At 70.3% G+C, this 113868-nt stretch carries 107 protein-coding genes (2 of these 107 only partly in view); 60 read left to right on the forward strand and 47 right to left on the reverse strand.

What is annotated here, in order from left to right; translation table 11 throughout:
- From ACIHFB_RS11190 to ACIHFB_RS11200, 3 genes are all read left to right on the forward strand, one after another.
- Positions 1-313 carry the final stretch of an acyltransferase domain-containing protein gene (locus ACIHFB_RS11190; RefSeq protein WP_365277779.1) on the forward strand. It extends 626 nt beyond the left edge of the window, so 313 of the gene's 939 nt are visible here — the last part of the coding sequence; the start codon falls outside the window, past its left edge; it ends in the stop codon at positions 311-313.
- A 111-nt stretch (positions 314-424) separates the two neighbouring features.
- The gene (locus ACIHFB_RS11195; protein WP_365277782.1) at positions 425-1102 is read left to right on the forward strand and encodes a class I SAM-dependent methyltransferase; all 678 of its coding nucleotides are present in this window, start codon (positions 425-427) and stop codon (positions 1100-1102) included.
- Between the two features lie 112 nt (positions 1103-1214).
- On the forward strand, positions 1215-1715 hold the full coding sequence (locus tag ACIHFB_RS11200; RefSeq protein WP_365277785.1) for a DoxX family protein: 501 nt from the start codon (positions 1215-1217) through the stop codon (positions 1713-1715).
- Positions 1716-1739: 24 nt separating this feature from the next.
- Here ACIHFB_RS11200 and ACIHFB_RS11205 read toward each other — a convergent pair whose 3' ends face one another.
- On the reverse strand, positions 1740-2327 hold the full coding sequence (locus ACIHFB_RS11205; RefSeq protein WP_365277787.1) for an RNA-binding S4 domain-containing protein: 588 nt from the start codon (positions 2325-2327) through the stop codon (positions 1740-1742).
- A gap of 145 nt (positions 2328-2472) precedes the next feature.
- Between ACIHFB_RS11205 and ACIHFB_RS11210 the strand changes: the two genes are divergently transcribed.
- Together ACIHFB_RS11210 and pip are read left to right on the forward strand one after the other, a co-directional pair.
- The gene (locus tag ACIHFB_RS11210) at positions 2473-3168 is read left to right on the forward strand and encodes a uracil-DNA glycosylase (protein ID WP_400126470.1); all 696 of its coding nucleotides are present in this window, start codon (positions 2473-2475) and stop codon (positions 3166-3168) included.
- 61 nt (positions 3169-3229) lie between these two features.
- A complete protein-coding gene (pip, locus tag ACIHFB_RS11215) occupies positions 3230-4189 on the forward strand; it encodes a prolyl aminopeptidase (protein WP_365277793.1) in 960 nt (319 codons plus the stop codon).
- Between the two features lie 19 nt (positions 4190-4208).
- On the opposite strand, the gene ACIHFB_RS11220 is transcribed toward pip, so the two are convergent.
- Positions 4209-4874, reverse strand: coding sequence for a GntR family transcriptional regulator (locus ACIHFB_RS11220; RefSeq protein WP_400126471.1), 666 nt, complete (start codon positions 4872-4874; stop codon positions 4209-4211).
- A 219-nt stretch (positions 4875-5093) separates the two neighbouring features.
- Here ACIHFB_RS11220 and ACIHFB_RS11225 point away from each other — a divergent pair, with 219 nt between their 5' ends.
- Positions 5094-6572, forward strand: coding sequence for an NCS1 family nucleobase:cation symporter-1 (locus ACIHFB_RS11225; RefSeq protein ID WP_365277799.1), 1479 nt, complete (start codon positions 5094-5096; stop codon positions 6570-6572).
- 5 nt (positions 6573-6577) lie between these two features.
- Positions 6578-7300, forward strand: coding sequence for an aspartate/glutamate racemase family protein (locus ACIHFB_RS11230; RefSeq protein WP_365277802.1), 723 nt, complete (start codon positions 6578-6580; stop codon positions 7298-7300).
- On the opposite strand, the gene ACIHFB_RS11235 is transcribed toward ACIHFB_RS11230, so the two are convergent.
- On the reverse strand, positions 7246-7581 hold the full coding sequence (locus tag ACIHFB_RS11235; RefSeq protein ID WP_400126473.1) for a gamma carbonic anhydrase family protein: 336 nt from the start codon (positions 7579-7581) through the stop codon (positions 7246-7248). The genes ACIHFB_RS11230 and ACIHFB_RS11235 overlap by 55 nt on opposite strands.
- A gap of 17 nt (positions 7582-7598) precedes the next feature.
- A complete protein-coding gene (locus ACIHFB_RS11240; protein WP_365277808.1) occupies positions 7599-8006 on the reverse strand; it encodes a RidA family protein in 408 nt (135 codons plus the stop codon).
- Positions 8007-8377: 371 nt separating this feature from the next.
- Between ACIHFB_RS11240 and ACIHFB_RS11245 the strand changes: the two genes are divergently transcribed.
- A complete protein-coding gene (locus ACIHFB_RS11245) occupies positions 8378-9109 on the forward strand; it encodes a hypothetical protein (RefSeq protein ID WP_365277811.1) in 732 nt (243 codons plus the stop codon).
- Between the two features lie 615 nt (positions 9110-9724).
- Entirely contained in the window at positions 9725-11602 is a 1878-nt protein-coding gene (locus ACIHFB_RS11250; RefSeq protein WP_400126475.1) for an FUSC family protein, read from the forward strand.
- 31 nt (positions 11603-11633) lie between these two features.
- Here ACIHFB_RS11250 and ACIHFB_RS11255 read toward each other — a convergent pair whose 3' ends face one another.
- Together ACIHFB_RS11255 and ACIHFB_RS11260 are read right to left on the reverse strand one after the other, a co-directional pair.
- The gene (locus ACIHFB_RS11255) at positions 11634-12293 is read right to left on the reverse strand and encodes a response regulator (protein WP_400126477.1); all 660 of its coding nucleotides are present in this window, start codon (positions 12291-12293) and stop codon (positions 11634-11636) included.
- Positions 12290-13540, reverse strand: coding sequence for a sensor histidine kinase (locus ACIHFB_RS11260; protein ID WP_400126479.1), 1251 nt, complete (start codon positions 13538-13540; stop codon positions 12290-12292). Before ACIHFB_RS11260 ends, ACIHFB_RS11255 begins: the two co-directional genes overlap by 4 nt.
- Positions 13541-13731: 191 nt before the next feature.
- On the opposite strand from ACIHFB_RS11260, the gene ACIHFB_RS11265 reads away from it, so the two are divergent.
- Positions 13732-14511: a class I SAM-dependent methyltransferase gene (locus tag ACIHFB_RS11265; RefSeq protein ID WP_400126480.1), complete on the forward strand. Its 780-nt coding sequence runs from the start codon at positions 13732-13734 to the stop codon at positions 14509-14511.
- Between the two features lie 24 nt (positions 14512-14535).
- On the opposite strand, the gene ACIHFB_RS11270 is transcribed toward ACIHFB_RS11265, so the two are convergent.
- A complete protein-coding gene (locus tag ACIHFB_RS11270) occupies positions 14536-15489 on the reverse strand; it encodes an endonuclease/exonuclease/phosphatase family protein (RefSeq protein WP_400126482.1) in 954 nt (317 codons plus the stop codon).
- Between the two features lie 139 nt (positions 15490-15628).
- On the opposite strand from ACIHFB_RS11270, the gene ACIHFB_RS11275 reads away from it, so the two are divergent.
- The 5 genes from ACIHFB_RS11275 to ACIHFB_RS11295 all read left to right on the forward strand — a co-directional run bounded on the left by ACIHFB_RS11275 (position 15629) and on the right by ACIHFB_RS11295 (position 19681).
- Complete coding sequence (locus ACIHFB_RS11275; RefSeq protein WP_400126484.1) at positions 15629-16987, forward strand: amidohydrolase; 1359 nt, start codon at positions 15629-15631, stop codon at positions 16985-16987.
- A 116-nt stretch (positions 16988-17103) separates the two neighbouring features.
- Positions 17104-17316 (forward strand): hypothetical protein, encoded by a 213-nt coding sequence (locus tag ACIHFB_RS11280; RefSeq protein ID WP_365277832.1) that lies wholly within the window; start codon positions 17104-17106, stop codon positions 17314-17316.
- A 35-nt stretch (positions 17317-17351) separates the two neighbouring features.
- Positions 17352-18521, forward strand: a complete 1170-nt coding sequence (locus tag ACIHFB_RS11285) for a cytochrome P450 (RefSeq protein ID WP_365277835.1) — start codon at positions 17352-17354, stop codon at positions 18519-18521.
- Positions 18522-18652: 131 nt separating this feature from the next.
- On the forward strand, positions 18653-19342 hold the full coding sequence (locus ACIHFB_RS11290; RefSeq protein ID WP_400126486.1) for a DUF899 domain-containing protein: 690 nt from the start codon (positions 18653-18655) through the stop codon (positions 19340-19342).
- A gap of 153 nt (positions 19343-19495) precedes the next feature.
- Positions 19496-19681 (forward strand): hypothetical protein, encoded by a 186-nt coding sequence (locus tag ACIHFB_RS11295; protein ID WP_365277841.1) that lies wholly within the window; start codon positions 19496-19498, stop codon positions 19679-19681.
- Positions 19682-19687: 6 nt separating this feature from the next.
- On the opposite strand, the gene ACIHFB_RS11300 is transcribed toward ACIHFB_RS11295, so the two are convergent.
- The 3 genes from ACIHFB_RS11300 to ACIHFB_RS11310 form a co-directional block, all read right to left on the reverse strand.
- Positions 19688-21628, reverse strand: a complete 1941-nt coding sequence (locus ACIHFB_RS11300) for an ABC transporter ATP-binding protein (RefSeq protein ID WP_400126488.1) — start codon at positions 21626-21628, stop codon at positions 19688-19690.
- A gap of 104 nt (positions 21629-21732) precedes the next feature.
- On the reverse strand, positions 21733-22173 hold the full coding sequence (locus ACIHFB_RS11305) for a hypothetical protein (RefSeq protein ID WP_365277843.1): 441 nt from the start codon (positions 22171-22173) through the stop codon (positions 21733-21735).
- Complete coding sequence (locus tag ACIHFB_RS11310) at positions 22164-22907, reverse strand: ATP-binding protein (RefSeq protein ID WP_365277846.1); 744 nt, start codon at positions 22905-22907, stop codon at positions 22164-22166. The genes ACIHFB_RS11305 and ACIHFB_RS11310 overlap by 10 nt, the downstream gene beginning before the upstream one ends.
- A gap of 176 nt (positions 22908-23083) precedes the next feature.
- Here ACIHFB_RS11310 and ACIHFB_RS11315 point away from each other — a divergent pair, with 176 nt between their 5' ends.
- The 3 genes from ACIHFB_RS11315 (at position 23084) to ACIHFB_RS11325 (ending at position 25121) form a co-directional block, all read left to right on the forward strand.
- Complete coding sequence (locus tag ACIHFB_RS11315) at positions 23084-23944, forward strand: helix-turn-helix transcriptional regulator (protein ID WP_365277849.1); 861 nt, start codon at positions 23084-23086, stop codon at positions 23942-23944.
- Positions 23945-24220: a DUF397 domain-containing protein gene (locus ACIHFB_RS11320; protein ID WP_210587520.1), complete on the forward strand. Its 276-nt coding sequence runs from the start codon at positions 23945-23947 to the stop codon at positions 24218-24220.
- An 85-nt stretch (positions 24221-24305) separates the two neighbouring features.
- On the forward strand, positions 24306-25121 hold the full coding sequence (locus tag ACIHFB_RS11325; RefSeq protein ID WP_400126491.1) for an SAM-dependent methyltransferase: 816 nt from the start codon (positions 24306-24308) through the stop codon (positions 25119-25121).
- 27 nt (positions 25122-25148) lie between these two features.
- Here ACIHFB_RS11325 and ACIHFB_RS11330 read toward each other — a convergent pair whose 3' ends face one another.
- The 6 genes from ACIHFB_RS11330 to ACIHFB_RS11355 all read right to left on the reverse strand — a co-directional run bounded on the left by ACIHFB_RS11330 (position 25149) and on the right by ACIHFB_RS11355 (position 28480).
- Entirely contained in the window at positions 25149-25703 is a 555-nt protein-coding gene (locus tag ACIHFB_RS11330) for a dual specificity protein phosphatase family protein (RefSeq protein ID WP_400126493.1), read from the reverse strand.
- On the reverse strand, positions 25700-25852 hold the full coding sequence (locus tag ACIHFB_RS11335; RefSeq protein ID WP_365277858.1) for a hypothetical protein: 153 nt from the start codon (positions 25850-25852) through the stop codon (positions 25700-25702). Before ACIHFB_RS11335 ends, ACIHFB_RS11330 begins: the two co-directional genes overlap by 4 nt.
- 88 nt (positions 25853-25940) lie before the next feature.
- The gene (locus tag ACIHFB_RS11340; protein ID WP_400126494.1) at positions 25941-26246 is read right to left on the reverse strand and encodes a hypothetical protein; all 306 of its coding nucleotides are present in this window, start codon (positions 26244-26246) and stop codon (positions 25941-25943) included.
- Between the two features lie 216 nt (positions 26247-26462).
- The gene (locus ACIHFB_RS11345) at positions 26463-26810 is read right to left on the reverse strand and encodes a hypothetical protein (RefSeq protein WP_365277864.1); all 348 of its coding nucleotides are present in this window, start codon (positions 26808-26810) and stop codon (positions 26463-26465) included.
- Positions 26807-26980 carry a PEP-utilizing enzyme gene (locus tag ACIHFB_RS11350; protein ID WP_400126495.1) on the reverse strand — a complete coding sequence of 58 codons (174 nt, stop codon included), beginning with the start codon at positions 26978-26980 and terminating at the stop codon, positions 26807-26809. Before ACIHFB_RS11350 ends, ACIHFB_RS11345 begins: the two co-directional genes overlap by 4 nt.
- A gap of 84 nt (positions 26981-27064) precedes the next feature.
- On the reverse strand, positions 27065-28480 hold the full coding sequence (locus tag ACIHFB_RS11355; RefSeq protein ID WP_400126497.1) for a PLP-dependent aminotransferase family protein: 1416 nt from the start codon (positions 28478-28480) through the stop codon (positions 27065-27067).
- Positions 28481-28578: 98 nt separating this feature from the next.
- Here ACIHFB_RS11355 and ACIHFB_RS11360 point away from each other — a divergent pair, with 98 nt between their 5' ends.
- Complete coding sequence (locus ACIHFB_RS11360; RefSeq protein WP_365278288.1) at positions 28579-29052, forward strand: carboxymuconolactone decarboxylase family protein; 474 nt, start codon at positions 28579-28581, stop codon at positions 29050-29052.
- A gap of 54 nt (positions 29053-29106) precedes the next feature.
- On the opposite strand, the gene ACIHFB_RS11365 is transcribed toward ACIHFB_RS11360, so the two are convergent.
- The 3 genes from ACIHFB_RS11365 to ACIHFB_RS11375 form a co-directional block, all read right to left on the reverse strand.
- Positions 29107-30594, reverse strand: a complete 1488-nt coding sequence (locus ACIHFB_RS11365) for a glutamate synthase subunit beta (RefSeq protein WP_400126499.1) — start codon at positions 30592-30594, stop codon at positions 29107-29109.
- 144 nt (positions 30595-30738) lie between these two features.
- A complete protein-coding gene (locus tag ACIHFB_RS11370) occupies positions 30739-31221 on the reverse strand; it encodes an anthrone oxygenase family protein (RefSeq protein WP_365277877.1) in 483 nt (160 codons plus the stop codon).
- A gap of 266 nt (positions 31222-31487) precedes the next feature.
- Positions 31488-32177: a DUF2293 domain-containing protein gene (locus tag ACIHFB_RS11375; protein WP_400126501.1), complete on the reverse strand. Its 690-nt coding sequence runs from the start codon at positions 32175-32177 to the stop codon at positions 31488-31490.
- 300 nt (positions 32178-32477) lie between these two features.
- Between ACIHFB_RS11375 and ACIHFB_RS11380 the strand changes: the two genes are divergently transcribed.
- From ACIHFB_RS11380 to ACIHFB_RS11390, 3 genes are all read left to right on the forward strand, one after another.
- Entirely contained in the window at positions 32478-33110 is a 633-nt protein-coding gene (locus ACIHFB_RS11380) for a uridine kinase (protein ID WP_365277882.1), read from the forward strand.
- Positions 33111-33185: 75 nt separating this feature from the next.
- On the forward strand, positions 33186-33656 hold the full coding sequence (locus ACIHFB_RS11385) for a PPOX class F420-dependent oxidoreductase (RefSeq protein WP_400126504.1): 471 nt from the start codon (positions 33186-33188) through the stop codon (positions 33654-33656).
- A 170-nt stretch (positions 33657-33826) separates the two neighbouring features.
- Entirely contained in the window at positions 33827-34255 is a 429-nt protein-coding gene (locus ACIHFB_RS11390; protein ID WP_365277889.1) for a CBS domain-containing protein, read from the forward strand.
- 111 nt (positions 34256-34366) lie between these two features.
- Here the strand turns inward: ACIHFB_RS11390 and ACIHFB_RS11395 are convergent, their stop codons facing one another.
- On the reverse strand, positions 34367-35494 hold the full coding sequence (locus ACIHFB_RS11395) for a magnesium and cobalt transport protein CorA (RefSeq protein ID WP_400126505.1): 1128 nt from the start codon (positions 35492-35494) through the stop codon (positions 34367-34369).
- A 244-nt stretch (positions 35495-35738) separates the two neighbouring features.
- Here ACIHFB_RS11395 and ACIHFB_RS11400 point away from each other — a divergent pair, with 244 nt between their 5' ends.
- Positions 35739-36533: a methyltransferase gene (locus tag ACIHFB_RS11400; protein WP_400126506.1), complete on the forward strand. Its 795-nt coding sequence runs from the start codon at positions 35739-35741 to the stop codon at positions 36531-36533.
- A 49-nt stretch (positions 36534-36582) separates the two neighbouring features.
- On the opposite strand, the gene ACIHFB_RS11405 is transcribed toward ACIHFB_RS11400, so the two are convergent.
- Positions 36583-37497, reverse strand: coding sequence for a sugar kinase (locus tag ACIHFB_RS11405; protein ID WP_365277898.1), 915 nt, complete (start codon positions 37495-37497; stop codon positions 36583-36585).
- Complete coding sequence (locus ACIHFB_RS11410) at positions 37494-38402, reverse strand: pseudouridine-5'-phosphate glycosidase (RefSeq protein WP_400126508.1); 909 nt, start codon at positions 38400-38402, stop codon at positions 37494-37496. Before ACIHFB_RS11410 ends, ACIHFB_RS11405 begins: the two co-directional genes overlap by 4 nt.
- Before the next feature lie 99 nt (positions 38403-38501).
- Here ACIHFB_RS11410 and ACIHFB_RS11415 point away from each other — a divergent pair, with 99 nt between their 5' ends.
- Complete coding sequence (locus ACIHFB_RS11415) at positions 38502-38930, forward strand: VOC family protein (protein WP_365277904.1); 429 nt, start codon at positions 38502-38504, stop codon at positions 38928-38930.
- A gap of 50 nt (positions 38931-38980) precedes the next feature.
- On the opposite strand, the gene fdhA is transcribed toward ACIHFB_RS11415, so the two are convergent.
- From fdhA to ACIHFB_RS11430, 3 genes are all read right to left on the reverse strand, one after another.
- Positions 38981-40207, reverse strand: coding sequence for a formaldehyde dehydrogenase, glutathione-independent (gene fdhA, locus ACIHFB_RS11420; RefSeq protein ID WP_365277907.1), 1227 nt, complete (start codon positions 40205-40207; stop codon positions 38981-38983).
- A 165-nt stretch (positions 40208-40372) separates the two neighbouring features.
- Positions 40373-40927, reverse strand: a complete 555-nt coding sequence (locus tag ACIHFB_RS11425; protein ID WP_365277909.1) for a methylated-DNA--[protein]-cysteine S-methyltransferase — start codon at positions 40925-40927, stop codon at positions 40373-40375.
- Between the two features lie 49 nt (positions 40928-40976).
- Positions 40977-41855, reverse strand: coding sequence for a glycerophosphodiester phosphodiesterase (locus ACIHFB_RS11430; RefSeq protein ID WP_400126511.1), 879 nt, complete (start codon positions 41853-41855; stop codon positions 40977-40979).
- A gap of 282 nt (positions 41856-42137) precedes the next feature.
- On the opposite strand from ACIHFB_RS11430, the gene ACIHFB_RS11435 reads away from it, so the two are divergent.
- From ACIHFB_RS11435 to ACIHFB_RS11465, 7 genes are all read left to right on the forward strand, one after another.
- A complete protein-coding gene (locus ACIHFB_RS11435) occupies positions 42138-43004 on the forward strand; it encodes an MHYT domain-containing protein (RefSeq protein ID WP_365277915.1) in 867 nt (288 codons plus the stop codon).
- Between the two features lie 40 nt (positions 43005-43044).
- A complete protein-coding gene (gene uvrB, locus ACIHFB_RS11440; RefSeq protein WP_400126513.1) occupies positions 43045-45183 on the forward strand; it encodes an excinuclease ABC subunit UvrB in 2139 nt (712 codons plus the stop codon).
- Between the two features lie 185 nt (positions 45184-45368).
- Positions 45369-45947, forward strand: a complete 579-nt coding sequence (locus tag ACIHFB_RS11445; protein ID WP_365277920.1) for a TerD family protein — start codon at positions 45369-45371, stop codon at positions 45945-45947.
- Positions 45948-45993: 46 nt separating this feature from the next.
- Positions 45994-47955, forward strand: a complete 1962-nt coding sequence (locus tag ACIHFB_RS11450) for a TerD family protein (RefSeq protein WP_400126515.1) — start codon at positions 45994-45996, stop codon at positions 47953-47955.
- A 223-nt stretch (positions 47956-48178) separates the two neighbouring features.
- Positions 48179-49180, forward strand: a complete 1002-nt coding sequence (locus tag ACIHFB_RS11455; protein ID WP_365277926.1) for a TerC family protein — start codon at positions 48179-48181, stop codon at positions 49178-49180.
- 131 nt (positions 49181-49311) lie between these two features.
- Positions 49312-49614, forward strand: coding sequence for a hypothetical protein (locus ACIHFB_RS11460; RefSeq protein ID WP_365277929.1), 303 nt, complete (start codon positions 49312-49314; stop codon positions 49612-49614).
- A 99-nt stretch (positions 49615-49713) separates the two neighbouring features.
- Positions 49714-50814, forward strand: coding sequence for an ionic transporter y4hA (locus ACIHFB_RS11465; RefSeq protein ID WP_365277932.1), 1101 nt, complete (start codon positions 49714-49716; stop codon positions 50812-50814).
- A gap of 69 nt (positions 50815-50883) precedes the next feature.
- Here ACIHFB_RS11465 and ACIHFB_RS11470 read toward each other — a convergent pair whose 3' ends face one another.
- Complete coding sequence (locus tag ACIHFB_RS11470) at positions 50884-52188, reverse strand: MFS transporter (RefSeq protein WP_365277935.1); 1305 nt, start codon at positions 52186-52188, stop codon at positions 50884-50886.
- A 62-nt stretch (positions 52189-52250) separates the two neighbouring features.
- Positions 52251-53297 (reverse strand): S66 peptidase family protein, encoded by a 1047-nt coding sequence (locus ACIHFB_RS11475; RefSeq protein WP_400126517.1) that lies wholly within the window; start codon positions 53295-53297, stop codon positions 52251-52253.
- A gap of 103 nt (positions 53298-53400) precedes the next feature.
- Here ACIHFB_RS11475 and aroQ point away from each other — a divergent pair, with 103 nt between their 5' ends.
- Positions 53401-53874 carry a type II 3-dehydroquinate dehydratase gene (gene aroQ, locus ACIHFB_RS11480; protein WP_365277942.1) on the forward strand — a complete coding sequence of 158 codons (474 nt, stop codon included), beginning with the start codon at positions 53401-53403 and terminating at the stop codon, positions 53872-53874.
- A gap of 400 nt (positions 53875-54274) precedes the next feature.
- Here aroQ and ACIHFB_RS11485 read toward each other — a convergent pair whose 3' ends face one another.
- Positions 54275-54931, reverse strand: a complete 657-nt coding sequence (locus tag ACIHFB_RS11485) for an MBL fold metallo-hydrolase (RefSeq protein ID WP_400126519.1) — start codon at positions 54929-54931, stop codon at positions 54275-54277.
- 45 nt (positions 54932-54976) lie between these two features.
- The gene (locus tag ACIHFB_RS11490; RefSeq protein ID WP_400126521.1) at positions 54977-55663 is read right to left on the reverse strand and encodes a maleylpyruvate isomerase family mycothiol-dependent enzyme; all 687 of its coding nucleotides are present in this window, start codon (positions 55661-55663) and stop codon (positions 54977-54979) included.
- 225 nt (positions 55664-55888) lie between these two features.
- On the opposite strand from ACIHFB_RS11490, the gene uvrA reads away from it, so the two are divergent.
- The gene (gene uvrA, locus ACIHFB_RS11495; protein WP_365277951.1) at positions 55889-58918 is read left to right on the forward strand and encodes an excinuclease ABC subunit UvrA; all 3030 of its coding nucleotides are present in this window, start codon (positions 55889-55891) and stop codon (positions 58916-58918) included.
- Positions 58919-58997: 79 nt separating this feature from the next.
- Here the strand turns inward: uvrA and ACIHFB_RS11500 are convergent, their stop codons facing one another.
- The 4 genes from ACIHFB_RS11500 to ACIHFB_RS11515 form a co-directional block, all read right to left on the reverse strand.
- On the reverse strand, positions 58998-59909 hold the full coding sequence (locus tag ACIHFB_RS11500) for a carbohydrate kinase (protein WP_400126523.1): 912 nt from the start codon (positions 59907-59909) through the stop codon (positions 58998-59000).
- Positions 59906-60958: a LacI family DNA-binding transcriptional regulator gene (locus ACIHFB_RS11505; protein ID WP_365277957.1), complete on the reverse strand. Its 1053-nt coding sequence runs from the start codon at positions 60956-60958 to the stop codon at positions 59906-59908. The genes ACIHFB_RS11500 and ACIHFB_RS11505 overlap by 4 nt, the downstream gene beginning before the upstream one ends.
- A gap of 197 nt (positions 60959-61155) precedes the next feature.
- Positions 61156-62148, reverse strand: coding sequence for a hypothetical protein (locus ACIHFB_RS11510; protein ID WP_365277960.1), 993 nt, complete (start codon positions 62146-62148; stop codon positions 61156-61158).
- Between the two features lie 212 nt (positions 62149-62360).
- On the reverse strand, positions 62361-62732 hold the full coding sequence (locus tag ACIHFB_RS11515) for a response regulator transcription factor (protein ID WP_365277962.1): 372 nt from the start codon (positions 62730-62732) through the stop codon (positions 62361-62363).
- 171 nt (positions 62733-62903) lie between these two features.
- Between ACIHFB_RS11515 and ACIHFB_RS11520 the strand changes: the two genes are divergently transcribed.
- Together ACIHFB_RS11520 and ACIHFB_RS11525 are read left to right on the forward strand one after the other, a co-directional pair.
- Positions 62904-64322, forward strand: coding sequence for a sugar ABC transporter substrate-binding protein (locus tag ACIHFB_RS11520; protein WP_365277965.1), 1419 nt, complete (start codon positions 62904-62906; stop codon positions 64320-64322).
- Positions 64323-64501: 179 nt separating this feature from the next.
- The gene (locus ACIHFB_RS11525) at positions 64502-67201 is read left to right on the forward strand and encodes a nitrate- and nitrite sensing domain-containing protein (protein ID WP_365277968.1); all 2700 of its coding nucleotides are present in this window, start codon (positions 64502-64504) and stop codon (positions 67199-67201) included.
- A gap of 111 nt (positions 67202-67312) precedes the next feature.
- On the opposite strand, the gene ACIHFB_RS11530 is transcribed toward ACIHFB_RS11525, so the two are convergent.
- Positions 67313-67474, reverse strand: a complete 162-nt coding sequence (locus ACIHFB_RS11530) for a hypothetical protein (protein WP_365277971.1) — start codon at positions 67472-67474, stop codon at positions 67313-67315.
- Between the two features lie 200 nt (positions 67475-67674).
- Between ACIHFB_RS11530 and ACIHFB_RS11535 the strand changes: the two genes are divergently transcribed.
- The 13 genes from ACIHFB_RS11535 to pgi all read left to right on the forward strand — a co-directional run bounded on the left by ACIHFB_RS11535 (position 67675) and on the right by pgi (position 83999).
- Positions 67675-68346, forward strand: a complete 672-nt coding sequence (locus ACIHFB_RS11535) for a response regulator (RefSeq protein WP_400126528.1) — start codon at positions 67675-67677, stop codon at positions 68344-68346.
- 53 nt (positions 68347-68399) lie between these two features.
- Positions 68400-70442 carry an excinuclease ABC subunit UvrC gene (uvrC, locus tag ACIHFB_RS11540; protein ID WP_400126530.1) on the forward strand — a complete coding sequence of 681 codons (2043 nt, stop codon included), beginning with the start codon at positions 68400-68402 and terminating at the stop codon, positions 70440-70442.
- The gene (gene rapZ, locus ACIHFB_RS11545) at positions 70439-71452 is read left to right on the forward strand and encodes an RNase adapter RapZ (RefSeq protein ID WP_365277979.1); all 1014 of its coding nucleotides are present in this window, start codon (positions 70439-70441) and stop codon (positions 71450-71452) included. The genes uvrC and rapZ overlap by 4 nt, the downstream gene beginning before the upstream one ends.
- Positions 71449-72516, forward strand: a complete 1068-nt coding sequence (yvcK, locus tag ACIHFB_RS11550) for a uridine diphosphate-N-acetylglucosamine-binding protein YvcK (protein WP_365277982.1) — start codon at positions 71449-71451, stop codon at positions 72514-72516. The genes rapZ and yvcK overlap by 4 nt, the downstream gene beginning before the upstream one ends.
- Positions 72507-73490: a DNA-binding protein WhiA gene (whiA, locus tag ACIHFB_RS11555; protein WP_210575804.1), complete on the forward strand. Its 984-nt coding sequence runs from the start codon at positions 72507-72509 to the stop codon at positions 73488-73490. Before yvcK ends, whiA begins: the two co-directional genes overlap by 10 nt.
- A 152-nt stretch (positions 73491-73642) precedes the next feature.
- On the forward strand, positions 73643-76594 hold the full coding sequence (locus tag ACIHFB_RS11560; RefSeq protein WP_365277986.1) for a M14 family zinc carboxypeptidase: 2952 nt from the start codon (positions 73643-73645) through the stop codon (positions 76592-76594).
- A gap of 235 nt (positions 76595-76829) precedes the next feature.
- Positions 76830-77837, forward strand: coding sequence for a type I glyceraldehyde-3-phosphate dehydrogenase (gap, locus tag ACIHFB_RS11565; RefSeq protein ID WP_365277989.1), 1008 nt, complete (start codon positions 76830-76832; stop codon positions 77835-77837).
- Between the two features lie 142 nt (positions 77838-77979).
- Positions 77980-79191 carry a phosphoglycerate kinase gene (locus ACIHFB_RS11570; protein ID WP_400126532.1) on the forward strand — a complete coding sequence of 404 codons (1212 nt, stop codon included), beginning with the start codon at positions 77980-77982 and terminating at the stop codon, positions 79189-79191.
- Positions 79192-79196: 5 nt separating this feature from the next.
- Entirely contained in the window at positions 79197-79973 is a 777-nt protein-coding gene (gene tpiA / locus ACIHFB_RS11575) for a triose-phosphate isomerase (protein WP_400126534.1), read from the forward strand.
- A 127-nt stretch (positions 79974-80100) separates the two neighbouring features.
- Positions 80101-80331: a preprotein translocase subunit SecG gene (gene secG, locus ACIHFB_RS11580; RefSeq protein WP_365278291.1), complete on the forward strand. Its 231-nt coding sequence runs from the start codon at positions 80101-80103 to the stop codon at positions 80329-80331.
- Positions 80332-80530: 199 nt separating this feature from the next.
- Positions 80531-80866, forward strand: a complete 336-nt coding sequence (locus ACIHFB_RS11585; RefSeq protein WP_003957010.1) for an RNA polymerase-binding protein RbpA — start codon at positions 80531-80533, stop codon at positions 80864-80866.
- A 132-nt stretch (positions 80867-80998) separates the two neighbouring features.
- The gene (locus tag ACIHFB_RS11590; protein ID WP_400126536.1) at positions 80999-82267 is read left to right on the forward strand and encodes an MFS transporter; all 1269 of its coding nucleotides are present in this window, start codon (positions 80999-81001) and stop codon (positions 82265-82267) included.
- A gap of 76 nt (positions 82268-82343) precedes the next feature.
- On the forward strand, positions 82344-83999 hold the full coding sequence (gene pgi / locus ACIHFB_RS11595; RefSeq protein WP_365278000.1) for a glucose-6-phosphate isomerase: 1656 nt from the start codon (positions 82344-82346) through the stop codon (positions 83997-83999).
- Between the two features lie 49 nt (positions 84000-84048).
- Here pgi and ACIHFB_RS11600 read toward each other — a convergent pair whose 3' ends face one another.
- From ACIHFB_RS11600 to ACIHFB_RS11610, 3 genes are all read right to left on the reverse strand, one after another.
- On the reverse strand, positions 84049-86331 hold the full coding sequence (locus tag ACIHFB_RS11600) for an ABC transporter permease (RefSeq protein WP_365278002.1): 2283 nt from the start codon (positions 86329-86331) through the stop codon (positions 84049-84051).
- 80 nt (positions 86332-86411) lie between these two features.
- On the reverse strand, positions 86412-87161 hold the full coding sequence (locus ACIHFB_RS11605; protein ID WP_365278005.1) for an ABC transporter ATP-binding protein: 750 nt from the start codon (positions 87159-87161) through the stop codon (positions 86412-86414).
- Positions 87158-87673: a PadR family transcriptional regulator gene (locus ACIHFB_RS11610; protein ID WP_400126539.1), complete on the reverse strand. Its 516-nt coding sequence runs from the start codon at positions 87671-87673 to the stop codon at positions 87158-87160. Before ACIHFB_RS11610 ends, ACIHFB_RS11605 begins: the two co-directional genes overlap by 4 nt.
- A 124-nt stretch (positions 87674-87797) precedes the next feature.
- On the opposite strand from ACIHFB_RS11610, the gene ACIHFB_RS11615 reads away from it, so the two are divergent.
- From ACIHFB_RS11615 to ACIHFB_RS11645, 7 genes are all read left to right on the forward strand, one after another.
- A complete protein-coding gene (locus ACIHFB_RS11615; RefSeq protein ID WP_400126541.1) occupies positions 87798-89069 on the forward strand; it encodes an ABC transporter substrate-binding protein in 1272 nt (423 codons plus the stop codon).
- 130 nt (positions 89070-89199) lie between these two features.
- Entirely contained in the window at positions 89200-90900 is a 1701-nt protein-coding gene (locus ACIHFB_RS11620) for a glycoside hydrolase family 13 protein (RefSeq protein ID WP_400126542.1), read from the forward strand.
- Positions 90897-92222 (forward strand): ABC transporter substrate-binding protein, encoded by a 1326-nt coding sequence (locus ACIHFB_RS11625; RefSeq protein WP_365278015.1) that lies wholly within the window; start codon positions 90897-90899, stop codon positions 92220-92222. The genes ACIHFB_RS11620 and ACIHFB_RS11625 overlap by 4 nt, the downstream gene beginning before the upstream one ends.
- Positions 92223-92227: 5 nt before the next feature.
- Positions 92228-93586 (forward strand): ABC transporter permease subunit, encoded by a 1359-nt coding sequence (locus ACIHFB_RS11630; protein ID WP_400126544.1) that lies wholly within the window; start codon positions 92228-92230, stop codon positions 93584-93586.
- A complete protein-coding gene (locus tag ACIHFB_RS11635; RefSeq protein WP_400126545.1) occupies positions 93583-94422 on the forward strand; it encodes a carbohydrate ABC transporter permease in 840 nt (279 codons plus the stop codon). Before ACIHFB_RS11630 ends, ACIHFB_RS11635 begins: the two co-directional genes overlap by 4 nt.
- Positions 94423-94486: 64 nt before the next feature.
- Positions 94487-96166 carry a LuxR C-terminal-related transcriptional regulator gene (locus tag ACIHFB_RS11640; RefSeq protein ID WP_400126547.1) on the forward strand — a complete coding sequence of 560 codons (1680 nt, stop codon included), beginning with the start codon at positions 94487-94489 and terminating at the stop codon, positions 96164-96166.
- A 144-nt stretch (positions 96167-96310) separates the two neighbouring features.
- The gene (locus ACIHFB_RS11645; protein ID WP_400126549.1) at positions 96311-97696 is read left to right on the forward strand and encodes an FAD-binding oxidoreductase; all 1386 of its coding nucleotides are present in this window, start codon (positions 96311-96313) and stop codon (positions 97694-97696) included.
- A gap of 75 nt (positions 97697-97771) precedes the next feature.
- Here ACIHFB_RS11645 and pgl read toward each other — a convergent pair whose 3' ends face one another.
- From pgl to tkt, 5 genes are read right to left on the reverse strand one after another with little or no spacing between them, the layout of a single operon-like run.
- Positions 97772-98554 (reverse strand): 6-phosphogluconolactonase, encoded by a 783-nt coding sequence (gene pgl, locus ACIHFB_RS11650; protein ID WP_365278029.1) that lies wholly within the window; start codon positions 98552-98554, stop codon positions 97772-97774.
- On the reverse strand, positions 98551-99672 hold the full coding sequence (opcA, locus tag ACIHFB_RS11655; protein WP_400126550.1) for a glucose-6-phosphate dehydrogenase assembly protein OpcA: 1122 nt from the start codon (positions 99670-99672) through the stop codon (positions 98551-98553). The genes pgl and opcA overlap by 4 nt, the downstream gene beginning before the upstream one ends.
- The gene (gene zwf, locus ACIHFB_RS11660) at positions 99669-101195 is read right to left on the reverse strand and encodes a glucose-6-phosphate dehydrogenase (RefSeq protein ID WP_365278293.1); all 1527 of its coding nucleotides are present in this window, start codon (positions 101193-101195) and stop codon (positions 99669-99671) included. The genes opcA and zwf overlap by 4 nt, the downstream gene beginning before the upstream one ends.
- A gap of 1 nt (position 101196) precedes the next feature.
- Positions 101197-102315: a transaldolase gene (gene tal, locus ACIHFB_RS11665; RefSeq protein WP_365278035.1), complete on the reverse strand. Its 1119-nt coding sequence runs from the start codon at positions 102313-102315 to the stop codon at positions 101197-101199.
- 34 nt (positions 102316-102349) lie between these two features.
- Complete coding sequence (gene tkt, locus ACIHFB_RS11670) at positions 102350-104437, reverse strand: transketolase (RefSeq protein WP_400126552.1); 2088 nt, start codon at positions 104435-104437, stop codon at positions 102350-102352.
- Positions 104438-104818: 381 nt separating this feature from the next.
- Here tkt and ACIHFB_RS11675 point away from each other — a divergent pair, with 381 nt between their 5' ends.
- The 3 genes from ACIHFB_RS11675 to ACIHFB_RS11685 all read left to right on the forward strand — a co-directional run bounded on the left by ACIHFB_RS11675 (position 104819) and on the right by ACIHFB_RS11685 (position 107427).
- The gene (locus ACIHFB_RS11675; RefSeq protein WP_400126554.1) at positions 104819-105787 is read left to right on the forward strand and encodes a heme o synthase; all 969 of its coding nucleotides are present in this window, start codon (positions 104819-104821) and stop codon (positions 105785-105787) included.
- A gap of 69 nt (positions 105788-105856) precedes the next feature.
- On the forward strand, positions 105857-106198 hold the full coding sequence (locus ACIHFB_RS11680; RefSeq protein WP_400126556.1) for a hypothetical protein: 342 nt from the start codon (positions 105857-105859) through the stop codon (positions 106196-106198).
- A gap of 122 nt (positions 106199-106320) precedes the next feature.
- On the forward strand, positions 106321-107427 hold the full coding sequence (locus tag ACIHFB_RS11685) for an amidohydrolase family protein (protein WP_365278044.1): 1107 nt from the start codon (positions 106321-106323) through the stop codon (positions 107425-107427).
- Positions 107428-107516: 89 nt separating this feature from the next.
- Here ACIHFB_RS11685 and ACIHFB_RS11690 read toward each other — a convergent pair whose 3' ends face one another.
- A complete protein-coding gene (locus ACIHFB_RS11690) occupies positions 107517-108926 on the reverse strand; it encodes a hypothetical protein (protein ID WP_365278047.1) in 1410 nt (469 codons plus the stop codon).
- Between the two features lie 371 nt (positions 108927-109297).
- Here ACIHFB_RS11690 and ACIHFB_RS11695 point away from each other — a divergent pair, with 371 nt between their 5' ends.
- Positions 109298-109870, forward strand: a complete 573-nt coding sequence (locus ACIHFB_RS11695) for a hypothetical protein (RefSeq protein ID WP_365278050.1) — start codon at positions 109298-109300, stop codon at positions 109868-109870.
- Positions 109871-109902: 32 nt separating this feature from the next.
- Positions 109903-110595: a hypothetical protein gene (locus ACIHFB_RS11700; protein ID WP_400126559.1), complete on the forward strand. Its 693-nt coding sequence runs from the start codon at positions 109903-109905 to the stop codon at positions 110593-110595.
- On the opposite strand, the gene ACIHFB_RS11705 is transcribed toward ACIHFB_RS11700, so the two are convergent.
- The 4 genes in view from ACIHFB_RS11705 to ACIHFB_RS11720 are tightly spaced (at most 55 nt apart) and all read right to left on the reverse strand, a layout consistent with a single transcriptional unit that may run on beyond the window.
- Positions 110572-111576, reverse strand: a complete 1005-nt coding sequence (locus tag ACIHFB_RS11705; RefSeq protein ID WP_365278055.1) for a COX15/CtaA family protein — start codon at positions 111574-111576, stop codon at positions 110572-110574. The genes ACIHFB_RS11700 and ACIHFB_RS11705 overlap by 24 nt on opposite strands.
- A gap of 55 nt (positions 111577-111631) precedes the next feature.
- On the reverse strand, positions 111632-112405 hold the full coding sequence (locus ACIHFB_RS11710) for an ABC transporter permease (protein WP_400126561.1): 774 nt from the start codon (positions 112403-112405) through the stop codon (positions 111632-111634).
- Positions 112402-113325, reverse strand: coding sequence for an ABC transporter ATP-binding protein (locus tag ACIHFB_RS11715; protein WP_365278060.1), 924 nt, complete (start codon positions 113323-113325; stop codon positions 112402-112404). Before ACIHFB_RS11715 ends, ACIHFB_RS11710 begins: the two co-directional genes overlap by 4 nt.
- A gap of 44 nt (positions 113326-113369) precedes the next feature.
- A protein-coding gene (locus ACIHFB_RS11720; protein ID WP_365278062.1) for an AAC(3) family N-acetyltransferase crosses the window boundary here: on the reverse strand, positions 113370-113868 show its 3' portion. 299 nt of this gene lie beyond the right edge of the window; the window shows 499 of its 798 coding nt (coding positions 300-798); its start codon lies beyond the right edge, outside the window; the stop codon is at positions 113370-113372.

The following is a 113868-nucleotide window of genomic DNA, read 5'->3' on the forward strand; positions in this document are numbered from 1 at the left end:
GCGGTGGCAGGTCGCGGTCTGCCATTCCTGGCTGCTCGACCCGCAGTTGAAGCAGTATCTGTCGGGGGATTCCAACATCGTGCGGTTCCAGGAGCGCTTCCGGGTCGCCTGGGAGGACCGGGAGGACGGGCAGGACGGGGAGGATCGGGAGGACTTGCGGCACGCGGACGCGGAGCCGGTGCAGTTCGTTTTCGGCAACCCGGATCTGCCCGTGGAGAGCCTGTCGCGGCGTACTTCGGTGGAGCGGGCGGTGGGGGATCATCTGCGGGTGGGTGGTCACTGGTACATCGGACATGGGTGGTTTCCGTTGTGAGCGGGGGCTCCGCGTGGAGCCAGCGGTGCGGTGGCAACTCGAACGGGTGAACCCGGGCAGGGTGGGAACGACCGTGCGGATACGGGCCGTTGTGCGGGCATGGGACTGAACATGCGAAGTGGACATCAGGGGACGGGACCCGGGGCGATCACCCCGGACGGCTGCGCGGTCGAGTTCTATTCACGGCTGCCTGTCGGGGGAGAGCAGGACATCATCGCCGGAGCCGTGCCGGCGGGTGCGCACATCCTGGAGCTGGGCTGCGGTGTGGGGCGTATGACCCATCCGCTTCTCGAACTCGGCTTCACGGTCACGGCGGTGGACGAATCGGCGGAGATGCTCGAACGCGTCCGCGGAGCACGCACGATATGCAGCCCGATCGAAGGCCTCCACCTGGACGAGACGTTCGACGTGGCGTTGCTTGCGTCGTTCCTGGTGCACAGCGGCGACATCGAGGTGCGGCGAGGGCTGCTGCGGACCTGCGTGCGTCATCTCGCCGACGGCGGCTGCGTGTTGATCCAGCGCGAGGGAGAGGACTACCACACGAACGTGCCGCGCGAGCGCCTCGATCCCGGCGGCTTCACCGTCCGGCTCGCGTCATCGGAGCCGGTCGGCGACGGGGTGAACTCGGTGCGCGCGGAGTACGAGTTCCCGGACGCGGTCTGGACCCAGACGTTCCGGGCCCGGCCGCTGACGAAGGAGCAGTTCGAGGGGGCGCTGGCGGAGGCGGGGCTGAAGGTGGACAAGTACCTGACGGACGACCGGACATGGGTGCGGGCGGTTCCCGCATAGGGAGCGCGAGTCGACGGGACCTACAGGGGGTGGCGGACGGCGATGAGTTCTGTACGGGGCGCTGGTCTACCTCTGTGACAGCACCACGGACCGTTTCACGGAGGAGATCCCGATGTCCCAGACCGCCGCCGTCACCCCCGCCGCCGTCACCAACGTCCCCGTCACCACTGCCGCTTCCGTCACGGCCCGCCCGGTCATCGCCGAGTCAGCGACCGCCCAAGGTCGCCGAGCCCGCATCGCCCTGCGCGGTCTACAGGTGTTCCTCGCCGTCTTCTATGTCTTCGCGAGCGCGCTGCCCAAGCTGATCGCGCACCCCAGCGCCGCAGAGATCTTCGACGCGATGGGCTGGGGCAGCACGGGGATGTACATCATCGGCGCCCTCGAAATGGCCGGAGGCATAGCGCTGTTGATTCCGGTGCTGGAGTCGGTCGCGGCGATGGCGTTGAGCGGTCTGATGGTGGGCGCGTTCGTCGTCACGCTCACGTCCCTTAACGGGGAGAACGCCGCGACCCCGCTGATCCTCATATTGCCGCTCGCGCTCATCGCCTGGGCTCGGCGACGGCACAACGCGGACCTGCTGTGGCTGGTGCGGTTGGTGCGACGGCGGGCTTGAGGGGGACCGGCCGGGCATCAGCGGTCAGCGGTCTTCGGGGCGGCCTCCGGTGGGACGGCCGCTGAGTCCGCGCAGTGCCCGCAGGCGTTCCAGTTCGCGTCGGTCGCGCTTGGTCGGGCGGCCCGCGCCGCGATCGCGGATGCCGGCCGGGGCGACGGCCTCGCGCGGTGGGGGCGGCGGGCTGTTGTCGACGTAGCACTGGACGGCCACCGGGGCGCCGACCCGCTTGCGGATCAGGCGCTTGACGATGACGATCCGCTCCCGGCCCTCGTGGCGGAGGCGGACCTCGTCGCCGACGCGGACGGAGTGGGCGGGCTTGACGCGCTCGCCGTTCACGCGCACATGGCCGCCCTTGCAGGCGGCGGCGCCCATCGAGCGGGTCTTGACCAGGCGTACGGACCAGATCCAGCTGTCGATGCGGACGGTCTCGCCGCTCTGCGGGCGGGCGGCCTCGGCGGCGGTGATTGCGTCGTCGGGTGCGGGAGCAGTCGCCGGGGCCTCGTCGGTGGCCGATCCGTCGGACCCGCCGGGCCTGCCGGACCCGCCGGGCCCCTTGGACGTACCAGGTCGCCCGTCGTGCGTCTCGTCGTAGTCCGCAGCTTCGGAAGCCATGTCTTGACCTTAATCCCCGTACCGGGTGAACCGGCCGGGATTTCCCAGGGGCGGGGCGGGGCGGGGCGGCTGTCGGCGGGACGGCATGGGGCCCGGGTGGCTTGGGCGGGCCGGATGGCCTGGGCGTAGGGCTACCGTGGGCCCTATGGACGTCCTTGCCGATCTGGACCAGCGGGTCGCGGACTGTCGGGCCTGCCCGCGGCTGGTCGCGTGGCGCGAGGAGGTGGCCCGTACCAAGCGCGCCGCCTTTGCCGACTGGACGTACTGGGGGCGGCCGGTGCCGGGGTTCGGGCCGTCGGACGCCCGGCTGCTGATCGTGGGACTCGCGCCCGCCGCGCACGGTGGGAACCGCACGGGACGGATGTTCACGGGCGACCGTTCCGGGGACGTGCTGTACCAGGCGCTGTACGACGTCGGGCTGGCGTCGCAGCCCACTTCCGTGGCGGCCGACGACGGTCTTGAGCTGCACGGCGTCCGCGTCACCTCGCCCGTGCACTGCGCCCCGCCCGCGAACAAGCCCACCCCCGGTGAGCGGGACACGTGCCGCCCCTGGCTCGTTCAGGAGCTGACGCTGCTGCGGCCGACGCTGCGGGCCGTGGTGGTGCTCGGTGCCTTCGGCTGGCAGGCCACGCTGCCGGCGCTGGCCGAGGCGGGGTGGAGCGTACCGAGGCCGCGTCCCGTCTTCGCGCACGGGACCAGGGTCCCGCTCAGCGGACTCGACCTCTACGGCTGTTTCCACGTCAGCCAGCGCAATACGTTCACCGGCAGGCTCACGCCCGCGATGTTGCGGGACGTATTGCGCGACGCGGCAGGGGCGGCGGGGCTGCGCCAAACGCAATAGCGAGGCGCCCTGGCCCTAAAACGAGGCGCCCGGGCCGTCGTACGGACATTAGGGTGCCCGGATGGCCCTCTACCCGGAGATCGAACCGTACGACCACGGCATGCTCGACGTCGGTGACGGCAATCGCGTGTACTGGGAGACCTGCGGCAACCCGCACGGCAAGCCCGCGCTGGTGCTGCACGGCGGTCCGGGATCCGGCTGTACGCCGTACCCGCGGCGCCTGTTCGATCCTGCGGTCTACCGGATCGTGCTGCTCGACCAGCGAGGATGCGGGCGTTCGACCCCGTCCGCGAGCGTGTACGACACCGACATGAGCGTCAACACGACGGCTCACCTCATCGCCGATCTGGAGCTGCTGCGGCGGGAGTTGGGGATCGGGCGGTGGTTGGTGTGGGGAGTGTCGTGGGGCTCGGTGCTGGGGCTGCGGTATGCGCAGACGTGTCCGGGGGTGGTTTCGGAGCTGGTGCTGACGGGGGTGGCGACCGGAGCCAACTCCGAAGTGGCCTTGCTGACCAGGGGACTTGGGAAGATCTTTCCGGCGGCGTTCGAACGGTTCGTCGGTGAACTGCCCGTCCATGAGAGGGACGGGAACCTCGCGGCCGCGTACAACCGGCTGATCGAGTCGCCGGATCCGCAGGTGCGGGAGCGGGCGGCGCGGGCCTGGACCGACTGGGAGACCGCGATCATTCCCGCGTCGCCCCGTTCGGTGCCGCGGTACGAGGACTCGGCGTTCCGGATGGGCTTCGCGCGGACCGTGACCCACTACTTCGGCAACGATCACTTTCTGGGCGCAGCTGACGAGGCCGTAATTCTGCGCGACGCGCACCTGCTCAAGGGCATCCCTGGCACGCTCGTTCAGGGCAGCCTGGACTTCGGCAACCTTCTCGGCATCGTGTGGCGGCTCCATCACGCCTGGGAGGGAAGCGAGTTGGTGATGATCGACGAGGTGGGACACGACGCCGGCGCGCCGGGCGTGGCCGAGGCGCTGGTGGCGGCGACGGACAAATACGCGGTCCGCTGACGGACAAATACCCGATCCGTTAGGGGATTTCGGCCTCGCCGAACAGCTGGCGTACCGTCGACCGGTAGTTGGTCCGGACGTGGGCGAGTGCGTGCGCGCGGGCCCGCTCCGGGTCGCCGGAAGCGATCGCCTCGTACAACTCGCGGTGTTCGACGAGGAGTTGGGCCCATTCCTCGTTCCGTCGGGTCATCCAGCGGAGGCGGCCGGCGACCGGTTCGAGGGCTTCGATCAGCAGGCTGTTGTCCGCCATGGCCACGATGCGGTCGTGCAGACGGCTGTTGATGTCGGTGATGGCCTCAGCGTCCGCCGCTCCCGTGGCGGTGGCCGCGAGGTCGAGCAGCTCCTCGACCTCGGCCAGATCCTGCGGTGTCGCGCGGGCCGCGGCCAGCCCCGCCGCGTACACCTCCAACGCCTCGCGCAGCTCGAAGAGTTCCCTGACATCGCTCGGGGCCAGCCGCCGCACGACCGTACGGCGAGGCGTCTCGAAGTGCACGAACCCCTCGGCGACCAGGGCCCGGATCGCCTCCCGGACCGGGACGCGCGAGACCCCGAACCGCTCGGCGAGCTCCCGCTCCACCAGCCGGTCACCGGGGCGGAGGCGGCCCGCGATGATCTCCTGCCGCAGGGTGGACAGAACGCGCTCGCGGACTGCGCCCAGGGGTTCGGTCTTCGTCGGGGAGCTCATGGAGCCATCTTCTCCGACTCCGAGGGTGTTTTACGGAGCGTTAACGGCACCGACATCGGTCGGAACGGTTGACGGGAGGACTATGGCGGCAGTTTGGTATACCAAACCACTTGCCGGGTGGCAGGAAACAAGCCACCGGAGCCAAGCCAACGGAGCCAAGCCGCCGTAAGCAAGTCACCGCAAAGCCGCCCTCCTCCGTCCCCCGTCCATGGAGGCCCCGTGTCCCTCGCCGACCGTGTCGAAGCCACCGGCACAGCAGCGTTCGTCCCCGATCCCCGGCTCACCAACGAAGACCTCGCGCCCGCGGGCAAGCGCAACTGGAAGGTCTTCGACCTCTTCGCCATGTGGATGTCCGACGTCCACAACCTGGGCAACTACACGTTCGCTGCGGGACTGCTCGTCCTCGGCATGAACGTGTGGCAGGTCTTCACGTCCCTGCTCGTCGGCTTCGTGATCATCTACATCGGCATGAACTGGATGGGGAAGATCGGCCAGCGCCACGGCGTGCCCTTCCCGGTCGTCAGCCGCATCAGCTTCGGCGTCTGGGGCGCCAATATCCCGGCGCTGATCAGGGCCGTGATCGCCATCATGTGGTACGGCATCCAGACCTATCTGGCGTCGGTCGCGGTCAACGTGATGCTGCTCGCCGCCTGGCCCGGCCTGGAGTCCTGGACCCACAACTCCTTCCTCGGCCTGGACGCGCTCGGCTGGGTCTCCTTCCTGTCGCTGTGGCTGATCCAGGCGATGATCATCAGCCAGGGCATGGAGTCGGTGCGGAAGTTCCAGGACTTCTGCGGTCCGGCGATCTGGCTGGTCATGATCGCGCTGGCGGTCTGGGTCCTCGCCAAGGCCGGCTGGACGATTTCGCTCACCTCGACCCCGCATCCGGTATCCGTCGGTGAGCAGTGGCGGCAGTGGTTCGGCGCGATCGGGCTGATCCTCGCCACCTACGGCACGCTGATGCTCAACTTCTGCGACTTCTCCCGCTTCGCGCCCGACTATCGCACCGTGCGGCGCGGCAACTTCTGGGGCCTGCCCATCAACTCGACGGCGTTCGTGGTCGTCTCGGTGATCGTCACGGCCGGCTCGCTGGAGGTCTTCGGCGAGGCCATCACCGACCCGGCGGAGCTGGTCGCCAAGGTCGGCAACACCTGGGTGCTGGTGCTGGCGGCCCTGACCTTCGCCATCGCCACCATGGGCGTCAACATCGTCGCCAACTTCGTCTCACCGGCGTACGACCTCGCCAACGTCTGGCCGCAGAAGATCACCTTCAAGGTCGGCGGCATGATCAGCACGGTGGCGGCGCTGGTGGTGACGCCGTGGAACCTCTTCTCGAACCCGACGGTCGTCCAGTACTTCCTCGGCGGCCTGGGCGCCTTCCTGGGACCCCTGTTCGGCGTGATCATGGTCGACTACTACTGGGTCAAGCGCGGCCGGATCGATGTCGACGAGCTCTTCGACGCCACCCCCGGCTCCCGCTACTACTACCGCAAGGGCGTCAACCCCAAGGCCCTGTGGGCGTTCCTGCCGGCGGCGGGGGTCGCGGCGGTGCTGGCGCTGGTGAAGACGTTCAGCGATGTGGCGCCGTACTCGTGGTTCATCGGTACCGCACTGGCGGCGGGACTGTATGTGCTGCTGTGCCGCAGCGAGCGGGCGGCCACCTCCGCGTCCGTTCCCGAGAAGCCCGTGGAGGTCTGAGGAGCGTGCGGATCGTCGTCACCAACTGCAACACCACGCAGGAGATGACCGCGGAGATCGTACGAGGTGCCCGGGCCGCCGCAGGCCCGGGCACCATCGTGACCGGGCTGACCCCCGCGTGGGGACCCGAGTCGGCGGAGGGCTGGCTCGACAGCTACCTGTCGGCCGCGGCGGTCATCGATGCCCTGCGGACGTACGAGGGCCCGTCCTACGACGCCGTGGTCATGGCGGGCTTCGGAGAGCACGGGCGCGAGGGCGTGCGGGAGTTGGTCGACGTACCGGTCGTCGACATCACGGAGGCGGCCGCGCATCTGGCGTGCTTGCTCGGGCGGCGGTACGGGGTCGTGACGACGCTGGAGCGGTCGTGCGGCCAGATCGAGGACAGCCTGGAGACGGCGGGAGTGGGGCGGAACTGCGCCGCCGTCGTCGGCACGGGGCTGGGAGTCCTTGATCTGGGCGACCCGGACCGTACGGAGGCCGCCTTCCTCACGGCCGCCGAACGGGCCCGGGAGGCCGGGGCGGAGGTCCTGGTCCTCGGATGCGCCGGGATGACTGGGCTCCAGCGGGCGGTGGGGGAGAAGCTGGGGCTGCCGGTGGTCGACGGGGTCGGGGCGGCCGTGAAGCTGGCGGAGTCGCTGGTGACGATGGGGCTGACGACGAGCCGAGCGGGCAGCTATGCGAAGCCCGTGGTGAAGAGGCGGGTGTGGGGGCGGCCGGCGGCGAATTGATGCCGGGTACTGATGGTCGCCCCGTTGACGTGCGCGTGCGGCCCGACGAGCACGGCGTCGCCGATGACGGCGGGGTGCCCGGCCCGCCCACGCACCAGTGCGTTCTCCATGACGACGACGTCCGAACCGACGCGGACCTCCCCGTCCTCGGCGGTGAGCACGGCACCGTGCAGCACCCGGGCCCGCTCCCCGAGGGTGACGGCACCGCAGAGGACGGTCGTCGGGGCGACGTAGGCGGAGTCGGGGACGACGGGGCGTTGCCCGCGGTGCTCGATCAACATGGGGCTCTCCGGCTTTCCTAAGCGGCTTCGGGGATCACAGCGGTAGCCGTAATCTCCACCAGCTGCCCGGTGTACCCGAGACACGCCACACCGATCAGCGTCGAGGAGTGCGGCCCGAGGCTGAGCCCGGACGCTTCGACGACATCCCATACGGCGGACAGCACGGCGGTGTCACTGCTGACCACGTACACATCGGTGGCCAGGACGTGCGCCAAGTCGCTTCCGACAGCGCGCAGTTGCTCTCCGAGATTCGCGAGCACCTGCTCGGTCTGCCGGACGGGGTCCCCCTCGCCGACCAGCTTTCCTTCGGCGTCGAGGGGGACGGCCCCGGCGAGGAACGCGAGTTTCGTGCCGGCCTCTACGACGGAGGCGTGGGAGTAGGTGGGCGGTGGGAAGAGGCCCGGGACAGTGACACGCTGGATCATTGCGGCTCCCTGGGACGACTGCGGCCAACCTGCCGATCATCAGGGCCCTGGCTCGTGGGCGCATCCGAATTAACCCGCTCCGCCGCCCGTCCTCCTCGTGGCTCGACATGGCCACCTCCCCCGAACGCATTTCACGTGTGACGCTGAGTGACGACAGATCCCATTGAAGCGCGTCCCACTGACAATCACCCGATGCGGACGAGGGGCATCTGGGACGTTTCACGGCTGGACCACCCACCGACCCGCCACCGGCACCGAGACCTTTGGGAGTTCTGAACGCCGCGCTGAGTGATCCGCGCCCCTGTCCGCCGCCGACGCTGGGGCGAATAATCGTTCGAGTTGCCCCAGTTCCCCCTGCTACCGTCCTACACGTGGCGAAACTCAACCAGATCATCGCAGTGGAGAAGGGCATCAAGTCCAAGGCCCACCAGGACCTGACGGCTGCTCACCACGGGCTGCAGAAGCCCGCATTGCTGGCCGGAATCTCGCGGACGTACCAGCCGAAGGACGAGGAGGGCGAGCAACTGCCGCCTGAGTCGACGCGGGTTCAGGTGCAGGCCGAGGGGGTGTTGCGGGAGACCGCGGCGACCCTGACCCGGCTGTTCGATGTGACCGCCACCAAGGACTGGGCCAACTGCGCGGCCCGTGCGGACGTCAAGGTGGACGGGCGGGTGCTCGTTGCCGATGTGCCCGTGTCCTACCTGCTGTTTCTTGAGAAGCAGCTCGTTGATCTCAACACCTTCGTACGGAAGTTGCCCGTCCTCGACGCCTCCGAGTCCTGGGTGCAGGACCCGTCCACCGATGCGTGGAAGACCGAGCCGGTGCGGACGCTCAGGACCAAGAAGGTGCCTCGTAACCACGTCAAGGCAGAGGCGACCGAGAAGCATCCCGCCCAGGTCGAGGTCTACTACGAGGACATTCCCGTCGGGTACTGGACGACCGTGAAGTTCTCCGGGGCTCTTCCCGCTCGCCGTGTCAATGAACTCCTCGACCGGGTCGAGAAGTTGCAGCAGGCCGTGAAGTTCGCGCGGGAGGAAGCGAACGGCGTTGATGTCGTCGACCAGCGGGTCGGGGACGCCGTGTTCGGCTACCTCTTCGGGTAGCGGGTAACCTCATAGACTCCCCGGTCCACTGCGGCCGGGGTGCGCGAAGAGCGCAAGCTGAAGCTGAAGCTTGTCGTGAATGCGCGGTTCCAGTGGAGGTTCGAGTCCTCCTCGCGGCACTCAAGAGCAACTCCCTTGCCGCGGTAGCCCAACTGGCAGAGGCAGACCGCGATCAATCTCAGACTCTCGCTCCAGACTCAGCATTCGCCGTCGATCGCCGGATCGACCGGGTGCAGGCCCCAGGGCGTCGAAATGCTGGTTCAAGTCCAGTCCGCACAGCTCGATGTGCGGTGGTCCAAAGGCAGGACGCGACGACATAACGACTGACCTGCACTCTCAAGCGTGCCGGCGTGTGAACATGGGCGGCATCACAGGGCCCGGGGGCAGGCTACGCCCCCGGGTCCGCCTTCGTTTCCGCGGTCACGGCGCCGCTGTACCGGGATTGCGTTCATAAAGAACGCGCCTTTCCCTTCGATCGTCACATCCTGGAAATACGGCCGCCCCATCCCCTCCAAGTACGCGATCTACCGTGGACACCACACCAGTTCACAGCCCGGCCACCGTCGCCCGAAGGCTCACCCCCGCCCTCGACGAGACGACAGGAGCCCACTCTCCGTGTCCCGCCCCGCCGTGCCGTTCGCCCTGCCGCCCTGGCTTGCTCACGCCCTCCGCGCCCAGCGCGGCCCCGTCCCCTGGAGTGCGGTCGTGCGCGGGGCCCTCTCCGCCGGGCCACTTCTCCTCGTCGCCGTTCTCCTCGACCGCACCTCGATCGGTGTCGTCGCCGCCATCGCCGCCATGCTCGCCGGGATCAACGACCGGCCCGGCAGCCGGCGGGCGTCCGTCCGGCGGCTCGGGGTGCCCGCGCTGGCGGGGGCGGGCGGGCTGCTCGTCGGGACGTATGCCGGAGACCATGTGGGAGCGGTCGTGCTCACGCTTCTTCTCACCTGCGTCGGGCTGCTCGCCGGCGGGATCAGTGCCATCGGGCCCGTTGCCTCCGGCGCCGGTACGCAGGTGCTCGTCGCCTCCGCCATCGGGGCCGGGATGCCGTTGCCGGAGGAGGGGTGGCAGCGCGCCCTCGCCTATCTCGCCGGGGCGGGGTGGCTGATCACGTTGCGCCTTGCCCTTCCCACCCCCGGTGCCACCGTCGGCGACTTCCGGTTCGACGGGGAGCGGGCTGCCGTAGCCGCTGTGTACGACGCCATCGCGGATCTCCTCGAAGCCGCCGGGACCGACCAGAGCACTGCTCGCCGTGCCGCGCTCACCGCCGCGCTCGACCATGCGCAGGACGCTCTGGCGGGGCCGCGGTTGCGGCGGTACGCCAGTTCCGGGGTCGAGAGGCGGCTGCATGCGCAGTACGCCGCCGCGCTGCCGCTCGCCGAGGCCGCGACCGCGCTCGCGTGGGCCGGGGAGGCCGTGACCGGGCGGGCGGCCGAGGGGCCCCGGCGGCTTGCCGCGGCCGTACGGGAGAACACCCACACCGGGCCGCTGCCCGCACCGCACCGTTCCGCGCCCGCCCTGCGCGCCCTCGACGACGCCCTGTTGCAGGCCGCCGACGCCTTCGACCAGGGGCGGGGGAGCGATCTGCACACGCGGAGGAGGACCGCCGGCAGTCCGTTCCGCCTGGTGTTCGGGGTCGGCGGGCGTGAGTACGGGCTGCGGGTCGCCCTCTGCTTCGGGGCCAGCGCCGCCATCGCCCAGGCGCTGCACCACGCCCAGTGGTACGGGGAGCACGAGCACTGGTACTGGCTGCCCGCCACCGCCGTCTTCCTCGTCAAGCCCGACCTCGGGCCGCTCGCGTCCAGGGTGCTGAATCGCGCGGCGGGCACCGTCCTGGGGGCTGTCGTCTTCGCCGGTTTCGCCGCCGTACTGCCCCGGCCCGAAGGGCTCATCGCGCTGGTGGCGGTCAGCGGGGCCCTGATCCCCGTCGCCACGCGGCACTTCGCCGCCCAGACCGCCGTCGTCACCGTGCTCGTCCTCGCCCTGGTGATGGTCGGCGGGGAGCCCGTGGCCTCCTGGAGCCGCATCGGCGAGACGCTGCTGGCCTGCGCCATCGTGCTGGTCGTGGGACACCTCCCGATGCCGGGACAGCGGGGCGGGCGAGTGCGGGCCCGGCTCACGGCGGCGGGCGGTGCCGCGCAGGCGTACCTCGCCCATGTGCTCCGCGAGTCCCGCACCCTGCCCGACCCCGACACCCGCGCCGCCCGCTGGACCCTCCGCCGCGAGGCCTACCGCACGCTCGCCGAGGCCCGTACCGCCATCGCCCATGCCGCCGCCGAACTCCCCGCGCTCGCCCGGCACTCGGAGGGCGCGGACGAGATCGTCGACACCCTCGAACGGCTCGTCGACGCCACCACCGCCTGCGCCGTCCACCTCGACGACTCGGGTCGTCTCTCGGCCCGGGACAGGGAGCAACTCGACGAGCTGCTGGGCGAGTTGGAGAAGGGGCGGGAACGGACGGGGCTACGGCTGCCCGACTTGCCCCTGGCTGTGTAGTGCGGCCGCACCACAACCGTCCAGTACGCCCTCACTGCAACAGCCGTCGCTCCTTCGCCACCGCCACCGCGCCCGACCTTGTCTCCACCCCCAACTTGCCGTAGATCCGGCCGAGATGGGTCTTCACCGTCGCCTCGCTGATGAACAGGGCTCGGGCGATCTCGCGGTTGCCGAGGCCGCGGGCGAGTTGGCCGAGGATCTCGTGCTCGCGTTCGGAGAGGGTGGGGTGTGGGCTGCGCATCCGGGCCAGGAGGCGGTCGGCGACCGGCGCCGACAGGGCCGTACGGCCGGACGCGGCGCTGTGGATTGCCGTGAAGAGCTCGTCCGGGCGTTCCGCCTTCAGTAGGTAGCCTGTGGCGCCCGCCTCGATGGCGCGGGTGATGTCGGCGTCGGTGTCGAACATGGTCAACACCAGTACACGGGGGGCCACTTCACGACCTTCCCCGCCCGCCCCGCCCGGCCCGCTTGCGGTCAGGCGACGGGTTGCCGTCACGCCGTCCATGCCTTCGCCGAGCTGGAGGTCCATCAGTACGACGTCGGGGTGCACGCGCGCGGCCAGGGCAAGCGCCTCCTCGCCGCTGCCCGCCTCGCCGACCACCTCGATGCCGTCGGCGCTGGACAGCAGCGCGCGCAGGCCGGCGCGTACGACGGCGTGGTCGTCGCACAGCAGCAGTCGGACGGGCGTGCTCATGTGACCGCCTCCTTGAGGGCCAGCGGGATCGCGGCCGATACGACCGTGCCCTCGCCCGGCGTCGATTCCACGGTCAGCGTGCCACCCGGCTGACGGGCCCGGATCCGCATGGCCGGCAGCCCGTGTCCGCGTGCCCCGTCCGGTTCGGGCGGTGAGGCGGTGTCCACGTCGAACCCCCGCCCGTTGTCCGCGACATCCAGCGAGATCTGGTCGTCCAGGCAGGTCAGCGTCAGCGCGGCCCGGGTCGCGGCGGCGTGTTCGCGTACGTTGGCCAGCGCGCCCTGGGCGATACGGAGAAGGGCGGCCTCCACCCGCTCCGGGAGCGGCCCCGGGGCGCCGTCGAGCCGGAACTCCACCGTCAGACCGGGACCGCTCTCCCGTTCGGCGAGCGCGCTGAGCGCCGCGGGCAGGGAGCGCTCCGCGAGGTCGGCCGGTGCCAGGTCGTGGACGAAACGGCGGGCCTCGGCGAGGCTGCGGGAGGTGATATCGGCCGCCTTGCGGACGTGCCCGCGGGCCGCGTCCGGGTCCGTCCGCCACACGCGCTCGGCGGCCTGCAACAGCATCTGCTGACTGGACAGGCCCTGTGCGACGGTGTCGTGGATCTCCGCGGACAGGCGCTGTCGTTCCGCCAGGACGCCCGCCCGGCGTTCGGTGGCCGCCAGGTCGCGGCGGGTGTGGACCAGGTCGTCGATCAGGGCGCGCTGCCGGGCCGCCTGACGCTGGAGACGGACCAGTACGGCCGTGGCCACCGCGGCGATGGCCGGCGGGGCGACGACCATGTTGGGGTTGAGCGGGCCCTCGGCCACGCGCACCTCGGAGACGACGACCAGCCCGGTGAGTACGGCGGCCAGTGGCACCGACAGCCGCGGCGGCAGCGCGTGCAGACCCGCGAACAGCAGCGGCATCGCACACCACGTGGCGCTCGGCGCGAGGACGAGCAGCACGACCCAGACCGCGGACACCGAACCCAGCCAGGCCAGATGGCGTGCGGTCGGCGGCGAACCGGGGCGGGGGGCCGGAGCCACGAAGTGCCCGAGGACGTAGAGCAGACAGAAGACGGCGAACAGCGCCACCACCCATCCCGTACGGGCACCACCCTGGTCGCGGGTCAGGAACCGTACGAACGAGGAGCACAGCAGCAGGAAGAACGCGATGTGCACGACCGCGGCCAGCCGCTGCTCGTCGGGATCGGTGGCCGTGGGGGACGGAGGTCCCACCGTTCGCTGTCTCACCGTGCGCTGCCTCATCCTCCGTGTCTTTCGCTGCCTCATCCCCCGTGTCTAACGCGGCCGACGCCGGACCGCATCAACCGATCGGCTGACATCGCGTTCACCCGAACCGCCCTCGGACCTGCCCCGGTCGGCCGAGCCGTCCACCCCGTCCACGCCCCGAGGCTTGAAGCTGATCACACGCCATCAGCCCGGAAGGCAACGGCCCCATGCCCGCCAAGAACCTCACCGCCAACCGCTCCGCCCTCGGCCACCGCCTCGGCTACGCCCTGCGCCACCCCGACCGCGTACCCCGTCATCTGGCGCGCGCCGCACGGGACATGTGGCTGAGCCACCGCCACCCGGACCACGTCTCCTACTACCGCGCCGTGATGCGCTCCGACACCCGCGCCGACCCGGACACGGCGGTCGGCAGCCGCAGCCGGGAACGCTGGCTGGCGCTGGGGGCCATGCAGTTCGACTATCTCGTCGGCCACGGCCTGCGCCCCGAGCACCGCATGCTGGAGATCGGCTGCGGCAACCTGCGCGGCGGCTGGCGGTTCATCCGCCACCTGGAGCCCGGGCACTACTACGGCATCGACATCTCGCCCGACATCCTCATCGCCGCCCAGGACACCATCGTGGACATGGGCCTGGAGCAGCGGCTCCCCACCCTGACCCCGGTGAGCGACCTGACGCTGCGCTTCCTGCCCGAGGCCCACTTCGACGTCGTACACGCACACAGCGTCTTCTCGCACTCCCCGCTCCCCGTCATCGAGGAGTGCCTGGCCAACGTCGGCCGGGTGCTCGCGCCGGGCGGCTGGCTCGACTTCACCTTCGACCGCATGGAGGGCGAGGAACACCAGGTACTGCGGGAGGACTTCTACTACCGCACCGAAACCCTCGTGGCGCTGGCCGAGAAGCACGGCCTGCGGGCCCGGTTCATGGACGACTGGGAGGAGCTCCCGCACGGACAGTCCAAGATCCGGGTCACCGCAGCACCTGCATAGTGCAGTGTCAGTCCCCGCTGGTGCCTACGGCCCCACCCGCACCCACACCGGTGCATGGTCCGACCCCGGCGCTCCGCGCCGCTCGGCAGGGTCCGGCCCCACGGACGGCAACCACGGCATAGCCGCACCCCGCGGCCCCGTCCCCGCCTCCGTCACCCGTTGCACCAGCCGGTGGCTGACCAGCACATGGTCGATCAGCTCGCGCCGCCCGGAATTGATGCGCGAGAAACGCTGCTCGGCAGGGATGAGCGGGGCCACGTCCCACAGGCGGGCGGCGTCTCCCTGGTCACTCGCCTTGAAACCGGGCGTGCCGATCTCCGAGCCGGGCGGGCCGAGCAGGATCTGTGTGGTGGCCGCCTGCACCTCGTCGTTGAGGTCGCCCAGCACCGCCACGTCCCGCTCACGGCCGTCACCCGCCAGCAACTCGTCCGCGAGCGCACGTAAGGCCGTCGCCTCGGCCGCCCGCCGGTACAGCGCGTACGCCCCGAACCGCGCTCGCTCGCCCTCGTCGCGTGCGTGGAAGCGGCCTCCCGGGTACGTCAGCAGCTTCGACTTCAGATGGCAGACCGCCGCCCGCAACGGGCCCGCGTCCGTCGTCGTCTCCACCGCCAGGAAGCCACGGCCGGCCTTCGACACCACCGTGCCCCGGTCGTCCACCTGCACCGGGCGCAGCTTCACCGGGAACGCCGTCGTGTCCGCCAACACCTCCAGCGGCGTACGGCTGAGGAAGCCGACCCGTATGCCCCGGCTGTCGGGGTGCCGGGAGAGCGCGGTGTGCCAGTTGCCGCCCAACACCGCGATCAGGTCCCGCAGCACCTCGTCCTCCCCGACCTCCTGCACACCGAGCAGATCCGGCTCGAAGCCAGACATCATGGCGGCCAGGGAGCGGAGCTTCGTCTGGTACTCGGCCTTGTCCTTGGGGCCGGACGGGCCGCCGGGCAGAAAGAGGTTCTCCAGGTTCCAGGTGCCGATGATCATGCCGGGCTCCTTTCCAGAAGCCGTGTGGGCGGGCTGTGGTGAGGCCAGGGTGACGGCCCGGGTCCGCCCGGCGACAGGGTCGCGACGGGATGAGCGGTTCGGCTCACGTCAGCGCACGAGACCGTCGTACGTTGGCCCGATGACGCCTTCTCCCGCGGAAGCTGATCTCATCATCACCGGATGCACCGTCCTCGTGCACGACGATCACGAGCGGATCGGGTTCGAGGAAGACGCCGCGATCGTCGTACGGGACGGGCTCGTCGAGGCTGTGACCGGCGCCGACGAAGCCGGGGGCCTGCCGACCCGCGAACGGATCGACGCGCGCGGCCAGGTCGCCATGCCCGGGCTCGTCAACTGTCATACGCATGCCCCGATGGTCGCCCTGCGCGGCGTCGCCGAGGACCTGCCGACCGAGGAGTGGTTCAACGACGTCGTCTGGCCCATCGAGTCCAACCTCACCGAGAAGGACGTCGAGTTGGGCGCGCGGCTCGCCTGCGCCGAGATGATCCGCGGCGGTGTCACCTGCTTCGCCGACCACTACTTCGCGATGGACGCGGTCGCCGCCGTCGTCGACGAATGCGGGATCAGGGCTCATCTCGGGGAGGCATTCTTCTCCTCCCAGGGTCCTCAAGGGCGGGAGAAATCCCTGGAGTTCGCGCTACGTCACCGGGGCGGTGCCGGCGGCCGTATCACCACCACCCTCGCCCCGCACGCGCCGTACACCGTCGACGACGCCGACCTCGCCGCCACCGCCGAACTCGCCCGCGAACACGGCCTGTCCGTCCACATCCACGCCTCCGAGAACCGCGACCAGACCGACGTCAGTCTCGAACGCCATGGCGTCACCCCGATCGGGGTCCTTCAGCGCACCGGCATCCTCGACACCGATGTCCTGATCGCCCACGGCACCGGCATCGTCGACAGCGACCTGCCCGTTCTGGAAAGCGCCGCGGGCCGCGTGGCCGTCGCGTCCGCACCCCGCGGCTACCTCAAGTTCGCCTGGCCCACCACCACGCCGATCCGGGCGCTGTACGACATCGGCATCCCCGTCGGACTCGCCACGGACGGCGCCGCCTCCAACAACTCCCTCGACGTGTGGGAGTCGATGGCGCTCACCGCCCTCATCCAGAAGTCGACCACCGGCGATCCCCGTTGGCTGACCTCCCGTCAAGCTCTGCACCACGCAACGCTCCAGAGCGCCCGGGCGGTCGGCCTCGGCGAAACCCTCGGCACCCTGCACCCCGGCCGCCGGGCGGACATCATCCTCGTCGACCTCACCGGCCCGCACGCCCAGCCCGTCCACGACCTCGCCGCGACCCTCGTCCACAGTGCTCGCTCCTCCGACGTACGCACGACGATCGTCGACGGGCGGGTCCTGATGCGCGACCGAGAGCTGCTCACCCTCGATGTTCCGGCGGTGGTAAGGGAGTTGGGGGAGCGGATGCCGGCGCTGCTCGACCGGAGCCATGGTCGGCGCATCCAGGATTACAAGACGTGAAAACCGGTCGCAGAGTAGTGCTTTGGCGCCAACCACCGGTGACCGGGCAGTCGCGGTAAGTGGTTTCACGCTACACAGGTAGGCCGGGACGTACTCGTCTGACGGAGGGCCGGCCGGTGGAGCTCACGATCAACGTCGCGGTGCTGCTAGCTGTGATCATCGTGCTGCGGCTGGGGCGCCGAACCCAAGCCCGAAGCCGGAACGACGAGAAGGCGACCGTGGCCATCGTGCTGGTGTTCGGCATACTCATCGCCCCCACCGCCTTCGGCCGGGGAGTTCTCGACGTCGTCGGTCAACTCGCCCAGGGCATAACGCAGTCGGGCGGGTGATCTCGTGAAGGTGGCAGCGCCCTTAGGCTGATCCCATGGATCCCGCCGACGGCCTCCTCGACCACCCGTACGACGTCTACCGGCGCCTGCGCGACACCGCGCCCGTGCACCGCATCGCCGGACCCGACGGCACCCCCGCCTGGATCGTCACCCGGTACGACGACGTGCGCGCGGCCCTCGCCGATCCGCGGCTGTCCCTGGACAAGCGGCATGCCACGGCGGGTACCTACAAGGGGTTCTCGCTGCCTCCCGCGCTGGACGCCAACCTTCTGAACATGGACCCGCCCGACCACACCCGCGTCCGGCGCCTGGTCGGCCGGGCCTTCACCGCACGTCGTATCGAGCAGCTGCGTACGCCGATCCGGCGTACCGCCGACCGACTCCTCGACGCGCTCGGACCGCACGGCACCGCCGACCTGGTGGCCGCCTACGCCGCGCCACTGCCGATCACCGTCATCTGCGATCTGCTCGGCATCCCGGACCAGCACCGCCTGGACTTCCGCGTCTGGACCGACACGCTCGTCGCCCCGGATCCGGCCGCACGGCCCGAGGCCGCCAAGGAGGCGGTGGTGGCCATGCTCGGCTACTTCACGCAACTCCTCGCGGACAAGCGCAGCGAGCCCGCCGACGACCTGCTCTCCGACCTGATCGCCGTGCGCGACGAGGGCGACCGGCTCAGCGAGGACGAGCTGATGTCCCTCGCCTTCCTCATCCTCTTCGCCGGCTACGAGAACACGGTGCAGCTCATCGGCAACGCCGTGCTCGCCCTGCTGCAACACCCCGAGCAACTGGCCGACCTGCGCAAGGACATGTCGCAACTCCCGGGCGCGGTACAGGAGTTCCTCCGCTACGAAGGCCCCGCCCTGCTCGCCATCCGCCGCTTCCCCGTCGAGGACGTGACCATCGGCGGCGTCACCGTCCCCGCCGGCGAGACGGTCTGGGTGTCCCCCTCCGCCGCGGACCGCGACCCGGCCCGCTTCCCCGACCCCGACCGCTTGGACCTCGGCCGCGATGCCTCCGGCCACCTCGCCCTCGGCCACGGCATCCACTACTGCCTCGGCGCACCGCTGGCCCGCGCCGAGACCGAGATCGCCCTGGCCGCGCTGCTGGAGCGGTTCCCGGAACTGGCGCTCGCCGAGGACGAGTTGCGGTGGCGTCCCTCGCTGCGCGCCCGAGGCCTGGTCGCGCTTGCGGTGACGTACTGAGAATTCGGGTGGAGGAATGAGAAGCCGAGTGACGTACTGAGAAACCGAGAAAAAAATCTTCGCGAGTCGCGATGAGTTCCGCTGCCCCCTCCGGTCACCACTCAGAACGGGACCGTTGCACAGGAGGGGCCATGTCGCTTCCGGAGATCGTCTCGCGCGAACAGTGGCGCGCGGCGCGTGAGGAACTGCTGATCAAGGAGAAGGTCATCACGCGCGCGCGGGACACGCTCCACGCGCAGCGGCGCGGGCTGCCCATGGTCGAGGTCGACACGGAGTACGTGTTCGAGGGCGGCGACGGCAAGGCCACGCTGCTGGACCTCTTCGAGGGGCGGTACCAACTCGTCGTCTACCACTTCATGTTCGCGCCCGAGTGGGACGCCGGCTGCCGCAGCTGCTCGGGCTTCCTGGACCAGATCGGCCATCTCGCGCATCTGCACGCGCGCGGGACGACGTTCGCGGCCGTCTCCAGGGCGCCGTACACGAAGATCCTGCCGTTCAAGGCGCGGATGGGCTGGACGCTGCCCTGGTACTCGTCGTACGGCAGCGACTTCAACCACGATTTCGAGGCGACCCTGGAGCACGAGGGGGAGCTCTCCGAGCGGCCCGGCGTCAGCTGCTTCCTGCGGGACCGCGACCGTGTCTTCCACACCTACTCGACGTACGAACGAGGCCTCGACGGGCTCGGCTCCACCACCAGCCTGCTGGATCTGACCGCGCTGGGGAGGCAGGAGGAGTGGGAGGAGCCCAAGGGGCGCGCGTCCGCGCTCGGGGCGCCTGCGGGCAGTGAGCGTATTCGGTATCACGACGAGTACGAAGGTTGATACAGAGAGTGACGGACTCCTCGAATTAGTGAACGAGTCCTCACACTCTGCGGTGAACGAGTGTCAACTACGTCTCAGTACCGTCACTTCGCGAGGCGTTCACCCCGACTTTGGCGTTTAACTCTATGAGTCAGCGCTACATGGAGGTGCAGGGTGAACGGGCGAACAGTGCTCGAGCGCTTTCCCGCAGGTGGACCGCGAGGTTCCTGGCCGGCGGAGGAGTTCGCACAGGCGCAGCGTCGGAAAGGCCTGCCCGCGGAGGTCGTGATGGACCTCGCCACGGACACGTTCCTGGTGATCGTGCGGGGCGGCGACGCCGTCGCCGACATCGCCGCCTGATGACGGCTAGCTCGCCTTCGGCACCCGCGTGGTGAACTGCTCCGCCTGGAGGGAGTACAGCTCCGCATAGACGCCGCCGGTGGCGAGCAGTTCGTCGGGTGTGCCGGACTCCACGAGCCGGCCCTGATCGAGGACGTGCACCAGGTCCGCGTGGCGCACGGACGCCAGTCGGTGGGTGATGAGGATGACCGTCTGGCCGGTGGAGGCCAGGGCCCGGATCTTCTCGAAGACCTCCAGTTCGGCCCGTGCGTCCAGGGCCGCCGTCGGCTCGTCGACGATCAGGATGCTGCCGCGCCGGTAGGCCGCCCGGGCGATCCCGAGCCGCTGCCACTGGCCGCCGGACAGCTCGTGCCCGCCGCTGAAGTGCCTGGCCAGCAGGGTGTCCAGACCGCGTGGCAGGTCGGCGACCACATCCTGGGCGCCGGCCTCGGTGACGGAGGCGGCCAGGCGTTCCTCGGTGAGCGGGGCGGAGGAGCGGCCGATGGCCACGTTCACCCGGGCCGTGAACGGCCAGCGCTTGAAGTCCTGCGCCACCATCGCGACGCGCTCGGCGAGTTGATGCCGGTCCGCTTCGGCCGCGTCGACCCCGTCCCACAGGATCCGGCCCCCGTCCGGGGTGTACAGGCCCGCCAGCAGCTTCACCAGGGTCGTCTTGCCGGAGCCGTTCTCCCCGACGAGCGCCACGATCCGGCCGAGCGGGACGGTGAGCGTGACATCGTCCAGGGCGGGGCGGGTGGACTCACCCGGGTAGCTGAACGTGACCTTCTCGAAGCGGATCTCGCGTGGGTCCTCGGGCAGGGCGTCCCCGCCGACCGGGATCGCCCGTTCGGCCGCCTCGACGTACAGCCGTTGCAGATCGCCCACGAACAGCGCCTCCTCGTGGAGTGCGTTGACCTCCAGGACGAGGGTGTCGAGGCTGGAGGAGCCGGTGCGGATGGCGATCACGGCCGTGCCCGCCACCGACAGGGCCATCGCCCCGGCGAGCAGCAGACCGCCGAGCGTGGCGTACGTCGCCACCATCGCCAGGCCCGTCCAGGCCGCCGCGAACAGTCCCGTACGGGCCGCGAGCCGCGCCAGCCGTGCCTGCTCCGCCTCCGCCGTCTCCGCCATCGCCCGGTAGTGGCGCAGCAGGAACGGGCCGACACCGTGCAGCCGGATCTCCGGTGCCGCGGCGGGCTCGATGAGCAGTTCGCTGATGAGGTGCCCCGCACGGACGTGCTGCACCCAGATGTGGAACGACTGGTACCGGCGCCGTGCGTTCGTCAGGGCGCTCCACGCGCTCGGCAGCGTCATCGTCGCGAGGAGGGGCAGCAGGGCCGGATGCAGGACGGTCAGGACGCCGGCCGCCGCGATCAGCGAGATCATCGCGTTCACCACTCGGGTGCTGTACGAGATCATGCGCCGGGCCGACTGGGCGCCGTACTTCGCGGTGTCCAGCAGCTTGTGGAAGGCGTGGTCCTCGATCGCGGCCAGCTCCACGGCCGCCGCCCGCTCCAGATACCGCTCGGTGGCCACCCGCTCCACCTTCGGCTCAAGACGCCCGGTCGCGTACGTCGACGCCGCCCGCAGCAGTGCCGATACGAACATCACCGCGGACACCGTGACCAGTGCGGGCACGGCGCCGCGCAGCCGGTCCTCGATGGCGCCGCCCGACAACAGGCGGCCCAGCACGCTGTTGACCGCGAGCAGGCTCACCGCCTGCGCCAGACCCCGGCTCACCTCGGCGATCAGCACGGTCCGCGCCGCCTGCCGGTCGGCCTGCCAGGCCAGCCGGAGGCTGGATGTCAGCATGCCGGGCAGCCGGGCCAGCATGGCCCGGAAGTTCAGCTCCAGAAATGCGTCGCGATGCTGGTTCCAGCCCGTGTCGTAGCGCAACGGGCCGCCGAAGAGCAGCTGCTCCGACTCGGAGACCTCGGGCCTTTCCGTATCGCGCTTGCTACTGACCACCGTGGCCTCCCCGGACGTGGACGACGGCCACTATCGCGGGACATATGCCCACGGGGGAGAGCGCAGACAAGGGAGGTGGGAGCGCGCGGGCGCACGCCCTGTACTTACGCGGTCACCGGCCGCGACCACAAGGGGGTCGTGCCCGTCACCCGGCACACGGCCAGATACAGCGGGATCGGCGGGGTGTAGGGCAGCTTGCCGTCCGGGCGGTGGATCAGGCCGGGCGCGTGCGGGCTGTCCGGGATCAGCGCGCCCGTGGCATACCGCACGGGGGCCGGCCACTCCAGGGCGTAGTCGGAGTCGGACGGGACGATCCACCACCAGTGCGTCTCGTCGGCGTAGACGCAGCCCACGCGGGGCAGCCGGGGGAGCACCAGCGGGCCGAGGTGGGCGGGCACCGCCACCGCGTCGCAGCCGAGGGGGACGATCATGCCCTCGGGGACGGGCAGTCGCCGGGGTGCGGTGGGGGAGTTCAGTCCGCGGCGGAGGCGGACCAGCGTGTCCAGGGTCAGCCCTCGGCCGCCGAACCCAGCGCCTACAGCCATTCGGCCCCCGCCCCGTGCCCGTCGTGGGGACGCGCCGCGAGGCCGTGGCGCTGCTGCGCTTCGTGTCCGTCGTACCTCTCGTGCCGGTCCGCGTTCTCCTCGCCGCCGGTCGAGCCGCCGGACGGGCCGGGTTTCGGGCGGGCTCCCCAGCCGAGGTCGCCCCGCGGTCCCGGGATGCCCTCCGCGGTCTCGCGCGCCAGCTCCGCCCAGACCAGCAGGCCGAGGCCGTGTTCCTGGGCGCCCCAGGCCCGGCACAGTGCGTCGACGAGGAACAATCCCCTCCCGTGCTCCTCCTCGGACCGCCCGCAGGCCGGGTGGGGCTCTCCCGGAGCGCAACCCTCGTCACGGACGGCTATGCGCACCAGGTCACCGCCGTCGTGCAGCTCGCACACTATGTGGGTGCTCGCCGTGTGCACGATCGCGTTGGTGACCAGCTCGGAGATCACCAGGACCGCCGAGTCACAGGCGTCCTCACCCACCGACCAGCCGGTCAGCCGGGCGCGCGTCAGACGTCTCGCCTGTGCGGGAGAACCCGGATGGGCGGCCAGCTCGAAGCGGAACCGGCGCTCGGTAGCGGCCCCACCTGGGGCGACTCCCTCCCCCACTCTCGAATGGGCTCGAGCGGGGGGACCCCCACCGGCGCCCAGGCCGAGCGGGCCTGTGGCGGCGTCTGTTCCTAAAGGCGCGGACGGAATCACGCTTGCCACTATCGCCCCGCCGTGAACACTTGGCAAGTGTCACTCTGAAAATTGCAGAGTGCTGTGTGACGCCGTCGAGGGCCGTGGCACACTGCTCGCAACAGCACGTTGAGCGGCGCCACTTGAGACCACCGCAGGTCTGACCAGATCTTCGAATAGGTCTTCGAATGGCGCCGCCGGGCTGTCAGGATTCTTTTTCGTGGAGGTGGAGCGTGAGCGAGCCGCGGTCCGCGCCGACGGTCGGCCAGGTCGTCCTCGGCCGGCGCCTCCTCGACCTGCGGGAACGCGCCGGTCTCAAGCGCGAGGAAGCCGCCCGTGTCCTCCGCGTCGCCCCCGCCACCGTCCGCCGTATGGAGATGGCCGAGGTCGGCCTCAAAATCCCGTATCTCCAACTGCTGCTGAAGTCGTACGGCGTCTCCGAGGACGAGGCGGGGGCCTTCGTGCAGTTGGCGGAGGAGGCCAACAAACCCGGCTGGTGGCAGCGCTTCCACGACATCCTGCCCGGCTGGTTCTCCATGTACGTCAGCCTGGAGGGCGCGGCTGCCCTGATCCGCAGTTACGAACCGCACTTCGTCCCCGGCCTGTTCCAGACCGAGGACTACGCCCTCGGGGTCCTGAAATCGGGTGCCATCGGCCAGACCCGGCCCGAGGACATCGAGCGCCATGTCGCGCTGCGCATGCAGCGCCAGGATCTGCTCACCCGTCCCGACGCCCCCCGTCTCTGGGCGGTGATGGACGAGACCGCCCTGCGTCGGCCCATCGGGGGCCCGGAGGTGATGCGTGCTCAGATCGACAAGCTGCTCGAGGTCACGAAGCTGCCCAACGTGACGTTGCAGGTCGCCCCGTTCTCCAGCGGGCCGCACCCCGGCACGTACGGGCCCTTCGTGCTGTTCCGATTTGCCATGCCCGAACTCCCGGACATGGTCTACAGCGAGTACCTGACCGGCGCCGTCTATCTGGACGCGCGTGAAGAGGTGGCGACCCATCTCGAGGTCATGGACCGCATGGCGGCGCAGGCCGCTACGGCACATCGCACGAAGGAGATCCTCCGGGATCTCCGCAAGGAGCTGTGAATGGAACGCATCAAGTCCCAGCCCAGGCCGCGGATCCGCGCCGAGCGGATCTACAACGGCATGCCCGCCCGGGAACTGGGCAGCGAGGGCTGGCACAAGCCGTGGAGCGGCGGCAATGGAGGCAACTGCCTGGAAGCGATGAAGCTCGCCGACGGCCGGATCGCCGTACGGCAGTCAACCGACCCCGACGGGCCGGCACTGATCTACACCTCCGACGAGATGACGGCGTTCATCGAGGGCGCCAAGGCGGGGGAGGCGGACTTCCTGCTGTCCTGACTTTGCCTTGCGATTTGATTCATCAACTTCCCTAAATTGGTACTGACTTGATTACTTTCCGTCCTACACGCTTACGGGGTGCCGAATGACCGGGCAGGACACCGGCCGTAACGCCGTCGAGATCGACACCAGCAAGCCGCATCCCGCGCGGATGTACGACTGGTACCTCGGCGGCAAGGACAACTACCCGGTCGACGAGGCCATGGGCCGTCAGATGCTCGCCCTCGATGCCAGGGTCCCGGTGATGGCGCGCGTCAACCGTGCCTTCATGCAGCGGGCCACCCGCCGGCTGGCCCAGCAGGGCATACGGCAGTTCCTGGACGTCGGCACCGGCATCCCGACCGAGCCGAACCTCCATCAGGTCGCCCAGGAGATCGCGCCCGACGCGCGCATCGTCTACTGCGACAACGACCCGATCGTGCTCGCCCACGCCGGGGCCCTGCTGCGCGGCACGCCCGAGGGCGTGACCGAGTACCTCCAGGCCGACGTCCGCGACCCGGACACGATCATCGACGGCGCCAGGAAGGTCCTCGACTTCACCCGGCCCGTCGCGCTCTCCCTGGTCGCCCTGCTGCACTTCGTCCCTGACGAGGACGGCGCCCACGCTCTGGTCGCCCGGCTGCTGTCCGAGCTGCCCTCCGGCAGCTACCTGACGGTCACTCACGCCACTGCCGACTTCACCCCGGAGGAGTCGAAAGCGGCGGTGGAAAAACTGAGAGCCGCGGGCGTGACGCTGGCCCTGCGCTCCCGCGACGAGTTCACCCGCTTCTTCGACGGTCTCGAACTGGTAGAGCCAGGCGTCGAGTTGCCGCACCAGTGGCACCCCGAGCTGGGCGAGCCGGTGCCGGGGCAGGACGACGGGGTCATTCCCGGGTTTGGGGCGGTGGGGCGCAAGCCGTGACCGGCGGGGGGCTCGGGTCGGGCGGGCTCAGAACCAGGACGCGAAGCGGCGCGGTGCGTCCACCAGGCGGCTGACGACGATCACCGGCATCGGCGGCTGCTCCGCTTTGTCGGGGCTGAGATTCAGCCCGTAGTAGATCTGCTCGATCGACGGCGGTCCGACCGCGAGGTTGCGCCGGACCGCCTGCGTCGACGACTCCTCACCGGTGTGCACGAGGTAGGCCGCGGCCATCGTGCCCGTACGGCCGACTCCGGCACCGCAGTGCACGAACACCGGCCCGGACGCGTTGGCGACGATGCTCAGCAGATGCTGGACCTGCTTGGGCGTCGGCGGCTGCCCGTCACGGATGGGCAGGCGTACGGACTTCAGCCCGGCCTCGCCGGGTTCGGCGAGCTGGGCCGCGCTCAGGTCCTCGGCGCGCAGGTCGACGACGGTGGTGAAGCCCATGCCCGTCAGCGCCCGGTACCCGGCGGGGGAGGGGGCGGCGCCCCGCCACAGCTTTCGGTCGGGGTCGACCGGCCGGAAGTTGTGGACGCCCTGGACGGTACGGGTCCCCGCAGGTGCCGGTGTCTCCGCCTTCACCCAGTACGAAAGGCCCAGGATGCCCCCGCGCCGGCAGCCCACAGGGCGAAGTAGCCGATGACGACGGCGGCGAGGATCCGCATGGCCCGCTGTGGCAGCGGGCGCTTGGGCAGGACAGGGCGGCGCGGGGTTGCGGTGACGACAGCCATGAGCGACCCGGGGGACTAGGGGACGAGGGCGCTTTGGCATCGTAACCCCGGGCGTGTGCTCATCTGTTCGAGCTATCTGTTTTGTACTTTATGTCTCGGTTGTCATGCCTCGGTCGTCACGGGCGCCGGCGTCGCCGATGCCGATGCCGGCCACCATGAGGTGCGCACGGTCGAGCGTCGCGTCCTCCAGGCAGCCGCGCAGCCGCATGCGGTCGTGCTCGCCGAGCGCGGGCCGCACGGCTCCGGCGAACAGACCGTCGCCGAGGTCACCGAGTGTCGCGTGGTGCAACGGCACGGACGTGGAGTCCGGGCACCGCTCCCAGAGTTGCTGGGCGGCGAGGGACCGCCGTTCGGTCGTCATGCTCGCGTCGCGCGTATCGACCTGGAAGGGCACGGAGGTCGCCTTGCTGGTGTTCTCGGCTTCCGCCCGAGCGGCGGCTCGCGCGGCGGGCGGCCGTCCTCAGCGCGCCCGCCCCGGTCGTGGACGACGACCTGGAGGACCTGCCGCCGCCGGGCACGCGACGCTCGCGGGGCGGGACGGCGCGGGTCGTCACCGTCTTCGTCGTCGGATCCGCGCTGCTCGCCGCGCTGATCGTCGAGTTGGCCGAGCTCACTCAGACCCGACCGGCACGAAGACGTACGTCCGCTCGGCGGGGTCCTCCAGCCAACGGAACCGGCCGTTGCCCTCCGGCTCCGACGCCGTGGTGCGCAGCCGGGTCAGTACGTCCTCCTGCCGCGCGATCAGCTCCCGCTGCCGCCGGTCGGTGTCCCGCACCCGCTCCTCGATCCGGGCCAGCCGCCCCAGCGTCACCAGCCCGAGCAGCATCACCTCGACGACCAGCAGCAGGACCCCGCACAGGATGGCGCGCTGCCACTGCCACCGGTACAGATACACGACCAGGTAGGTCCCGGCTCCGGTGGCGGCCAGGGCCCCGATGACGAGCGCGACGCGCCTCACGGCCCCTCCCACGCCTGTACGTCGCCGGTGGTCCCGTCGAGGGTGAGGCGGGTGCCGGGCGGGACGCGGCGTACGGCGTCCGTGGCACCGACCACATCGGGGAGCCCCAGCTCACGGGCCAGCACCGCGAGATGCGACAGCGGGCTGCCGGTCTGACGGGCCTTGGTCATATTTCGGCCATAGGCGAATTCGGTGACCGGGTCGGTTCGCTGACGGCAGGCATCGGCTCAGCTTGTCGAGGGCCGGCACTGTGCTCAGTTCGCCGACGGCAGTACGTCGCACAGCGCGTCCAGTGCCGCCGCGTATGCGTGCTCCGAGGGCGTCGCGTAGCCCACGACCAGTCCGTCGTCGATCGGCATGTCGGTCTCCGGGTGCCGGAATTCGGCCAGCCCGTCGAGCGCGACGCCTCGCCACGCGGCGGCCTTGAGGGCGGACCGCTCGGTGCCGGGTGGCAGCCTGAGTACGGCGTGCAGTCCGGCTGCCACACCGGTGACCTCGATGTGCGGCGCGTGCTCGGCGAGCGCCGCGACGAGCCGGTCGCGGCGGCGCCGGTACCGCTGCCGCATCCGCCGCACATGACGGTCGTACGACCCGGAGACGATGAAATCGGCCAGGCTCAGCTGATCGAGGACGCTCGCCCACGCCTCCCGCTCGCCCTTGGCTTCGAGTACGCCGCCCACGTACCGCTCCGGAAGCACCATCCAGCCGAGCCGCAGCGCGGGCGACAAACTCTTGCTGACCGAACCGATGTGGATCACTCGCTCGGGGTCGAGGCCCTGGACGGCGCCGACGGGCTTGCGGTCGTAGCGGAACTCACCGTCGTAGTCGTCCTCCAGAATCACCCCGCCACGCGCGCGTGCCCAGTCGACGACGGCGGCCCGCCGCTCCGCGTGCAGCGGGCCGCCGGTCGGGAACTGGTGGGCGGGGGTGAGCAGTACGGCGCGCTCACGCGCCAGCCGGTCGACGCGGGCGCCGTCGTCGTCGAGGGGGAGCGGCACGGTCCGGACTCCTGCCGCATGGAGGAGTTCTCTGTGGAAGCCCAGCCCGTACGCCTCCACCGCCAGCGGTCCGCGCAGTACGCCGCCCCCGAAGAGCAGCCGCAGGGCATGGGCGAAGCCGGAGCAGATAACGATGCGGCCCGGCTCGGTGCGTACGCCACGCGCGCGTGCCAGATATTCGGTGAGCGCCTCCCGCAACTCACGCCGCCCGGCCGGATCGCCGGGTCCGAACACCTCGTTCGGTGCCGACTGGAGGGCCCGCCGGTAGGAGGCCAGCCAGGCCGCGCGCGGGAACCCCGACGCGTCCGGGGTGCCCTGGCGCAGATCGTGCCGTGGGCCACGCGCGCGTGGAGGTGCCTTTTTGGGCACCCGCTCGGCGTGTCGCAGGGGTTCGGCCCGGTCGGCAACCCGCGTGCCCGAGCCCTGACGGGCGGTGAGCCAACCCTCCGCGACGAGCTCCGCGTACGCGTCGGCCACCGTGTTGCGGGCCACGCCGAGATCGGCGGCGAGCGAACGGTACGGCGGCAGCCGGGTGCCCGGAGCGAGCCGGCCGCCGCGCACGGCATCGCGCAGTGCCCGGATCAGTGCGGCCCGCCGCCCGCCGGGTCCCGACAGCTCCAGATGCAGGTCGGCACCGATCCGCTCCGCGGAATTGACCCATGATTCCGTCATGGAAATGCACCCTACAGCGGGTCTTTCCGGCTCATAGATTGATGCCCATGACGACGAACACGAACGCGACCGCAACTGCCTCCGCCTCCGCTGTGACCATGCCGACCACGCAGGCCATGGCTGAAAAGACCCGCATCAACCTCGCCAAGACCGCCCCGAAGGTTTTCCGCGCCCTCATCGGCTTCGACGCCGCCGCCCGCGAGGGTCTCGACCCCGCCCTCGTCGAGCTCATCCAGATCCGCGCCTCGCACCTCAACCACTGCGCGTACTGCCTGCACATGCACACCAACGACGCACGCAAGGCGGGCGAGAGCGAGGACCGGCTCCACATGGTCCCCGTCTGGCGCGAGGCCCGTCACTTCTTCACCGAGCAGGAACAAGCGGCCCTCGCCCTCACGGAAGCGGTCACGCTGATCGCCGACGGAGGCGTCCCGGACGACGTCTACGCCCAGGCCGCGGCCCACTTCGACGAGTCGGAGCTGGCCCACGTCCTGTCCCTGATCCTCGCGATCAACACGTGGAACCGGGTGGCCCTGTCGACGGGGAAGGTGGCGGGCACGGACGAACGCTGAGGCGGCGGGGCTCTGTTGCGACCTGATATGTGGCGCGGTGACTCGGCGTCGCCGCTACACCACCATCGGCCGGTCATACGGCCCGATCGGCGCCGGCAGCCGCGAACTCCCCGTCAGATGACGGTCGACGGCCGCCGCCACCGCCCGTCCCTCCGCTATCGCCCACACGATCAACGACTGCCCCCGCGCGGCGTCCCCGGCGGCGAACACGCCGGGAACGTTCGTGGCGAAGTCGGCATCCCGCGCGACCGTGCCCCGAGGCTCCATCGCCAGCCCCAACTGGTCGACGAGCCCGTCCCCCCGATCGGGCCCGGAGAAGCCGAGCGCGAGCAGCACGAGGTCGACGGGCAACGTCCGCCCGGTCCCCGACAGCGGCCGCCGCTCCGCGTCCACCTCGACCAAGTGCAGTGACCGCACATGCCCGTTGCCGTCGCCGGTGAAGCGGAGCGTGGACGCCGCGAACAGCCGTGCGTCCGCATCCGCCGCCGGCGCCGTCCGCAGCTCACCGGCCTCCTCGTGCGCGGCCGACAGCCGGTAGATCTTCGGATACGTGGGCCAGGGCTCGGCGTCGTCGTCCCGCTCACCGCCGGGCTGTGCGTAGATGTCCAACTGCGTGACGGACGCGGCACCTTCGCGCACCGCCGTGCCCAGACAGTCCGCCCCGGTGTCACCGCCGCCGACGATGACGACATGCTTCCCGGCCGCCGACATCGGCGACGACTCCAGATCACCCTCGCACACCCGGTTGGCCAGCGGCAGATACTCCATGGCCTGCTGAATTCCGGCCAACTCCCGCCCCGGCACGGTAAGTTCACGCCATGCTGTCGCTCCCGTGGCGATCACGACGGCGTCGTACCGCGACCGCAGCTCCGCGGCGCCGATGTCCCGCCCGGCCGCCGTCGACGTACGGAACTTCGTGCCCTCGGCCCGCATCTGCTCCAGCCGCCGCTCCAGATGCCGTTTCTCCATCTTGAACTCGGGGATGCCGTACCGCATCAGCCCGCCCAGCCGGTCGTCCTTCTCGTACACGACGACCGTGTGACCGGCCCGGGTCAACTGCTGTGCGGCGGCAAGCCCGGTGGGCCCCGACCCGATCACCGCGACCGTCCGCCCGGAGAGCCGGTCCGGTGGCCGCGGCGGCGCGAACCCCTCCTCCCAGACCCGGTCGGCGATGGCGCACTCGACGTTCTTGATGGTGACCGCGGGCTGGTTGATGGCCAGCACACAGCCCGCCTCGCAGGGCGCCGGACACAACCGGCCGGTGAACTCGGGGAAGTTGTTGGTGGCGTGCAGCCGGTCTGCAGCCGCCCGCCAGTCCTCCCGGGAGACCAGATCGTTCCACTCGGGGATCAGATTCCCGAGCGGACACGCCTCGTGGCAGAACGGCACCCCGCAGTCCATGCACCGATCGGCCTGCTTGCTGATGATGGGCAGCAACGCCCCCGGGACATACACCTCGTCCCAGTCCCGGACCCGCTCCTCGACGGGCCTGCGGGGCCATTCCTCGCGGGGCGTCGTCATGAAACCCTTGGGATCGGCCATGGCCGTCTTCCTCAGATACGCGTGCGACAGGCCGTGCGTCATCGGGCGGCACTCTTTCGGCCACGATACGTCCCTCCGGCCACACCCGCAGAGTGCGGGACAGCGCTTTCTCCGGGGTTTCCGTGCGGCGGGGCACGTGCTGCCTCAGGCGATGGCCAGCACGTACGACACCGCCGCTGCGGCCGAGGCGACCGTGCGGACGTGATTCCACGCGGTCCACTCGCGCACATACGTCGGCCAGTACGCGGCCGCCTCCGGAGTTCCCGCGTCCAGCTTGAGCAACGCGTCGTTGCGCGGCACGTTCGCGACCATCGTCAGCCCGAACGAGCCGAACAGATACAGCCCGCTGCCCAGCAACAACTCCACGGTGCCCTCGTCCGGCCACAGCACGAACGTCACCACCGCGATCACCGCGCACAGCACGGCCGAGCCGATGAACACCAGCATGAAGGGCGGCCGCAGTGCGGCCACGTTGATCGCCTTCATCGCGGCGACACCCTGCGCGGGCGGCAGCGCGGCCAACCCCCGCATCACAAAGGTCGAGAACGCGCAGAAGACCCCGGCCACCAGCCCGGTCCCCACCACACCCACCACCGTCAGCACGAAGTACGGCCCGTCGATCGCCATCTCAACATCAACTCCCGCGTCGGCCGAGATCCTGCCCGGCACCATCCGTCACCACAAGTGAAAACCCGTACGAGATCGGTAACCATGGCCCATCCGCGCGACGACATACGCGAGAGTCCAGGGCCCGATCCCACTCTGAGCCGTCGACCGGGCCTCGGCTCGTCGGCCCCGGTTCGTCGGTCCCGGCTCATCGGCACCGGTTCGTCGGTCCCGGCTCACCGGCAGTGGGAGGCGCCGAGGGACCGCCCCGGCACTCCCGACCGGCCTCAAGCCACCCCCGCCACCCGCCAAGCCCCCAGCCTCGCCTCCACGACCGCCGCGATCCGCCGCCGCGCCTCATGTCGCGGAACCCCGCTCATCAGCAGTTGGTCGTACGGCGTGTCCACATGCCGCACGGACGCCACGACCGCCGACGTCACCGCCCCCTCGGACAGCGCTCGCCCCGCCGCACTCCGCCCCACCCGCCCACTGCCGCGCACGGACGCATGAGCCGCGACCTCCCACGCCCGCTCCTGAGGGCAGCCGGGAAACAGCCGCCCTATCTCGGCCGCGAACGCCGCCGTGAACCGCAGGTCCTCCCCGGCCCGCCGCGCGGCATCCCGCACCCGTCGCCGCCGCCGTGCCTCCGCGTCCACCAGGCACCGCTCCTCGGCCCGGGCGAGCGCCGCCTCCTCGACCAGGACGCCCTGCCGCTCGTACCGACCCCTGCGCCGGTTGAACCGCACGACCACCGCCGACAGCCCGCTCTCCTCCCGCGACCTGCGCGTCAACGCCGTGTCGCCGCGCGGCAGAAAGACCAGATGGCCGAGGTCGGCACAGTCGAGACACCGCGGCACGCCCTCTTCCAGGACCAGCAGTGGCAGCGGCCCGCGGTGACATGCGGAGCAGCTCCGTCTCTTGACCGGCTGGAAGACCAGAAGCCCGGCGTGGCGCACGGGAGTTGCAAGGGGTGCCATATGCGGTTCATTCCCGCTGGTGCCCCGCGATCCACGCCGGATTTCCGCCCCTCGTCACCGTGCCGACGTACTGTGCTCCGGCATCTCGCGGCCGCCCAGCAGACGGAGGACCGGCACGCCCTTGTGCGAGCAGAGTCGTGCCCCGGTTGCCCGCCCGGGTCTGCCCGGGTCCGCCCGGGGTGAGCTCCCTGTTCCTCGACTGTGCCCACCCCGCCTCGCGAGGCTGGCGCCATACGACGGTGGGTGCCGGCGCCCAGGAGGCCCACGCATCCTGACCGGGAACTGGCGCATCATGGCCGTGTGCGACTCGAAGCGATCACCTGGGACCGGCTCGGCGACCTCCTTGCCGAGCGGTTGCTCGACCTGAAGACGGCCGACGGCAGCCCGTGGCCGCGCATCGCCTTCGACGGTGCCTCTGCCGCACGCCCGGGAGACCTCGCCGAACGCGTCTCCGAAGCGCTGCGCATACGCGGCCGCCCCTCGCTCGTCGTGAGCGTGGAGGGGTTCCTGCGCCCCGCCTCGGTGCGTCTGGAGTACGGCCACCGGGACGTCGAGGCCTACTACAACGGTTGGTTCGACACCCCGGCCGTATGGCGCGAAGTGTTCGGCCCGCTCGAACCCACCGGCAACGGCCGCGTCCTGCCCGATCTGTGGGACCCGGTCACCGACCGCGCCACCCGCAGCCCCTACGTCCAACTCCCGCCCGGCGGCTTCCTGTTGCTCCATGGTCCCCTCCTGCTGCGCCACTGGTTCCCCTTCGATCTGTCCGTCCATGTCCTCCTTTCCACCGGCGCCCTGCGCCGCCGTACCCCCGAAGCCGAGCAGTGGACCCTCCCTGCCTTCGAGCGCTACGACGACGAGACCGACCCCGCCGGCACGGCCGACGTCCTGGTGCGCGCCGACGACCCCCGGCATCCGGCCTGGAGTGGCTGATTCGGCTGATTCGACTGATTCGGGTGATTCAGCAAATCGCTTTTATATGCGCGTGCATTTAATTAGGGTGGCGTCATGACCACCTCCACCGGAGATTCCGCGGCTGCGGCCGCATCGGCCGCATCGGCCGCATCGGCTTCATCGCCTTCCCCTCTCCCCTCCTTCGACGACTCGGTCCGCGCCCTCCTCGATGGCAAGAACTTCGCCAGCGTCGCCACCCTCGGCCCCGACGGAGCTCCGCAGAACTCGGTGGTCTGGATCCAGCGCGAGGGCGACACCGTGCTGTTCTCCTCCACCGACGGACGCCAGAAGGTGCGCAACCTCCGTCGCGACCCCCGCATCAGCCTGTCGGTCTTCGACCTCGCCAACCCCTACACCTCGGTCGAGATCCGCGGCACCGCCGAGATCCTCCCCGACGAGGACAAGCGGCTCCCGCACGAGCTCTCGCACAAGTACCTCGGCATCGACCCGCCCGCGGAGAAGGACGACGAGGTGCGCGTGATCATCCGAGTCGTTCCCCGGAAGATCGTGGGCTTCTCCGCCTGAGAGCCCCCCGAAGCCATCGGCTTGAGGCACACCCCTCGCCCTCGAACGTCATCCCGACGTTTCGGGTCGTTCCGGGTGCATCCGCCGGGCGACACGGCGAGAATGAGGGGCGCCGGGACTAGCGGAGCGTCCTGCGCCGCGCCGGCCGTCCGGCATCGGGAGGTACGCCCATGACCACCGCCGGAGACATCATGCACCGCGGTGCCCAGTGGATCCCCGCCCACGAAACCCTCGACCGCGCCGCCCAGCTGATGCGTGAGCTCAACGTCGGAGCCCTGCCCATCGGCGACCAGGACGACCGGCTCTGCGGCATCCTCACCGACCGCGACATCGTCGTCGGCTGCGTGGCCATGGGTCGCGACCCGGCCAAGGTCACCGCGGGCGAGATGGCCCAGGGCACCCCGCGATGGGTTGCGTCGGACGCCGACGTCAGCGACGTACTCCACGAGATGCAGGAGCACCAGATCCGCCGGCTCCCCGTCATCGAGAACAAGCGCCTGGTCGGCATGATCAGCGAAGCCGACCTGGCCCAGCACCTGACGGAGGACCAGATCGCCACCTGGGCCGGGTCCGTCTACGCGAGGACCGCGACGCACTGACCCCGCACGATCACCCCGCTCGACCCACTCACGCCACTCACGCCACTCACGCCGCTCCCGTCCGGACGACGGCGCCGGATGGGAGCGGGTCTCGGTCGGCCGTGACGCCGATCAGAGCCAGCCGTTGCGCCGGAAGCCGCGGTACAGCGAGAAGCAGGCGACGGATATCACGGCTATGACCAGCGGGTAGCCGAACCGCCAGTGCAGTTCCGGCATGTGATCGAAGTTCATGCCGTACACCCCGCAGACCATCGTCGGTACGGCGACGATCGCGGCCCACGCTGTGATCTTCCGCATGTCCTCGTTCTGCGCGACCGTGACCTGCGCGAGGTGCGCCTGAAGGATCGAGTTGAGCAACTCGTCGAAGGCGGCTATCTGTTCCTTGGCGCGCAGCAAGTGGTCGGAGACGTCGCGGAAATAGGCCTGTATCTCCGGATCGACCACCCGTATCGGCCGGGTGGCGAGGTCATCGAGCGGGCGGCCGAGCGGGGCCACGGCACGCTTCAGTTCGAGGAGTTCGCGCTTGAGCTGGTAGATGCGCCCCGGGTCGACCCGCGCGCCGTTCTCCGCGAACACCGCCGTCTCGACCTGGTCGATGTCCTCCTGCACTGAGTCGGTGACGTTCAGATAGTCGTCGACCACATGGTCCGCGATCGCGTGCAGCACCGCGGCCGGGCCCTTGGCGAGCTGCTGGGGGGCGGACTCCAGCTCCTCGCGGAGCGGACCCAGCGAGCCGTGCCGTCCGTGCCGCACCGTGATCACGAATTCCCGGCCGACGAACACCATGATCTCGCCGGTGTTCACCACCTCGCTGGTCGCCGTGAGTTCCTCGTGCTCCACATAACAGACCGTCTTGAACACCGCGAACAGTGTGTCGCCGTAGGGCTCCAGCTTGGGGCGCTGGTGGGCCTCGATCGCGTCCTCGACGGCCAGCGGATGCAGGTCGAAGAGCTCGGCGATGCCCGCGAACTCCTGGTCCGTCGGCTCGTGGAGGCCGAGCCAGACGAAACCGTCGCCGTGCTTGCGCACCCGCTGCACGGCGTCGACGAGATCGCCGCCCGCGAGGTCCCGGGCGCCGTCCCGGTAGGTCACGCAGTTCACCACCGAGGAGCCCAGCGGGGACCGGGCAGGATGGCTCAAGTCGACGCGCGGGCGTCGCCGGGCCAGCCGTGCCACTCTGCGGAGGCCGCCGACCCTGCCGAGGCCCGTGACCTTCCGCAGATTCCCTGCCATCGCCATCTGGATCTCCTTGCGTGGATCTCCGTGCCGCATTTCTGCGCCCTGGCGTGCCAGTTTGCCAGCTCCGCCGGATCGGCGGGATGGCCTGTGGGAACAGCGAATTCCGCTTTGTTCCCGGCTGTGGACAAGGGTTGGTGTCGCCCGCGACGCCGTGGCGAAGATGGAGCACAGCCGTCTCTGAACTGATCGTCGTACCGGAGCGTCGACCGGTCCGGGCAAGTGGAACGAATGGGATGATCACGGCATGACGCGAAGCGATGGATATCTCCTCGACAACCGGCAGACGGAGGCGGCAGAGCGCTTCGACGCCTTCGCCACCCTCTTCGACCCCACGACGTTCCGGCATCTCGAGGGGTTCGGCGTCGGACCCGGCTGGCGCTGCTGGGAGGTCGGCGCCGGTGGCACCTCCGTGGTGTCCTGGCTGGCGAAGAAGGTCGGTCCGACCGGAAAGGTCGTCGCGACCGACATCGACACCTCGCGCCTCGCCCCGGCCGCCCGACCGCCGGTAGAGGTCCGCGTCCACGACGTGGGCGCCCACGAGCCGCCGGGAGAGGGGTTCGACCTGGTGCACGCCCGGCTCGTCCTCGTCCATGTGCCCGACCGGGAACGGGCGTTGGCCTCGATGGTCAGCGCCCTGCGCCCCGGCGGGCGGCTGCTGATCGAGGACGCCGACCCGGCCCTGCAGCCCTTGACCTGCCCCGACGAGTACGGCCCCGACCAAGAGCTGGCGAACCGGCTGCGGGGCGGCTTCCGTCAGCTGCTCGCCGACCGTGGCGCCGACCTCGCCTACGGCCGCAGGCTCCCGCGCCTGCTGCGTGAGACCGGCCTGCACCGCGTCGAGGCCGATGCGTACTTCCCGGTCGCCTCGCCCGCCTGTGCCGCCCTGGAGTCCGCGACGATCCGTCAGATCCGCGACCAACTCGTCACCGAGGGCCTCGCCACGGACGCCGACATCGACCGCCACCTGGTGAACGTAGGCTCCGGCACCATGGATCTGACCACAGCCCCGATGATCTCGGCATGGGGGCGCAGGGCGTAGGACGGGCAGCGGGGCAGCGGGAGTCCTGGCACGGGAGGGCAGCCCGTCGTCAGGTGCGCACCGGTGGTCGGCCACCCACCCGTTCAACCGCCACCGCACCCGCCCGGCACCCTTCCGCCGCCGCGGCTTCGGGCTCGGCTCCCGCGAGCAGCGTCGCGAGGAAGGCGCCCGTGAAGGCGTCTCCCGCTCCCGTGGTGTCCCTCGGCGTCGCCGACGCGGCGGGGACGCGGGCGAGCACGGAGCCGGACCGGGCCACCAGCGCGCCCTCCGCGCCTTGCTTGGCGACCACCAGCGGGACTTGACGGCTCAACTTGGCCGCCGCGTCCGCCGCATCGGGCAGCCCCGTGAGGAGGCACGCCTCGTCCCGGCTGGGCAGCAGCACGTCCACCCCCTCCACCAGCGCCAGGAACCGGTCGACGCCCAGGTTCACAAGAAAACCGGCGGACGCCGGATCCAGACTCACCGGCACACCACGCGCGCGGGCCGTCCGCACAGCCACCTCCACCAGCGCCCGGCTCGGTTCGGAGAACAGCAGGTAGCCCGACAGATGCAGCCATGCGACGCCGTCCAGCATCGCCTCCGACCAGTCCCGGGGCTCGAGCCGCAACGCCGCTCCGCTGTCGGTGAGGAACGTCCGCTCGGCCGCTGCATCCGCGTCGACCAGGCAGATCACCGTTCCGGTCGGGGCCTGCGGGTCGATGACGAGGTGGGGCCGTACGCCGCAGCCGACCAGCTCCTCCTCATGCCACGCGCTCGCGTCCGCACCCACCCGACCGAGCAGCCGCACCTCAGGACAGCCCCAATGAGCTGCCCAACAGGCCACATTGGCGCCCGCGCCGCCCGGCACCGTCCGGATCGTCGCAGCCGTGTCCGTACCGGGGGCCAGCGGCCCGTGGTGGCGGGCGACGACGTCCGTGACGACATCCCCGACGACCAGGAGCGCGCCGTGCGGCCGCACCCTCACGCCCCGGCCCAGGCCGCCGCGATCCGCGCCGCCAGCCGTACGTTGCCGCGCACCGCCGCCAGGTTGGCGCGCAGCGAGGCACCGTCCGTGTGCCGCACCAGGTAGTCGAGCAGGAACGGCGTGACCGCCTGACCGCTGACACCCTCCGCCTCGCACGCATGCAGCGCGTCGGCCAGCACGCGCGCGTGCAGCTCGGGATCCAGCTGCTCGTCCTCCGGCACCGGATTGGCGACGATCAGCGCAGACCCGGGCCCGTCGAGCGCGTCCTGCGCCCGCATGACGTCGGCCACCCGCTGGGGAGTCTCCAGTGCCCAGTCCACCGGATGCCCCGAGTCGGACAGATAGAAGCCGGGAAAGCGGTCCGTGCCGTAGCCCGCCACGGCGACGCCCAGCGTCTCCAGCCGTTGCAGCGTCGCCGGCACGTCCAGGATCGACTTCACCCCCGCGCACACCACAGTGATCCGCGTCCGCGCCAGCAGCCCCAGGTCGGCCGACTCGTCCTGTGTCGCCGTCCACTCGCGGTGCACCCCGCCCAGACCACCCGTCGCGAACACCCGGACGCCGGCCAGAGCCGCCAGCAGCGCCGTCGCCGACACCGTGGTCGCGCCACTCGCGTCCGCCGCCATGGCGAGCGGCAGGTCGCGATGGCCCAGCTTGCGGATTCCGTCCTCGTTGGCTACCCGCTCCAGCTGTTCCTTGTCCAGGCCGACATGAGGCCGCCCGTCCAGCACGGCGATCGTCGCCGGCACGGCGCCCTGCTGCCGTACGACGTCCTCCAGCTCCAGCGCCACCTGAAGATTGCGTGGGCGTGGCAGCCCGTGCGCGATGATCGTGGATTCCAGGGCCACCACCGGTCGACGCGCGTCGATCGCCTCGCGCACTTCCTCGGACACCGTCAGCACCACGCGCCTGCCTCCTGTCGTTCGGTCCTCCCTCATCTCTGGCGGGTGGCACACCCGGTCAAACCCTTGCGGCTTGTGGGGGACGACACCAGCCTGGGGTGCATGACGGACAACAACACACGTCTCGACCACGTCGTTCTCTGGGTGGACGACCCGATCGGCTCGGCCGATTTCTACGAGAAGACCCTCGGCATGGAGCCCCTGAGGCTCACCGACTTCGCCACCGGTCAGGTGCCCTTTCCCTCCGTACGCCTCAATGAGGAGACCATCCTCGACCTGATGCCGCAGACCATGGCGGAACGCATGAAGATGCTCCCCGGCGCTGCGGACAGCGCCGGACACCCGGTCAACCACGTCTGCGTCGCCCTGCCCGCGGACGACTTCGACGCCCTCCGCGGCCGCCTGGAAGAACGCGCCGTTCCCGTGTCGGAGATCTCGTACGACTCCTTCGGCGCCCGCGGCCTGGCGAAGCGCAGCTTCTACTTCCGCGACCCGGACGGGAACGTCTTCGAGGCCCGCCACTACGACTAGGGCCGTGAAAGAGGGTGCCCACGCGTGCGTGGGCACCCCTTTCCGGACGTTCAGACCGGTTGTACGTCCTTCAGCGCCCCGTGCGGATCGAGCACGTACTTGCGGCTTGCGCCCTGGTCGAACTCGGCGTAGCCGCGCGGTGCGTCCTCGATACCGATGACGGTCGCGTTGACGGCCTTGGCGATGTGCACACGCTCGTGCAGGATCGCCATCATCAGGCTCCGGTGGTACTGCATCACCGGGCACTGCCCGGTCGTGAACTGGTGGCTCTTGGCCCAGCCGAGGCCGAGCCGTACCTTCAGCGTCCCGGACCTCGCGTCATCGTCGACGCCGCCCGGGTCGTCCGTGACGTACAACCCGGGAATGCCCAGGGCACCGCCCGCGCGCGTGATGCCCATCAGCGAGTTGAGGACCGTCGCCGGCGCCTCCGGGGCATCCGGACCGTGGGCCCGGGCTTCAAAGCCGACCGCGTCGACCGCGGCGTCCACCTCGGGCTCTCCGAGGATCTGTGTGATCTGTTCGTCCACGCTGCCGCGCGAGACGTCGACGGTCTCGCAGCCGAAGCTCCTCGCCTGGGCGAGGCGCTCGGCATTGAGGTCGCCCACGATGACCACGGCGGCACCCAGCAGCTGTGCCGACGCGGCCGCCGCCAGACCGACCGGGCCCGCCCCGGCGACATACACCGTCGAACCGACCCCGGCGCCCGCGCTCACGGCGCCGTGGAAGCCGGTCGGGAAGATGTCCGACAGCATGGTCAGGTCGAGCAGCTTTGCGCGTGCCTGGTCCCGGTCCGGGAACTTCAGCAGGTTGAAGTCCGCGTACGGAACCATCGCGTACTCGGCCTGGCCGCCGACCCAGCCGCCCATGTCGACATAGCCGTAGGCCGCACCGGGGCGGGCCGGGTTGACGTTCAGACAAATGCCGGTTTTGCGTTCCTTGCAGTTGCGGCACCGCCCGCAGGCGATGTTGAACGGTACGGAGACGATGTCGCCGACGTCGATGTACTCGACGTCCGGACCCCGTTCGACGACTTCGCCGGTGATCTCGTGTCCGAGGACCAGCCCCTCGGGCGCGGTCGTCCGCCCGCGCACCATGTGCTGGTCACTTCCGCAGATGTTGCTGGCGAGCACCTTGAGGATCACCCCGTGCCGGCATTTGCGGCCGACGTTCTCGGGTGCGACCCCCGGCCCGTCCTGGAGTTCAAGCGTCGGGTAGTCGATGGTCCTGACTTCCACCGCGCCCGGCTTGAGATACGCGACTGCCCTGTTTCCGCTCATGCGTAATCGCCGTCCCTTCGGCTCCGAGCCATCGGATGCCAGTGGCTGTGCGCATGGTCGAGTCTGCTACTGGCTCGGCCTTCCGGCCAGTCTTGGCGCGGGACCGGCGCAGCGGACTCGACGCCTCAGCCCCGGAACCCTGGGAAACGGCGCCCTGCCCGGCCCTCAGAACAGCGGCTCGGGCAGCACGCCCTCCAGCGCCAGCAGCTTCCGCTTCGTCTCCAGGCCGCCCCCGAACCCTCCGATGCCGCCGTCGCTCTCCACGACCCGGTGGCAGGGCACGACGACCGGCAGCGGATTGGCGCCCATCGCCAGCCCCACCGCCTGGGCGGCGCCGGGCTGACCGACCCTCCCGGCCAGATCGCCGTAGCCGACGACCGAGCCGTACGCCACGCCGGAGGCCAGTTCGCGCAGCACCTGGCGGTTGAACCCCGAGATCAGCGACCAGTCCAGCGGCAGCTCGAAGTCGCGTCGCTCACCGGCGAAGTACGCCTCGACCTGGCGTATCGCCTCGGCCAGCAAGGGGGAGTCCGCTGCCTCGACGGGCTCGCTGCCCAGCCGGGATCCGAGCCGGTCGAGGGCCTTGTCGCGCACCGCCTCCGTGGCGTGGAACACGACGTTGACCAGGCCGTCGCGGGTCGCGGCCAGCAGCAGCGGACCGATGTCGGTGCCGACGACGGTCCACACGACCTGCTGCTCGTACTGCCCATGGCTGTCCATACGCCCCACCGTACGGCCCGCCACTGACAACGCCCGGGCAGCGTGGGACTCAGGACCCCGCGACCGCGTCCCGCACCACGTCGGGCTTGTTGGTGATGATGCCGTCGACTCCGAACCCCGCGACCCGTCGGGCGGTCTCCGCGTCGTCGACGGTCCATGTGAAGACCTCCAGGGGCCGACCGTGCGGCCCGGTGAAGGTGTGGACAGTGGACACATAGCCCGTGGAAACGGTGCTGTAGGAGGGGTTGATCTGGTCGACGAAGCGCGCGTACTCCGGCAGGTCCGTCACGGAGGGCGTACCGAGGAAGCCGGTCTTGACTCCTGGTTTCAGCGCATGGACGGTTCGCACGCTGTCCGCGCTGAAGCTCTGCACGATCAGTCGCCCCGTGAGGTGCTGCCGGTCCAGCCAGCCCTCGTTGCTGAGGACTTTGAGGGTCTGCCGCTCTATGCCGGGGTACAGCGCGGGGTTCTTGATCTCCAGGAGCAGCTTCTGGTGGTGGCGCTCGACTCGCTGTACGTACTGCTCCAGCGTCGGCACGCGCGCACCCGCGTGCGCGGGGCCGAACCAGCTGCCCGCGTCGAGACGTGCGATCTCCGCCGCGGTGAAGTCCTTGACCTTCCAGGGAGCCCGGCCGGGGAAGACCTCCTCGACATCGGTCGTGCGCGCCAGACTGTCGTCGTGCAGGACGACCAGCTCGCCGTCCTTGGTGCGCTGTACGTCGTTCTCGACCCAGTCGATGCCCAGTTCGGCCGCCTTGTCGATCGCGGCCAGGGTGTTCTCGGGCGCGTACGCCGAGGCACCCCGGTGGGCGATGACCGTGGCCCGCTCGGCGATTTGGTCGGCCCGCGCGCCGGGGCTGGGGAGCAGGAAGGCGGCCGTGCCCAGGACCAGCGCGGTGGTCGCGGTGGCAACTGCACGCGCGTGCATGCGTACTCCTCGCGTCGAGCGATCACAGACAGGTCGACTGTGACAGCGGAGGGTCAACGGCAGAGGGGCGCAGAATGGCCACAGGTTGAATGAAGTTGCCCGACTCCGCTCACTGGTGCCGCACAAGTGCGGCAAGGGCGTGTTTCTTTGCCGGATAATCGTTCGACCATTCCGGGGGGAGACATACTCTCTGCCACAACCTTGACCGCTCGTCGGTGGTCCTGGGAGGGGGGCTTGGTTCATGTAGGTCCGGGACGTAACAGGGCGGAAGGGCAGCCGCGCATGCAGGGCACGGTCGACGGATTCAGCTACGGACTCGTCACACCGGTGGTGGCCTACCTGATGGCCTGCCTCGGCGGTGCGCTCGGTCTGCGCTGCACCACACGGTCGATGCTGGTCACGAAGTCCTGGAGACCGGGCTGGCTGGCCCTCGGCTCGGCGGCGATCGGCTCCGGCATATGGACCATGCACTTCGTCGCGATGATGGGCTTCACCGTCGTGGGGACGCCGATCCGTTACGACATGGCGATGACGTTCGCCAGCCTCGGCGTCGCGATCGTGATGGTGGGCATCGGGATCTTCATGGTCGGCTACAAGGGTGCGAAGGGAACGGCTCTGTTCACCGGGGGCACCATCACCGGCCTGGGCGTCGCCTCCATGCACTATCTGGGCATGGCCGGAATGCGCCTCAACGGAAACCTGGAGTACAACACCTCCACCGTGGCCGCGTCCGTCGTCATAGCCGTGGCCGCAGCCATCGCCGCCCTGTGGGCGGCCGGGCAGGTCAGAGGCTTCATGTGGAGCGTGGGCGCGAGCCTCGTCATGGGCCTCGCCGTCAGCGGCATGCACTACACGGGCATGGCCGCCCTCAAGGTCCACGTCCACGCCACGAGCGCCCCCGTCTCGGGAGACTCGCCGGCCGGCATCATCGCGCCCATCATGGTCGGCCCGCTGGCCTTCCTCCTCCTCGCGGGCGTCGTCGTGCTCTTCGACCCGCTGATGGTCATGGGGAAGCCCGTCAGGGTTCCGGTCGAGAACAAGCCCGGTATACCGGCCCACTCCGCCGTCACGCACACCACCCGCCGCCCCGTGATCCGCACCCGCCGCAAGGTGGGCGACCGGGGCACCCGCACCCCGCAGAACAGGTGATCCGGCCGCGTTGTCGGTGGCGGGTCGTACGGTGGATTCCATGCGGCCCGTTTCCAGCATCGAACGCACGGTGGCGCCTTTCGAGGTCGTCAGCCCCTACCAGCCCAGCGGCGACCAGCCGCAGGCCATCGCCGAGCTAGCCCGGCGCATCGAGGCCGGCGAGAAGGACGTCGTCCTCCTCGGCGCGACCGGCACCGGCAAGTCCGCCACCACCGCGTGGATGATCGAGAAGCTTCAGCGGCCCACCTTGGTGATGGCCCCGAACAAGACATTGGCCGCCCAGCTGGCCAACGAGTTCCGGGAGCTCCTGCCGAACAACGCAGTCGAATACTTCGTCTCGTACTACGACTACTACCAGCCCGAGGCATACGTCCCGCAGTCGGACACCTACATCGAGAAGGACTCCTCCATCAACGAGGAGGTCGAGCGGCTGCGCCACTCCGCCACCAACTCGCTGCTCACCCGGCGCGACGTCATCGTGGTCGCCTCCGTCTCCTGCATCTACGGCCTCGGTACCCCGCAGGAGTACGTGGACCGCATGGTCCCCCTCAAAGTCGGCGAGGAATTCGACCGCGACCAGCTGCTGCGCCGGTTCGTGGACATCCAGTACACGCGCAACGACATGGCCTTCACCCGCGGCACCTTCCGCGTCCGCGGCGACACCATCGAGATCTTCCCGGTCTACGAGGAGCTGGCCGTCCGCATCGAGATGTTCGGCGACGAGATCGAGGCACTGTCCACGCTCCACCCGCTCACCGGCGAGATCATCAGCGACGACGACCAGCTGTACGTCTTCCCGGCCTCCCACTACGTCGCGGGACCCGAGCGCATGGAGCGGGCCGTCAACGACATCGAGAAGGAACTCGGGGAGCGCCTGGCCGAGATGGAGAAGCAGGGCAAACTCCTGGAGGCGCAGCGCCTGAGGATGCGCACCACGTACGACATCGAGATGCTCCGCCAGATCGGTTCCTGCTCCGGCGTGGAGAACTACTCGATGCACTTCGACGGCCGTCTGCCCGGCTCCCCGCCGAACACCCTGCTGGACTACTTCCCGGACGACTTCCTGCTCGTCATCGACGAGTCGCACGTCACCGTGCCCCAGATCGGCGCGATGTACGAGGGCGACGCCTCCCGTAAGCGGACCCTTGTCGACCACGGCTTCCGGCTGCCCTCCGCGCTCGACAACCGGCCCCTGAAGTGGGAGGAGTTCCAGGAGCGCATCGGCCAGACCGTCTACCTCTCGGCGACCCCGGGGCAGTACGAACTCTCCCGCTCCGACCGCCGGGTCGAGCAGATCATCCGCCCCACCGGCCTCATCGACCCGGAGGTCGTCGTCAAGCCCACCGAGGGCCAGATCGACGACCTGGTGCACGAGATCCGCAAGCGCACCGAGAAGGACGAACGCGTCCTGGTCACCACGCTCACCAAGAAGATGGCCGAGGACCTCACCGACTACTTCCTGGATATGGGCATCCAGGTCCGCTATCTGCACAGCGACGTCGACACCCTGCGCCGCGTCGAGCTGCTGCGCGAACTGCGCGCCGGTGAGTACGACGTGCTGGTCGGCATCAACCTCCTGAGGGAGGGCCTCGACCTGCCCGAGGTCTCACTCGTGGCGATCCTCGACGCCGACAAGGAAGGCTTCCTGCGCTCCGGCACGTCCCTGATCCAGACCATCGGCCGCGCCGCGCGCAATGTGTCCGGGCAGGTCCATATGTACGCCGACAAGATCACCCCGGCGATGGAGAAGGCCATCGACGAGACCAACCGACGCCGGGAGAAGCAGGTCGCCTACAACAAGGCGAACGGCATCGACCCCCAGCCGCTCCGCAAGAAGATCAATGACATCGTCGCGCAGATCGCCCGTGAAGACGTCGACACGGAGCAGCTGCTCGGCTCGGGCTATCGCAAGATGAAGGACGGCAAGAGCGCCAAGGCACCCGTGCCCTCGCTCGGCGGCAAGGCGGCCAAGGCAGGCAAGTCCGCCAAGGGCAAGGCCAAGGAGACGGTGCCGACCGACCGTCCGGCGGCCGAACTCGCCGGGCAGATCGAGGAGATGACCGAGCGCATGCGCGCCGCCGCCGCGGACCTTCAGTTCGAGATCGCGGCCCGACTGCGCGACGAGGTCTCCGAAATGAAGAAGGAACTGCGCCAGATGCAGGAGGCAGGTCTGTCCTGACGGGCCCGCGGGCGCCGGTCCACCACCGGGGTTGACGCCCGGGTGATCTGGTGTCGAACGCACTGTGTTGCAAGACCGACACAAAGTGCGGACCGGGGTACGTCACTGTCAGTGGCCCTGCGTAGGGTTCAGGTCATCCGCGGACTCCGCGGCAACAGGGGACAGCTCGAGAGGGGAATCGGCGCGTGACCGTCAACATGACCAAGGGTCAGGCCATCAGTCTGCAGAAGAACGACGGCGGCAGCCTGACCGCGGTGCGCATGGGTCTCGGCTGGCAGGCGGCTCCCCGGCGCGGGCTGTTCGGCTCGCGCACGCGGGAGGTCGACCTCGACGCCTCCGCCGTACTGTTCGCGGACAAGCAGCCGGTCGACGTCGTCTTCTTCCGCCACCTGGTGAGTGACGACGGCTCGGTGCGGCACACCGGTGACAACCTGGTCGGCGGCGTCGGCCAGGGCGGCGACGACGAGGCGATCCTCGTCGACCTGGCGCGCATCCCGGTCCACATCGACCAGATCGTCTTCACCGTGAACTCCTTCACGGGCCAGACCTTCCAGGAAGTGCAGAACGCGTTCTGCCGCCTGGTCGACGAGACCAACGGCCAGGAGCTCGCCCGCTACACGCTCGCGGGCGGCGGCGCGTACACCGCCCAGATCATGGCGAAGGTGCACCGCACGGGCCCGGGCTGGACGATGACGGCCCTCGGCACACCGACCAACGGCCGCACCTTCCAGGACCTGATGCCGGCGATCCTGCCGCACCTGTAAGGCCGCCCCGCGAGCGGCACACGACGAAGCACAGGGGGACGAAGGGATGACGGCTGAGCTGGTGCGGGGGCAGAACCACCCGCTCTCCCAGGCCCGCCTCGAGATCCGGGTCTCGGCCGGCAAGCCGATCGTGGCCGGAGCCACGCTCAGCGACGAGCACGGCAAGATCCACGGCGTCGAGTGGGTGGCCCACCCGGGCACACCCACGCTGCCGGGCCTCGAGGTCTCCAGGCAGGCGGCCGCCGACCATCGCCTCGCTGTGGACCTCGGCGCTGTGCCCGAGGCCGTGCATCGCGTCAGCGTGCTGCTCGCCCTTCCCTCCGGGGCGGGCAGCCCGGCCCGGTTCGGCGCCGTCGCCGCCCCCTTCCTCGCAGTCACCGGTCTCGACGGGACCGAGATCGCCAGCTACACCATCACCGGCCTGGAGGCCGAGTCGGCCGTCGTCGCCCTGGAGCTGTACCGCAGACAGGGCGCCTGGAAGGTCCGTGCCGTCGGTCAGGGGTATGCCGGCGGTCTCGCCGAGCTCCTCGCCGACCAGGGCCTGCCCCAGGCCCACCAACTCGCCGGCGGTATCAACGAGGCGGTGGCCCAGGGCCTGGCCCGCTCGGTTCAGGCACCGCGCACCCCGGACGCCGACCGCTCCCGGCAGGCGGCAGCACCGGCGCTCGGGCCGGACCAGACGGGCTCTCCGTACGGCCCTCAGGGCGCCCCGGAGCCCCGGCAGGGCTTTACCTCCGGCCAGCCGGACCCCTCGGCCGTCACCCAGCCGGCCACGCCCGGCGCCGACGGCCCGATCGACTACAGCCACCCACGTCGGCAGAACGCCGCTCCGCCGCCGCCCCCGCCGACCGCACCCCCGGCCCAGCCGGGGCAGCCCGCACGGCCCGTCGCGGGTGACGCGACCGGCTGGTCCATGGAGGAGCGGCTCTACAACCAGGTGTGGGGCATGTTCGAGGACCTGGCCCGCACCATGGCCGCCTATCGCAGCGCCGTCGACTTCGCCGACTCCCGGATGGAGAAGGAGCTCGACCAGGTCCTGTCCGACCCGCGCAGCCGGATCGGGGGACAGGGCGACGCCGCCCGCGAGACCGCTCGGGCCAAGCACACTCAACTCGTCGACCAGGCCAGGACGGTACTCGACCGGGACCTCGCCCAGCTCACCGCGGAGGCCGATGTCGTCGAGCCGGCGCTGCCTGCGGCGTTCGCCCGCTGGGACAACCCCGCCTGGCACGCCTACCGGGTGCCGATGGAGATCCCCATGGCCTTGCGCCTGGGCGACCTCCATCTGCCGGAGTGCGCCCAGCTCCGCATACCCATGCTGGTCCGGCTGCCGCTGGAACGGGGTCTGTGGATCGACAGCGGCCGTGCCGGATCGCTCGACGGCTCGTTCACCGACTCGCACGACCTGCGGCGGCTGGCCATGGATACGGCGGTGGCGCACGCGGCGCGGCTGCTCGCCGTCTATCCGGCGGGTGAGTTCACCGTGCACGTCATCGACCCTGCCGGTTCGGGAGCGCAGGCGCTCGCACCACTGGTGCAGACCGGCATGCTCGCGGCCCCGCCCGCCATCGGGGCGGCCGGTGTGTCGGACGTCCTCGCCCGGCTCACCCAGCGCGTCGACCTGGTGCAGATGGCGGTGCGCGCCGGCGCGGCCGACTCGCTACCACCCGGCCTGGACACCTCCGAGCAGCTGCTCATCGTCAACGACTTCCCGCACGGCTTCGATGACCGGGCCGTGACCCAGCTGCGCTACCTCGCGGACGAGGGCCCGGCCGTCGGCGTCCACCTGATGATGGTCGCGGACCGCGAGGAGGCCGCAGGCTACGGCCCGTTGCTCGACCCGCTGTGGCGTTCGCTGATGCGACTCACGCCGGTGCCGGACGACCACCTGGCCGACCCGTGGGTCGGCCATGCGTGGACGTACGAGCCGTGCCTGGTGCCGCATGGCAGCCAGGTGCTCCAGCAGGTGCTCACCCAGGTCGCCATGGCTCGCACCAAGCACAGGTAAAGCGCCGCTGACCAGGCCATTTGGCCTTTCTTTTGCCAAGCGCTTTACCTTTCCTTGGTGATTGGGGTAGTGTTTTACGTGCGGAGGGGAGTACTCCCTGACTACTGCGGCGTTCCCGTCAATACGGATCAGGCCAGATCCCGGGGCGTCGGCCCACTTGGGTGGAAGAGACCTCCGGCAGCGACGACGCTGACATTTGCCGTTACGTACTGCCGGAGGCGCAGTGGATGTTTCCCTGACCCTGTGGGTCCTGACCATCTTGGGGCTTGCCGCCCTGATCGCGGTCGACTTCTTCATCGGCCGCAAGCCGCACGACGTATCCATCAAGGAAGCCGGAATCTGGACGGTTGTCTGGATCGTCCTGGCCGGCCTCTTCGGGCTCGGCCTGCTCGTCTTCGGCGGCGGGCAGCCTTCCGGTGAGTTCTTCGCCGGGTTCATCACCGAGAAATCGCTGAGCGTCGACAACCTCTTCGTCTTCGTCCTGATCATGGCGAAGTTCTCGGTGCCCTCGCAGTACCAGCAGCGAGTGCTGCTCGTCGGCGTGCTCATAGCCCTGGTGCTGCGCGCGATATTCATCGCCGCGGGCGCTGCAGTCATCGCCAACTTCGCCTGGGTGTTCTACATCTTCGGGGCTTTCCTGATCTGGACCGCCTGGAAGCTGATCCAGGAGGCGCGGTCGGACGAGGAGGACGAGGAGTTCGAGGAGAACAAGCTCCTCAAGGCCGCCGAGCGCCGCTTCGGTGTGGCCGACCGCTACCACGGCACCAAGCTGTGGATCCGGCAGAACGGCAAGCGGGTCATGACCCCGATGCTGGTCGTGATGCTGGCCATCGGTTCCACGGACGTGCTGTTCGCGCTGGACTCCATCCCCGCGATCTTCGGTCTGACCCAGGACCCGTACATCGTCTTCACGGCCAACGCCTTCGCGCTGATGGGTCTGAGGCAGCTGTACTTCCTCATCGGCGGCCTGCTGAGGAAGCTGGTCCACCTCAGCTACGGCCTGTCGATCATCCTCGGCTTCATCGGCGTCAAGCTGGTGCTGCACGCACTGCACGAGTCCGGGGTCCACGTCCCGGAGATCTCCATCCCGGTGTCGCTCGGCGTGATCTGCTCGGTCCTCATCGTGACCACGATCACCAGTCTGCGGGCGTCGCGGAAGCAGGCGGCGGCCGAGGAGGCGCAGAAGGAGACCGAAGGCGCTCCGAAGGCCGACATCGAAGCCTGACCGCTTCGGGCGTAGGAACAACCATCACCGGGAGCGGTGCGCGGCGAATTGCCGGGCACCGCTCCTGGTGCTTGCTTTGGTCTTGAGCGCGTTCCCGGCCCGGGGGCGCCGCGTCCCGGTGGAGGCACCCCATGAAGTTCGTGCAGATCATCGACTTCGAGACCGAGCGCCTCGAGGAAATGGAGCAGCAGCTCCAGGAGTTCGCCCAGCGCAACGCGGACAAGGGCGGCGGCCCCACACATCGCATGCTCCTGAAGGACCGCGACAACCCTCGCCGTTACCTCGCCCTGATCGAGTTCGACTCGCACGACGAGGCCATGCGCAACAGCGACGACCCCGAGACCGGCAAGCTGGCCGAGCAACTGGGCGCGCTGTGCATCGGCGAGCGCACCTTCACCAACTGTGACGTGCTGGACATGCGCGAGCTCAAGTAGCCCGAAGCCCCCGGACGGGTCCCGCAGGGCCGGAGCACGGCGCCGCCCGGCCGGACGGACCGGAATGCGAGGCCTGTACGGGTCTGCGACGATCACCGCATGATCGCTCGGCTCAGGTCGCTCACGGCCCGGTGGACGCTCCTCGTGCCGGTGCTCGCCGCGATCCTCCTGCTGCTCACATGGGGACGAGACCTGCCCGGCGCGGTTGTGGCCGTGGTGACGTTGGTGCTCGCCGGAGCCGTACTGGCCGCCGTACATCACGCCGAAGTCGTGGCCCACCGGGTCGGAGAGCCCTTCGGCTCCCTCGTTCTCGCCGTCGCCGTCACGATCATCGAGGTCGCCCTGATCGTCACCTTGATGGCGGACGGCGGCGACAAGAGTTCCACTCTCGCCCGGGACACGGTCTTCGCGGCCGTGATGATCACCTGCAACGGCATCGTCGGCCTGTGCCTCCTGGTCGCCTCACTGCGTCATGGCACGGCCGTTTTCAACCCCGAGGGCACCGGCGCCGCCCTCGCCACGGTCGCCACCCTGGCCACGCTCAGCCTGGTGCTGCCGACGTTCACCACGAGCAAGCCCGGACCGGAGTTCTCCAGCGTCCAGTTGACCTTCGCCGCGCTCTCCTCGCTGATCCTGTACGCCCTGTTCGTCACGACCCAGACCGTGCGGCACCGCGACTACTTCCTCCCGATCACGCGCCAGGGCGAGGTGATCACCGCCGAAGACCACGCGGACGCACCCTCCGCCCGCACCGCCGGAATCAGCCTGGGGCTGCTCGGCCTCGCCCTGATCGGCGTGGTCGGCCTGGCCAAAGGGGTGTCGCCGACCATCGAGTCCGGAGTGGAGGCCGCCGGACTCCACCAGGCGGTCGTGGGTGTGATCATCGCGTTGCTGGTGCTGCTCCCCGAGACCATCGCCGCGCTGCGCTCCGCCCGCCGCGACCGGGTCCAGACCAGCCTGAACCTCGGGCTCGGCTCGGCGATCGCCAGCATCGGCCTGACGATCCCCGCCGTCGCGCTGGCGTCGGTCTGGCTGTCCGGCCCGCTGGTCCTCGGCCTCGGCTCCACCCACATGGTGCTGCTCACGCTGACCGTGGTGGTCAGCTCGCTGACGGTCGTACCGGGGCGGGCCACCCCACTCCAAGGAGGGGTTCATCTGGTGCTGTTCGCCGCGTACTTGGAGCTGGCGATCAATCCATAAGGCGATTCATCGACAGGTGGCGCGTAAACGCTCGCGCGAGCGCTTGCGCAAACGCTTACGCGCCAGCTGTCATCCCGCGGCGGGCTCCGGCGCCACCACCCGCACCGGGCGGGTCTCCGGCAGCAGCGCGAAGCATCCCAGACTGAGCAGCGCGATCCCCGTCAGATACGCGGCCACACCCCAGGGGACACGGCCGCCCTGCTCGGCGAGTGTCGTCGCCACGATCGGCGTCAGCGCGCCGCCGAGTACGCCGCCGAGGTTGTAGCCCACCGCGGCGCCCGTGCAGCGCACCCGCGGCTCGTACAGCTCCGGCAAATAGGCGGCGATCACGGCGAACATCGTGATGAACGCCAGCATCGCCCCCAGGAAGCCGAGGAACATCAGCAGGGGTGCCCCCGTGGCGAGCAGCGCGACCATCGGGAACATCCACAGGGCGGCAGCCGCGCACCCCACCAGACACAGAGGCCGCCGGCCATAGCGATCGCCCATCATCGCCGCCACGGGTGTGAGCGAGCCCTTCACCAGAACCGCGGCCATGATGCAGGTCAGCATGACGGTACGGCTCACTCCGAGCCGCTCCGTCGCGTAGGCGAGGGACCAGGTCGTCACCGCATAGAAGATCGCGTAACCCGCCGCGAGCGCACCCGCGGTCAGCAGCACGAGCCTCCAGTGGTCGCGTGCCACCTCGGCGAGCGGCACACGCGCGTGGTCGTCGATTTCGAGGAAACGGGGACTCTCCGTGAGGGACGACCGCAGCCACAGTCCCGCCACGGCGAGCACCCCGGCCGCCCAGAACGGCACGCGCCAGCCCCAGGCCGCGAACTGCGCGTCGGTCAGCGTCGCCGACAGCGCCAGCATCACGCCGTTGGCGAGCAGGAACCCCACCGCGGGCCCGACCTGCGGAAAGCTCGACCACAGCCCGCGCCGTTCGGCGGGCGCGTGCTCCGCGGTCAGCAAAACGGCCCCGCCCCATTCCCCGCCGAGCCCCAGCCCTTGAAGAAACCGCAGGACGAGGAGCAGCACGGGGGCGGTCACACCGATCGTGTCGTACGTCGGTACGCAGCCGACCGCCACCGTGGAGGCGCCGGTGAGAAGCAGCGAACCGACGAGGACGGGCCGTCTGCCGTGCCGGTCCCCGATGTGCCCGAACAGCACCGAGCCGAGCGGCCGGGCGACGAAGCCCACGCCGAACGTTCCGAAGGCGGCCAGTGTCCCCGCCACCGGTGAGAACGTCGGGAAGAACAGCGGCCCAAGGACCAGCGCCGCGGCGGTCCCGTAGACGAAGAAGTCGTAGAACTCGATGGCCGTCCCGGCGAGCGAGGCGGCCGCGAGCCGCAGCATGGAGGGTGCCCTTACGGTGCGTACGTCGTGCATGCCGCGTCAACTACCCACGGTGATCAACGGTTACGGGAGCGCGCGGGGGCGCGGGACGCGTGTCAGTACGTCACGGTGATGCGCCGGGCCGGGCCGTCGACGCGGATGGTGCCTCCATAGGGGATGACGAGTTGGGGATCGGTGTGTCCGAGGTCCACATCGAAGACGACCGGGATGTCGGGGGCACACGCCTCCAGCGCGCGCACCACGGCTTCGCGCTGCTCGGCGGCGTAACGCGCGCTCGCCTCCGGGCTGTTGGGGTGCTCGAACGACCACGTCTTTGGGCGGCCCATCAGGAGCGCCGCGAACCGCTGGAGCAGCCCGCGCTCGCCCATGTTCTGCAGGGTGCGGAAGACCTCGTCGCTGCTCGGCAACTCCTCCGAGGTCTCCAGCAACAGCACTCCGCCGTCGTACTCCGTGAGGTCGTGCGCGATCTCGCGGTCGGCCGTCAGCAGCCGGCCGAGGATCTCCAGGCAGCCGCCCCAACTGCGGCCCTCGATCACCCGGTCGGCGTTCCGCCAGGTCCATCCGGTGCCCGGCCGGGTCTCCGGTTCCGCGTCGAAGGTCGCCGGATCGGCCCAGTCGCGGTCGATGTCGCGCCAGTGCTCGGCGGGCCGCAGCTCGTACTCGCCCGAGGTGAAGAGCGCCGCCCGCAGGGAGTCGGCCGTCTGTGGATGCATGGCGCCGGGACGGCCCAGTTCGACCATCACGGAGGCGCCGTGGTAGCCGACGATCCCCGTGTTGCGCAGATACGCGAGCAGGTTCGTGTTGTCGCTCATCCCGAAGAACGGCTTCGGGTTCGCCCGGATCAACTCCCGGTCCAGCAGCGGCAGCACGGTGATCTGGTCGTCGCCGCCGATGGCCGCGACGACCGCCTTGATGTCGGGGTCGGCGAAGGCAGCGTGGATGTCGGAGGCGCGCTCCCGGGGTGTCGAGCCCATCTTCCGGGTCGCCGGGTACTCGACCGGTTCGAGGCCGAACTCCTTGCGCAGCCGCTCCAGGCCCAGCTCGTACGGGCGCGGGAAGAGCCCAGGGAGACCCGGGGAGGGCGAGATCACGGCGATTCGGTCACCGGGTGACGGCTTGGGTGGGTACGCGATCGTCGTCATCCGAGGAGGGTAGGGCCCCTCGGGCTGTCGGTGCACCGTGATAAACCGGGTCTGAGCAGCGGTCCTCCATGGATCGCCCCACCCGCAACGGACCGGAGGAACCGTGCCCCGCACCCTGGCCAACGCCCCGATCATGATCCTCAACGGCCCCAACCTGAACCTCCTCGGCCAGCGCCAGCCGGAGATCTACGGCTCCGACACACTCGCCGACATCGAGGCGATGTGCGCCAAGGCAGCGGCGGCGCACGGCGGCACGGTGGACTTCCGGCAGTCCAACCACGAGGGTGAGTTGGTCGACTGGATCCACGAGGCACGGCTGAACCACTGCGGCATCGTGATCAACCCCGGCGCCTACTCGCACACGTCGGTGGCGATTCTGGACGCACTCAACACCTGTGACGGCATGCCCGTGTTGGAGGTCCACATCTCCAACATCCACCAGCGCGAGTCGTTCCGTCACCACTCGTATGTCTCGCTGCGTGCCAACGGGGTCATCGCGGGGTGCGGGGTACAGGGGTATGTGTTCGGCGTGGAGCGGGTCGCCGCGCTCGTGGGTGCGGCGCAGGCCGAGGCGTAAGTCCCGCTGTCCAGGGCCTCGCCCCTTACAGGCGCGTCGGCTCCAGAACCGCGGACACTTTGCGGCATACGCCGGGGCCGCCGGTCGAGGGCGGGGATCGAAGGACCGGCGGCCCGTGCCACGCAGGAGCCGTCATCCTGCGCGGGGCTGCTTCCAGTTGACTGCGCAACCACGCACGCCGGGAGCGTGCGCATGGCTCCGGCGTGTGTGAAAGATTCACACGGGGCGCGTACGAGGCGCCGGCGCACGGCGTGCGGAGGAGTGGTGCGTGCGGGGCGCTCGCATTGCAGCGTGTGCTGAGCACGCAACGCAGCGCGTGCTCAGCCCGATTCACGGGTCCCGTGCCCCGCGACGCGGCATGGTTCACGCCCCGCGGCACGTCATGGTTCACGCCCCGCGCTCACCACCCGCGCGCGTGCCACTCCGGCAGATGCGGCCGTTCCGTGCCCAGCGTCGTGTCGTTGCCGTGCCCCGGGTAGACCCAGGTCTCGTCCGGGAGTGCGCCGAAGATCTTCGTCTCGACGTCGTGGATCAGACTGGCGAACGCCTTCGGATCCTTGCGGGTGTTGCCCACGCCGCCCGGGAAGAGACAGTCGCCGGTGAAGACGTGGGGGTGTCCGTGCGGGTCGTCGTAGACGAGGGCGATGGAGCCCGGTGTGTGCCCGACCAGATGGCGCGCGGTGAGCTCCACGTGTCCCACCCGGATGGTGTCGCCGTCGTCGACCAGGACGTCGGTCGGCACGGGGATGCCGTCGGCGTCCTGCCGGCCGGCGTAGGTACGGGCCCCCGTGGCCGCGACGACCGCGGCGAGCGCCTGCCAGTGGTCCCCGTGCTGATGTGTGGTCACGACGGACGCGATGCCGTCGCCACCGATCATGCCGAGCAGTGTCTCCGCGTCGTTGGCGGCGTCCACCAGCAGTTGCTCGTCCGTGGCCCGGCAGCGCAGCAGATAGCAGTTGTTGTCCATCGGACCGACCGCGATCTTGGTGATCATCAGGTCCTTGAGCTCGTGCACGTCAGCCGGGCCGCCGACCGTCACCTCTCCGCTGTACGTCATGGCGGCAGCCTATAGCGGGGGAGGTGCCCCGAGAGCCGCGCGCCCCTACAGCGGGGGCAGTGCGGGCAGCGGGCCACCGTCCGTGGTCAGCCCGGCTCCGTCGCGCCGCCCGGCGAGCCAGCCGAGCAGGTCGGGTCGGCTCCCCGTGACGGTGACTGCTGGGGCGTCCGCCGCCCGGCCCGTGCTCCACGCGTGCGTGCCGTCGGTGAGACGCGTGGACGGTACGTCGGGGTGACCGCTGAACCGTGCCGCGAGGAAGTCGGTCTCCCGCTCGACGAACTCCTCCGGCAGATCCTCCAGCTCGTACCCGATCCCGAGATCCACGTGGTGCAGCTCCACTTCGACCCACCGCCGGAAGGGCACCCGGGACGCGGAGTCGGTGACGCCGTTGCGCAGCTCCACCGTGCGGGACCAGTCCGCGGGAGCCGCGCCGGTGTCCTGGAAGCGGGCCGCGGTGGCACGGACGTCGGTGAGCTGTACGTCCAGCGGGCGCGGGGCGTCCCGCTCGATGTCGGCGTCGCGGGCCTCGGCGGAGACGTACATGGGCCGGCCCTCGAGGACGTTGACAAGGGCGTCCGCGTTGCGGGCGAGGTGGGCGACGATGTGGCCACGGGTCCAGCCGGGGAGCCGTGACGGCTCGGTCACCGCCGCGTTGTCCAGTTTGGCGGCTGCGGTGAGCAGCCGTTCCGTCGCGTCATGTACAGACACCAGGTCACGAGCGTGATCAATCATGGTGCTGACCCTAGCCTCGCCACACCTTTGGGTGAAGGTGGTGAACGAGTGCCGTAAATCGAATGGGCGTGCTATATCGTCGGGGGCGGCGTCGGGCATGCTGGATGGCCCGGGATTGTTAACCCTTCGGGAATCCGACCCGGCGTTGTCAGTGGCTCCCCCTACTCTGAGAAATCGATGGGGGCCCCGCCCCTGTCACTTCTCTCAAGAAAGGTGCGGACCGGCGTGGCCGACCGTCTCATCGTCCGTGGCGCGCGCGAGCACAATCTCAAGAATGTCTCGCTCGACCTGCCGCGCGACTCGCTCATCGTCTTCACGGGCCTGTCGGGGTCGGGCAAGTCCTCGCTGGCCTTCGACACCATCTTCGCGGAGGGCCAGCGGCGCTACGTGGAGTCGCTGTCCTCGTACGCCCGCCAGTTCCTCGGTCAGATGGACAAGCCGGACGTCGACTTCATCGAGGGCCTGTCCCCGGCGGTCTCCATCGACCAGAAGTCGACCTCGCGCAACCCGCGCTCGACGGTCGGCACCATCACCGAGGTCTACGACTATCTGCGGCTGCTCTTCGCCCGCATCGGCAAGCCGCACTGTCCCGAGTGCGGCCGCCCGATCACACGGCAGTCGCCGCAGGCCATCGTCGACAAGGTCCTGGAGCTGCCGGAGGGGAGCCGCTTCCAGGTGCTGTCGCCGCTGGTGCGCGAGCGCAAGGGGGAGTTCGTCGACCTCTTCGCCGATCTCCAGACCAAGGGGTACAGCCGGGCGCGGGTGGACGGCGAGACCGTCCAGCTCTCCAATCCGCCCACACTGAAGAAGCAGGAGAAGCACACCATCGAGGTGGTCGTCGACCGCCTCACGGTGAAGGACACCGCCAAGCGCCGCCTCACCGATTCCGTGGAGACCGCTCTCGGCCTGTCCGGCGGCATGGTGGTGCTCGACTTCGTCGACCTCCCGGAGGACGACCCCGAGCGCGAGCGTATGTACTCGGAGCACCTGTACTGCGCGTACGACGACCTGTCCTTCGAGGAGCTGGAGCCGCGCTCCTTCTCCTTCAACTCGCCCTTCGGCGCCTGCCCCGAGTGCACCGGCATCGGCACGCGCATGGAGGTCGACCCCGAGCTGATCGTCCCGGACGAGGACAAGTCGCTCGACGAGGGCGCCATCCACCCCTGGTCGCACGGCCACACCAAGGACTACTTCGGCCGTCTGATCGGCGCCCTCGCGGACGCGTTGGGATTCCGGACCGACATCCCCTTCGCCGGTCTCCCGCAGCGCGCCAAGAAGGCACTGCTCCACGGACACAAGACGCAGATCGAGGTCCGCTACCGCAACCGGTACGGCCGCGAGCGTGTGTACACCACGCCCTTCGAAGGCGCCGTCCCGTTCGTGAAGCGCCGGCACAGCGAGGCCGAGAGCGACGCCAGCCGTGAGCGCTTCGAGGGCTATATGCGAGAGGTGCCCTGCCCCACGTGTGAGGGCACGCGCCTGAAGCCGATCGTCCTCGCGGTCACGATCATGGAGAAGTCGATCGCGGAGGTCTCCGCGATGTCCATCAGCGACTGCGCCGAATTCCTGGGCGAACTGAAGCTCAACGCCCGCGACAAGAAGATCGCCGAGCGCGTACTGAAGGAGGTCAACGAACGGCTGCGGTTCCTGGTCGACGTCGGCCTGGACTACCTCTCGCTGAACCGCGCGGCCGGCACGCTCTCCGGCGGCGAGGCCCAGCGCATCCGCCTGGCCACCCAGATCGGCTCGGGCCTCGTCGGCGTCCTGTACGTCCTCGACGAGCCGTCCATCGGGCTGCACCAGCGCGACAACCACCGGCTCATCGAGACCTTGGTGCGGCTACGGGACATGGGCAACACGCTCATCGTCGTCGAGCACGACGAGGACACCATCAAGGTCGCCGACTGGATCGTCGACATCGGCCCCGGCGCCGGTGAGCACGGCGGCAAGGTCGTGCACAGCGGCTCCCTGAAGGAGCTGCTCGCCAACGCCGAGTCGCAGACCGGGCAGTACCTGTCCGGCAAGAAGGCCATCCCGCTGCCCGACATCCGGCGTCCGCACGACCCGTCCCGCCGGCTCACGGTGCACGGCGCCCGCGAGAACAACCTTCAGGACATCGACGTCTCGTTCCCGCTGGGCGTGTTCACCGCCGTCACGGGTGTGTCCGGCTCCGGCAAGTCGACGCTGGTCAACGACATCCTGTACACGCACCTGGCCCGCGAACTGAACGGCGCGAGAAGCGTTCCCGGGCGGCACACGCGCGTGGACGGCGACGACCTGGTCGACAAGGTCGTGCACGTCGACCAGTCGCCGATCGGCCGCACCCCGCGGTCGAACCCGGCGACGTACACCGGAGTCTTCGACCACATCCGCAAGCTGTTCGCCGAGACGACCGAGGCGAAGGTCCGCGGCTACCTGCCCGGCCGCTTCTCCTTCAACGTCAAGGGCGGCCGCTGCGAGAACTGCGCGGGCGACGGCACGATCAAGATCGAGATGAACTTCCTCCCGGACGTGTACGTCCCGTGTGAGGTCTGCCACGGCGCCCGCTACAACCGGGAGACCCTGGAGGTCCACTACAAGGGCAAGTCCATCGCCGAGGTCCTCAACATGCCGATCGAGGAGGCCCTGCACTTCTTCGAGGCCGTCCCCGCGATCGCCCGCCACCTCAGGACCCTGCACGACGTCGGCCTCGGGTACGTCCGTCTCGGCCAGTCCGCGACCACCCTGTCCGGCGGCGAGGCCCAGCGCGTGAAGCTCGCGAGCGAACTCCAGAAGCGTTCCACCGGACGCACGGTGTACGTCCTGGACGAGCCGACCACCGGTCTGCACTTCGAGGACATCAGCAAGCTGCTGACGGTGCTGGGCGGCCTGGTCGACAAGGGCAACACCGTGATCGTCATCGAGCACAACCTCGACGTGATCAAGACGGCCGACTGGGTCGTCGACATGGGTCCCGAAGGTGGTGCCGGCGGTGGTCTCGTCGTCGCCGAGGGCACGCCCGAGGAGGTTGCCGGAGTCGCTACCAGCCACACCGGCAAGTTCCTGCGGGAGATCCTCAGCGCCGACCGCATCAGCGACGCGGCCGACGTCAAGGCCCCACGCAGGACGGCGGCCAAGAAGACGGTCGCGGCCAAGTCACCCGCGAAGAAGACGGCCACGGCCAGGACCGCCAACAGCGCGGCGACCAAGAAGGCGGCGGGCGCCACCAAGAAGACCGCAGCCGCGAAGAAGACGACGCGGGCCCGCAAGGCCTGAGCGGATCCGCAGCGAAGTGCCTCAGCCTCACAGGGACGCCCTGTGGGGCTGAGGCATATCGGAAGACCGGAAGCGTCGTCTACAGATCACCCAACTCAGAGGCGTACGGCGGCTCCGCCCCCGCCCGTGAGCAGGTGATCGCCGCCGCCCGCGCCGCGAACCGCAGCAGCCGGGTCCAGCCCTCGGGGCCCAGCTTCGCGAGCGCGTCCGGAGACAGGGCGTCCCACGCGGACAACCCATGCAGCAGGGCCGCGTTCACGGTGTCGCCGGCGCCGATCGTGTCCACGACGTCGACCTGCTCGCCCGGCACGGAATGCACGCCGCCGTCCCGGGTGAAGGCGGTCAGTCCGTCGCCGCCCTGCGTGATCACAACGGCGGAGGGTCCCGCGGCCAGCCACTCGTGCGGGGTGCCGCCCAGCCACAGGGCGTCCTCCTCGGAGAGCTTGAGCAGTGTCACCGAGGGCAGCCAGCTCTTGAAGCGCGCGCGGTATGCGTCCGCGTCGGGGATCAATCCCGTTCGGATGTTCGGGTCGAGCGTGGTGAACACGCCCCGCGCGGACGCGGTCCGCATCAGCTCCTCGTAGGCGGTCGCGCCCGGCTCCAGGACCAGTGAACAGGTGCCGAAGGACACCGCGTGGGCCGACCGGGGAAGCTGGTCGGGCGCGGTGAAGAGCCGGTCGGCGGTGCCCTCGACGTAGAAGGAGTAGGCGGCCGAGCCGTTCGAGTCGATCGTGGCGACGGCGAGGGTGGTCGGTTCGGCGCCGCGCTGCACGGCCGAGACATCCACGTCCGCCCGCCGCAGCCCGTCGAGCAGGGCCTCGCCGAAGGCGTCGTACGACGTCCGGGAGCAGAAGGCCGTGGGGGAGCCGAGGCGGCCGAGGGCGACCGCCGTGTTGTACGGGCCGCCGCCGAGCGCCGGCTGAAGGCCCGCGAGGGCGCCCCGGCCCTGCGGTACCAGGTCGATCAGGGCCTCACCGGCGACGACGATCACGAGACGGTTCCTTTCTCGGGGGTGCGGGGCTGTCCGGGCTGCTCGGCGCAGCCGCACGAGGTGCGGTGGACGAAGGCGCAGTCGAGCCGTACGGTCCGGGCGGGCCGGTCCGGGGAGGCGAGACGGTCCAGGAGCACCCTGACCGCCTGGGCGCCGATCTCCCTGCTGGGCTGGGCGATCGCGGTGAGCCGGGGCGAGAACAGGTCCGCCCAGGCGAAGTCGTCGAAGCAGCACAGCGCGATGTCGTCGGGCACGGACCGGCCGTGCGTGCGCAGTGCGCGCAGGGCGCCGAGCGTCATCGCGTTGTTGGCGGTGACCAGCGCGCTGGGCGGTGCGGCGAGGGAGAGCAGGGCGGTGGTGGCCCGCTCGGCACCCGCGGACTCGGAGTCGCCGTGCACGACGAGGCGTTCGTCGTACGGGAGACCGGCGGCCGCGAGACCATGCCGGTATCCGGTGATCCGCTCGGCGGTGGTGCTCAGCCCGGGCAGGCCCGCGACCAGGCCGATACGCCGATGGCCCAGCTCGGCGAGATGTCTGACCAGCTGTGTCGTCGGTTCCGCACTCTCGGCGCAGACCTGGTCGAAGCGCGGCGCCCCGGGTGCGTCGACCACCCGGTCGAGGAGCACGGTCGGTACGGCGTGCCGGTCGAGGTAGGCGAGGAGTTCGCGCGGGTCCGCCGAGGGGGCGACGATCATGCCGTCCACGCGTCGCTCGTGCAGGAGTTGGGCGACCTTGCGCTCATGGCCGGGGTCGTCGTGCGGGTCCGCGATGAGCAGGCTGTAGCCGTGTTCCAGGGCGCCGGCCTCGACGCCCTGGAGGATCTCCGTGAAGTACGGGTTGCTGATGGCCGACACCGCCAGCCCGATGGACCGCGTGCGGGAGGTGACCAGGGAGCGGGCGAGGCCGTTCGGGGTGTAGCCGAGTTCCTCTATGGCGTCCAGGACCGCCTGGCGGGTGTGGGGCAGCACCGGCCGGGTGTCGTTCAGCACATGCGAGACGGTCGCCACGGACACCCCGGCGCTCCGTGCGACATCCGCCATGGTGGGCACTTCCCGTTCCCCTCCCCGGGCCTGCGCGGGCCCCCTGACCGGGAAGGTATCCCATTCGACGGCAGACGTAAACGCTTGCGCAAACGTTTACGAGCGGTCGAACGCCTGCCTCGGCAACTGACCCGACATCTGATCCAACAGCTGCCCCAGTAACTGATCCAACGGCTCCCCGAGCAACTGCCCCAACGGCCGCCCGATCAGAGCGTGTCCTCAGGACCGACCGTGTCCTCAGGCGCGACCGCACCCTCCCAGTCCCACCCGATGCCCACCAACCCCGTCCGCACCCGCGGCTCGACGATGTGAACGGAGTGGTACTGCCCGCTGAGCGCCAGCTCCTGCCTGCCGCTGCGCGGTGCGGCCGCCGAGTGCTGGGCGAACCGGTGGCAGTGCACCGGCAGGGCGTGCTCGTCGAACCGCACCTGGAGGGCGTACTGGCCGCCCGCGGGCCCGAATCCGCGGACGTACTCGCGGGACACGCCGGCGGTGCCGTCCTCGACGCCGTACCGGAAGAGGAAGGTGTCGCCGGCCCGCAGCCGGGTGTCGAAGAGCAGCTCGGCCACGAGCACGCCCGTGTCGTGATCCCAACGGACGTGTCCCGTGCGGCAGTTCTCCAGGGCGTGCACGGTCATGCGCTCCGGTGCGCACCCCTCGTCGCCGTGGTGGACGGCGACGAAGCGGTCGACGCCGTCCCGGTGGGCGCGCACGATGTGGTGCGACTCGCGGCAATGGAGTTCGCGGTGCGCCCCGATCCGTACCCGCTCGTGGTGCCCGAGGGCGTGCAGTCCGCCGTCGGGCGGTGAGCCGAGCTCGGCCAGCAGCCGTTCCAGGACGCCGGAGGCCTCGACGAAGGAGCGGTAGGAGCGGCCGGCGGGCCGCTGCGCGGCCGAGGGTTCCTCGGTGTCGGCGAGCAGCCGGATCAGTGACTCCTCCGGCAGTTGGAGGATCTCCTCCAACGCCCTGACGGCTCGCAGTGACTCGGGGCGCTGCGGGCGCCGGGCGCCCTGCTGCCAGTAACTCAGGCTCGTCACGCCGACCTTGACGCCGTAGCGGGACAGATGGTGCTGCACGCGTTGCAGCGGTAGTCCACGGGCGGCGATCGCGGCGCGCAGCGCGACATGGAACGGACCGCCCCGCAGGGCCGTGTCCAGTTCGGCGGCGGCGACGTCCGCGGCTTGGGTGGCGTGCGGCATGCAGGGGCCTTTCTGTCGAATGTTCAACGGCTGGTCAGACCGTTCGCGCGGCTGTCCGGGGGCCACCCCCGTCGGCGCCGGGGACGTCTTCACATCCGTACGCCTACGCTCACGGCCCCGAGTTCCCCCGCATTGAAGCGTGTTGACCAAGTCCCGACAACACCTCATGCGGAACGAGCGGTGCACTCCCGGCCGGATCGTCGTCCGCGAAGTCAAGGCGGCGCGCCCGAACCGTCGTCGTCGACGAGCTCCTGGATCGCTCGGACGGACAGCGCGGACTTGTGCAGGAACCCGCGCGCGGGGCTGGCCGCGATGAGTTCCTCCAAGTCCTCCCGGAAGTGGGTCGAGACCAGGATCACCGCGGGCACGGTGCCGGTCAGCCGCCGGGCCACGTCGAAGCCGTTCTCGCCGTCGAGGTCGAGATCGACCAGGGCCGCGTCCGGCGCCGTCCGACGGGCCAGCGCGACCGCTTCCACGCCCGTAGTGGCGAGCCCGACGACGCATACACCACCCCGCTCCAGCAAAGCGCGTGCCGCCTCCAGGAACCGGGCGCTGTCATCGACGAGGAGACAGCGCAGGGTCATGGGCACAGATTGCCAATGAGGGGGCGGCTCCGCCTTCCTGCTAGCCGGAAAGTGCTGAAGTCCTGTGCCGGAGGCGGCGGTTCGGACTCACCCAGCGCAGTCGCCCGCCGACCGGCGGTAGCATGACGACGCCCTGGGGAGGCCCGTGTCGCCCGGTCGAGGTGGTGCGTCATGAACGCCACGAAGGTGTCGCACGAGAGCACGGGCACGGCCACGCGCGCGTGGCCCGTCGTCCGCCGGGCCCGGGGCGTCGTGGTCCCGGGGGCGTTGTGCGCCGCGCTGCTGATGGCCGCCTGTGACAGCGGGGGCGGCGGCAGGTCGGAGGAAGCACGCGCGGTGCGCCAGGACACCACCTGTGACGGGAAGATCGATGGCACCGTGCACCTCAAGGTGTGGTTCCACGCCGGACCGAGCGGTGAGCTCAGCACACTCGAGGCGCAGGTCCGCGAGTTCAACAAGGTGCAGCAGCAGGTGCGGGTCGAGCTGGTCACGCTGCCCGAGAACCGCCCGTACACCGACCTCGTGCTGTCCGCCGCGGCCAGCGGAGACCTGCCCGACCTGCTCGACTTCGACGGGCCGAACCTGTACAGCTACGCCTGGTCGGGACAGCTCAAGTCGATCGACTCCTGTGTGCCCGAGAGCGTCCGCGACGATCTGCTGCCCTCGATCCGCAGGCAGGGCAGCTACGCGGGCCGGTTGTGGGGCATCGGCACCTTCGACTCGGGCCTCGGCCTGTTCGTGCGCACGTCGGCCCTGAAAGAGGCCGGGGTACGCATCCCGACCGGCCCCGGCGACGCCTGGACCGCCGCCGAATTCACCGGCATCCTCCGCGAACTCCGCAAGCAGGGCTACGACGCTCCGCTCGATCTCCGACTCGTCTACTCGTCGCCGGGCGAGGAGTGGAACACCTACGGCTTCGCGCCCGCCGTGTGGTCGGCGGGCGGCGACCTCGTCGACCCCCGGGGCGGACGCACGGCCGACGGCTTTCTGAACGGCCCGGAGTCCGTCGGGGCGCTGACCACCATGCAGAACTGGGTCGAGGAAGGACTCGTCGACCTGGTCAAGGACGACCGGGCGTTCGTGGCCGGCCGCAGCGCGATCAGCTGGTGCGGGCACTGGGTGTACGGCGAGTTCGACAAGGCGTTTCCCGGTGACGTCACGATCGTTCCGCTGCCCGACTTCGGCGCGGGCACCGTCACCGGCATGGGCTCCTGGCAGTGGGGCATCCCGGCGGGCGCCACCGACGGCGACGCGGCCTGGCGGTTCCTCTCCTACCTGCTCGAGCCCGCGCAGGTGCACCGGATGAGCGAGGCCAACGGGGCGATCCCGGCCACGGACAGCGCCCTGAAGCTCTCGACGAAGTACGCCCCCGGCGGCGCCGAGCACCTGTTCATCGAGCAGCTGCGGGGCGGATTCGCCCGTCCCCGGCCGCAGACCCCCGCGTATCCGACGATCACCGATGCCTTTTCCCGTGCCTTCGCGAAGATCATGCTGGACAGGGCTCCCGTCAAGTCCACCCTGGATACGGCGGTCAAGCGGATCGACAAGGACCTGGCCGCTCACGACGGCTATCCGACGAACGGGCCGTAGACCGACCCCTGCTGCCCGTGGGACGCCCGTGGACGGCCGACGGGCCCGGCGGCATGCTGAAGGGGATGCGCAAGCAGGGCCTCCAGGCGGCCACGGATGCTGCGCAGGCCGGGCCACCGAACCGTTCGGTCTCCCCGCGGAGTTCGCGGGGATCCGCCCCTGGAACCTGAGAGCCGGCCATGCTCCGCCCCCGACCACTCACCCCGTCCCGCATCCCCTTCTTCGCCCGTCTCCGCATCGGCCGCAAGCTGATGCTCCTCGTACTGCTGCCGGTGACGACCATGCTGGGCTTCACCCTGGTCGGCGCTGTGAGCCAGTGGCGGGAGGCACGGGCCCTGGGGGAGTTCCGCGGTGCGACACAGGTGTCGTTCGCGACGACCGCGCTCACCGATGCCGTCGCCCGGGAACGCATCGCAGCAGTCCGGGCCCGGTTGCGACCCGGCCCGACCACGCTGGAGGAACGGTCCGCCGCCCAGCGGGTCACCGAGACAGCCCTCCACCAGATCCTTGCCGGCATCGGCTCCTGGACCGGTCAACCCGACGTCCCCGGCCGGCTCGACGCCGCCGACCGCAAGCTCCACGCGCTGCGCATCCTGACCAGGACCGGCTCGCTCACCGCCCCGCAGCTCGCGGGCCGGTACGACACGATCGTGCACGATCTGCTCAGCACCGTCGCCACCCTCGAATCCGGCCGACCCACCCGGGAGTCGGGCCGTGCCGCCGACGCCCACCTGGCGCTGCTGGACGCCATCGAGGCCGCCGAACGCGAACGCGTCGAACTCGCCGTCCTCTTCCACGCCCCGCCCGCCCGGACCCCCGCCACGAACCGCTGGTCCGCCCTGGAGCAGTCCCGCCTCGACGCCTTCCAGCAGACCGCCTCCGACACCCTCAAGAGTCGGCTCTACGCCACTCTCCTTCAGAACCCCGGCCTGGTCGTGCGCAGGACCCGGGACACACTGGCGGACCCGGACGGCAGACGGAACTGGCCGTCGTACGACCGCTGGATGGCCGCCTCGACGGCCCGGATCGACGCCCTGCGAGGCATCCAGGAGCGGGCCGCGGCCGAGCTGGGGCGCACCGCCGTCGACGACCTCGACGCCGCCGAGCAGCGCGAGATACGCGACCTCGCCGTCTCCCTCGGTGTCCTCGCCGCGGTCACCGCCCTCGCGCTGGCGCTGCGACGCTCGATCACCCTGCCGCTGAGCGAGGTCTCCGCGGGTGCCCGGGCGCTGTCGGAGGGCGATCTGTCGTACGACATCCGGTACGCCGGCCGGGACGAACTCGGCGATGTCGCCGACACGTTCCGCGAGCTGCGGGTGACCACCGAACGGCTCGCCGCCGAGATCCACGCCATGAACGAGGCGATCGACGACAACCGGCTCGAGCACCGGGCGGACGTCGGCGCGTTCCGGGGGACCTGGGCGCGGCTGCTGGGCGGCATGGACGGCACCATGGCGTCCTTCGCCGCGGCCCACGGGCGGCGCCACCAGGCGGAACAGGAACTGGGGAGCATCTTCCACCTCTCCCTGGACCTGCTGTGCATCGCCGGACTCGACGGTTTCTTCAAACGCGTCAACCCCGCCTTCGAGGGGACCCTCGGCCACACCGCCGAGGCTCTCCTCGCCACGCCCTGGCTGGAGTTCGTGCACCCGGACGACCGGGCACGCACGCGTGCCGCACTCGAACGGCTCGCCGGCGGTGTGGAGCTGGCCGGGTTCGAGAACCGCCTCATGCGGCCGGACGGCACTGAACGCTGGCTCCAGTGGAGCGCGCGCCCGGTCACCGACGAGGGCCTCTTCTACGCCGCCGCACGCGATGTCACCGAGAGCCGCCGCACGGCCCGTGAGCAGGCGGCGCTGCGCCGCGTCGCCACCCTCGTGGCCCGCAGCGCGCCGCCGCAGCAGGTGTTCTCCGAAGTCGCCGACCAGGTCGGGACGGTCCTGAGCAGCGGCTCCGTCGCCGTCCTGCGGTACGCCGCCGACGGCACCGCCACCGTCGTCGGCGCCGCCCGCGGTCCCGCAGCCGAGAGCGAGGCGGTCGCGGCGGAGGTGGCGGCGACGCGGCGCCCCGCGCGCGTGGAGCGTGCCGTCGGAGCGCCGATCGTCGTCGACGGGCGTCTGTGGGGCGCCGTCGTCGCGGCCGCCGCCGGCCCCGAACCACTGTCCCCGGGCACCGAGTCGAGGCTCGCCGACTTCACGGAACTCGCCGCCACCGCCCTCGCCAACGCCGACAGCCGGGCCCAGCTCGCGGCGTCACGCGCGCGCGTGGTGGCCGCCGGCGATGCCTCGCGGCGCCGTATCGAACGCGATCTGCACGACGGGGTCCAGCAGCGGCTGGTCTCCCTCCAACTGGACCTGAGGACGGCCCAGTCGATGCTGGAGGAGCAGCCCGACGCCCTGCCCGAGCAGCTCGACCACATCGCCAAGGGGCTGGACGACGCCTTCACGGACCTGCTCCAGGTGGCCCGCGGCATCCATCCGGTGATCCTCTCGAAGGGCGGCCTCGGCCCGGCCCTGCGCGCGCTGGCCCGCCGCTCCTCCGTCCCCGTCGAACTGGACCTCCGCCTGCCGCCGGACCGGCTCGCCGAGCAGACCGAGGTGGCCGTCTACTACGTCACCTCCGAATGCCTCACCAACGCCGCCAAGCACGCGCGCGCGAGCGTCGTACAGGTGACGGCGCGCACGTACGACGACGCCCTGGAAGTGACGATCGCCGACGACGGCACGGGCGGAGCCGAGCCCGGGCGGGGTTCCGGACTGATCGGCCTCATCGACCGCGTCGAGGCGATCGGCGGCAGGCTGACGGTCGGCAGCCCGCCGGGTCAGGGCACGACCCTGACCGTGAGACTGCCCCTGAACGGGGCCGCGAGGGATGTGTGACCGCCCGGAACGCATACGAGGGGAGTCGTCCGGGACGGGGAGACCCAGGACTCGGTGACGTGCGCATACGCTCCGGGCGGCCGGTTCGGACGGTGGGCCTGCCGTCCGGCACTAGAGGCGGTCGGTCCCGCCGTTCCCGGCGAGTCGCAGACGCTTGGCGCGCACGATGTCGGGGTCCCTGGGGTCCAGGGCCTCGCTCGGTGCGTACAGGTCGTCCGGGTCGCGGCGGGTCCGGGCCGGCCGCCGTGCTTTCTCGATCCGCGTCCGCCGCATCCGCCGCGCCCTTCGCCGTGACCGGCCCCCTTCTGGCGGAGACGGCCGGTCCGTTTGCAACCGCTGGTTCGAGCATCGCCCGCCGATGTCCCCGTGTCGTCACGGGCACCCTCCAATTCCGCTTCCGGCTAGCCGTAACCCAGGCGGTCGGGCAGGCTGTTGGGGCGCAGCACAGCGGTCGGGCAAGGGGAGCCGGGACCATGGACGCATCGCAGCAGCCCGCGCGGGGACGGGTCGTCCTCGCCGACGACGACGTCCTGCTGCGCGAAGGACTGGCCAGCCTCTGCGAGCGCGTCGGATACGACGTGGTGGGCCAGGCGGGTGACGCGGAACGCCTCCTGGAACTGGTCGCCGAGCAGAGACCCGACGTCGCGATCGTCGACATAAGGATGCCGCCGGACCACTCCACCGAAGGCCTGAAGGCGGCCCGTACGATCCGCGAGCGCCACCCCGCCACCGGCATCCTCGTCCTGTCCGCGTACGTCGAGGTCGAGGACGCCCTGGAGCTGCTGGCGAGCGGTCGCCAGGTCGGCTACCTCCTGAAGAGCCGGGTCACGGTCGTCGACGATTTCATCGAGGCACTGGAACGGATCTGCCGGGGCGGCTCGGTCGTCGACCCGTCCCTGGTGCACGAACTGTTCTCCGCCCAGCGCCGCGACGATCCGCTCTCCCACCTCAGCGCCCGCGAGCGCGAGGTGCTCGCCCTCATGGCCGAGGGCCGCTCCAACGCGGGCATCGGCCGCCGCCTGTGGGTCACCGAGGGAACCGTCGAGAAGCATGTGCGCAGCATCCTGGGCAAGCTGAACCTCCAGGAGGACACCGACGCCCACCGCCGGGTCCTCGCGGTGCTGACCTTCCTCGAGACCAGGTAGGCGTTGTCCACAGGCTCGTCGCGCTGTCACCCCTCGCCAGTAGGGTGTGAAACATGGCCGACCCCTCCAGCTACCGCCCCAAGCCGGGACAGATCCCCGACTCTCCCGGGGTGTACAGGTTCCGTGACGAGCACCGCAGGGTGATCTACGTCGGAAAGGCGAAGAGCCTGCGCCAGCGCCTGGCGAACTACTTCCAGGATCTGTCGGGCCTGCACCCGCGCACCCGCACCATGGTCACCACGGCCGCGTCCGTGGAGTGGACCGTGGTGTCCACGGAGGTCGAGGCGCTCCAGCTGGAGTACTCCTGGATCAAGGAGTACGACCCCCGGTTCAACGTCAAGTACCGCGACGACAAGAGCTACCCGTACCTCGCGGTGACGATGAGCGAGGAGTTCCCGCGCGTGCAGGTGATGCGCGGCCACAAGAAGAAGGGCGTGCGCTATTTCGGGCCGTACGCGCACGCGTGGGCCATCCGCGACACCGTCGACCTCCTGCTCCGCGTCTTCCCCGTGCGCACCTGCTCGGCCGGCGTCTTCAAGAACGCCGCCCGCACCGGCCGCCCCTGTCTCCTCGGCTACATCGGAAAGTGCTCCGCCCCCTGCGTCGGCCGGGTCTCCGCCGAGGAGCACCGCGAACTCGCCGAGGAGTTCAGCGACTTCATGGCCGGCCGGACCGGCACGTACCTGCGCCGCCTGGAGAAGCAGATGACGGCGGCGGCCGAGGAGATGGAGTACGAGCGGGCGGCCCGTCTGCGCGACGACATCGAGGCCCTGAAGAAGGCCATGGAGAAGAACGCGGTCGTGCTCGCCGACGCGACCGACGCCGACCTCATCGCGGTCGCCGAGGACGAGCTGGAAGCGGCCGTGCAGATCTTCCACGTCCGGGGTGGACGGGTGCGCGGCCAGCGCGGCTGGGTGACGGACAAGGTCGAGGAGATCACCACCGGCGCCCTCGTGGAGCATGCCCTCCAGCAGCTCTACGGCGAGGAGACGGGGGACTCGGTCCCCAAGGAGGTCCTCGTCCCGGCGCTGCCCGACCCGGTCGAACCGGTCCAGCAGTGGCTCACCGACCGCCGCGGCTCGATCGTCTCCCTGCGCATCCCGCAGCGCGGCGACAAGAAGGCCCTCATGGAGACGGTGCAGCGCAACGCCCAGCAGGCACTCGTCCTGCACAAGACCAAGCGCGCCTCCGACCTCACCACGCGCTCGCGCGCCCTGGAGGAGATCGCCGAGGCCCTCGACCTGGACAGCGCCCCCCTGCGGATCGAGTGCTACGACATCTCGCACCTCCAGGGCGAAGACGTGGTGGCCTCCATGGTCGTCTTCGAGGACGGCCTCCAGCGCAAGGGCGAGTACCGCCGCTTCCAGATCAAGGGCTTCGAGGGCCAGGACGACGTCCGCTCCATGCACGAGGTGATCACCCGCCGCTTCAAGCGGTACCTCGCCGACAAGGAGAAGACTGGGGAGTGGGGCGAGGAGGACAGCCTCGTCGAGGAGAACGGCCGGCCCAAGCGCTTCGCCTACCCGCCGCAGCTCGTCGTCGTCGACGGCGGCCGGCCCCAGGTCGCGGCCGCCAAGCGGGCCCTGGACGAACTGGGCATCGACGACATCGCCGTGTGCGGCCTGGCCAAGCGCCTGGAGGAGGTCTGGGTGCCGGCCGAGGACGATCCCGTCGTCCTGCCCCGCAGCAGCGAGGGCCTCTATCTGCTCCAGCGCGTCCGGGACGAGGCCCACCGCTTCGCGATCACCTACCAGCGCAGCAAGCGCGCCAAGCGCTTCAGGGCGAGCCCCCTGGACGATGTGCCGGGCCTCGGCGAGACACGCAAGCAGGCACTCATCAAGCACTTTGGATCGGTGAAAAAGTTGCGATCCGCGACAATTGACCAGATCTGCGAGGTTCCAGGCATAGGTCGCAAGACAGCCGAGACCATCGCCGTGGCCTTCGCCCAGGCGGCCCCGGCGGCACCCGCCGTGAACACGGCGACCGGAGAGATCATGGACGACATGGAAGACGGGGCGCCCGAGACGACGGCGGGCACCCTGGGGGAGCCCGTGTCCGCGGGCACCCCGGACGAGCGACGGGGGACGGAGAGATGACCGAGCAGGACAAGCAGCCCACAGCCGACCGAGATCAGACACACAAGGAAACCGGCGAGGATCCCGCACAGCAGGACGCGGGCCAGGAAAGCCGGAGCGACGGAGAACAGGTGAGTGCGGCCATCGACGCAGCCGGGGTCCCGGAGGCGGCCATCCCCGAGCTGGTGATCATCTCCGGCATGTCCGGGGCCGGTCGCTCGACCGCGGCCAAGTGTCTGGAGGACCTCGGCTGGTTCGTCGTCGACAACCTCCCACCCGCACTGATCCCCACCATGGTGGAGCTCGGCGCCCGCTCCCAGGGCAACGTCGCCCGGATCGCGGTCGTCGTCGACGTCCGCGGCCGCCGCTTCTTCGACAACCTCCGCGAGTCCCTCGCCGACCTGGCGGCCAAGCACGTCACGCGGCGGATCGTCTTCCTGGAGTCCTCCGACGACGCCCTGGTCCGCCGCTTCGAGTCGGTGCGCCGCCCGCACCCCCTCCAGGGCGACGGCCGCATCGTCGACGGCATCGCCGCCGAGCGCGAACTGCTGCGCGAACTGCGCGGCGACGCCGACCTGGTGATCGACACCTCCAGCCTCAACGTGCACGAACTGCGCGCCAAGATGGACGCCCAGTTCGCCGGCGAGGAGGAGCCGGAGCTGCGGGCCACCGTCATGTCCTTCGGCTTCAAGTACGGCCTTCCGGTCGACGCCGACCTGGTCGCGGACATGCGCTTCCTGCCCAACCCGCACTGGGTCCCGGAGCTGCGCCCGTACACCGGTACCAACGAGGAGGTCGCCGCGTACGTCTTCAACCAGCCCGGCGCCAAGGAGTTCCTCGACCGGTACGCCGAGCTGCTGCGGCTGATCGCCGCCGGATACCGCCGTGAGGGCAAGCGCTATGTGACCATCGCCATTGGCTGCACCGGCGGCAAGCACCGCTCGGTCGCCATGTCGGAGAAGCTCGCCGCGCGTCTGGCGGCCGAGGGTGTGGAGACGGTGGTCGTACACCGGGACATGGGACGGGAATGACAGCACGAACACCGCGGCTGAGCAGGCTGCGCCGGGCCGTGCCCGAGGCCCGGGCCGGCCGGCCCGCCGAGGCCCGCGGCGGCCGTCCACGCCGCCGCGGTACCCAGCCCAAGGTCGTCGCCCTCGGCGGCGGCATGGGCCTGTCCGCCTCGCTCGCCGCGCTGCGCCGGATCACCGGCGACCTCACCGCCGTCGTCACGGTGGCCGACGACGGCGGCTCCAGCGGCCGGCTCCGCGACGAACTGGGCGTACTGCCGCCCGGCGACCTGCGCAAGGCCCTGGCCGCGCTGTGCGGGGACGACGACTGGGGCCAGACCTGGGCCCGCGTCATCCAGCACCGCTTCCAGTCCAAGGGCGACCTGCACGAGCACGCGGTCGGCAACCTGCTGATCGTCGCCCTGTGGGAGCAGCTCGGCGACCATGTCCAGGCCCTCGACCTGGTCGGCAAGCTGCTCGGCGCGCACGGGCGCGTGCTGCCCATGTCGGCCGTACCGCTGGAGCTCCAGGCCCTGGTCAGGGGCCACGACCCGGACCGGCCCGAGGACATCGACACCGTCCGCGGCCAGGCCACCGTCGCGCTCACCCCCGGCGAGGTGCAGTCCGTGCACCTCGTACCGCACGACCCGCCCGCCGTCCCCGAGGCCGTCGCGGCGGTCCTCGACGCGGACTGGGTGGTGCTCGGCCCCGGCTCCTGGTTCTCCTCGGTCATCCCGCATCTGCTCGTGCCCGAACTGCTGGACGCCCTCACTCAGACGAAGGCACGCCGGGTACTCTCCCTGAACCTCGCGCCGCAGCCCGGAGAAACAGAGGGCTTCTCACCGCAGCGTCATTTGGAGGTTTTGGGACGACACGCCCCTAAACTCGCCCTGGACGTGGTGCTGGCCGACGAGGCCGCCGTGCCCGATCGCGATGTACTCACCGAGGCCGCCAAGCGGCTCGGTGCGGCGGTCGAGCTGGCGCCGGTGGCCCGGAGGGACGGGAGCCCCAGGCATGACCCGGAGCTCCTGGCCGCCGCGTACGACCGTATTTTTCGGATGCATGGAAGGATCGGCCCATGGCGATGACGGCAGCGGTGAAGGATGAGATCTCCCGGCTCCCCGTCACCCGGACCTGCTGCAGGAAGGCGGAGGTCTCCGCCGTTCTGCGGTTCGCCGGCGGCCTCCACCTGGTCAGCGGGCGCATCGTGATCGAGGCGGAGCTGGACACCGCCATGGCGGCCCGCCGGCTCAAGCGGGACATCCTGGAGATCTTCGGCCACAGCTCCGAGCTGATCGTGATGGCACCCGGCGGGCTGCGCCGCGGTTCGCGCTACGTCGTCCGGGTCGTCGCCGGCGGTGATCAGCTGGCCCGGCAGACCGGCCTGGTCGACGGCCGTGGCCGCCCGATCCGCGGCCTGCCCCCGCAGGTCGTCTCGGGGGCCACCTGCGACGCCGAGGCCGCCTGGCGCGGCGCCTTCCTGGCGCACGGCTCGCTGACCGAGCCCGGCCGCTCGTCCTCCCTCGAAGTGACCTGCCCGGGTCCCGAGGCAGCGCTCGCACTCGTCGGTGCCGCCCGCCGGCTGTCGATCGCAGCCAAGGCCCGCGAGGTGCGCGGTGTCGACCGGGTCGTCGTCCGCGACGGCGACGCCATCGGCGCCCTGCTCACCCGGCTCGGCGCCCATGAGTCCGTGCTGGCCTGGGAAGAGCGCCGGATGCGCCGCGAGGTCCGCGCCACGGCGAACCGGCTCGCCAACTTCGACGACGCCAACCTGCGCCGTTCCGCGCGCGCGGCCGTCGCCGCCGGCGCCCGGGTCCAGCGCGCCCTGGAGATCCTCGCCGACGACGTGCCCGAGCACCTCGCGGCGGCGGGCCGGCTGCGCATGGAGCACAAGCAGGCCTCCCTCGAGGAGCTCGGCGCGCTCGCCGACCCGCCGCTGACCAAGGACGCCGTGGCGGGCCGTATCCGCCGGCTGCTCGCGATGGCCGACAAGCGAGCCCAGGACCTCGGCATCCCGGGCACCGAATCCAGCCTCACCGAGGAGATGGCCGACGCCGGCTGACCCGAACGCGTACGCAACACGCCGGTGCCGACGCCCAACTGGGCGTCGGCACCGGCGTGTTGCACATCCTCGTGGCGCCCTTGACTCGATCATGAACTGTCATGAGCCTGGCATCTGTTCGCCACTGCGGCGGACCACTGCTAGGGGGGTTCATGAGACACAGAGCGAGATCGATCCTCGCTGTCGGCGCGCTCCTGATCGGCGGAGCGAGCATCGCGCCCATGGCTCAGGCGCAGAGCGGGAGTTCCTCCTCCGACCAGGACGAGGTCAAGGTCTTCCGCGCCGAAGTCACCAAGAAGCAGGTACCCCTGCTGCTGGCCACCGGACAGGACGGCCACGAACTCGGCGAGCAGGTGCCCGACAAGGGCACGGCCACCGTCGAGGTCTACCTCACCGGCAAAGAGGCCGACAAGCTGGAGAAACAGGGCGTCGACCTCACCGAGCACAAGCTCTCCGGCAAGGCCCGGGCCCGCGTCGAGGCCGCGGCCGAGGGCGTGTTCCGCCCGTACAGCGGAGAGGGCGGACTCCAGCAGGAGATCCTCGCCACCGCGCAGGCCAACCCCGGCCTGACCAAGGTCGTCTCCATCGGCAAGACCGTCAACGGCCAGGACATCCTGGCGCTCAAGCTCACCAAGAACGCCAAGAAGACCAAGGACGGCGCCAAGCCCTCCGTCCTCTACGCGTCCAACCAACACGCGCGCGAGTGGATCACACCGGAGATGACCCGGCGGCTGATGCACTACTACGTCGACAACTACGCCACCGACAAGCGCGTCAAGAAGATCGTCGACTCGACCGAGGTGTGGTTCCTCCTCTCGGCCAACCCGGACGGCTACGACTACACCTTCCAGAGCTCCGACAACCGCCTCTGGCGCAAGAACCTCCGGGACGTCAACGGCGACGGCGCCATCAGCACCGGCGACGGCGTCGACCTCAACCGCAACTTCTCCTACAAGTGGGGCTACGACGACGAGGGTTCGTCCCCCAACCCCACCAGCGAGACCTACCGCGGCGCGGCCCCCGGCTCCGAGCCCGAGACCCAGGCGCTGGACGCCTTCGAGCGGCGGATCGGCTTCGAGTACGGCATCAACTACCACTCCGCCGCCGAACTCCTCCTCTACGGCGTCGGCTGGCAGGTCGCCACACCCACCCCGGACGACGTGCTGTACAAGTCCCTCGCCGGCACGCCGGAGAACTCCGCGATCCCCGGCTACCACCCCCAGGTCTCCTCGGAGCTCTACACCACCAACGGTGAGGCCGACGGCCACGCGGCGAACGTCAACGGAATAGCGATGTTCACCCCCGAGATGTCGACCTGCCAGACCGCCTCGAACGTCGACCCCGACGATCAGTGGAACGCGGCCGACTGCCGGTCGATCTTCACCTTCCCGGACGACGAGACACTGATCCAGCAGGAGTTCGCCAAGAACGTCCCGTTCGCGCTCTCCGTCGCCGAGTCCGCCGCCCACCCCGACCAGCCGTCGTCCGCGCTCGGTCTGAAGGCCGCCGACTTCACCCCGGCGCCGTTCAAGACGTCGTACTCGCGCGGCGCCGACCAGGAAGTCTCCGTCGTCGTACGGAAGTCGGTCCGCGACAAGGAGCTCAAGTACCGCGTCAACGGCGGCCGTACATGGGACATGGCGCTGCGTCCCTGGAAGGGCGGCGAGACGTACGGCGGTGAGGACAACCTCTACTTCGACGAGTACCGCGCCAAGGTCAAGGACGGCGAACCCGGCGACAAGGTCGAGGTCTGGTTCAGCGGCGAGACCAGGAGCGGAAAGCCCACCTCCAGCGAGCACTTCACCTACACCATCGCCGAACGGCCCCGGGCCGACACGCTCGTCGTCGCCGAAGAGGGCGCGGCCGCGACCCAGGCACAGACCTACGTCGACGCGCTGAAGGCCAACGGCCGCAAGGCGCTCGTCTGGGACGTCGCCACCCAGGGCGCGCCCGACGCGCTCGGCGTGCTCGGCCACTTCGACACGGTCGTCCACTACACGGGCGCCGGCGTCCCGGGCAACGCCACCCAGCTCCAGCTGCGCGCCTTCCTCAACGAGGGCGGCAAGCTGATCGAGGCCGGCGAGCAGGCCGGCGGCTCCGTCGACCTCGGCGGCGGCACCCTGTCGAACGACTTCAGTCAGTACTACCTGGGCGCCTACACCCGTACGTCCCTGCCGGACGCCACGTCCTTCGAGGGGTCGGGCCTGCTGGCGGGCGCCACCACACCACTGGGCGGCGCTCCCGGCAACCCGCTGAACGCGGCGGGCTCCTACAGCGTCACCTCAGACACGCTGTCCGTGGAAACCTACCCGCAGTTCGAGAGCGCGGGAGCGGGCGCCTACCCCGGCACCGCCAACCCGTACGGCCCGTACGAAGGCACCTCCATGGCGGCCGTCACGCACAGCGACTACGCCTGGAACCGTCTCGCCCGCACCATCGACCTCACCTCGGTGACCGCGTCCGAAAAGCCGACGCTGCGCACCCGGCTGCTCTGGGACACCGAGAGGGGCTACGACCACGCGCTCCTGGAGGCGCACACAGCCGGTGCCGACGACTGGACCACGCTCCCGGAGGCAGGCGGCGCGACCAGCACCGCGGTGCCCACCGAGTGCGAGGCCGGGTACTTCATCCAGGCGCACCCCGCCCTCAAGCGGTATCTGACACTCGCCGGGGACGCCTGCACGCCCACCGGCACGTCCGGCTCCTGGAACAGCTTCACCGGGGCGTCGGCCGGCTGGCAGGAGGTCTCCTTCGATCTCTCCGCCTACGCGGGGAAGACGGTCGAGGTCTCCCTCGGCTACGTCACCGACCCCGGCAGCGGTGGCCGCGGTGTCCTCGCCGACAACGCGTCCGTCGTGATCGGCGGCAACGCCGTGGAGACCGAGGGCTTCGAGACGTCGCTGGGCGCCTGGAGCACTCCGGGACCGCCCGCGGGCAGCCCCGCCGTGGTCAAGGACTGGGGACGCACGGGTGAGCTGTTCAAGACGTACGGCGCGGTCACCACGGACGACACCGTGCTGCTGGGCTTCGGCCTGGAGCACGTCGCCGCGCCCGTCGGCCGTACGACCCTGATCGGCAAGGCACTGGAGGCACTCGACGGGTGAACCGACCGGTCAACGCTGACCGACTCTCCGTAGTCATTACGGGTGTTCCGTGAGAGATCACGTCTCTCGGGCAGGGCGGTCCGTACCCCTACTGGCGGGTACGGACCCCCCTGCCGTGTATGGGGCATCTCGATGTCACTCCCCGGGCCTCAGGGAGGTAGGGTCGTAGGCGGTCGGGGACATCCCATACAGCTCGCCGGTCTCGAAACCGGCGTACCAACGAGGAGATCGGTTCGTGACGATCCGCGTAGGCATCAACGGCTTTGGCCGCATCGGTCGTAACTACTTCCGCGCGCTGCTGGAGCAGGGTGCAGACATCGAGATCGTGGCTGTCAACGACCTGGGTGACACCGCGACCACCGCTCATCTGCTCAAGTACGACACGATCCTGGGCCGCCTGAAGCACGAGGTCACCCACACCGCCGACACGATCACCGTCGACGGTCACACGATCAAGGTGCTCTCCGAGCGCAACCCCGCCGACATCCCGTGGGGCGACCTGGGCGTCGACATCGTCATCGAGTCGACCGGCATCTTCACGAAGAAGGCCGACGCGGAGAAGCACATCGCGGGCGGCGCCAAGAAGGTCCTCATCTCGGCTCCGGCCAAGGACGAGGACATCACCATCGTGATGGGCGTCAACGAGAACAAGTACGACCCGGCGAACCACCACGTCATCTCGAACGCCTCCTGCACCACCAACTGTGTGGCGCCGATGGCCAAGGTCCTCGACGAGAACTTCGGCATCGTCAAGGGTCTGATGACGACCGTCCACGCGTACACGAACGACCAGCGCATCCTTGACTTCCCGCACAAGGACCTGCGTCGCGCGCGTGCCGCCGCCGAGAACATCATCCCGACCACCACCGGTGCCGCCAAGGCCACCGCGCTGGTCCTGCCGCAGCTCAAGGGCAAGCTGGACGGCATCGCGATGCGCGTCCCGGTCCCGACCGGCTCGGCCACCGACCTGGTCGTGGAGCTGTCGCGCGAGGTCACCAAGGACGAGGTCAACGCCGCCTTCAAGAAGGCCGCCGAGGGCGAGCTCCAGGGCTACCTGACCTACACCGAGGACGAGATCGTCTCCTCGGACATCGTCAGCGACCCGTCGTCCTGCACCTTCGACTCCTCCCTGACCATGGTCCAGGAAGGCACGTCGGTGAAGATCCTCGGCTGGTACGACAACGAGTGGGGCTACTCCAACCGCCTCGTCGACCTCACGGTCTTCGTCGGCAACCAGCTCTGATCCACAGAGCAGGCATCTCGATGTGAGAGCAGGGCTCGGGCAGCGCACGCGCTGTCCGAGCCCTGACTCACGTACAGCGAGCCCGCTCGTGTGCAGATCGACCAGCCCTCCTACGATCAAGAGCCCCGTTCCAGGAGTCCTCATGAAGACGATCGACGAACTTCTCGCCGAAGGCGTGGCCGGTAAACGGGTCTTCGTCCGTGCCGACCTCAACGTGCCGATGGCCGACGGCCTCATCACCGACGACGGCCGCATCCGCGCCGTCCTGCCGACCGTCAAGGCCCTCGCCGACGCGGACGCCAAGGTGGTCGTCGCCTCCCACCTGGGCCGCCCCAAGGGCGCCCCGGACCCGGCGTTCTCCCTGCTCCAGGCCGCCGAGCGGCTCGCCGAACTCCTCGGCGCCCCGGTCGCGTTCGCCCAGGACACCGTGGGCCCCGCCGCCCATGACGCGGTGAACGGCCTCCAGCCCGGCCAGGTCGCGGTCATCGAGAACCTCCGCTTCAACGCCGGCGAGACCTCCAAGGACGACACCGAGCGCGGCGAGTTCGCCGACCAGCTGGCGGCCCTCGTGGACGTCTACGTCGGCGACGGCTTCGGCGCGGTCCACCGGGGGCACGCCTCGGTGTACGACCTCCCGGCCCGGCTGCCGCACTACGCCGGGTACCTCATCGCCACCGAGGTCGGCGTCCTGAAGAAGCTCACCGAGGACGTCCGGCGTCCGTACGTCGTCGCGCTGGGCGGCGCCAAGGTCTCCGACAAGCTCGCCGTCATCGACCAGCTGCTCGGCAAGGCGGACCGTCTGCTCATCGGCGGCGGAATGGCGTACACCTTCCTCAAGGCCAAGGGCTACGAGGTCGGCGTCTCCCTCCTCCAGGAGGACCAGATCCCGGCCGTCAAGGAGTACATCGAGCGTGCGGAGAAGAGCGGCGTCGAGCTGGTCCTCCCCGTCGACGTGCTGACCGGCTCCGCGTTCCCGGACCTGAAGACCAAGGCCCCCGCGCACCCCACCGTTGTCGCCGCGGACGCCATGCCCGCCGACCAGATGGGCCTGGACATCGGCCCGGAGTCCCGCAAGCTGTACGCCTCGAAGCTCACCGACGCCGCCACCATCTTCTGGAACGGCCCCATGGGCGTCTTTGAGCACCCCGACTACGCCGAGGGCACCAAGGCGGTCGCCCAGGCCCTCCTCGACTCCCCGGGCTTCACGGTCGTCGGCGGTGGCGACTCCGCCGCGGCCGTCCGCATCCTGGGCTTCGACGAGACCGCATTCGGCCACATCTCGACCGGTGGCGGCGCCTCCCTCGAATACCTCGAGGGCAAGACGCTCCCCGGCCTCGCCGCACTGGAGGACTGACCTTAATGAGCACGCGCACGCCGCTGATGGCGGGCAACTGGAAGATGAACCTCAACCACCTCGAGGCCATCGCCCATGTCCAGAAGCTCGCTTTCGCCCTCGCGGACAAGGACTACGAGGCCGTCGAGGTCGCCGTTCTGCCGCCCTTCACCGACCTGCGCTCCGTGCAGACCCTGGTCGACGGCGACAAGCTCAAGATCAAGTACGGCGCCCAGGACATCTCGGCACAGGACTCCGGCGCCTACACCGGCGAGATCTCCGGCCCGATGCTGGCCAAGCTGAAGTGCACGTATGTGGCGATCGGCCACTCCGAGCGCCGGCAGTACCACGCCGAGACCGACGAGATCGTCAACGCCAAGGTCAAGGCCGCCTACAAGCACGGGCTGACGCCGATCATGTGCGTCGGCGAGGAGCTGGAGATCCGCGAGGCGGGCAACCACGTCGCGCACACCCTCGCCCAGGTCGAGGGCGGTCTGAAGGACCTCCCGGCCGAGCAGGCCGAGTCCATCGTGATCGCCTACGAGCCCGTCTGGGCCATCGGCACCGGCAAGGTCTGCGGCGCCGAGGACGCCCAGGAGGTCTGCGCGGCCATCCGCGGCAAGCTCGCCGAGCTGTACTCCCAGGAGCTGGCCGACCAGGTCCGCATCCAGTACGGCGGCTCCGTCAAGGCGGGCAACGTGGCCGAGATCATGGCCCAGGCCGATGTCGACGGTGCGCTGGTCGGCGGGGCGTCGCTGGACGCGGACGAGTTCGTCAAGATCGTGCGCTTCCGCGACCAGTGAGTATGCGGTAGCGACGGAACGTCGTACCCTTGCGGGGGCATAGCGCCACGCGGCAGTGCCGCACATGGACAGCGTGCTGTGCCCCCGTCGTCTATCCAGATCCGAGGAAGTTGGTCCAGCCGTGGTTATGGGGTTCTCGATCGCCCTGATCGTCTTCAGCCTGCTGCTGATGCTGCTGGTGCTGATGCACAAGGGGAAGGGCGGCGGCCTCTCCGACATGTTCGGTGGCGGCATGCAGTCGTCCGTCGGTGGCTCCTCGGTCGCCGAGCGCAACCTCGACCGCATCACCGTGGTGGTCGGTCTGCTGTGGTTCGCCTCAATCGTCGTGCTCGGCATCATGATGAAGGTGAACAACTGAACGGCACGCACAATCCGTACGTAAGGCCCCATGTTCGGTACGCGCAGCTGAGCGCGGCCTATCATGGGGCTTGCGTCTAGGTGTGAGGGCTGTAACTCCAATCACTGGACGCGCGTTGGGCCTTACGTAGACTGAGGCGCTCGCAGCGAAGCGAAACGCCGACTCGCTTCGCGGCACCATCACGCAGGGAGTTACGACCGTGGCAAGTGGCAACGCGATCCGAGGAAGCCGGGTCGGGGCGGGGCCGATGGGCGAGGCCGAGCGGGGCGAGTCCGCGCCCCGGCTGCGCATCTCCTTCTGGTGCTCCAACGGGCACGAGACGCAGCCCAGCTTCGCCAGCGACGCGCAGGTCCCCGATACCTGGGACTGCCCGCGCTGCGGCTTCCCCGCAGGACAGGACCGGGACAATCCGCCGGACCCGCCGCGCACCGAGCCGTACAAGACGCACCTCGCGTATGTACGGGAGCGGCGCAGCGATGCGGACGGCGAGGCGATCCTCGCCGAGGCACTCGCCAAACTGCGGGGTGAAATCTAGGAGTTGAGGTCCGGCCGGGCACCGAGCGGTGCCGGGCCGGAGCTGTTTGGTGCCCGTGGCCGACTGCTCCCCGGCCGATTGTCAGTGGTGCCCTCTACGGTTTGTGCATCGGGCGAACCGTGAGGGGGAGACGTGGCGACGGTCGAGGTGGGGGACACATGCGCGCCGACGTGGCGTGGAGGATTCGGGCGGCTGTGGAGTGCCGCCGCGCTCTCCAGCTTCGGTGACGCCTTGCGTACGGCCGCGCTGCCGCTGCTCGCCGCGACGCTGACCGACCGGCCGCTGCTCATCGCCGCGGTGACCGCCTGTGGCTATCTGCCGTGGATCGTCTTCGGACTGCTGGGCGGCGCCGTCGCCGACCGCGTGGACCAGCGGCGCGCGATGTGGATGGTCGATGCGGTACGCGGCCTGCTGGTCGCGTGTTTCGCGGTGGCGGTGGCTCTCGGACACGCCTCGATCGCCCTGCTGATCGCGCTGGCCTTCGCCCTGACCACCCTCCAGACGCTCTTCGACAACGCCTCGACGGCCCTGCTGCCCGCCCTGGTGGATCGCGCGGCGCTCGGCGGCGCGAACACGCGCCTGATGACCGGCCAGCGCGTCGCGGGCGGTCTGCTGGGCGCGCCGGTCGTGCCCCTGCTGATCGCGGCCGGAGCGGCGGTGCCCTTCGCGGCCGACGCGGTCACGTTCCTGGTGGCGGCCGCACTGGTCGCCTCCTTGCGGACCGAGCCGACCGAGCGTAAGCCCAGACCGGCGGGCAGCACCCTGCGCCGGGAGATCGCGGAAGGGCTGGGCACCCTGTGGCGGGACAAGGTCCTGCGCGGCCTGTGCGCCGCCACCGCCCTGTGCAACATCGGCATGGGCGCCCTCATCGCCACACTGGTGCTCCTGGTCACGGGCTGGCTGGACGCCGGCACCACGGGCTACGCGGTGGCCATGACGGCGTTCACCGTCGGCAGCCTGACCGGCGGAGTGGCAGGCGGTCCGCTCATCGCCCGGGTGGGGCGGGTCCGCGGGGTGCTGCTCGCCGGGATCGTGCAGACCGGCGCGCTCGTGGTGATGGGCTCGGTGCGCAGCCTGGTCGCGCTGGCTGCCGCCATGGCCGTGTTCGGGTTCATGAACATGGTGTGGAACGTCAACAGCACGACCCTGATGCAGCAGCGCAGCCCCGCCGAGCTGCTGGGCCGGGTCAGCTCCGCCTTCCGGACGGTCGGCGTCGCCGGGGCACCGCTGGGCGCCCTGCTGGGCGGAGCCGTCGCCACCGCCTGGGGACTGAACACCCCGGCCCTGCTCGCGGCCGCCTTCTTCGTCCTGTCCGTCACCGCGCTGATACCCGCGCTCAAGGTGAACGTACGTGTTGTTGCGCCGCACGACGGCGCCACGGCAGGTCATGTCCCGCGCTGATCAATTAGGTTGGGACCGGCAGCGGGGCAAGGTACGCACGCAGTACGAGCAGGCAGGAAGAAGGCTGAAGTCCGACATGAACGCAGACGGCCGTACCCGGCTCAACCAGACGCCCGAGTGGACCGGGCTGGCCAAGCATCGCGAGGAACTCGGCGCGGCGCAGCTGCGCGAGCTGTTCGCCGCCGACCCCGGCCGCGGCTCCGGCTACACGCTCCAGGTCGGCGACCTGTACGTCGACTACTCCAAGCACCTCGTCACCGACGAGACGCTGCGGCTGCTGCGCGAGCTGGCCGTCGCCACCGATGTGTTCGGCCTCAGGGACGCCATGTTCCGCGGCGAGAAGATCAACACCACCGAGGACCGCGCCGTACTGCACACCGCGCTGCGTGCCCCGCGGGACGCGGTGGTCGAGGTCGACGGGGAGAACGTCGTGCCTGGTGTGCACGCCGTCCTCGACAAGATGGCCGGCTTCGCCGAGCGCGTCCGTTCCGGCGCCTGGACCGGCCACACCGGCAAGCGCATCAAGAACGTGGTCAACATCGGCATCGGCGGCTCCGACCTCGGCCCGGCGATGGCGTACGAGGTGCTGCGCAGCTTCACCGACCGCGATCTGACGGTCCGCTTCGTGTCGAACGTGGACGGGGCCGACCTGCACGAGGCCGTCCGTGATCTGGACGCGGATCAGACGCTGTTCATCATCGCCTCCAAGACGTTCACCACGATCGAGACGATCACCAACGCGACCTCGGCGCGCAACTGGCTGCTGGGTGAGCTGAAGGCCGGTCCGGAGGCCGTCGCCAAGCACTTCGTGGCGCTGTCGACGAACTCCGAGAAGGTGTCGGACTTCGGCATCGACACGGCCAACATGTTCGAGTTCTGGGACTGGGTCGGCGGGCGGTACTCGTTCGACTCGGCGATCGGCCTGTCCCTGATGATCGCCATCGGTCCGGACCGGTTCCGGGAGATGCTCGACGGGTTCCGGATCGTCGACGAGCATTTCAGGAGCGCACCCGCCGAGGACAACGTGCCGCTGCTGCTCGGCCTGTTGGGCATCTGGTACGGCAACTTCCACGACGCCCAGTCGCACGCGGTGCTGCCCTACAGCCACTACCTGTCCAAGTTCACCGCCTACTTGCAGCAGCTGGACATGGAGTCCAACGGCAAGTACGTCGGGCGGGACGGCGTTCCGGTGCAGTGGCAGACGGGCCCCGTCGTCTGGGGCACGCCCGGCACCAACGGACAGCACGCCTACTACCAGCTGATCCACCAGGGCACGAAGGTGATCCCGGCCGACTTCATCGGCTTCGCCGAGCCGGTCGCCGAGCTGAGCGACGAACTGGGGGCGCAGCACGACCTGTTGATGGCGAACTTCTTCGCCCAGACGCAGGCGCTGGCCTTCGGCAAGACTCCGGACGAGGTGCGTGCGGAGGGTGTGCCCGAGGAACTGGTGGCGCACAAGACGTTCCTGGGCAACCACCCGACGACCACGATCCTCGCGCGCGAGCTGACCCCGTCGGTCCTCGGTCAGCTGATCGCCCTCTACGAGCACAAGGTGTTCGTGCAGGGCGCCGTCTGGAACATCGACTCCTTCGACCAGTGGGGCGTCGAGCTGGGCAAGGTCCTCGCCAAGCGCGTCGAACCCGCGCTGACCGAGGGTGCGCAGGTGCCCGGCCTGGACGCGTCGAGCAAGGCCCTGGTCGCCAAGTACCGGGAGCTGCGCGGCCGACGGTGAGCGTGCTGCGGGAGGCGGGCGTTCCGGGCCGTCCGCTTCCCGCGGGGCTCTATGCCACCGCGCTCAGGGTGTCGGCGAGTCGGCGGCCGGCCGCGCGGGTCGCGGGCAGGGCGGCGAGGGCGGCGGCGCCGAGTACGGCGGCTGCGCCGAACAGCACCAGGAGCAGGGGCGAGGGCCCCTGAGCTATCCCGGCGCCGATGCCGCTGGACCTGCCCTGGGCGTCGATGAGCCAGTGCGCCAGGGGCACTCCCAGTGCCGTGCCGAGCAGGACCGCGGCCAGGGCGGTGCAGGCGGTTGCGGTGACCGTGACGGCGGTGATCTGCCGCGGGGTCAGCCCGACGGCCTTGAGTGCCAGCAGGTCCCGCTCGCCCTCGCGGACGCTGCCGCCGATCACGGTCAGCAGCTCGACGATCCCGATGAGGGCGAGGACGGCGATCAGCCCGAGCACGACTCCGCGCAGCGGCGACAGCCCGTCCGCCGGATTCGGCACGGCGTGCACGTCCAGGTGCCCGTGGGCAGCCGTGTCCAGGTCGTCCGCCACCTCGTGGGCCACGGCGCCCGGCTGGAGGCTCAGCTGGTAGAGCGTGGGGCGCAGCCGGGGGTCGTTCTCGCGGAGGGTGTCGAGCGAGGTGGAGATGACCCGGCCGGCGTTCTCCGGCTCGATGCTGCGGCCGACGATGTGCAGGATCTGCGGCTGGTCGCCCACGGTCATGCGCACCCAGTCGCCGACGCGCACGTCCAGCAGATCGAGCAGCCCCTGCCCGGCCACCGCCTCGTCCCGGCCGTGCGCCGGGCGGCCCTCGGCGAGGGCGTACGGGTAGGGGTCCTGGCGGGTGCCGAGACCGCGCAGGGCGATCGTGGCCGTCTGGCCCGGTACCAGCGCCGCCACCTCGACGCCCGCGTGCGCCGCGGCGATCCGCGGGTCGCGGTCGAGCAGGGCCCGGACGTCGCGGTCGCCGACCTCGCTGTCGGGGCGGACGGTGAGCGCGGCGGCGAGGCCGACCTGGTCGGGCCTGCTGTGGAAGCGTTCGATGGTGGTCCACGCGCTCATCGCCACCACGATCAGCAGCAGGGGCAGCGCGAGCCGGGCGACGGTGGCCGGCGTCCGCGGCCGGCGCGGGAACGCCTTGTGCCAGCCCAGGACCAGAGCGGGCGGCAGCCGCAGCCCGAGCGCCCCGCGCGCCAGCCCCGACAGCCGGCCGGTCGCCGGCGCGGCGGTCCGCGGCACGGGCACCGGGGACACCCGGCCCGCGCGCCACGCAGCGAGCCCGGTCGTCGCGGCGATGAACAGCACGGCGCCCACGGGTATCGCCAGCAGAGCCGCGGTGTGCCCCGGCAGTCCCTGCCACATGCCGACCGCGTCCCCGAGGCGGCCAGGGATCCGGCGCCCCAGAGCCTGGGTGAGCGCCGCCGCGGCCACCGCGCCGAACAGGGCGTAGGCGACATGCTGGAGCAGGAAGACGCGGACGACCTGACCGGGCGTGAAGCCGATCGCCTTCAGCACGGAGATGTCGCGCAGATGGCCCCGGATGCGGGTGCCGATCACCCCGTGCACGGCCAGTCCGGCGGCGAGCAGCGCGCCGAGCCCGAACAGACCGAGCACCTGGCCGAGGAGCCGGGTCTCGCCCTGTGCCTCGGAGCGGGCCTGCTGCCAGGTGGAGACCTCGCTGACCGCGCCGGCGCCGAGGACGGTGACGGCGCGCTGGACGGCGTAGTCCGTCTCGTCGGGATCCGTCAGGCGCAGTCCGGTCACCTCGCCGTCCGGGGCGCGTACGGCGGAGGGCAGCGCCCAGACGAGTCCCGGGTGCTCGCCGGGGCGGTAGCGCGGCTCGGCGCTGTCGGCGATCCCGGCGACGGTCAGGGTGCGCGCGGTGCCGGGCAGGGTGAGGACGTCTCCGGGCTCGGCGAGCAGGGCGCGGGCGAGATGGCTCTCCAGTACCACGCCCTCGGGTTGCGTGCCGTCCAGCCAGCGGCCCGAGGTGAGGAGCGGGCGCCCGATGTCGGGGCGGGCGGTGGTGCCGCGCAGTTCGACCGAGGCGCGGACACCGCGGGAGGTCACGGTGGCCGACTCGGTGGGGTAGGGGCCCGCCAGGGACTCGACGCCGTCCAGAGCGGCGAGTCCGCGCGCGTCGGCGGAGGGGGCGGTGTGGATCCACACGTGCGCGTCGCGTGACTGGGTGAAGACACGCTGCCAGGGGTTGGTGGCGTAGCTGAAGAGTGCCGTCGCAAGGAGGAGGGAGACGACGACTCCGGCGGTGGCGAGCACGATGAACAGCGCCTCGCCGCGGTGTGTGCGCAGATCGGAGTGGACCCAGCGCAGGGTTGCTCGCATGGGCCTCAGTCCCTCGACCCGGATCGTCCCGGCCCGTGCGCGGCCGGGCGGCCGGGCGTCAGTTCGTCGTCCACCGCGGATCAGTCCTTCAGCTCCAGCACGCCGGACGTGCCGACCCGGCGTGACGGTGTGCCGGTCAGTTCGGCGTCGTCCGCGATGCGTCCGTCGAAGAAGCTGATGACCCGGTCCGCGGCGCTCGCCAGACGGGCGTCGTGGGTGACCAGCACGATGGTCTGGCCGCGCTGGTGGAAGCGGGTGAGCAGCCGCATCACCTCGCGGGTGCCCCGGCTGTCCAGGCTGCCCGCGGGCTCGTCGGCCAGCAGCAGCGGCGGGTGGTTGACCAGGGCGCGGGCCAGCGCGACCCGCTGCTGCTCACCGCCCGACAGCTCCCCCGGCATGCTCCGCTCCTTGCCGGTCAGCCCCAGCTCGGTCAGCAGCGCGTCCCGCTCGGCGCGCGCACGCTTCGGCGGGACCCCGGCGAGAAGGGCGGGCAGCTCGACGTTGTCCGCGACGGAGAGGTTGGAGACCAGGTTGAAGAACTGGAAGACGATCCCGATGCGCCGGCGCCGCTGCACGGCCCAGCGCGCCTCGGTGTAGGAGTCCGTCGACTCGCCGTCCAGCCAGATGCTGCCGCTGTCGGGTCGTTGTAGCCCCCCGAGCAGGTGCAGCAGCGTCGACTTGCCGGCGCCGGACGGGCCGGTGACGGCCACGAACTCACCCCGCATCACGGACAGATCGACCCCGCGCACGGCATGCGCCGGGGCACCCTCGCCGTGGTGCGTCTTGACCAGGTCCTCGGCGCGCAGCAGAGGAGTGGGGCTCTCGCTCACTCCGACTCCTCCAGTTCCTCCTGGCAGCGCTCCAACCAGTCGAGGTCGGCCTGCAGATGCAGCATCGCGCCCTCGATCAACAGGTGGGCGACTCGGTTGTCCCGGTTCTCGGCGGCGGCCAGCTTCGACAGGCTGCGCATGGTGTTCAGGTACTGGCGCCGCTGTTTGTTGATCAGCACGATCTGCTCGGCCAGTCCGGTCTGCGGGGCGAGGGCGAGCTTCATGAAGAACTCGTCCCGCACCCGTGGCTCGTCCGCCGTCTCCTCGTACCAGGCGTGCAGCGCCTCGCGCCCGGCGTCGGTGAGGTGGTAGATCTTCTTGTTGGGCCGGCTGGACTGCTCGACCTCTTCGCCCTCGATCAGTCCCGACTTCTCGAGGCGGCCGAGGGTCACGTAGATCTGGCCGATGTTCGGCTGAGGGTACGCGGAGCCCAGCAGTTGCTCAAGGTCCTGCTTGAGCTCGTAGCCGTGGGCCGGTCCGCGCGCGAGGAGTGCCAGGAGCGGCAGGCGCACTCGTCCTCTCCTCCCCGCGTCCTTGTAATGTGCTGCCGACCCTAGTATCGCCCATACCTAACAGGTATACATGGCCTCTGACTCCGGGCGAAGGTGCTCGGCGCCGGTGCACAGGGAGGAACCTATGCGGTGGATACACGCCGCCGGTAGGGGCCTTCTCGTCCTCGTGGTGATCTTGACCGGTTACGTGGCCTCCGGCGCACGGGCCGCCGAGCCGGCCGGGGGCGGGCGGGGGCCCCTGACCGTCGCCACCGCCGGAGACCTCACCAGCTACCTCGGCCCCCTGCTGGCGGGATGGAACCGCACCCATCCCGGCGAGAAGGTGACGCTCGTCGAGCTCCCGGACTCGGCCGACGAGGCCCGCGCGCAGATGATCACCGACCTGCGCGGCGGCGACCGCGGCCGCTTCGACGTCCTCAACATCGACGTCGCCTGGACCTCCGAGTTCGCGGCGGCCGGCTGGATCCGCCCGCTGCCGCGCGACCGCTTCCCGCTCGGTTCCTTCCTGCCCCCGGTCGTCGACACGGCGACCTACGACGGGCGGCTGTACGCCGTTCCGTACGTCACCAACGCGGGCCTGCTGCTCTACCGCAAGGACGTGCTCGCGAGGGAGGGCCTGGCGCCGCCGCGCACCTGGGCCGAGCTGGAGCGGGCCGCGAAGACCGTCGCCCCGAAGTACGGCCTCGACGGCTACGCCGGCCAGTTCCTGCCGTACGAGGGCCTCACCGTCAACGCGGCCGAGGCCGTGTACTCGGCCGGCGGCACGATCCTGGGCGACGAGGGCGAGCGCGTCACCGTGAACTCCGAGGCGGCCCGCGAGGGTGTCGAGTTCCTGGCCCGCGGAGTGCGTGAGGGCTGGATCCCGCAGGAGGCGCTGACCTACAAGGAGGAGGAGTCCAAGCAGGCCTTCCTCGACGGCAGCCTGCTGTTCCTGCGCAACTGGCCGTATGCCTACGCCGCCGCCTCGGCCGCGGGGTCCCCGCTGGCCGGGAAGGTCGGGGTCGCGCCGCTGCCCGGTCCCGACGGGCCGGGCGCGAGTGTGCTCGGCGGCTCCAATCTGGCCGTGAACACCCATGCGCGGCACCCGGACACGGCCGCGCGCCTGATCGCGTATCTGACCAGCGAGCCCGTCCAGCGCCAGGTCCTCACCCGGGGCACGCTGCCACCGGTGCGCGCCGCGCTCTACGACGATCCCGGGCTGATCCGGCGCTTTCCGTATCTGCCGACCCTGCGCGAGAGCGTGCTCACCGCCGCGCCGCGCCCCAAGAGCCCGCGCTACGACCAGGTCAGCCTGGTGGTGCAGGCGGCCGTGCAGGACGCGATGACCGGGCGCCAGACGCCCGGGGACGCGGTGCGACGGCTGGCGCGTGAGCTCGCGGCCGTCTCCCGTCGATAGTTACTTGTTAGGTAACGCCGACGTATCGACCTGCCATTCTGCGTCCAAATAAGTCCGTATTTGCCCGGCCAACTGCTCGGTAGGCGTGACCGATTCATTGACACCTCTGCGACACGTCTACTTAACATGCATGCATAACCGTCAGCCCTCGCAGAGACAGGTCAATGGGTTGAACAAGCAGCACTGGTGGCGCGACGCGGTGATCTACCAGGTGTACGTCCGCAGCTTCCTGGACAGCACCGGCGACGGCATCGGCGATCTCGCGGGCGTCAGGGCCGGACTGCCGTATCTGAAGAAGCTCGGCGTCGACGGGATCTGGCTGAGCCCCTTCTACCCCTCGCCCCAGCACGACCACGGCTACGACGTGGCCGACTACTGCGACGTCGACCCCCTCTTCGGCGACCTCGCCGAGTTCGACCAACTGATGGCGGCGGCCCGGCGGCTCGGCATCGGGGTGCTGCTCGACATCGTCCCCAACCACTGCTCCAGCGAGCATCCGTGGTTCCGTGAGGCACTCGCCGCCGGACCGGGCAGCGCGGCCCGCGCCCGCTTCCACTTCGCCGACGGCCGTGGCCCCGACGGCGCGGAGCCGCCCAACAACTGGCACGCCATGTTCGGCGGCCCGGCCTGGACCCGCGTCACCGAGGCGGACGGCCGCCCCGGACAGTGGTACCTGCACATGTTCACGCCGGAGCAGCCCGACTGGAACTGGCGCAACCCCGAGATCGGCGCCGAGTTCGACCGGACCCTCCGCTTCTGGCTCGACCGCGGCGTCGACGGCTTCCGCGTCGATGTCGCCGCCGGGCTCTTCAAGCACCCGGAGCTGCCGGACTCCCCGGACCCGGAGGCCGACGCCCGCACCCGGGACTCGGTCAACCCGCTCGCGTGGAACCAGCCCGAGGTGCACGACGTGTGGCGGCACTGGCGGGCCGTGTGCGAGGAGTACGCCGCCCGTGACGGCCGTGAGCGGCTGCTGGTGGGCGAGGTGTCCGTCCCGACCGCCCGCGAACACGCCGAGTACGTCCGCTCCGACGAGCTCCACCAGGCCTTCTTCTTCGACCTGCTCGGCGCGGCCTGGGACGCCGACGCCTTCCGCAAGGTCGTCTCCGAGGCCATGCAGGACATAGCCGGCACGGGTTCGACGGTCACCTGGGTCCTCAACAACCACGACCAGGTCCGCACCGTCACCCGCTACGGCGAACCGGCCACCGAATGCAGCGGTCTCGGGGCCGCCCGCGCCCGCGCCGCCGCGCTGTTGCTGCTCGCGCTGCCCGGAGCCGCGTACATCTACCAGGGCGAGGAGCTGGGTCTGCCCGAGGTCGTCGACCTGCCCGACGATGTGCTCACCGACCCGATCTTCCGCCGTACCGGCAGTCGGGCCCGGATCCGCGACGGCTGCCGGGTGCCGCTGCCCTGGTCGGGACAGGCCTCGCCGTTCGGCTTCACCTCCGGCGTGGAGGGCGCCAAGTCGTGGCTGCCGCAACCGGAGTGGTTCGCCGAGCACGCCACCGACCGGGCCCTCGCCGACACCCGCTCCTTCTGGCACCTGTACCGCGACGGCCTCCAACTACGGGCCTCCCTGCCCCAGTTGGGCGAGGGCTCGCTGCGCTGGCTGGACAGCCCGCCGGGCGTCCTCGCCTTCGTCCGCGGCGACGACCTGGTCTGTGCCGTCAACTTCACCACGGCGCCCGTGCCCGCACCGGTTGCCGGCACCCCGCTGCTGGCCAGCGGGGAGTGCCCGCAGGACGGGGTGCTGCCCGGTTCGACGGCCGCCTGGTGGATCAGTGACCTCCCGTCAATTCCCCATCCTCCGAAGGGACATCAACGATGATGCGACGACGTACCACCCTGCTCACCGGCTGCACCGGGCTCGTACTGGCGCTCGGCGCCACCGCCTGTGGCGGCGGCCCGGTCACGGCCGGCGGCGGTGACAAGGCGCTCAACGGCGAGACCGTCACCGTGGCCGGCGTCTGGTCCGGCAGCGAGCAGGAGAACTTCCAGAAGGTGCTCGACGCCTTCAGCGAGAAGACCGGCGCGAAGACCCAGTTCGTGTCCACCGGGGACAACGTCTCCACCGTCGTCGGCAGCAAGATCGAGGGCGGCAACGCCCCCGACGTCGTGATGGTCCCGCAGGTCGGCGTGCTCCAGCAGTTCGCGAAGGAGGGCTGGCTCAAGCCCCTGTCCAAGACCGCCCAGCAGTCCGTCGGCGCCCACTACGCCGATGTCTGGAAGACGTACGGCAGCGTCGACAGCACGCTGTACGGCCTGTACTTCAAGGCCGCCCACAAGTCGACCGTCTGGTACAGCCCCGACGCCCTCGCCCAGGCCGGGGTCGAGCCTCCGGCGACGTACGACGAGATGCTGAAGGCCGGGCAGACCGTCTCCGACTCCGGTCTTGCCGCGTTCTCGGTCGCCGGGCAGGACGGCTGGACGCTCACCGACTGGTTCGAGAACGTCTACCTCTCGCAGGCCGGACCCGAGAAGTACGACGCCCTGGCCGCCCATGAGCTGAAGTGGACCGACGCCAGTGTGGTCGAGGCGCTCACCACGCTCGGCACGCTGTTCAAGGACAAGCAGCTGGTCGCGGGCGGTCAGAAGGGGGCCCTCAACACCGACTTCCCGGGCTCGGTGGAGAAGGTGTTCGGGCCGAAGCCCGAGGCGGGCATGGTCTACGAGGGCGACTTCGTCGCCGGGGTGGCCAAGGACCAGTTCGGCAAGAGCATCGGCGAGGACGCGAACTTCTTCCCGTTCCCGGCGGTCGGCGGCGGCGCCGCACCGGTGGTCAGCGGCGGGGACGCGGCCGTCGTCCTCAAGGACGGCAAGAATGCCGACGCCGGCATGAAGCTCCTGGAGTACCTCGCGACCCCCGAGGCCGCGGCCGTGTGGGCGGAGGCCGGCGGCTTCCTGTCCCCGAACAAGGGGCTCGACCTCGCCTCGTACGGCGACGACGTCACCCGCGCCACCGCCAAGTCCCTGGTCGGTGCGGGCGACTCGGTCCGCTTCGACATGTCCGACCAGGCGCCGGCGGCCTTCGGCGGCACCAAGGGCGCGGGCGAGTGGAAGATCCTCCAGGACTTCCTGCGCGACCCCTCGGACCCGAAGGGCGCCGCAGCCGAGCTGGAGGGCGCGGCGGCCAAGGCGTACGGGAACTGACGGCCATGACCGCAACCCTCGTGAAAGAGACGAGCCCCCCGGCCGCCGCCGGTGCCGGACGCGGCCGGCGTCTGCGGCGGCGGGGGCGGATCGTCGCCCTGCTGTTCGTCCTCCCCGCCCTGCTCCTGCTCGGCGCCCTCGTCGTCTACCCGGTGCTCTTCTCCGTCGGCCGCAGCTTCTTCGACGCGTCCGGGACCCAGTTCGTCGGTGGCGACAACTACACCGAGATGTTCCGCGACCCGGCGACCCTCAAGGCCGTACGCAACACCGCGGTCTGGGTCGTCGTGGCGCCGACGCTGCTGACCGGGCTGGGGCTGGTCCTGGCCGTCCTGGTGGAGAAGGTCCGCTGGGCGACGGCGTTCAAGCTGCTGCTGTTCATGCCGATGGCCGTGTCCTTCCTCGCCGCCGGCATCATCTTCCGGCTCGCCTACGACGAGGATCCGGACAAGGGCGTGCTGAACGCCGCGGTGGTCGGCGTGCACGACGCCTTCCAGGGCACGTCGTCGTATCCGACGGCGCGGGCGCGCGACGGCCAGGGGATGACCAAGGCGGCGGACGGGGCGTACCGGACGACCGCGGACGTCTCGCCGGGGGACACGGTGGCGCTCGGCCTGGTCGGCGTACTGCCCGGCGACGTGCCGGACGGCGCCGAGCCCGCGTACGCGGCGGCCGGGCGCGAGGCGGCCACCGGTGAGCTGCGCGGTGTCGTGTACCTGGACTTCACCCCCGGCGGGGGAGGGGAGCAGGGCCGGGTCGACCGGCAGGAGAGCGGGCTGCCGGAGATGACGGTGGAGGCGGTGCGCGACGGGAAGACGGTCGGTACGGCGACCACCGCGTCCGACGGCTCCTTCCGCTTCGAGGGGCTCGCCGAGGGCTCGTACACCGTGCGACTGCCCGCGTCGAACTTCGCCCCGCCCTACGACGGCGTCTCCTGGCTCGGTCCGGCGCTCGTGACGCCCGCGATCATCGGGGCGTATCTGTGGATCTGGACCGGCTTCGCGATGGTGCTGATCGGCGCGGGGCTGGCGACGCTGCCCCGGGACGCGCTGGAGGCGGCCCGGATGGACGGCGCCAACGAGTGGCAGATCTTCCGGAAGATCACCGTGCCGCTGCTCGGGCCGGTGCTGACCGTGGTGTTCGTGACCCTGGTGATCAACGTGATGAAGGTCTTCGACCTCGTCTACATCATCGCGCCCGGCCCGGTTCAGGAGGACGCGACCGTCCTGGCGACGCAGATGTGGCTGGTGTCCTTCGGCGGCGGCAACGATCAGGGACTCGGCAGCGCGCTGGGCGTGCTGCTGCTGCTCCTGGTGATCCCCGCGATGGTCTTCAACGTCCGCCGTTTCCGAAGGAGTCAGCGATGAACGCCGTCCGACGGGGCCTGGGCAACAGCCTGGTCCAGGCCGTCCTCGTGGTGCTGGGCCTGATCTGGCTCACCCCGCTGGCCGGGCTGTTCCTGTCCTCGCTGCGGTCCGCCGAGGACACGGCGACGGGCGGCTGGTGGACGGTGTTCACCAGCCCCGGCCAGCTGTCCTTCGACAACTACTCCGCGCTGCTTCAGAACGCCGGCATCACCCAGGCCTTCTGGAACACCGTGCTGATCTCGGTGCCGGCCACGACCCTGGTCGTCGTCATCGCGGCACTCGCCGGATACGCCTTCGCCTGGCTGGACTTCCCCGGCCGAGAGCCGATCTTCCTGCTGGTGGTCGCGCTGTTGGTGGTGCCGGTGCAGATCGGGCTGCTGCCGGTGGCCAAACTCTTCGGCCAGCTGGGCCTGTTCGGTACGATCCCGGGTGTGGTGCTCTTCCACGTCGCCTACGGGCTGCCGTTCGCCGTGTTCCTGCTGCGCAACTACTTCGCCGAGATACCGAAGGAGATGCTGGAGGCGGCCCGGATGGACGGCGGCAGCGAGTGGCGCATCTTCACCCGCCTCATCCTGCCGGTCGGCCGCCCGGCCATCGCCAGCCTCGCCATCTTCCAGTTCCTCTGGGTCTGGAACGACATGCTGGTGGCCCTGCTGTTCGCGGGCAGCTCCGCCCAGCCGCTCACCGTGGAACTCCAGTCCCAGATACGGCAGTTCGGCAGCAACATCGACGTACTGGCGCCGGGCGCCTTTGTGTCGCTGATCGTGCCGGTCGTGGTGTTCTTCGCGTTCCAGCGGCACTTCGTGCAGGGGGTGATGGCCGGGTCGGTCAAATGAGGTCGCCGGCCCCGACCTGCCTATCCTGGTAGGGGGCTCGCAGGGCGCGAGAAGGGAGCCACGGGTGGCTCAGCACAGCACCGGCACCGGCGCGAGCACCGAACGCGCCGCCTCGGAGGCCGTTCGCCGCGCCCGGGACGCCGTCGCCAGGGAGGCGTGGGCCGAGGCCTACCGCCTGCTCAGCGACGCGGCTGCCCCGCTCACCCCGGACGACTTCGCGGCCTACGCGGACGCGGCCTGGTGGACGAGCCGCATCGAGGAGTCGATCACCGCCCGGATGAAGGCCTACGCCGGGTATGTGACGGCGGGCGCCGAGCGGCGGGCCGGGTACTGCGCCTGGATGCTCTTCTACGAGCACCGGCTGGCGGGACGGACCGCGATGGCCGCCGGGTGGCTGCGCCGGGCGCGGCGGCATCTGAAGACGGAGCCCGAGTGCGTCGAGCAGTGCTATCTCGCCTGGATGGAGGCGGAGGAGGCCGCGGCGCGCGGGGCGTTCGACGAGGCACTGGCCGTGGCCCGGCGCATGGCGGAGATCGCACGGCGCTGCGGCAGCCCCGACCTGCACGCCATGAGCCTCCAGACGCAGGCCGGCGTCCTGCTCGACCAGGGGCGGGTCGCCGAGGGGCTCGACCTGCTCGACGACGCGATGTGCTCGGTGATGGCGGGCGAGCTGAGTTCGTTCTTCACCGGGTGGATCTACTGCCTGGGCCTCCAGCGCTGCATGGCGTCCGCCGACCTCGCCCGCGCCGCCGAGTGGACCGACGCGGCCATGGAATGGTGCGCGGCCATGCCCGCGGAGAACAACTTCCGGGGCCTGTGCCGGGTGCACCGCGTGGAGGTGCTGGAGCTGCGCGGCCGCTGGCCCCAGGCGCTGGACCAGGCCGTGCGCACCTGCGCGGAGCTGCTGCCCAACGAACGCAGGACGGCCGGCGAGGCGTTCTACGTCACCGGGGACATCCAGCGCCGCCGCGGCGATCTGTCCGCGGCCGAGGCGGCGTACGAGCGGGCGCACGAACTCGGCCGTGACCCCCAGCCGGGCCTCGCCCTGCTGCGGCTGGCCCAGGGCCGGGCCGAGGCGTCGGCCACCGCACTGCGAATGGCCCTCGCAGGCGACGGGGAGGACAGGCTCGGGCGCTGTCGGCTGCTCGCCGCTCAGGTCGAGATCTCACTCGCCCTCGGCAGGTCGGACGAGGCCCGCACGGCGGCCGCCGAGCTGGACGGCCTGGCCCGCGACTGGCAGCGCCGGCGTGAGTCGCACACGACGCTGCTGCATGCCGTCGCCGCGTCGGCGGGCGGTGCGGTGGCCTACGCGGACCACGACCTCGACCGTGCGCTGCCGCTGCTGCGCCGCGCGCTGTCCCTGTGGCTGGCGCTGGACGTCCCGTACGAGGAGGCGCAGGTCCGGATGACGCTGGCCGCCGCCGACCGCACCGTCGGCGACGACGAGGGTGCCCGCATGGAGCTGCGGGCCGCACGGGCGACCTTCGAGCGGCTGGGCGCCGTGCCGGACGCGCGGCGGGCGGCGGCACTGCTCGGCAGCGCGGGGGAGCAGCGCCGGCTCACCGAGCGGGAGGTCCAGGTGCTACGGCTGGTCGCCGCGGGTGCGACGAACCGGGCCGTCGCCGCGGAACTGACGATCAGCGAGCACACCGTCGCCCGGCACCTCAACAACATCTTCGCCAAACTCGACGTGAACTCGCGGGCGGCGGCGACGGCGTACGCCTTCCGGCATGGGCTGACCTGACGCACGCCTGACCTGACGCATGGGCTGTTCTGCCCATGCCGCACGCGACGAGATGGGCGATTCCGGCGATGCGAGCCGCCGGGCTGCTGGCGTACACCGGTGCCGTACCCGTTTCCCGACGCCCACGGAGAGCCGGTGGCGGCCATGACCACGTACCGAACGGCGCTGGACGAGCGACTGCTGGAGCGGCTGCGGGGAGCCGTGCGCGGCGAGGTCGTCGAACCCGGTGACCCGGACTACGACGATGCCCGCAAGGTCTACAACGCCATGATCGACAAACGGCCGGCGATCGTCGTCAGGGCCGTCGACGCGGGCGATGCCGTCGCCACCGTGGACTTCGCCCGCGACCACGGGCTGCCGCTCGCCGTGCGCGGCGGCAGCCACAGCGTCCCCGGCCACGGGACCTGCGACGACGGCGTCGTCCTCGACCTCGGGCGGATGCGCGGAGTCCGCGTCGATCCCGGGACGCGCACCGCACGGGCCGAGGGCGGCTGCACCTGGGCCGACTTCAACCACGCCACGCACGCCTTCGGCCTGGCCACCACCGGCGGGGTCGTCTCCACGACCGGCATCGGCGGTCTCACCACGGGCGGCGGCATGGGCTATCTCGCCCGGCGCTGCGGACTGGCCTGCGACAACCTGCTCTCGGTCGACCTGGTGACCGCCGACGGGTCCTTCCTCACCTGCACCGAGGAGGAGAACGCCGACCTGATGTGGGCGGTGCGCGGCGGGGGCGGGAACTTCGGGGTCGTCACGTCGTTCGAGTACCGGCTGCATCCGATCGCCGACATTCTCGGCGGGCCGACCTTCTATCCCCTCGACGGCGAGGTGATCCGCCGCTACCGGGAGATGATCGCCGACGCGGACGAGGGGCTGGGCGCGCTGCTCGTCGTCGGTCTCGGGCCGCCGGTGCCGTTCCTGCCGGAGCGCTGGCACGGCCGGCCGATGTGCGGAGTGGTCGCCTGCTGGACCGGGCCCGAGGACCAGGACGACTCGATTCGTGCACGTCTTGCCGGACTCGGTCCCGTCCTCGGGCAGAGCGTCGGTCGCATGCCCTACCCGATGATCAACACGCTCTTCGACGAACTGCTGCCCGCCGGACTCTTCCACTACTGGAAGGGCACCTTCAGCCGTGGCCTGCCGGACGGGGCCATCGACGCGTACGTCGAGTACGGCGCCTCGACCCCCACCATCGAGAGCGCCACGGTGGTGTTCCCCCTCGACGGCGCCGTCCAGCGGGTCGGGCCCGAGGACACCGCCTTCTCCTACCGCGATGTCGACTTCTCGACCGCGCTGAGCCCCACCCTGGGCACCCGGGAGGAGTGCGAGGCGCACAAGGACTGGGTGCGGGCCTACTACGGGGCGCTCCGGCCCCACTCAGCCGAGGGCGGATACGTCAACTTCATGGACAGCGACGACCAGGACCGCGTACGGGCCAACTACCGCGGGAACTACGCCCGTCTGACGGAGATCAAGCGGCGCCACGACCCGGGGAACCTGTTCCGGCTCAACCACAACATCGCCCCATGAGAGTTCCCGGCGTGCAGAAGGCCCCAGGCGGACCACCTGGGGCCTTCAGAAGAGCTGTGCTCAGGAGAGCTGTGCTCAGGGCGAAGCCGGCGGATACAGCGATCGCGGCAGCTGGGACGCCGCCGCGGCGTCCAGCAGCCACAGGGTGCGCTGTCTGCCGTACGCACCCGCCGCCGGAGCCTGGACCTCACCCGCGCCGGACAGGGCCATCGCCGCGGCGTTCGCCTTGTCCTCGCCGGCCGCCAGGAGCCACACCTCGCGGGCCGCGCGGATCGCGGGGAGCGTGAGGGTGACCCGGGTCGGCGGGGGCTTGGGTGCGCCGTGCACACCGACCACTGTGCGCTCGGTCTCCCGTACGGCGGGCAGCTCGGGGAACAGCGACGCCACGTGGGTGTCCGGTCCGACGCCCAGCATCAGGACGTCGAAGGTGGGCACGGCGCCGTGGTTCTCCGGACCGGCGGCACGGGCCAGTTCCTCGGCGTAGGCGGCGGCCGCCGCCTCCACGTCGGCGCCGTACGTGCCGTCCGAGGCGGGCATGGCGTGCACCCGCTTCGGGTCGAGCGGAACCGAGTCCAGCAGGGCCTCGCGGGCCTGCGTGACATTGCGCTCGGGGTCGCCCTCGGGCAGGAACCGCTCGTCGCCCCACCACAGGTCGAGCCGGCCCCAGTCGACGGCGTCCCGGGCCGGGGCGGAGGACAGCGCGGCGAGCAGGCCGTTGCCGTTGCGGCCGCCGGTGAGCACCACCGACGCGGAGCCGCGCGAGGCCTGGGCGTCCACGATCTTCGTGATCAGCCGGGCCGCGGCGGCCTGCGCCATCAGTTCCTTGTCGCGGTGCACGACCAGCTGCGGGGTGCTCACTTCGCCGCCGCCTTCTTCACCGGTGCCTTCGCCGCCGCTTCTTTCGCGGGAGCCTTGGCAGCAGACTCGGCAGGAGCCTCGGCCGCGGCTCCTTTGGCGACGGCGTCGGCCTCGCCGCCCGTGTCGGCTTCACCGGCCTCGGCGGCCGGCTTGCGAACCGGCGCCTCCGCCACGGCCTTCCCGTTCCCGTTCGCCGCGTTCAGCCGCTCCACGCCGAACCGCAACGCCGACGCGTAGGTGTCGTCCGGGTCGAGCCGCCGCAGCTCCTCCGCGATCAGCTCGGCCGTGTCGCGGCGCTTCAGCGCCACCGCACGGTCCGGCTGGCCCTGGATCGACAGGGTCGCGAGTGAGCCGTCCGCCCGGTCGAGGACGATCGGACCGCAGTTGGTGTCCATGCGGACCGCCGTCAGACCGGGGCCCGACGACAGCGACCGTTTCACCGGGACGTCCAGCCGGTCCGCGAGCCACATCGCCAGCAGCTCACAGCTCGGGTTGAACTCCTCGCCCTCCACCTCGACCGCCTCGACCTCGCAGACGACCTGGTCCAGGGCCGCGGCCAGCATCGAGCGCCAGGGCGTGATGCGGGTCCACGAGAGGTCCGTGTCGCCGGGTGCGTAGGTGTCCGAGCGGGCGCTGAGTTCCCGTACGGGCTGCTCGGCGGCGTAGGTGTCGGTGACCCGGCGCTGGGCCAGGGCACCGAGCGGGTCGTTGGCCGGGTCGAGGGGCGCGTTGACCGGCCACCAGACCACCACCGGGGCATCCGGCAGCAGCAGGGGCAGGACGACGGACTGGGCGTGGTTCACGACCTCGCCGTAGAGCCGCAGGATCACCGTCTCGCCGGTGCCGGCGTCCGCGCCGACCCGTACCTCGGCGTCCAGGCGTGAGGTCGTGCGGTCGCGCGGGGAGCGCGAGACGCGCTTGATGACGACCAGCGTGCGCGAGGGGTGCTCGTGCGACGCGTCGTTGGCGGCCTTCAGGGCGTCGTAGGCGTTCTCCTCGTCGGTGACGATGACCAGGGTGAGCACCATGCCGACGGCGGGCGTGCCGATGTCGCGGCGCCCCTTGACCAGGGCCTTGTTGACCTTGCTGGCCGTGGTGTCCGTGAGGTCTATCTTCATGGCCGGCGCCAGCTCCGTCCGTCTCGTTCGAGCATCTCGTCCGCCTCGACGGGGCCCCACGTTCCGGACGGGTACTGCGCGGGCTTGCCGTTCCTGTCCCAGTACTCCTCGATCGGGTCGAGGATCTCCCAGGACAGCTCGACCTCCTCGGTGCGCGGGAAGAGGTTCGAGTCGCCGAGCAGAACGTCCAGGATCAGCCGCTCGTACGCCTCGGGGCTCGACTCCGTGAAGGACTCGCCGTACGCGAAGTCCATGGAGACGTCCCGGATCTCCATCGAGGTGCCGGGCACCTTGGAGCCGAAGCGGACGGTGACGCCCTCGTCGGGCTGGACGCGGATGACGATCGCGTTCTTGCCCAGCTCCTCCGTCGCCGTGTGGTCGAAGGGGGAGTGGGGCGCCCGCTGGAAGACGACCGCGATCTCGGTGACACGGCGGCCGAGCCGCTTGCCGGTGCGCAGGTAGAAGGGGACGCCCGCCCAGCGGCGGTTGTCCACCTCCAGCTTGATCGCGGCGTAGGTGTCGGTCTTCGACTGGGGGTCGATGCCCTCCTCCTGGAGGTACCCGACCGCCTTCTCGCCGCCCTGCCAGCCCGCCGCGTACTGTCCGCGCACGGTGGCCAGGCCCAGGTCCTTCGGCAGCCGCACCGCGCCGAGCACCTTGGTCTTCTCGGCGGCCAGCGCGTCCGCGTCGAAGGAGGCGGGCTCCTCCATGGCCGTGAGGGCCATCAGCTGGAGCAGGTGGTTCTGGATGACGTCACGGGCGGCGCCGATGCCGTCGTAGTAGCCCGCCCGGCCGCCGATGCCGATGTCCTCGGCCATCGTGATCTGCACGTGGTCGACGAAGGACCGGTTCCAGATCGGCTCGAACATCGTGTTGGCGAAGCGCAGCGCCAGGATGTTCTGGACGGTCTCCTTGCCCAGGTAGTGGTCGATGCGGAAGACCTGGTCGGGGGCGAAGACCTCCTCGACGGTCTGGTTGAGTTCCTCGGCCGACTTCAGGTCGTGGCCGAAGGGCTTCTCGATGACCGCGCGCCGCCAGGAGCCGCTGGTCTGGTCGGCCAGGCCGTGCTTCTTCAGCTGCTGGATGACCACCGGGAAGGAGCGCGGCGGGACGGACAGATAGAAGGCGAAGTTGCCGCCCGTGCCCTGTGCCTTGTCCAGTTCCTCGATGGTGCCGCGCAGCCGCTCGAAGGCGTCGTCGTCGTCGAAGGTGCCCTGGACGAAGCGCATCCCCTGGATGAGCTGCTGCCAGACCTCCTCGCGGAACGGCGTACGGGCGTGGTCCTTGACCGCGTCGTGGACCTCCTGTGCGAAGTCCTCGTGTCGCCACTCGCGGCGTGCGAAGCCGACGAGGGAGAAGCCCGGCGGCAGGAGACCTCGGTTGGCGAGGTCGTACACCGCGGGCATCAGCTTCTTCCGGGACAAATCGCCCGTGACGCCGAAGATGACCAGGCCCGACGGCCCCGCGATACGCGGGAGCCGTCGGTCTGCGGGGTCACGCAGCGGGTTGCTGCTTGACAAGATGTCAGCCCTCCGAGGGGGCGAGACGGTCGAGGACCGCCTCGGTCGACTTGAGCAGGTCGTTCCAGGACGCCTCGAACTTCTCGACGCCTTCGTCCTCCAGAACCTGGACCACGTCGTTGTACGAGATCCCGAGCTTCTCGACCGCGTCGATGTCGGCGCGGGCCTGCTCGTAGGTGCCGGCGATGGTGTTGCCCGTGATGCTGCCGTGCTCCTCGGTGGCCTGGAGCGTGGCCTCCGGCATGGTGTTCACCGTGTTCGGCGCCACCAGGTCGTCGACGTACAGGGTCGGCTTGTACGCCGGGTCCTTCACGCCGGTCGAGGCCCACAGCGGACGCTGCTTGTTGGCGCCCGAGCCCTCCAGCGCGCTCCAGCGGGCGGTCGAGAAGACCTCCTCGTACGCCTGGTAGGCGAGCCGGGCGTTGGCGACGGCGGCCTTGCCGCGCAGCGCCTTGGCCTCGTCGGTGCCGAGGGCGTCGAGCCGCTTGTCGATCTCGGTGTCCACGCGGGACACGAAGAAGGAGGCCACCGAGTGGATCAGGGAGAGGTCCAGGCCCTTGGCCTTGGCCTTCTCCAGGCCCGCCAGGTAGGCGTCCATGACCTCGCGGTAGCGCTCCAGCGAGAAGATCAGCGTGACGTTGACGCTGATGCCGTTGCCGATCACCTCGGTGATCGCCGGCAGGCCCGCCTTGGTCGCCGGGATCTTGATCAGCGTGTTCGGGCGGTCGACGAGCCAGGCCAGCTGCTTGGCCTCGGCGATCGTCGCCTTGGTGTTGTGCGCCAGACGCGGGTCGACCTCGATGGAGACCCGGCCGTCCTGGCCGCCGGTGGCGTCGAAGACCGGGCGCATGATGTCGGTGGCGTCGCGGACGTCCGCCGTGGTGATCATGCGGACGGCCTCTTCTACGGTGACCTTGCGGGCGGCGAGGTCCTCGAGCTGCTGCTCGTAGCCGTCGCCGCTGCTGATCGCCTTCTGGAAGATGGTCGGGTTGGTGGTGACGCCCACGACGTGCTGCTCGTCGATCAGTTCGGCGAGGTTGCCGGACGTGATCCGCTTGCGCGACAGGTCGTCCAGCCAGATCGCGACGCCTTCATCGGAGAGGCGCTTGAGTGCGTCTGTCATGGAAAATGCATCTCCTACGTGTCGTATGTGAGCGTCAGCGCTGGGCTGCGGCGATCGATTCCCGCGCCTTGGCGGCCACGTTCTCGGCAGTGAAGCCGAACTCGCGGAAGAGGACCTTGCCGTCCGCCGAAGCACCGAAGTGCTCCAGGGAAACGATGCGACCGGCGTCCCCGACGTACTTGTGCCAGGTGAGACCGATACCGGCCTCGACCGCGACGCGCGCCTTCACGGCCGGCGGCAGGACGCTCTCCCGGTACCCCTGGTCCTGCGCGTCGAACCACTCCACGCACGGCATGGACACCACACGCGTCGGCACCCCGTCGGCCTCCAGCTGCTCGCGCGCCTCGACGGCGACGTGCACCTCGGAACCGGTCGCGATCAGCACGACCTCCGGCGTACCCGTGGAGGCCTCGAACATCACGTAACCACCGCGCGCGGCGTCCTCGTTGTGCTCGTACGTCGGCACGCCCTGACGGGTCAGCGCCAGACCGTGCGGTGCGCCCTTGCCGTAGACCTTGGTGTAGCGCTTGAGGATCTCGCGCCAGGCGATCGCGGTCTCGTTGGCGTCGGCCGGGCGCACGACGTTCAGGCCCGGGATGGCGCGCAGCGAGGCGAGATGCTCGACGGGCTGGTGGGTGGGGCCGTCCTCGCCGAGACCGATGGAGTCGTGCGTCCAGACGTAGGTCACCGGCACGTGCATCAGGGCCGACAGGCGCACCGCGTTGCGCATGTAGTCCGAGAAGACGAGGAACGTACCGCCGTAGATACGGGTGTTGCCGTGCAGCGCGATGCCGTTCATCTCCGCGGCCATGGAGTGCTCGCGGATGCCGAAGTGGATCGTCCGGCCGTACGGGTTCGCCTCCGGCAGCGGGTTGTCCGCGGGGAGGAACGACGACGTCTTGTCGATCGTCGTGTTGTTGGAGCCGGCCAGGTCGGCCGAGCCGCCCCACAGCTCCGGGATGACCGCGCCCAGCGCCTGGAGGATCTTGCCGGACGCGGCGCGGGTGGCGACACCCTTGCCCGTCTCGAAGACCGGGAGCTTCTCCTCCCAGCCCGTCGGCAGCTCGCCCTTGCTGATGCGGTCGAACTCGGCCGCGCGCTCGGCGTTGTTGTTGCGCCACTCCTGGAAGGACTTCTCCCACTCCGCCTTGGCCTGACGGCCGCGCTCCAGCGCCTGGCGGGTGTGGTTCAGGACCTCGTCCGAGACCTCGAAGGACTTCTCCGGGTCGAAGCCGAGGACCCGCTTGGTGGCCGCGACCTCGTCGTCGCCGAGCGCCGAGCCGTGCGCGGCCTCGGTGTTCTGGGCGTTCGGGGCGGGCCAGGCGATGATCGAGCGCATCGCGATGAAGGACGGCTTGTCCGTCACCTGCTTCGCGGCCTCGATGGCGTTGTAGATGGCGTGCGGGTCCAGGTCGCCGTCCGGCTTGGGGGCGATGCGCTGCACATGCCAGCCGTACGCCTCGAACCGCAGAGCGGTGTCCTCGGAGACGGCGGTCTCGGTGTCGCCCTCGATCGAGATGTGGTTGTCGTCCCACAGCAGGATCAGGTTGCCCAGCTGCTGGTGGCCGGCCATCGAGGACGCCTCGGCGGAGATGCCCTCCTGAAGGCAGCCGTCACCGGCGATCGCGTAGATGAAGTGGTCGAAGGGCGAGGTGCCCTCGGGTGCGTCCGGGTCGAACAGACCGCGTTCGTAGCGGGCGGCCATCGCCATGCCGACCGCGTTGGCGACACCCTGGCCGAGCGGGCCGGTGGTGGTCTCCACGCCGGTGGTGTGCCCGTACTCGGGGTGGCCCGGGGTCTTCGAACCCCACGTCCTGAAGGCCTTCAGATCGTCCAGCTCCAGGCCGAAACCGGCCAGGTACAGCTGGGTGTAGAGGGTCAGGGACGAGTGTCCGGCGGACAGCACGAAGCGGTCGCGTCCGGTCCAGTCGGCGTCTGCCGGGTCATGCCGCATCACCTTCTGGAAGAGGGTGTAGGCGGCGGGCGCCAGGCTCATCGCCGTACCGGGATGGCCGTTGCCGACCTTCTGTACGGCATCGGCGGCCAGGACGCGGGCGGTGTCGACGGCCCGCTGGTCCAACTCGGTCCACTCGAGGTCTGTGGTGGTCGGCTCGGTGCTCACCCTGGGTCAGGGCTCCTCTCCACATGTCACGCATGTCGAAATGTCACGCATGTCGAATGCCGGTGCATGTCATGCACGTCGTTTGCCGGCGCACTGAACGCCCCGGCCGTTGTCGAGCCTACCCCCGTGGGTACGTGCGATTTTTCGAGTCATTCCAGACTGCCGGGACTCCTCGGAATCCGCCTCCCGACCGGTCCGTTCCGTGTTCGGCATCTGAATACGGAGCCGCTCGTAAGAGTGCTCAATCGAGGGCCGCCGGGCTCGTCCACAGGCGTCGCTCAACACGACCCCACCCCCGCGAATGTCCGGGTCTGGGCAACGTCTAGAGTGGCGTGGTACGCGCGAGCCTTTACCGGGACTTCACACCGGGGGCTCGCTGGGATGTCTCTGTCAGGGGTGTGCGTGACGGCCGTTGAATCCCGTCCAGCGGGGATTATCGGGACGAGCCAGAGCCCGAGCCACCGGCCGCTCGGGGCCCGTGTCAAGGGGTTCGTGGCGCTGACCAAGCCGCGGATCATCGAGCTGCTGCTGATCACCACCGTTCCGGTGATGTTCCTGGCCGAGCAGGGCGTTCCCGACCTGAAGCTGGTCCTGCTCACCTGCGTCGGCGGCTACCTCTCCGCGGGCGGCGCCAACGCGCTGAACATGTACATCGACCGTGACATCGACGCGCTCATGGACCGCACCTCGCAGCGCCCCCTCGTCACCGGCATGGTCAGCCCGCGCGAGTGCCTGGTCTTCGGCATCACCCTGGCCGTCGTCTCCACGCTGCTCTTCGGCCTGGCCGTCAACTGGCTGTCCGCCTGGCTGTCGCTCGGCGCACTCCTCTTCTACGTCGTCGTCTACACGATGATCCTCAAGCGCCGTACCTCGCAGAACATCGTCTGGGGCGGCATCGCCGGCTGTCTGCCGGTGCTCATCGGCTGGTCGGCCGTCACGAACTCCATGTCGTGGGCGCCGATCATCCTCTTCCTCGTCATGTTCTTCTGGACGCCGCCGCACTACTGGCCGCTGTCCATGAAGGTGCGGGAGGACTACGCACGCGTGGGCGTCCCGATGCTGCCGGTCGTCGCCTCCAACAAGGTCGTCGCGAAGCAGATCGTGATCTACAGCTGGGTGATGGTCGCGGTGTCCCTGCTGCTGACCCCGCTCGGCTACACGGGCTGGTTCTACACGCTCGTCGCGCTGCTGGCCGGCGGCTTCTGGCTCTGGGAGGCGCACGGCCTGCAGAACCGCGCCAAGGCCGAGGTGACGGGCGCGAAGCTCAAGGAGATGCGGCTGTTCCACTGGTCGATCACCTATGTGTCGCTCCTCTTCGTCGCGGTCGCGGTGGACCCCTTCCTGCGCTGACGCGCATCGACGTACGTCACAGAGCCCCGGCCTCGCCAAGTTCATCTACTCGTGAGTAGCATCCTGGCCATGGCAGACACGCAGCAGGTTGACGCTAAGGCCGCTAAGGCCGAGCGCAAGGCGGCCCGGCTCGCCCGGCAGATCAGCACCTTCTCCAAGGCCCACGGCGGCGCCGAGGCCCAGGTCGCCTACATCGGCGAGCGCGGCGCCCGCATCGTCCTCGTCGGAGAGGACGGCGGCTGGGGCGACCTGGTGGCCCCTTCGATGGACATCGCCCGGCAGGCCGTGGAGAAGTCCGGGATCACGGTGCACGAGGACTTCGACGGGGAGTTCGCGGCGAAGGTGACCACGGGAACGTATGAGTGGAAGCGGATGGCGGGCCTTCAGCTGGGCGGGTCCCAGGGCCGGTAGCGGGGCCCCGCACCCGGCTGACATCCGTCGGTCGTTCGCACGGGGTGTGTGCGAGCAACACCTGAACGCGGGCTCACCCGTTAGGACCGTAGGAGTGCACGGTCCGACCACGGGGAGCCCGGATGATCGAAACGCCGTCCCTCGTGGACCAGTACTGCCATGGCGTGCTGAGAACAGAGCTGGGCCTCGGCACCTTCGAGGCCCAGCTGGCCCGCACCGAGGGCCCGCCCGCGCCCGGAACGACCCTCTTCGACACCCAGACCGGGTTCGCCGTACGGCGTTGGTGCCCCCCGCTGCTCGGCCTGGAACCGCACTGTCCGCCCGCCCGCTATCTCGCCCGGCGCCGTGAACTCGGCGTACTGGAATCGGGCCGCAGGCTGCTGCGCGGCAGCGGTATCACGACGTATCTGATCGACACCGGGCTGCCCGGCGACCTCACCGGCGCCGACGAGCTGGCGTCCGCGGCGTCCGCCGAGGCGCGCGAGATCGTGCGGCTGGAGCTCCTCGCCGAACAGGTCGCCGACACCTCCGGCACGGTGGAGTCGTTCCTCGCCAACCTCGCCGAGTCGGTGCACGGGGCCGCCGGGAGTGCCGTCGCCTTCACGTCCGTGGCCGGCGTGCGGCACGGTCTGGCGCTGGCGCCCGAGCCGCCGGGGCCGGGAGAGGTGAGGGGCGCGGCCGGGCGCTGGCTGGCGGATCGGCGGGTCGGCGGAGAGCTCACCGACCCCGTCCTGCTGCGGCATCTGCTGTGGATCGCGGTGGCGTCGGGGCTGCCCCTTCAGCTGCATGCCGGGCTCGGTGAACCGGGCTTACGCATCGACCGCACCGACCCCGTCCTGCTCACGGACTTCGTACGGGCGACCGCGGGCCTGGGCACGGACCTCGTCCTGCTGCACAGCTACCCCTACCACCGGCACGCCGCCCACCTCGCCGGCGTCTTCCCGCATGTCTACGCCGACTCGGGCGCCGCCCTGGTCCGCACCGGCGCCCGCGCGGCGACCATCCTCGCCGAGATCCTGGAACTGGCCCCCTTCGGCAAGATCGTCTTCTCCAGCGGGGCCCAGGGACTGCCCGAACTTCATGTCGTGGGGGCGCGGCTCTTCCGCGAGGCGCTCGGGCGGGTGCTCGGCGGCTGGGTGGCCGACGGGGCGTGGTCGCTGGCGGACGCGCAGCGGGTGGCGGGGATGGTGGCGGCGGGGAACGCTCGGCGGGTGTACGGGCTGGAGTGAGCCGGAGCGGTGTGCCCGGCGGCGGCATGGAGACGGTTCCGTGCCGCCGCCGGGGCCGGGCCCGTACCGACGGTCGCCGAGGCGCGCCGTCATCCAGTCGCCCAGTCCGGATCCTCTGCCGCGTCCGCCCAGGTCGGCTCCACCTCCGACCAGCCCGGCTGCACCGTCGGCAGAGGCAGGGCGGTGTTCTCCTCGGCGGTCACCGGTGTGTCGTTCCGGTAGTGCACGCGGGACACGTCCGCGGCGCTGTCGGCGCGGCAGAACTGCGTGTCGTAGTCGGCGTATGTCGTGGCTGTGTGGGAGCGCGGTCCGACCACGGCACAGTTGAATCCGTCGCCCTGCGGGGCGTGCGGCGGAGTGCGCATCTCCGCGCCGACGGCCAGGCTGTTGGACAGGACGACCCAGGCGCCGAACTCCTCGATGCAGCGCTGCGCCGCCTGACGTTCCCACTGGGGCCTGGCGCGCAGGATGGGAGCGGCGAACAGCGGGACGAAGACGTGCGAGACCCCGAAGGCCTGGAGCTTGGCCGCCCAGCGGACCGACTGCTTGACGTCCTCGCAGACGAAGACGGCGATGCGGCCCAGTGTGCTCTCCAGCACGGTGATGTCGAGGCCCCGGGCGATGTCCTCGCGGGCGAGTCCCCGGTGCGGTTCCCCGGGCAGCCGCCACTGGTTGGCCAGGTCCGCGGTCAGGGTGAAGCCCGCCATCTTGTCCTGCTGGAGGATGGTCTGGCGGGTTCGGCAGTCCACCAGGACGGCACGGTTCGGCGGCGGGTTCGTGTCGTCGAGGGGGCCGGTGCCCAGCAGCATCCACTGCAGACCGCTGTCCTCGGGCTGTTCTCTGAGCAGGGTCTTCCAGTGGTCGAGGAGCGCGCTGGACAGGGTGCTCTCGGGCAGCACGCCTATCTCGGCGCCCGACTCCTGGAGATTGCGGAACACCTGGCCGACCCGGTCGCGGAGACGGCCCGACACGGGCCTCGTGCGATACCTCCGGACCGGACCTTTCGCCTGGAATTCGAACTCCAGCTCGGTGTACTTTTCCAGCACCGGAACAGCGCCGACAGAAATCGGTTTCTCTCCCGAAAACGCCGGATCATTGCGGCTCGGGATCCGGCCTAGGTGGATTCTGGCGCAGTCCTCGGGTGCGACCCGGTGCACATTGAAGAAATCCGCTTTGTTCTCCCACTCCGCCATCACCTTTCCCGGTCGGGCGCAACGGGGGAGCAGGAGCCCCGCCGTCTCCCGGGGATTGTTGAGGCGGTTGTGGCGTATGTAGCGGATGCTGAGCCACGACATGGTCGGCTCGTCGTAGCCCGGGCTGAACGGATTGGCCGCGGCCACGGCCCAGTCGAGGCCCAACAGGGCGGCGAACATGCCGAGATGGCCGTGGTTGTCGATGTTCCTGACGATGTCGCCCGCCAGCCGGTCGCTGACCCGGCCGGTCCCGAGCACGCTCTTGCAGACGTGGTCCGCGATCCCTTGAACGGTCGAATTGCGCATCCAATCGATCGCTTCGTTGGCACGGAAGCGCTCTTCCGGAAGCAGATCGTAAAGAATCACGAAGAGATCGGCCGGGTCGGAAGGTAATTCGATCCCGTTGATCGAATGCGTGGTGTTGCGCGACGAATTGTCGTTCATGGTTCATCCCCCCGAAGCGTGTACGCGCCGGAGCACGTAACCAGGATGTTAACGGCGCCTGCCGCATATGCACATTAAACGTGTCGATGAATATGTAACAAAAGGGAATCGGCGAGGAAGATCACGGGAAAAGATCGCGGGAAAAAGAATCATGATGGCATCACTTGACACTCACTTGACATCCAGCCAGTGTGGAGGGGACCCCAAAGTCGAGTGGGAGATCGGGGGACGTCATGAGGGAGCAGGAGAGCGACCGGCGCGACCGGACGACCGAGATACGAAGTCTGCTGGACGAGATGCGGGTGGACTACGGCATGACCGAGGGCTGCTTCAGCTCCCTCGGCATGCTGATCACCGACGCCTCGCTGGCCGCCGACGAGCCCGCCCTGCGCGCGGCACACGACGGACTCCGGGTGCTGTACGGACAGTTCGGCGGCGACGGCGACGACGGCAAGGACCCCAAGACCGCCGAACAGTGCGGACGTCTGCTCGGTCTGATCGACGTGACGTACTGGGCCTTGCGCAGGTTGCCCACGGGGCTCCAGCTGAGCCTCGATCCGCGCGGACACGCGGCGCGTTTCCTGACGGCCGTCGCACAGGAGCCCGGCTTGAGCAACGAACAGCTCGCCGAGCGGCTCGATGTGGACATCACCGAGGTCAGCAGGATCGGCCGCAAGCTGCTGGCGTCCGGCGTGGCCTGGAAGAGCCGGCAGTGGCGGCACAACGCCTGGGCCATCACCCCGCGCGGCGCCGCCTGCCTGGAGCAGGCGGGACTGGCCGCGGCACCGGGACCCGGCCGGGACTAGACAGGCGGGGCAGCGGAGATCGGGGGACTGTGGTGGCGGAGGGGGAGACGCGGCCGTCGGACCGGGCGGGCGAGGACGCGGACGGCAGCGGGAGAACGCCGATCGGGCAGGGGTTCGCGAAGAAGCGGGACATCCTCGCCCTGACCGCTGTCATGCTCGTCGTGACCGTCGTACTGACCACCGTCCTGGTGGAGGCCTGGCCGCCGCCCGCCACCCAGTCCGGTGCGACGGGCATCACCCCGGATCGGCCGGTACGGGTACGGATCCTGTGGTGGCGGATCGGGCTGCTGCGTGACGCCCGGCTCTTCCTGGTGGTCCTCGCGGCCGGCGGCATGGGCGCCCTGATCCACTCGCTGCGCTCACTCTACGAGTACGTCGGCAACCGTCAACTGCGCCGCAGCTGGCTGCTGATGTACTCCCTGGAGCCGTTCGTGGGGGCCGTACTCGCGCTCGTCGTCTACCTCCTGCTGCGCGGCGGACTGACCACCACATTGGCGTCGTCCAACGACATCAATCCGTACGGTGTCGCCGGCATGGCCGCGCTCGTGGGCATGTTCTCGCGACAGACCGTGGAGAAGCTGCTCGCCGTGTTCGAGACGCTGCTGGCACCCGCCCAGCGGAGCTCGGACCGCATGACGCCGGATCGCTCCGAGGGCGCTGATGCCGGGCCGGCCTCGTCGGAGAGGCCCGGCACCCGGGGGTCAGACTCCGGCGCCGACGGCTGACCCGGACTCCGTGGGGCGGGGGATGTCGACGTCCCCGGCGGGCCGTTCGCGCAGTGACAGCAGGACGTGCAGCACCGCGATCCACACCAGGGCCGAGCCGAGCATATGGGCGCCGACCAGGATCTCGGGGAGGTCCGTGAAGTACTGGACGTAACCGATGGCGCCCTGGGCGAGCAGGATCAGGAAGAGGTCCCGGGTGCGGTGCAGCGGCCCCTTGGGGGCGTCGACCGCCTTGAGGACGAACCACAGGGCGAAGGCCAGCGACACCACGATCCAGGCCAGCACGGCGTGCAGCTTGGTGACGGTTTCCCAGTCGAGCGGCATCCGCTCGACCTCGCTGGAGTCGCCCGCGTGCGGACCCGCGCCGGTCACCACGGTGCCGACCAGGATCAGCAGGACGGCGGCCGCGACCAGGAACCACACGAGTTGCTGCACAGGCCTGCCGACCAGTGGACGGGGCGCCGCGTCACCCTCGCGTGTGCGCTGCCACATCACCGTGGCGACCGCGATGAGGGCCGAGGTCGCCACGAAGTGCGCCGCGACCGTGTACGGGTTGAGGCCGACCAGCACCACGATGCCGCCGAGGATCGCATTGCTCATCACGATCCAGAACTGCGCCCAGCCCAGTCGCGTCAGGCTGCGTCGGTACGGCTTCTCGGAGCGCGCGGCGATGATCGCCCAGCCGACCGCGGCGCACAGCACGTACGTCAGCATGCGGTTGCCGAACTCGATGTAGCCGTGGAAGCCCATCGCGCTGGTGGCGGTCAGCGACTCGTCGGTGCACTTGGGCCAGGTCGGGCAGCCGAGCCCGGACCCGGTGAGCCGCACGGCACCGCCGGTGACCACGATGACCACCGACATGACGAGCGCGGACAGGGCTGCCCGCTGCACCGTCCGGGGCGTGGGGGTCCAGCGGGCGGCGATGAAGGCGAGCGGGTTGCGCACGGCGGCTACGGCATCGGCGCGGGTCACGTTTGGCACGGGCCCATCGTAGGGGGCCGCTTGTGCACGCTTTCACGAGGGTCTGGTCCGGCACCTACTCCCAGCGGAAGAACCTCCCCGCCGCCCCCAGCGCCACGACCGCCCACACGGCCAGGATCCCCAGGTTCTCCCACGGCATCCCGGCCCCGTGCTGGAGTACGTCCCGCAATCCGTCGGACAGTGCGGAGATCGGCAGCAGGCCAAGCACGTCCTGGGCGCCTGCCGGGAACTTGTCCATCGGCACGATCACGCCGCCGCCCACGAGCAGCAGCAGGAAGACCAGGTTCGCGGCGGCCAGGGTCGCCTCTGCCTTCAGGGTGCCCGCCATGAGGAGGCCGAGGCCGGAGAAGGCGGCCGTGCCGAGGATCAGGAGGAGCAGTACGGCGAGGGGGTTGCCGTGCGGGGACCAGCCGAGGGCGAAGGCGATCACCGTCAGCAGGGCGATCTGGAGGATCTCCGTGACCAGCACCGACGCCGTCTTGGCCGTCATCAGGCCCCAGCGGGGGAGCGGGGAGGAGGCGAGGCGCTTCAGGACGCCGTAGCGGCGTTCGAAGCCCGTCGCGATCGCCTGGCCGGTGAAGGCCGTCGACATCACGGCCAGCGCGAGGATGCCGGGGGCGAGGAAGTCGACGGCCTCGCCGGCGCCGGTGTCGACGATGTCCACCGTGCTGAAAAGGACCAGCAGCAGCGTCGGGATGACCACCGTCAGCAGCAGCTGCTCGCCGTTGCGCAGCAGCATCTTGGTCTCCAGCACCGCCTGCGCCGCGATCATGCGGGGGAGGGGGGCCGCACCGGGCTTCGGCGCGTACGCGCCCACGGTCGTCGTCATGAGCGCAGCTCCTTGCCGGTCAGCTCCAGGAACACGTCTTCGAGGGTGTGCCGTTCCACCGAGATCCGGTCCGGCATCACCCCGTGCTGAGCGCACCAGGACGTGACCGTGGCGAGCAGCTGGGGATCGACCTTGCCGACGACGCGATAGGAGCCCGGGGTCAGCTCGGCGGCGGCGCAGTCGGCGGGCAGGGCCTTGAGCAGGGAGCCCACGTCCAGACCGGGGCGACCGGTGAACCGCAGCGTGTTCTCGGCGCCGCCGCGGCACAGTTCCTCGGGGGAGCCCTGGGCGATGACGCGGCCGGCGTCGACGATCGCGACGTCGTCGGCGAGCTGCTCCGCCTCGTCCATGTAGTGGGTGGTGAGGATGACCGAGGCGCCGTCCGTGCGCAGATCGCGGATCAGGTCCCAGGTCGCGCGGCGTGCCTGCGGGTCGAGGCCCGCCGTCGGCTCGTCCAGGAACACCAGCTCAGGGCGGCCCACGACGGCCATTGCCAGCGCGAGGCGCTGCTGCTGGCCGCCGGACAGTCGCCGGTACGTGGTCCGGCCGCAGCCGCCGAGCCCGAGCCGCTCGATGAGCCCGTCGACGTCCAGCGGGTGCGCGTGCAGCTTCGCCACGTGCCGCAGCATCTCGTCGGCCCGTGCGCCGGAGTAGACGCCGCCGGACTGGAGCATCACACCGATCCGCGGACGCAGCCGAGCGGACTCCCGCACCGGGTCGAGGCCCAGCACCCGCACCGTGCCCGAGTCCGGTTTGCGGTACCCCTCGCAGGTCTCGACCGTCGTCGTCTTGCCCGCGCCGTTGGGTCCGAGCACGGCGGTCACACCCGCTCCGGCCACCAGGTCGAGGCCGTCCACCGCGGTCTTCGTGCCGTACCGCTTCACCAGGGCCTGGACCTGGACCACGGGCTCACTTCGCATGGGCCAGAGTCTAGGTACGCGCTCACCCCGCCGGACCGGCGGGTTCAGATCTCCTCCTCGCGGGGCCGGTGCACCGTCAGCCACCGCTCCGCGTACGCCACCGCGTCCACCAGCGGGAACAGCCGCACGTCGGCCGCGCCCACCTTCCCTCGTACGACAGGACGGTCCCGCTCGAAGTCATGGCCCAGCTCGTCGAACCGCTCCGAGGAGATCGACACCTCGGTGACCGACTCCCAGCCCTCCGGTCCCGGTCGGCCCACCTTCACCTTCGGGGACGGGATGCGGTACTCGGCCAGGTGGAAGCCGGTGCAGGTGTCGTAGCCGGCGCCGAGCAGGAGCACGCGCGCGTGGAGCGTCTCCAGCCTCGCCAGCGGACTGCGCTCGCCGAGCCGGCAGTCGGAGGCGTGCCCGTCGGTCACCTCGGCCGCGCGCGGGCCCACGGCGGCGAACGACGTCTGCGGATGGGCGCTGCGCAGGGCGCCGGGCCAGGTCCGTACGGTCTCCGGGATGACGCCGACGCCGCGCGCGGGCGTGACGAGAGGG

The organism is Streptomyces sp. NPDC051963, assembly GCF_044593495.1.
In the GTDB taxonomy this organism is placed as follows: domain Bacteria; phylum Actinomycetota; class Actinomycetes; order Streptomycetales; family Streptomycetaceae; genus Streptomyces.

Bases quoted from the DNA above. Each gene is read 5' to 3' on its own strand.
- ACIHFB_RS11195 (WP_365277782.1), top strand. From the start codon at position 425: ATGCGAAGTGGACATCAGGGGACGGGACCCGGGGCGATCACCCCGGAC.
- ACIHFB_RS11200 (WP_365277785.1), top strand. From the start codon at position 1,215: ATGTCCCAGACCGCCGCCGTCACCCCCGCCGCCGTCACCAACGTCCCC.
- ACIHFB_RS11205 (WP_365277787.1), bottom strand. From the start codon at position 2,327: ATGGCTTCCGAAGCTGCGGACTACGACGAGACGCACGACGGGCGACCT.
- ACIHFB_RS11210 (WP_400126470.1), top strand. From the start codon at position 2,473: ATGGACGTCCTTGCCGATCTGGACCAGCGGGTCGCGGACTGTCGGGCC.
- pip (WP_365277793.1), top strand. From the start codon at position 3,230: ATGGCCCTCTACCCGGAGATCGAACCGTACGACCACGGCATGCTCGAC.
- ACIHFB_RS11220 (WP_400126471.1), bottom strand. From the start codon at position 4,874: ATGAGCTCCCCGACGAAGACCGAACCCCTGGGCGCAGTCCGCGAGCGC.
- ACIHFB_RS11235 (WP_400126473.1), bottom strand. From the start codon at position 7,581: ATGTTGATCGAGCACCGCGGGCAACGCCCCGTCGTCCCCGACTCCGCC.
- ACIHFB_RS11240 (WP_365277808.1), bottom strand. From the start codon at position 8,006: ATGATCCAGCGTGTCACTGTCCCGGGCCTCTTCCCACCGCCCACCTAC.
- ACIHFB_RS11255 (WP_400126477.1), bottom strand. From the start codon at position 12,293: ATGAGCACGCCCGTCCGACTGCTGCTGTGCGACGACCACGCCGTCGTA.
- ACIHFB_RS11260 (WP_400126479.1), bottom strand. From the start codon at position 13,540: ATGAGGCAGCGCACGGTGAGACAGCGAACGGTGGGACCTCCGTCCCCC.
- ACIHFB_RS11265 (WP_400126480.1), top strand. From the start codon at position 13,732: ATGCCCGCCAAGAACCTCACCGCCAACCGCTCCGCCCTCGGCCACCGC.
- ACIHFB_RS11270 (WP_400126482.1), bottom strand. From the start codon at position 15,489: ATGATCATCGGCACCTGGAACCTGGAGAACCTCTTTCTGCCCGGCGGC.
- ACIHFB_RS11275 (WP_400126484.1), top strand. From the start codon at position 15,629: ATGACGCCTTCTCCCGCGGAAGCTGATCTCATCATCACCGGATGCACC.
- ACIHFB_RS11285 (WP_365277835.1), top strand. From the start codon at position 17,352: ATGGATCCCGCCGACGGCCTCCTCGACCACCCGTACGACGTCTACCGG.
- ACIHFB_RS11290 (WP_400126486.1), top strand. From the start codon at position 18,653: ATGTCGCTTCCGGAGATCGTCTCGCGCGAACAGTGGCGCGCGGCGCGT.
- ACIHFB_RS11305 (WP_365277843.1), bottom strand. From the start codon at position 22,173: ATGGCTGTAGGCGCTGGGTTCGGCGGCCGAGGGCTGACCCTGGACACG.
- ACIHFB_RS11320 (WP_210587520.1), top strand. From the start codon at position 23,945: ATGGAACGCATCAAGTCCCAGCCCAGGCCGCGGATCCGCGCCGAGCGG.
- ACIHFB_RS11325 (WP_400126491.1), top strand. From the start codon at position 24,306: ATGACCGGGCAGGACACCGGCCGTAACGCCGTCGAGATCGACACCAGC.
- ACIHFB_RS11335 (WP_365277858.1), bottom strand. From the start codon at position 25,852: ATGGCTGTCGTCACCGCAACCCCGCGCCGCCCTGTCCTGCCCAAGCGC.
- ACIHFB_RS11350 (WP_400126495.1), bottom strand. From the start codon at position 26,980: ATGACCAAGGCCCGTCAGACCGGCAGCCCGCTGTCGCATCTCGCGGTG.
- ACIHFB_RS11355 (WP_400126497.1), bottom strand. From the start codon at position 28,480: ATGACGGAATCATGGGTCAATTCCGCGGAGCGGATCGGTGCCGACCTG.
- ACIHFB_RS11360 (WP_365278288.1), top strand. From the start codon at position 28,579: ATGCCGACCACGCAGGCCATGGCTGAAAAGACCCGCATCAACCTCGCC.
- ACIHFB_RS11365 (WP_400126499.1), bottom strand. From the start codon at position 30,594: ATGGCCGATCCCAAGGGTTTCATGACGACGCCCCGCGAGGAATGGCCC.
- ACIHFB_RS11370 (WP_365277877.1), bottom strand. From the start codon at position 31,221: ATGGCGATCGACGGGCCGTACTTCGTGCTGACGGTGGTGGGTGTGGTG.
- ACIHFB_RS11375 (WP_400126501.1), bottom strand. From the start codon at position 32,177: ATGGCACCCCTTGCAACTCCCGTGCGCCACGCCGGGCTTCTGGTCTTC.
- ACIHFB_RS11385 (WP_400126504.1), top strand. From the start codon at position 33,186: ATGACCACCTCCACCGGAGATTCCGCGGCTGCGGCCGCATCGGCCGCA.
- ACIHFB_RS11390 (WP_365277889.1), top strand. From the start codon at position 33,827: ATGACCACCGCCGGAGACATCATGCACCGCGGTGCCCAGTGGATCCCC.
- ACIHFB_RS11395 (WP_400126505.1), bottom strand. From the start codon at position 35,494: ATGGCGATGGCAGGGAATCTGCGGAAGGTCACGGGCCTCGGCAGGGTC.
- ACIHFB_RS11400 (WP_400126506.1), top strand. From the start codon at position 35,739: ATGACGCGAAGCGATGGATATCTCCTCGACAACCGGCAGACGGAGGCG.
- ACIHFB_RS11415 (WP_365277904.1), top strand. From the start codon at position 38,502: ATGACGGACAACAACACACGTCTCGACCACGTCGTTCTCTGGGTGGAC.
- fdhA (WP_365277907.1), bottom strand. From the start codon at position 40,207: ATGAGCGGAAACAGGGCAGTCGCGTATCTCAAGCCGGGCGCGGTGGAA.
- ACIHFB_RS11425 (WP_365277909.1), bottom strand. From the start codon at position 40,927: ATGGACAGCCATGGGCAGTACGAGCAGCAGGTCGTGTGGACCGTCGTC.
- ACIHFB_RS11430 (WP_400126511.1), bottom strand. From the start codon at position 41,855: ATGCACGCGCGTGCAGTTGCCACCGCGACCACCGCGCTGGTCCTGGGC.
- ACIHFB_RS11435 (WP_365277915.1), top strand. From the start codon at position 42,138: ATGCAGGGCACGGTCGACGGATTCAGCTACGGACTCGTCACACCGGTG.
- uvrB (WP_400126513.1), top strand. From the start codon at position 43,045: ATGCGGCCCGTTTCCAGCATCGAACGCACGGTGGCGCCTTTCGAGGTC.
- ACIHFB_RS11450 (WP_400126515.1), top strand. From the start codon at position 45,994: ATGACGGCTGAGCTGGTGCGGGGGCAGAACCACCCGCTCTCCCAGGCC.
- ACIHFB_RS11460 (WP_365277929.1), top strand. From the start codon at position 49,312: ATGAAGTTCGTGCAGATCATCGACTTCGAGACCGAGCGCCTCGAGGAA.
- ACIHFB_RS11465 (WP_365277932.1), top strand. From the start codon at position 49,714: ATGATCGCTCGGCTCAGGTCGCTCACGGCCCGGTGGACGCTCCTCGTG.
- ACIHFB_RS11470 (WP_365277935.1), bottom strand. From the start codon at position 52,188: ATGCACGACGTACGCACCGTAAGGGCACCCTCCATGCTGCGGCTCGCG.
- ACIHFB_RS11475 (WP_400126517.1), bottom strand. From the start codon at position 53,297: ATGACGACGATCGCGTACCCACCCAAGCCGTCACCCGGTGACCGAATC.
- ACIHFB_RS11485 (WP_400126519.1), bottom strand. From the start codon at position 54,931: ATGACGTACAGCGGAGAGGTGACGGTCGGCGGCCCGGCTGACGTGCAC.
- ACIHFB_RS11490 (WP_400126521.1), bottom strand. From the start codon at position 55,663: ATGATTGATCACGCTCGTGACCTGGTGTCTGTACATGACGCGACGGAA.
- ACIHFB_RS11510 (WP_365277960.1), bottom strand. From the start codon at position 62,148: ATGCCGCACGCCACCCAAGCCGCGGACGTCGCCGCCGCCGAACTGGAC.
- ACIHFB_RS11515 (WP_365277962.1), bottom strand. From the start codon at position 62,732: ATGACCCTGCGCTGTCTCCTCGTCGATGACAGCGCCCGGTTCCTGGAG.
- ACIHFB_RS11520 (WP_365277965.1), top strand. From the start codon at position 62,904: ATGAACGCCACGAAGGTGTCGCACGAGAGCACGGGCACGGCCACGCGC.
- ACIHFB_RS11525 (WP_365277968.1), top strand. From the start codon at position 64,502: ATGCTCCGCCCCCGACCACTCACCCCGTCCCGCATCCCCTTCTTCGCC.
- ACIHFB_RS11530 (WP_365277971.1), bottom strand. From the start codon at position 67,474: ATGCGGCGGACGCGGATCGAGAAAGCACGGCGGCCGGCCCGGACCCGC.
- ACIHFB_RS11535 (WP_400126528.1), top strand. From the start codon at position 67,675: ATGGACGCATCGCAGCAGCCCGCGCGGGGACGGGTCGTCCTCGCCGAC.
- uvrC (WP_400126530.1), top strand. From the start codon at position 68,400: ATGGCCGACCCCTCCAGCTACCGCCCCAAGCCGGGACAGATCCCCGAC.
- rapZ (WP_365277979.1), top strand. From the start codon at position 70,439: ATGACCGAGCAGGACAAGCAGCCCACAGCCGACCGAGATCAGACACAC.
- yvcK (WP_365277982.1), top strand. From the start codon at position 71,449: ATGACAGCACGAACACCGCGGCTGAGCAGGCTGCGCCGGGCCGTGCCC.
- whiA (WP_210575804.1), top strand. From the start codon at position 72,507: ATGGCGATGACGGCAGCGGTGAAGGATGAGATCTCCCGGCTCCCCGTC.
- ACIHFB_RS11560 (WP_365277986.1), top strand. From the start codon at position 73,643: ATGAGACACAGAGCGAGATCGATCCTCGCTGTCGGCGCGCTCCTGATC.
- ACIHFB_RS11570 (WP_400126532.1), top strand. From the start codon at position 77,980: ATGAAGACGATCGACGAACTTCTCGCCGAAGGCGTGGCCGGTAAACGG.
- tpiA (WP_400126534.1), top strand. From the start codon at position 79,197: ATGAGCACGCGCACGCCGCTGATGGCGGGCAACTGGAAGATGAACCTC.
- secG (WP_365278291.1), top strand. From the start codon at position 80,101: ATGGGGTTCTCGATCGCCCTGATCGTCTTCAGCCTGCTGCTGATGCTG.
- pgi (WP_365278000.1), top strand. From the start codon at position 82,344: ATGAACGCAGACGGCCGTACCCGGCTCAACCAGACGCCCGAGTGGACC.
- ACIHFB_RS11600 (WP_365278002.1), bottom strand. From the start codon at position 86,331: ATGCGAGCAACCCTGCGCTGGGTCCACTCCGATCTGCGCACACACCGC.
- ACIHFB_RS11615 (WP_400126541.1), top strand. From the start codon at position 87,798: ATGCGGTGGATACACGCCGCCGGTAGGGGCCTTCTCGTCCTCGTGGTG.
- ACIHFB_RS11620 (WP_400126542.1), top strand. From the start codon at position 89,200: ATGCATAACCGTCAGCCCTCGCAGAGACAGGTCAATGGGTTGAACAAG.
- ACIHFB_RS11625 (WP_365278015.1), top strand. From the start codon at position 90,897: ATGATGCGACGACGTACCACCCTGCTCACCGGCTGCACCGGGCTCGTA.
- ACIHFB_RS11630 (WP_400126544.1), top strand. From the start codon at position 92,228: ATGACCGCAACCCTCGTGAAAGAGACGAGCCCCCCGGCCGCCGCCGGT.
- ACIHFB_RS11635 (WP_400126545.1), top strand. From the start codon at position 93,583: ATGAACGCCGTCCGACGGGGCCTGGGCAACAGCCTGGTCCAGGCCGTC.
- ACIHFB_RS11645 (WP_400126549.1), top strand. From the start codon at position 96,311: ATGACCACGTACCGAACGGCGCTGGACGAGCGACTGCTGGAGCGGCTG.
- opcA (WP_400126550.1), bottom strand. From the start codon at position 99,672: ATGAAGATAGACCTCACGGACACCACGGCCAGCAAGGTCAACAAGGCC.
- tal (WP_365278035.1), bottom strand. From the start codon at position 102,315: ATGACAGACGCACTCAAGCGCCTCTCCGATGAAGGCGTCGCGATCTGG.
- ACIHFB_RS11675 (WP_400126554.1), top strand. From the start codon at position 104,819: ATGTCTCTGTCAGGGGTGTGCGTGACGGCCGTTGAATCCCGTCCAGCG.
- ACIHFB_RS11680 (WP_400126556.1), top strand. From the start codon at position 105,857: ATGGCAGACACGCAGCAGGTTGACGCTAAGGCCGCTAAGGCCGAGCGC.
- ACIHFB_RS11685 (WP_365278044.1), top strand. From the start codon at position 106,321: ATGATCGAAACGCCGTCCCTCGTGGACCAGTACTGCCATGGCGTGCTG.
- ACIHFB_RS11690 (WP_365278047.1), bottom strand. From the start codon at position 108,926: ATGCGCAATTCGACCGTTCAAGGGATCGCGGACCACGTCTGCAAGAGC.
- ACIHFB_RS11695 (WP_365278050.1), top strand. From the start codon at position 109,298: ATGAGGGAGCAGGAGAGCGACCGGCGCGACCGGACGACCGAGATACGA.
- ACIHFB_RS11710 (WP_400126561.1), bottom strand. From the start codon at position 112,405: ATGACGACGACCGTGGGCGCGTACGCGCCGAAGCCCGGTGCGGCCCCC.
- ACIHFB_RS11715 (WP_365278060.1), bottom strand. From the start codon at position 113,325: ATGCGAAGTGAGCCCGTGGTCCAGGTCCAGGCCCTGGTGAAGCGGTAC.